Annotated in this window: 99 protein-coding genes and 2 tRNA genes (2 of these 101 cut by a window edge); 80 read left to right on the forward strand and 21 right to left on the reverse strand. The window is 40.5% G+C overall.

What is annotated here, in order from left to right; translation table 11 throughout:
• From RVY80_RS04085 to RVY80_RS04140, 12 genes are all read left to right on the forward strand, one after another.
• Positions 1 to 1,529, forward strand: the 3' portion of a protein-coding gene (locus RVY80_RS04085) for a DEAD/DEAH box helicase (RefSeq protein ID WP_317329747.1). It extends 1,300 nt beyond the left edge of the window; the window shows 1,529 of its 2,829 coding nt (coding positions 1,301-2,829); the start codon falls outside the window, past its left edge; it ends in the stop codon at positions 1,527 to 1,529.
• A 32-nt stretch (positions 1,530 to 1,561) separates the two neighbouring features.
• Positions 1,562 to 4,570 carry a DUF4268 domain-containing protein gene (locus RVY80_RS04090; protein ID WP_317329748.1) on the forward strand — a complete coding sequence of 1,003 codons (3,009 nt, stop codon included), beginning with the start codon at positions 1,562 to 1,564 and terminating at the stop codon, positions 4,568 to 4,570.
• A gap of 22 nt (positions 4,571 to 4,592) precedes the next feature.
• Complete coding sequence (locus tag RVY80_RS04095) at positions 4,593 to 5,429, forward strand: hypothetical protein (RefSeq protein ID WP_295191226.1); 837 nt, start codon at positions 4,593 to 4,595, stop codon at positions 5,427 to 5,429.
• 207 nt (positions 5,430 to 5,636) lie between these two features.
• Entirely contained in the window at positions 5,637 to 5,885 is a 249-nt protein-coding gene (locus RVY80_RS04100) for an N-6 DNA methylase (RefSeq protein ID WP_317329749.1), read from the forward strand.
• Positions 5,837 to 6,331, forward strand: a complete 495-nt coding sequence (locus tag RVY80_RS04105; RefSeq protein ID WP_317329750.1) for an N-6 DNA methylase — start codon at positions 5,837 to 5,839, stop codon at positions 6,329 to 6,331. Before RVY80_RS04100 ends, RVY80_RS04105 begins: the two co-directional genes overlap by 49 nt.
• Positions 6,316 to 7,074: a restriction endonuclease subunit S gene (locus RVY80_RS04110; protein ID WP_317329751.1), complete on the forward strand. Its 759-nt coding sequence runs from the start codon at positions 6,316 to 6,318 to the stop codon at positions 7,072 to 7,074. The genes RVY80_RS04105 and RVY80_RS04110 overlap by 16 nt, the downstream gene beginning before the upstream one ends.
• Before the next feature lie 14 nt (positions 7,075 to 7,088).
• Positions 7,089 to 7,739, forward strand: a complete 651-nt coding sequence (locus RVY80_RS04115) for a CPCC family cysteine-rich protein (RefSeq protein WP_295191238.1) — start codon at positions 7,089 to 7,091, stop codon at positions 7,737 to 7,739.
• A gap of 22 nt (positions 7,740 to 7,761) precedes the next feature.
• Positions 7,762 to 8,553, forward strand: a complete 792-nt coding sequence (locus RVY80_RS04120; RefSeq protein ID WP_295192425.1) for a CPCC family cysteine-rich protein — start codon at positions 7,762 to 7,764, stop codon at positions 8,551 to 8,553.
• Positions 8,543 to 8,932 carry a hypothetical protein gene (locus tag RVY80_RS04125; protein ID WP_317329752.1) on the forward strand — a complete coding sequence of 130 codons (390 nt, stop codon included), beginning with the start codon at positions 8,543 to 8,545 and terminating at the stop codon, positions 8,930 to 8,932. The genes RVY80_RS04120 and RVY80_RS04125 overlap by 11 nt, the downstream gene beginning before the upstream one ends.
• A gap of 397 nt (positions 8,933 to 9,329) precedes the next feature.
• The gene (locus RVY80_RS04130) at positions 9,330 to 9,764 is read left to right on the forward strand and encodes a Dps family protein (protein WP_295192429.1); all 435 of its coding nucleotides are present in this window, start codon (positions 9,330 to 9,332) and stop codon (positions 9,762 to 9,764) included.
• Between the two features lie 281 nt (positions 9,765 to 10,045).
• Positions 10,046 to 10,136 (forward strand) — tRNA-Ser (locus RVY80_RS04135).
• A gap of 158 nt (positions 10,137 to 10,294) precedes the next feature.
• The gene (locus RVY80_RS04140; RefSeq protein WP_317329753.1) at positions 10,295 to 10,567 is read left to right on the forward strand and encodes a Panacea domain-containing protein; all 273 of its coding nucleotides are present in this window, start codon (positions 10,295 to 10,297) and stop codon (positions 10,565 to 10,567) included.
• 344 nt (positions 10,568 to 10,911) lie between these two features.
• Here RVY80_RS04140 and RVY80_RS04145 read toward each other — a convergent pair whose 3' ends face one another.
• Positions 10,912 to 11,106, reverse strand: coding sequence for a hypothetical protein (locus RVY80_RS04145; RefSeq protein WP_317329754.1), 195 nt, complete (start codon positions 11,104 to 11,106; stop codon positions 10,912 to 10,914).
• Positions 11,107 to 11,471: 365 nt separating this feature from the next.
• On the opposite strand from RVY80_RS04145, the gene RVY80_RS04150 reads away from it, so the two are divergent.
• From RVY80_RS04150 to RVY80_RS04225, 16 genes are all read left to right on the forward strand, one after another.
• A complete protein-coding gene (locus RVY80_RS04150) occupies positions 11,472 to 12,221 on the forward strand; it encodes a hypothetical protein (RefSeq protein ID WP_317329755.1) in 750 nt (249 codons plus the stop codon).
• Between the two features lie 118 nt (positions 12,222 to 12,339).
• Positions 12,340 to 13,599, forward strand: coding sequence for an Nramp family divalent metal transporter (locus RVY80_RS04155; RefSeq protein WP_317329756.1), 1,260 nt, complete (start codon positions 12,340 to 12,342; stop codon positions 13,597 to 13,599).
• 112 nt (positions 13,600 to 13,711) lie between these two features.
• Positions 13,712 to 14,323 carry a hypothetical protein gene (locus RVY80_RS04160; RefSeq protein WP_295191662.1) on the forward strand — a complete coding sequence of 204 codons (612 nt, stop codon included), beginning with the start codon at positions 13,712 to 13,714 and terminating at the stop codon, positions 14,321 to 14,323.
• Positions 14,301 to 15,152 carry a YaaA family protein gene (locus RVY80_RS04165; protein ID WP_295191660.1) on the forward strand — a complete coding sequence of 284 codons (852 nt, stop codon included), beginning with the start codon at positions 14,301 to 14,303 and terminating at the stop codon, positions 15,150 to 15,152. The genes RVY80_RS04160 and RVY80_RS04165 overlap by 23 nt, the downstream gene beginning before the upstream one ends.
• A gap of 341 nt (positions 15,153 to 15,493) precedes the next feature.
• The gene (gene hydE / locus RVY80_RS04170) at positions 15,494 to 16,612 is read left to right on the forward strand and encodes a [FeFe] hydrogenase H-cluster radical SAM maturase HydE (RefSeq protein ID WP_310746317.1); all 1,119 of its coding nucleotides are present in this window, start codon (positions 15,494 to 15,496) and stop codon (positions 16,610 to 16,612) included.
• 70 nt (positions 16,613 to 16,682) lie between these two features.
• Positions 16,683 to 17,021, forward strand: coding sequence for a hypothetical protein (locus RVY80_RS04175; RefSeq protein WP_295192440.1), 339 nt, complete (start codon positions 16,683 to 16,685; stop codon positions 17,019 to 17,021).
• A gap of 510 nt (positions 17,022 to 17,531) precedes the next feature.
• The gene (locus RVY80_RS04180; protein ID WP_317329757.1) at positions 17,532 to 17,777 is read left to right on the forward strand and encodes a hypothetical protein; all 246 of its coding nucleotides are present in this window, start codon (positions 17,532 to 17,534) and stop codon (positions 17,775 to 17,777) included.
• A gap of 208 nt (positions 17,778 to 17,985) precedes the next feature.
• On the forward strand, positions 17,986 to 18,177 hold the full coding sequence (locus RVY80_RS04185; RefSeq protein WP_295189570.1) for an autotransporter outer membrane beta-barrel domain-containing protein: 192 nt from the start codon (positions 17,986 to 17,988) through the stop codon (positions 18,175 to 18,177).
• On the forward strand, positions 18,123 to 18,407 hold the full coding sequence (locus tag RVY80_RS04190; RefSeq protein WP_295189652.1) for an autotransporter outer membrane beta-barrel domain-containing protein: 285 nt from the start codon (positions 18,123 to 18,125) through the stop codon (positions 18,405 to 18,407). The genes RVY80_RS04185 and RVY80_RS04190 overlap by 55 nt, the downstream gene beginning before the upstream one ends.
• A 236-nt stretch (positions 18,408 to 18,643) precedes the next feature.
• Positions 18,644 to 20,512 (forward strand): alkaline phosphatase, encoded by a 1,869-nt coding sequence (locus RVY80_RS04195; RefSeq protein WP_317329758.1) that lies wholly within the window; start codon positions 18,644 to 18,646, stop codon positions 20,510 to 20,512.
• 448 nt (positions 20,513 to 20,960) lie between these two features.
• Entirely contained in the window at positions 20,961 to 21,404 is a 444-nt protein-coding gene (locus RVY80_RS04200; protein WP_295189576.1) for a hypothetical protein, read from the forward strand.
• Between the two features lie 12 nt (positions 21,405 to 21,416).
• On the forward strand, positions 21,417 to 22,100 hold the full coding sequence (locus RVY80_RS04205) for an ABC transporter ATP-binding protein (protein ID WP_317329759.1): 684 nt from the start codon (positions 21,417 to 21,419) through the stop codon (positions 22,098 to 22,100).
• Positions 22,097 to 23,512 carry an ABC transporter permease gene (locus tag RVY80_RS04210; RefSeq protein WP_317329760.1) on the forward strand — a complete coding sequence of 472 codons (1,416 nt, stop codon included), beginning with the start codon at positions 22,097 to 22,099 and terminating at the stop codon, positions 23,510 to 23,512. Before RVY80_RS04205 ends, RVY80_RS04210 begins: the two co-directional genes overlap by 4 nt.
• Positions 23,513 to 24,122: 610 nt before the next feature.
• Positions 24,123 to 26,198, forward strand: a complete 2,076-nt coding sequence (gene fusA / locus RVY80_RS04215; RefSeq protein WP_295192456.1) for an elongation factor G — start codon at positions 24,123 to 24,125, stop codon at positions 26,196 to 26,198.
• A 187-nt stretch (positions 26,199 to 26,385) separates the two neighbouring features.
• A complete protein-coding gene (locus RVY80_RS04220) occupies positions 26,386 to 26,862 on the forward strand; it encodes a YhcH/YjgK/YiaL family protein (RefSeq protein ID WP_295189589.1) in 477 nt (158 codons plus the stop codon).
• Entirely contained in the window at positions 26,855 to 27,757 is a 903-nt protein-coding gene (locus RVY80_RS04225; protein ID WP_295192459.1) for a DMT family transporter, read from the forward strand. The genes RVY80_RS04220 and RVY80_RS04225 overlap by 8 nt, the downstream gene beginning before the upstream one ends.
• Before the next feature lie 125 nt (positions 27,758 to 27,882).
• Here the strand turns inward: RVY80_RS04225 and RVY80_RS04230 are convergent, their stop codons facing one another.
• From RVY80_RS04230 to RVY80_RS04240, 3 genes are all read right to left on the reverse strand, one after another.
• Positions 27,883 to 28,152 (reverse strand): hypothetical protein, encoded by a 270-nt coding sequence (locus RVY80_RS04230; RefSeq protein ID WP_317329761.1) that lies wholly within the window; start codon positions 28,150 to 28,152, stop codon positions 27,883 to 27,885.
• A 41-nt stretch (positions 28,153 to 28,193) separates the two neighbouring features.
• The gene (locus RVY80_RS04235) at positions 28,194 to 28,418 is read right to left on the reverse strand and encodes a hypothetical protein (RefSeq protein WP_295192463.1); all 225 of its coding nucleotides are present in this window, start codon (positions 28,416 to 28,418) and stop codon (positions 28,194 to 28,196) included.
• Between the two features lie 273 nt (positions 28,419 to 28,691).
• On the reverse strand, positions 28,692 to 30,113 hold the full coding sequence (locus RVY80_RS04240; RefSeq protein WP_317329762.1) for an aldehyde dehydrogenase family protein: 1,422 nt from the start codon (positions 30,111 to 30,113) through the stop codon (positions 28,692 to 28,694).
• A gap of 715 nt (positions 30,114 to 30,828) precedes the next feature.
• Between RVY80_RS04240 and RVY80_RS04245 the strand changes: the two genes are divergently transcribed.
• The 8 genes from RVY80_RS04245 (at position 30,829) to ileS (ending at position 42,445) form a co-directional block, all read left to right on the forward strand.
• Positions 30,829 to 32,298: an anthranilate synthase component I family protein gene (locus tag RVY80_RS04245; RefSeq protein ID WP_295189603.1), complete on the forward strand. Its 1,470-nt coding sequence runs from the start codon at positions 30,829 to 30,831 to the stop codon at positions 32,296 to 32,298.
• On the forward strand, positions 32,299 to 32,865 hold the full coding sequence (locus tag RVY80_RS04250; protein ID WP_317329763.1) for an anthranilate synthase component II: 567 nt from the start codon (positions 32,299 to 32,301) through the stop codon (positions 32,863 to 32,865).
• A gap of 132 nt (positions 32,866 to 32,997) precedes the next feature.
• On the forward strand, positions 32,998 to 34,017 hold the full coding sequence (gene trpD / locus RVY80_RS04255; protein ID WP_317329764.1) for an anthranilate phosphoribosyltransferase: 1,020 nt from the start codon (positions 32,998 to 33,000) through the stop codon (positions 34,015 to 34,017).
• Positions 34,018 to 34,151: 134 nt separating this feature from the next.
• On the forward strand, positions 34,152 to 35,762 hold the full coding sequence (gene trpC / locus RVY80_RS04260; RefSeq protein ID WP_317329765.1) for an indole-3-glycerol phosphate synthase TrpC: 1,611 nt from the start codon (positions 34,152 to 34,154) through the stop codon (positions 35,760 to 35,762).
• The gene (gene trpB, locus RVY80_RS04265) at positions 35,759 to 36,958 is read left to right on the forward strand and encodes a tryptophan synthase subunit beta (RefSeq protein WP_295189614.1); all 1,200 of its coding nucleotides are present in this window, start codon (positions 35,759 to 35,761) and stop codon (positions 36,956 to 36,958) included. The genes trpC and trpB overlap by 4 nt, the downstream gene beginning before the upstream one ends.
• Positions 36,951 to 37,742, forward strand: coding sequence for a tryptophan synthase subunit alpha (gene trpA, locus RVY80_RS04270; protein ID WP_295189617.1), 792 nt, complete (start codon positions 36,951 to 36,953; stop codon positions 37,740 to 37,742). Before trpB ends, trpA begins: the two co-directional genes overlap by 8 nt.
• A gap of 179 nt (positions 37,743 to 37,921) precedes the next feature.
• On the forward strand, positions 37,922 to 38,944 hold the full coding sequence (locus RVY80_RS04275; protein WP_295192473.1) for a nicotinate-nucleotide--dimethylbenzimidazole phosphoribosyltransferase: 1,023 nt from the start codon (positions 37,922 to 37,924) through the stop codon (positions 38,942 to 38,944).
• Positions 38,945 to 39,610: 666 nt separating this feature from the next.
• Positions 39,611 to 42,445: an isoleucine--tRNA ligase gene (ileS, locus tag RVY80_RS04280; protein WP_295189622.1), complete on the forward strand. Its 2,835-nt coding sequence runs from the start codon at positions 39,611 to 39,613 to the stop codon at positions 42,443 to 42,445.
• Positions 42,446 to 42,876: 431 nt separating this feature from the next.
• Here the strand turns inward: ileS and RVY80_RS04285 are convergent, their stop codons facing one another.
• Positions 42,877 to 43,665: a basic amino acid ABC transporter substrate-binding protein gene (locus RVY80_RS04285; RefSeq protein WP_295189625.1), complete on the reverse strand. Its 789-nt coding sequence runs from the start codon at positions 43,663 to 43,665 to the stop codon at positions 42,877 to 42,879.
• Positions 43,666 to 43,930: 265 nt separating this feature from the next.
• Here RVY80_RS04285 and RVY80_RS04290 point away from each other — a divergent pair, with 265 nt between their 5' ends.
• The 4 genes from RVY80_RS04290 to guaA all read left to right on the forward strand — a co-directional run bounded on the left by RVY80_RS04290 (position 43,931) and on the right by guaA (position 47,995).
• The gene (locus RVY80_RS04290) at positions 43,931 to 45,124 is read left to right on the forward strand and encodes an amidohydrolase (RefSeq protein WP_317329766.1); all 1,194 of its coding nucleotides are present in this window, start codon (positions 43,931 to 43,933) and stop codon (positions 45,122 to 45,124) included.
• Between the two features lie 92 nt (positions 45,125 to 45,216).
• Complete coding sequence (locus RVY80_RS04295) at positions 45,217 to 46,074, forward strand: Cof-type HAD-IIB family hydrolase (RefSeq protein ID WP_317329767.1); 858 nt, start codon at positions 45,217 to 45,219, stop codon at positions 46,072 to 46,074.
• Between the two features lie 65 nt (positions 46,075 to 46,139).
• Positions 46,140 to 46,361: a DUF362 domain-containing protein gene (locus RVY80_RS04300; RefSeq protein ID WP_295189633.1), complete on the forward strand. Its 222-nt coding sequence runs from the start codon at positions 46,140 to 46,142 to the stop codon at positions 46,359 to 46,361.
• Between the two features lie 98 nt (positions 46,362 to 46,459).
• Positions 46,460 to 47,995 (forward strand): glutamine-hydrolyzing GMP synthase, encoded by a 1,536-nt coding sequence (gene guaA / locus RVY80_RS04305; RefSeq protein WP_295189636.1) that lies wholly within the window; start codon positions 46,460 to 46,462, stop codon positions 47,993 to 47,995.
• A gap of 194 nt (positions 47,996 to 48,189) precedes the next feature.
• Here guaA and RVY80_RS04310 read toward each other — a convergent pair whose 3' ends face one another.
• Entirely contained in the window at positions 48,190 to 48,525 is a 336-nt protein-coding gene (locus tag RVY80_RS04310; RefSeq protein WP_317329768.1) for a hypothetical protein, read from the reverse strand.
• Between the two features lie 34 nt (positions 48,526 to 48,559).
• Here RVY80_RS04310 and RVY80_RS04315 point away from each other — a divergent pair, with 34 nt between their 5' ends.
• The 6 genes from RVY80_RS04315 to RVY80_RS04340 all read left to right on the forward strand — a co-directional run bounded on the left by RVY80_RS04315 (position 48,560) and on the right by RVY80_RS04340 (position 58,260).
• Complete coding sequence (locus tag RVY80_RS04315) at positions 48,560 to 50,023, forward strand: relaxase/mobilization nuclease domain-containing protein (RefSeq protein ID WP_317329769.1); 1,464 nt, start codon at positions 48,560 to 48,562, stop codon at positions 50,021 to 50,023.
• A gap of 145 nt (positions 50,024 to 50,168) precedes the next feature.
• The gene (locus tag RVY80_RS04320) at positions 50,169 to 52,337 is read left to right on the forward strand and encodes a Dam family site-specific DNA-(adenine-N6)-methyltransferase (RefSeq protein ID WP_317329770.1); all 2,169 of its coding nucleotides are present in this window, start codon (positions 50,169 to 50,171) and stop codon (positions 52,335 to 52,337) included.
• Entirely contained in the window at positions 52,338 to 54,329 is a 1,992-nt protein-coding gene (locus RVY80_RS04325; RefSeq protein WP_317329771.1) for an AlwI family type II restriction endonuclease, read from the forward strand.
• A gap of 25 nt (positions 54,330 to 54,354) precedes the next feature.
• Positions 54,355 to 56,553, forward strand: coding sequence for an AAA family ATPase (locus tag RVY80_RS04330; protein ID WP_317329772.1), 2,199 nt, complete (start codon positions 54,355 to 54,357; stop codon positions 56,551 to 56,553).
• A gap of 548 nt (positions 56,554 to 57,101) precedes the next feature.
• Positions 57,102 to 57,449 carry a transposase gene (locus tag RVY80_RS04335; RefSeq protein WP_317329773.1) on the forward strand — a complete coding sequence of 116 codons (348 nt, stop codon included), beginning with the start codon at positions 57,102 to 57,104 and terminating at the stop codon, positions 57,447 to 57,449.
• Entirely contained in the window at positions 57,439 to 58,260 is an 822-nt protein-coding gene (locus RVY80_RS04340) for an IS3 family transposase (protein WP_317329774.1), read from the forward strand. The genes RVY80_RS04335 and RVY80_RS04340 overlap by 11 nt, the downstream gene beginning before the upstream one ends.
• Before the next feature lie 469 nt (positions 58,261 to 58,729).
• Here the strand turns inward: RVY80_RS04340 and RVY80_RS04345 are convergent, their stop codons facing one another.
• A complete protein-coding gene (locus RVY80_RS04345; protein WP_317329775.1) occupies positions 58,730 to 58,921 on the reverse strand; it encodes a hypothetical protein in 192 nt (63 codons plus the stop codon).
• A gap of 84 nt (positions 58,922 to 59,005) precedes the next feature.
• Here RVY80_RS04345 and RVY80_RS04350 point away from each other — a divergent pair, with 84 nt between their 5' ends.
• The 3 genes from RVY80_RS04350 to RVY80_RS04360 are packed head-to-tail and all read left to right on the forward strand — an operon-like array spanning position 59,006 to position 59,746.
• Complete coding sequence (locus RVY80_RS04350; protein ID WP_317329776.1) at positions 59,006 to 59,203, forward strand: hypothetical protein; 198 nt, start codon at positions 59,006 to 59,008, stop codon at positions 59,201 to 59,203.
• Positions 59,200 to 59,466: a hypothetical protein gene (locus RVY80_RS04355; protein ID WP_317329777.1), complete on the forward strand. Its 267-nt coding sequence runs from the start codon at positions 59,200 to 59,202 to the stop codon at positions 59,464 to 59,466. The genes RVY80_RS04350 and RVY80_RS04355 overlap by 4 nt, the downstream gene beginning before the upstream one ends.
• Complete coding sequence (locus RVY80_RS04360) at positions 59,459 to 59,746, forward strand: hypothetical protein (RefSeq protein ID WP_317329778.1); 288 nt, start codon at positions 59,459 to 59,461, stop codon at positions 59,744 to 59,746. Before RVY80_RS04355 ends, RVY80_RS04360 begins: the two co-directional genes overlap by 8 nt.
• Positions 59,747 to 60,823: 1,077 nt before the next feature.
• Here the strand turns inward: RVY80_RS04360 and RVY80_RS04365 are convergent.
• Entirely contained in the window at positions 60,824 to 62,116 is a 1,293-nt protein-coding gene (locus tag RVY80_RS04365) for a sensor histidine kinase (RefSeq protein WP_295188431.1), read from the reverse strand.
• A 43-nt stretch (positions 62,117 to 62,159) separates the two neighbouring features.
• A complete protein-coding gene (locus tag RVY80_RS04370; RefSeq protein ID WP_317329807.1) occupies positions 62,160 to 62,834 on the reverse strand; it encodes a response regulator transcription factor in 675 nt (224 codons plus the stop codon).
• Between the two features lie 900 nt (positions 62,835 to 63,734).
• On the opposite strand from RVY80_RS04370, the gene RVY80_RS04375 reads away from it, so the two are divergent.
• The 20 genes from RVY80_RS04375 (at position 63,735) to RVY80_RS04470 (ending at position 86,837) form a co-directional block, all read left to right on the forward strand.
• Entirely contained in the window at positions 63,735 to 65,453 is a 1,719-nt protein-coding gene (locus RVY80_RS04375) for an FAD-binding protein (RefSeq protein WP_317329779.1), read from the forward strand.
• Between the two features lies 1 nt (position 65,454).
• Positions 65,455 to 66,417, forward strand: coding sequence for a succinate dehydrogenase/fumarate reductase iron-sulfur subunit (locus tag RVY80_RS04380; RefSeq protein WP_295188426.1), 963 nt, complete (start codon positions 65,455 to 65,457; stop codon positions 66,415 to 66,417).
• Positions 66,417 to 67,292 (forward strand): CoB--CoM heterodisulfide reductase iron-sulfur subunit B family protein, encoded by an 876-nt coding sequence (locus RVY80_RS04385; RefSeq protein WP_295188423.1) that lies wholly within the window; start codon positions 66,417 to 66,419, stop codon positions 67,290 to 67,292. Before RVY80_RS04380 ends, RVY80_RS04385 begins: the two co-directional genes overlap by 1 nt.
• Positions 67,293 to 67,460: 168 nt before the next feature.
• On the forward strand, positions 67,461 to 67,676 hold the full coding sequence (locus tag RVY80_RS04390; protein WP_295193400.1) for a DUF1659 domain-containing protein: 216 nt from the start codon (positions 67,461 to 67,463) through the stop codon (positions 67,674 to 67,676).
• 144 nt (positions 67,677 to 67,820) lie between these two features.
• Positions 67,821 to 68,042, forward strand: coding sequence for a DUF2922 domain-containing protein (locus RVY80_RS04395; RefSeq protein ID WP_295193403.1), 222 nt, complete (start codon positions 67,821 to 67,823; stop codon positions 68,040 to 68,042).
• A 271-nt stretch (positions 68,043 to 68,313) separates the two neighbouring features.
• Complete coding sequence (locus tag RVY80_RS04400; protein ID WP_295193404.1) at positions 68,314 to 68,916, forward strand: DedA family protein; 603 nt, start codon at positions 68,314 to 68,316, stop codon at positions 68,914 to 68,916.
• 13 nt (positions 68,917 to 68,929) lie between these two features.
• Entirely contained in the window at positions 68,930 to 70,564 is a 1,635-nt protein-coding gene (locus RVY80_RS04405) for an ArnT family glycosyltransferase (RefSeq protein ID WP_295193406.1), read from the forward strand.
• Positions 70,565 to 70,591: 27 nt separating this feature from the next.
• Positions 70,592 to 71,434 (forward strand): uracil-DNA glycosylase, encoded by an 843-nt coding sequence (locus tag RVY80_RS04410; RefSeq protein WP_295188405.1) that lies wholly within the window; start codon positions 70,592 to 70,594, stop codon positions 71,432 to 71,434.
• Positions 71,435 to 71,863: 429 nt separating this feature from the next.
• On the forward strand, positions 71,864 to 74,017 hold the full coding sequence (locus RVY80_RS04415) for a ribonuclease J (RefSeq protein ID WP_317329780.1): 2,154 nt from the start codon (positions 71,864 to 71,866) through the stop codon (positions 74,015 to 74,017).
• A 160-nt stretch (positions 74,018 to 74,177) separates the two neighbouring features.
• Positions 74,178 to 75,143 (forward strand): YybS family protein, encoded by a 966-nt coding sequence (locus tag RVY80_RS04420; RefSeq protein ID WP_295188401.1) that lies wholly within the window; start codon positions 74,178 to 74,180, stop codon positions 75,141 to 75,143.
• A 23-nt stretch (positions 75,144 to 75,166) separates the two neighbouring features.
• Positions 75,167 to 77,182 carry a DHH family phosphoesterase gene (locus tag RVY80_RS04425; RefSeq protein WP_295188399.1) on the forward strand — a complete coding sequence of 672 codons (2,016 nt, stop codon included), beginning with the start codon at positions 75,167 to 75,169 and terminating at the stop codon, positions 77,180 to 77,182.
• A gap of 2 nt (positions 77,183 to 77,184) precedes the next feature.
• Entirely contained in the window at positions 77,185 to 77,631 is a 447-nt protein-coding gene (rplI, locus tag RVY80_RS04430) for a 50S ribosomal protein L9 (RefSeq protein ID WP_295188397.1), read from the forward strand.
• Positions 77,632 to 77,804: 173 nt separating this feature from the next.
• Positions 77,805 to 79,169, forward strand: coding sequence for a replicative DNA helicase (gene dnaB, locus RVY80_RS04435; protein ID WP_317329781.1), 1,365 nt, complete (start codon positions 77,805 to 77,807; stop codon positions 79,167 to 79,169).
• 254 nt (positions 79,170 to 79,423) lie between these two features.
• On the forward strand, positions 79,424 to 80,797 hold the full coding sequence (locus tag RVY80_RS04440) for a Y-family DNA polymerase (RefSeq protein WP_295188449.1): 1,374 nt from the start codon (positions 79,424 to 79,426) through the stop codon (positions 80,795 to 80,797).
• A gap of 174 nt (positions 80,798 to 80,971) precedes the next feature.
• On the forward strand, positions 80,972 to 81,310 hold the full coding sequence (locus RVY80_RS04445; protein WP_317329782.1) for a YolD-like family protein: 339 nt from the start codon (positions 80,972 to 80,974) through the stop codon (positions 81,308 to 81,310).
• 321 nt (positions 81,311 to 81,631) lie between these two features.
• Positions 81,632 to 83,827, forward strand: a complete 2,196-nt coding sequence (locus tag RVY80_RS04450; RefSeq protein ID WP_317329783.1) for a heavy metal translocating P-type ATPase — start codon at positions 81,632 to 81,634, stop codon at positions 83,825 to 83,827.
• Positions 83,828 to 84,035: 208 nt separating this feature from the next.
• The gene (locus RVY80_RS04455; RefSeq protein ID WP_317329784.1) at positions 84,036 to 84,566 is read left to right on the forward strand and encodes an adenine phosphoribosyltransferase; all 531 of its coding nucleotides are present in this window, start codon (positions 84,036 to 84,038) and stop codon (positions 84,564 to 84,566) included.
• Positions 84,567 to 84,835: 269 nt separating this feature from the next.
• A complete protein-coding gene (locus RVY80_RS04460) occupies positions 84,836 to 85,321 on the forward strand; it encodes a ferritin (RefSeq protein ID WP_295188388.1) in 486 nt (161 codons plus the stop codon).
• 326 nt (positions 85,322 to 85,647) lie between these two features.
• The gene (locus RVY80_RS04465) at positions 85,648 to 86,601 is read left to right on the forward strand and encodes a magnesium transporter CorA family protein (RefSeq protein ID WP_295188386.1); all 954 of its coding nucleotides are present in this window, start codon (positions 85,648 to 85,650) and stop codon (positions 86,599 to 86,601) included.
• A gap of 147 nt (positions 86,602 to 86,748) precedes the next feature.
• Positions 86,749 to 86,837 (forward strand) — tRNA-Ser (locus RVY80_RS04470).
• A gap of 397 nt (positions 86,838 to 87,234) precedes the next feature.
• Here RVY80_RS04470 and RVY80_RS04475 read toward each other — a convergent pair.
• Positions 87,235 to 87,723, reverse strand: coding sequence for a hypothetical protein (locus RVY80_RS04475; RefSeq protein WP_317329785.1), 489 nt, complete (start codon positions 87,721 to 87,723; stop codon positions 87,235 to 87,237).
• Between the two features lie 53 nt (positions 87,724 to 87,776).
• Positions 87,777 to 88,097: an Abi family protein gene (locus RVY80_RS04480; protein WP_295188382.1), complete on the reverse strand. Its 321-nt coding sequence runs from the start codon at positions 88,095 to 88,097 to the stop codon at positions 87,777 to 87,779.
• Positions 88,098 to 88,603: 506 nt separating this feature from the next.
• Here RVY80_RS04480 and RVY80_RS04485 point away from each other — a divergent pair.
• Positions 88,604 to 89,227, forward strand: coding sequence for a GDSL-type esterase/lipase family protein (locus RVY80_RS04485; RefSeq protein ID WP_295193414.1), 624 nt, complete (start codon positions 88,604 to 88,606; stop codon positions 89,225 to 89,227).
• 441 nt (positions 89,228 to 89,668) lie between these two features.
• Here RVY80_RS04485 and RVY80_RS04490 read toward each other — a convergent pair whose 3' ends face one another.
• On the reverse strand, positions 89,669 to 90,799 hold the full coding sequence (locus RVY80_RS04490; RefSeq protein ID WP_317329786.1) for a hypothetical protein: 1,131 nt from the start codon (positions 90,797 to 90,799) through the stop codon (positions 89,669 to 89,671).
• Positions 90,800 to 90,953: 154 nt separating this feature from the next.
• Here RVY80_RS04490 and RVY80_RS04495 point away from each other — a divergent pair, with 154 nt between their 5' ends.
• Positions 90,954 to 94,466: a PD-(D/E)XK nuclease family protein gene (locus RVY80_RS04495; RefSeq protein ID WP_317329787.1), complete on the forward strand. Its 3,513-nt coding sequence runs from the start codon at positions 90,954 to 90,956 to the stop codon at positions 94,464 to 94,466.
• On the forward strand, positions 94,450 to 98,280 hold the full coding sequence (addA, locus tag RVY80_RS04500; RefSeq protein WP_317329808.1) for a helicase-exonuclease AddAB subunit AddA: 3,831 nt from the start codon (positions 94,450 to 94,452) through the stop codon (positions 98,278 to 98,280). Before RVY80_RS04495 ends, addA begins: the two co-directional genes overlap by 17 nt.
• A gap of 154 nt (positions 98,281 to 98,434) precedes the next feature.
• Here addA and RVY80_RS04505 read toward each other — a convergent pair whose 3' ends face one another.
• From RVY80_RS04505 to RVY80_RS04515, 3 genes are all read right to left on the reverse strand, one after another.
• The gene (locus RVY80_RS04505; RefSeq protein ID WP_295188377.1) at positions 98,435 to 99,043 is read right to left on the reverse strand and encodes a superoxide dismutase; all 609 of its coding nucleotides are present in this window, start codon (positions 99,041 to 99,043) and stop codon (positions 98,435 to 98,437) included.
• Positions 99,044 to 99,254: 211 nt separating this feature from the next.
• Entirely contained in the window at positions 99,255 to 100,721 is a 1,467-nt protein-coding gene (gene thiD, locus RVY80_RS04510) for a bifunctional hydroxymethylpyrimidine kinase/phosphomethylpyrimidine kinase (protein ID WP_310746018.1), read from the reverse strand.
• A gap of 200 nt (positions 100,722 to 100,921) precedes the next feature.
• Positions 100,922 to 101,821, reverse strand: coding sequence for a diacylglycerol/lipid kinase family protein (locus RVY80_RS04515; RefSeq protein WP_295188374.1), 900 nt, complete (start codon positions 101,819 to 101,821; stop codon positions 100,922 to 100,924).
• 228 nt (positions 101,822 to 102,049) lie between these two features.
• Between RVY80_RS04515 and RVY80_RS04520 the strand changes: the two genes are divergently transcribed.
• Positions 102,050 to 102,757, forward strand: a complete 708-nt coding sequence (locus RVY80_RS04520; RefSeq protein ID WP_317329788.1) for a GntR family transcriptional regulator — start codon at positions 102,050 to 102,052, stop codon at positions 102,755 to 102,757.
• 427 nt (positions 102,758 to 103,184) lie between these two features.
• Here RVY80_RS04520 and RVY80_RS04525 read toward each other — a convergent pair whose 3' ends face one another.
• Entirely contained in the window at positions 103,185 to 103,541 is a 357-nt protein-coding gene (locus tag RVY80_RS04525; protein ID WP_295188371.1) for a helix-turn-helix domain-containing protein, read from the reverse strand.
• Between the two features lie 235 nt (positions 103,542 to 103,776).
• On the opposite strand from RVY80_RS04525, the gene crcB reads away from it, so the two are divergent.
• Together crcB and RVY80_RS04535 are read left to right on the forward strand one after the other, a co-directional pair.
• On the forward strand, positions 103,777 to 104,154 hold the full coding sequence (gene crcB / locus RVY80_RS04530) for a fluoride efflux transporter CrcB (protein ID WP_317329789.1): 378 nt from the start codon (positions 103,777 to 103,779) through the stop codon (positions 104,152 to 104,154).
• Between the two features lie 15 nt (positions 104,155 to 104,169).
• A complete protein-coding gene (locus tag RVY80_RS04535; protein ID WP_295188367.1) occupies positions 104,170 to 105,150 on the forward strand; it encodes a molybdopterin-binding protein in 981 nt (326 codons plus the stop codon).
• A 130-nt stretch (positions 105,151 to 105,280) separates the two neighbouring features.
• Here RVY80_RS04535 and RVY80_RS04540 read toward each other — a convergent pair whose 3' ends face one another.
• From RVY80_RS04540 to RVY80_RS04550, 3 genes are all read right to left on the reverse strand, one after another.
• The gene (locus RVY80_RS04540) at positions 105,281 to 105,511 is read right to left on the reverse strand and encodes a hypothetical protein (protein WP_295188365.1); all 231 of its coding nucleotides are present in this window, start codon (positions 105,509 to 105,511) and stop codon (positions 105,281 to 105,283) included.
• A 65-nt stretch (positions 105,512 to 105,576) separates the two neighbouring features.
• Entirely contained in the window at positions 105,577 to 106,362 is a 786-nt protein-coding gene (locus tag RVY80_RS04545; protein WP_317329790.1) for a metallophosphoesterase, read from the reverse strand.
• Positions 106,363 to 106,469: 107 nt separating this feature from the next.
• Positions 106,470 to 107,234, reverse strand: coding sequence for a DUF4931 domain-containing protein (locus RVY80_RS04550; protein WP_317329791.1), 765 nt, complete (start codon positions 107,232 to 107,234; stop codon positions 106,470 to 106,472).
• Between the two features lie 212 nt (positions 107,235 to 107,446).
• Here RVY80_RS04550 and RVY80_RS04555 point away from each other — a divergent pair, with 212 nt between their 5' ends.
• The 5 genes from RVY80_RS04555 (at position 107,447) to RVY80_RS04575 (ending at position 113,925) form a co-directional block, all read left to right on the forward strand.
• Positions 107,447 to 107,983, forward strand: coding sequence for an 8-oxo-dGTP diphosphatase (locus RVY80_RS04555; protein WP_317329792.1), 537 nt, complete (start codon positions 107,447 to 107,449; stop codon positions 107,981 to 107,983).
• The gene (gene mutY, locus RVY80_RS04560) at positions 107,983 to 109,086 is read left to right on the forward strand and encodes an A/G-specific adenine glycosylase (RefSeq protein ID WP_317329793.1); all 1,104 of its coding nucleotides are present in this window, start codon (positions 107,983 to 107,985) and stop codon (positions 109,084 to 109,086) included. The genes RVY80_RS04555 and mutY overlap by 1 nt, the downstream gene beginning before the upstream one ends.
• A gap of 10 nt (positions 109,087 to 109,096) precedes the next feature.
• Positions 109,097 to 110,305, forward strand: a complete 1,209-nt coding sequence (locus RVY80_RS04565) for a metallophosphoesterase (protein WP_317329794.1) — start codon at positions 109,097 to 109,099, stop codon at positions 110,303 to 110,305.
• Between the two features lie 479 nt (positions 110,306 to 110,784).
• A complete protein-coding gene (locus RVY80_RS04570) occupies positions 110,785 to 112,860 on the forward strand; it encodes an OPT family oligopeptide transporter (RefSeq protein ID WP_295188353.1) in 2,076 nt (691 codons plus the stop codon).
• A 12-nt stretch (positions 112,861 to 112,872) separates the two neighbouring features.
• Positions 112,873 to 113,925, forward strand: a complete 1,053-nt coding sequence (locus RVY80_RS04575; protein ID WP_317329795.1) for a polysaccharide deacetylase family protein — start codon at positions 112,873 to 112,875, stop codon at positions 113,923 to 113,925.
• 184 nt (positions 113,926 to 114,109) lie between these two features.
• Here RVY80_RS04575 and RVY80_RS04580 read toward each other — a convergent pair whose 3' ends face one another.
• Complete coding sequence (locus tag RVY80_RS04580; protein WP_295193891.1) at positions 114,110 to 115,324, reverse strand: S-layer homology domain-containing protein; 1,215 nt, start codon at positions 115,322 to 115,324, stop codon at positions 114,110 to 114,112.
• A 12-nt stretch (positions 115,325 to 115,336) separates the two neighbouring features.
• Positions 115,337 to 115,343: the 3' end of an S-layer homology domain-containing protein gene (locus RVY80_RS04585; RefSeq protein ID WP_317329796.1), read on the reverse strand. It continues 1,553 nt past the right edge of the window; the window shows 7 of its 1,560 coding nt (coding positions 1,554-1,560); its start codon lies beyond the right edge, outside the window; the stop codon is at positions 115,337 to 115,339.

Consider the following 115,343-nt stretch of genomic DNA (forward strand, 5'->3'; position numbering starts at 1 on the left):
TTACCATTATGTTTTGTACCAGTACGCTACTGGAAGGAGTTAATTTACCAGCAGATAATCTATTTATCACAGACACCAAGATTTTCCGTCGCCAGATGAGTCCTGTGGATTTCAGAAACTTAATCGGACGCGTTGGTCGTATCAGTTATAATTTGTATGGAAATGTGTATTTTGTTTCTGAAGAAAACTCTGTAACGCCTGAGACGTATGTTGAAATGCTGCAGACGCCGGTTCCAGAACAGGAGCTTTCGATTGTAACAAATCCTGACGTCCTGAAAAAGGTTGAAAAGAAGTATATTGTTGATATTCTGAAAAGTGGCAGTTCTGTTATACCGCAACGCACGAACGAGGATGGTAAGGAACTACAGTCAGAAGAATCCTATGTTATGATGCGTAAATTTGGACTGATTCTCCTGCGTGACATTATGGAAGATAGAGATAGTCTTGTTCGCAGGGAATTTTCGGATTTATTAACACCAGCTGAAGAAGATGGTATTAGAGAAAAATTCCAAGGGGTGCCAACACTACCGGATGATGACATTAATACTTCGGTTGACCAAACAAAAAAACTTATTATTGCCATCAAGGACGGCCTTAGCTATCCAGAGTGCCCGAATGGCAAATTTGCCTATCCCGATGTAATTGAATTTTTGAACAAGCTATCAAAAATTTTTGATTGGGAGATATATGAAAAATCGTTCCTGGGGAAGGAATCTCTTAGAAAATGGTATGCCGTCATTCTGTGCCAATGGATGGAAGGCACCGGACTCAGCTATATCATGAAAAAAGCAATAGAGTACAAGAGAGACCACCCAGACAATTTCCGTGTGTCTGCATACCAGCCACCAACAACATACAATGACCGTTCTAAAGAACATAGAAATGTTGTTTTTGCGGATACGCTTGAGGTAATTGAAAATGTTATTCTATTCAGTATATCGAATTACTTCTTGCGCTTTTCAAACGAATACAAAAAAATTCATCAGGTAGATGAATTTGAGAACAACTGGTATGAGTATGTTGAATTTGGCACGACCAATCCGCTTACTATACTATTGCAGAGAAATGGCTTCACACGTGAAGTGGCAACCTATATTCGAAATCATCAGGATGAATATGTAGTTCATGATGGAAGCACTGGCAAGCTCAAGCTAAGAGGTTCATTACTCCAGTGCGGAAACACAAGTGTGGAGTCCGAGGCCTTTGATATCAAGTATAATGTACCAGGTCTGTTTGTTGATGAAGAACAGGATGATGAGCAACTTTCGATGGTACGTACTATTCAATGCCCAAATTGTCTCATTGAATTTGAAGTGGATTTGGAAGAGTACATTTGGGATTCCAGCAGTTATGAAAAAGAGAATGGAATGGGGCCGGATGCTGTTCATAGCTTTGATACAGAGCATTCGTGCAGATGTCCTTATTGCAATAGCATCATTCGAGTATCTGGCTGGATTCGAGAATATCCGATAGGGGCCTACGATTCTGAAGATATCGATTTTCAGGTGATTGAAGACGACGAGGAATAAGGAAATAAGCATTGTGGAATGGAGGAAGCCAAATGAAAGGCTCAGAAGCTAAAATGACAGGGTTTATGGAAGGTGCGGACAAGCGCTTTGTAATCCCTGTGTATCAGAGAAAATATGACTGGAAATATGACAATTGCCGTCAGTTATATGAGGACTTGAAAAAGATTGTTCAAGATGGGAGAAGCAGTCACTTTTTTGGCAGCATTGTTTCTGCTGTTGTTCCCAACGGCAGTAAAATTGAGTACCACATTATTGATGGGCAGCAGCGCCTTACCACCATTAGCCTATTGCTTTTGGCGATTCGAAATCTTATCGCACAGGGCAAGGTGACGACAACGGATGACAAGCTGGATGAGCAGATAAGCCAGAGATTTCTTGTGTCACCGTGGGCCAGTGAAGACGACAGAATCAAGCTGCGTCCGGTAAAGAGTGATAGAGATGCACTTGCAAAGCTGTTCGGTGATGAGGAAGATTATGACGGCAGCTCGAACCTGACCATCAACTATCAGTTCTTTTATGAAATGGTAGAAAAAGAAGAAATCCCGGTGGCTGATTTGTATGCGGCCATTGGGAAACTTGAAATTATCAGTATTACCCTTGACCAGGGTGACAATGCACAGTTGATTTTTGAAAGTCTTAACTCCACTGGTTTGGCTCTAACCGAAGGTGATAAAATCAGAAACTATGTGCTGATGGGCCTCCCTGCGCAAAATCAAACAAAATACTATGATACCTATTGGGCGAAAATTGAAAAATGCACAGCCAATGACGTGAGTGGATTTGTTAGAGATTATCTCAGCATTAAGCAGCAAGTGACGCCTACTGTGAGCAATGTATACCAGTCGTTTAAGAGCTATTCCGAGACTGCAGCATTACCGGTGGATGTCTTGCTGACCGACCTTCTGCGATACGCCAGATTTTTTGAAAAACTTTTGACTTGTAAGAGTGGTTTGAATGAACAGAAACTGGACGATTGCCTTTATCGTTTGATGCGACTGGCGATTGTTGTTACAAGACCATTCCTTATGGAAGTGCTCCGTTTGCATCAAGATAGCAAAGTTACCACCGATGATGTTTTGAAGATATTCTTGATAACCGAGAATTACCTATTCAGGAGAAATATCTGCGAAGTACCTACGAATGCACTAAATAAGATATTCCTGAATTTGAACAAAGAAATTATTCGCTACGATAACACAGCGGACAATTATGTGGCCAAGTTTATTTATGCGTTACTGTCCAAGATGGAAAGCGGTCGCTTCCCGGATGATGATGAATTTGCGGCTGCACTTGCTGAAAAGCAGGTATATCAGATGCGTGGTAAATACAAGGCATACTTATTTGAGCAATTTGAAAACTATGGTACCATCGAGACCAAGGATGTATACACGCACTTGGATAATAATGTCTATACGATAGAACACATTATGCCGCAGCATCTTACTCCGGCATGGACTGAGTCCTTAGGTGCAGATGCGGCAGAAATACACGAAGCATGGCTTCACCGGCTGGCTAACCTGACATTGACTGGCTATAATCCAAATCTGAGCAATAACACCTTTACGGAAAAGCGTGATGCAAAAGACGGTGGTTACAAAGTCAGCGGTTTGAAGATGAATCAGAAGATTGCGACAAAATCGACATGGGGATTGCCAGAGCTTAAAGAGAGAAATGAGGAAATGGTTAAGCTGGCTATGGAGATTTGGGCATGTCCAGAAACCGCTTTTGTTCCTGCAGAGAAAGAATTTGATTCGTGTACGCTGGACGATGAAAACTATGACCTCACTGGGCGTGACATTGCCAGATACAGTTATTTGACAACAGAGCAGCCGGTTACCAGCTGGACTGACATGTTTGAACACGTTGTAAAATTCCTGCATCAAAAAGACAAGTCTGTCCTCACCAGCCTGGCCTTTAGCTCTAAGGATAATACCGAGCTTGCTGCCTATGTAAGCAACGATGAATCAGGCCTAAGAAGCGCTTTGAAAATAGATGGCAATGTGTATGTGGAAAAGAATACAAGCACCGCAATGAAGATTTCTATCCTTCGGAGAATTTTTGCACTGTACGAGGCAGACCCTATGGACTTGGTATTCTACCTGAAGGATTCCGAATCAAAGAAAACTTCCGATGCAAGCAGATATGAAATCAGAAGGCGCTATTGGGAATATGCGCTTCCAATAATTCAAGCACAGCATGTTCATCGAGGAACCTACAGTAATTGCACGCCAACAACATCCAATACCGAGTCGGGATTTTTTGGCATTAGCGGTTTTAATGTTAGTTGTATCGCAAATTACGACAATGCACGAATTGATTTCTATTTGGGCAGCAGCGATACAAAGAAGAATAAAGATGCGTTTGATTTACTCTATAGCCATAAGGATGACATTGAGGAAGAACTCGGCATTTCGCTTGAGTGGGACAGAGCCGATACCTATAAAGCATCTTGGATGTGCTATGCCCTGAATGGCGTAAGCATCACCAACGAGGCTGATTGGCCACGGATGGCAAAGTTCCATGCAGAATGGAGCGATAAGATTTGTGGAGCTATGTTGCCATACCTTCAAGATGGCAGCAGCATGCGCCTTCAGAATATTGCCGGAGCCTTTCGTGAATGGGCAATGACACGCTCTGACGTTGATTTGAATATGGCAAAATGCAATCGTACTTATACACGTTTCACTACACCGGGAATGACTGCAATTCTTCCAGATTTGCTGGATGCACCAAGTGGATGGAACACCGACAATCATTACTTTTATGAAATCATCAATCGTAATGGGAAAGAGGCTTATATCCAGTTTGCAATCAGCTCCAAGAATATTACGGATGAATTCAGAGCAATCTGCGACAAGATAAATGCAATCTACCCGGCAAAGATGGGCAAAGAAGAATGGCTGTGGAGAACACCATTTAGGACATCCAATATAAGCATACCGGAAGATTTATCCCAAGATACGATATTTACAAGTCTTGATTCATGTTTAGATGAGATACTCGCATTTGAAACAGACTTGGCAGAAAAAATGAAGGTCTGATTTGACGAATCGAGGTGAAAGAATGTTTATTGATACTCACTCAAAAGAAAGCATGGAAAAAACACTGTGTGATTTATTGAATGTTACAGAAGATGAACTATATGTAATCATATCTGAAATTGGCAGTAGAGCTGGTGATGATTATGATATATGGAAAAGTGGAATTCGAGACTTTATAAATCAACACAGACCCAGTAGCTTACCTGATGAGATTTTGTTGTTTCATTTGGCACGAAGGCTTCAGGGCACGGAAGATGATGTTATTGCTCGAAATCTCTTGGATTTGCTAACTACAGAAAACGCTTTCAGTAAAGTGCTAAAAGAGCATAAGGTTGAGTTTTATAAAGAGGACGGTCATATTGAGACTATCTACAACGGAAAAAATGTGGACTGGGAAAAGTGCTGGAATGGTAATTCGAGTTATATGAAGTCTCGCCTTGGATATTTTAAAGGAAGAGAAGATCATTGTTTTAATGGGTTTGCGTTTAAGGATTTATTATATAAGAATAGCTATGCGAGAAATCTTTCTGGTGTTCCGGAGTTTATAGGACAGTTGATTGAATGCCTTGGATGCAGAGAATTGGGGCACTTTTTCATGGAACACAGCGCATACTATTGCTATGAATATAAAATACCAATAGACAGAGTAATGTTTGATGACCATGATTCGTACTCAACTGGAATGAAGCAGAAATATCTGATTGAATGTGTCATTGAGCGCTTGCGTGATTACCGGTATAGCAATCCACGCTATATGTATGACCATGAAAATCCAGTTCTAAGGTTAGCAGATGATGACATACTCCCGGCTTCATATTTCGTGTCCAAAGAAATAATCACGGGAGATATGCTTAGGTGAACTAATAGCACCTTTTAATTTTGCTTCACTTTTTAATTTTACCTATTCTGACCGAGAGGAGACCCTGCAAAGATGGTATCAACAGCAAGAATGGCCCGTTCCAGAACACCAAATTTCAGGTGCGGAACAGGCCGAAAAAACTATCGAAATACTGGGAATGCCTTGTTTACAGGGCCTTTTTACTACATAAATTCTTGTATCAAAAACGTGGTCTTGATAGATCCGGCTTGTGGTACGGCGGGTTTCCTCGTGTCTGCCTCTGAATATGTGCGTTCCCATTATGAAAGCACCATGACCGATGCTCAATGGAATCATTTCAGCAGCACCATGTTCTCTGGTTTTGATACGGACCCAACAATGCTCCGTATCTCTGCGATGAATGTGCTTGTATCGTTCCAGACGGTGTATTGTTTGGTAGCCATAAAGCCTATAAAGCCGTCCGCAAAGAATTGGTAGAAAACCAACAATTGCGTGCTGTTATTTCCATGCCATCTGGCGTATTTAAACCATATGCAGGCGTGTCTACGGGTATCTTGATATTCACAAGAACCGATGCTGGCGGTACGGATAAGGTATGGTTCTATGACATGAAAGCTGATGGATTTAGCCTGGATGATAAACGTAATCCTATCGAAGCAAACGATATTCCAGATATTTTAGAACGCTTTGCTAATTTAGATGCGGAAGAAACTAGAGAACGAACAGAACAAAGCTTCCTAGTACCAAAAGAAGAAATCGTAGACAATGACTACGATTTGTTTTTGAATAAGTATAAGAAGATTGAATATGTGCCTGTAGAATATCCGCCGACTAGTGAGCTTTTGGCGGAGTTGAAAACAATAGAAGAAAAAATTTCTGTTGAACTACTTGAATTGGAGAAGTTGCTATGTGGAAAAAATTAGGAGAATTATTTGACTTACAGATGGGTAAAACTCCGTCTCGTGATAATTCCTTATATTGGCATGGCAATAATAAGTGGGTTAGTATAGCAGATTTATCCAAGAGCGGGAAATTTATATCTGAAACGAAGGAAACAATTTCAGATTTAGGAGTTACTGAATCAGGAATAAAAAAGGTTGATAAAGATACCGTTATTATGAGTTTTAAGTTGTCTGTCGGAAAGTCAGCAATTACAGCAGATGATATGTATACAAATGAAGCTATAATGGCTTTTAATGATAAAAACATTCTGCCTATTGATAAGGAATGGCTCTATTATTATCTTTCTAATTTTGATTGGTCTAAAACTGGAAATAAGGCAGTTAAAGGCATTACCTTAAATAAGGCGATACTGAAAGATATTTCGATTAATGTTCCAGATTTATCTGAGCAAAGAAAAATTGTAGCTAGACTGACGCGCTTAGATAGGCTTTATGATTACTTTTGTCAGCAGATAGTAAATTTGGATCAGTTAGTTAAATCTGAATTTATCAACGATGCAGCATTGAATAGTAATCAAATTGCCTTTGTAGATAAAATCGTAAACCATCTCGTTACGAATGGTACGATAGATGTGCAGGCATTACAATATCCACCATTTGATAAACCTGTTTCAATCGTTAGATTATTTAACCCTGACCAAATTAAACGCCTCGGCAGTGTTATGGCTACAATCTCCCATAATGCAGAACGACCAACGGCATAAGTTCCAAACGAGGTGTGGCATTATGCTACACCTCGTTTGCACCATATGAAGAATATTTTTCAGAGGCTAAAATGATAGCTGAATGGCTTGAAAATCAGGACGATGACGTAACAGTAGATGCTCTTGGTAATGCAATGTGGAAAGTTTGTTGTGAGATGTTTGGTCAAATCTTTCCTAAAAAAGACTTTTTGATTTCTGCCGGTAATCTTTTAGGGACAGATGATAGAGTTAGATGTCCTGTATGTAGAAAATATTATTTTGACAACACTGCTGATTTTGGAATTTGTCTAATATGTGGATGGGAAAATGATCTACTCCAATATGAAGACTACAGTTATGACGGTGGTGCTAATGAGTTAAATGTAAATGAATCAGTTTTAGAATATTTCTTAGGTAATCATGATAAAACTAAGCATTTATTAAGAACTCCATATTGGAAGTTTCAAATTAAGATTACTCGTAAAGACTATGTAAGAAAACTCGTAGATATCTATATTCGGTATTTCTTAGGAAAAACCGATATTAATCCAGACGATAAGAGTGTAGATGAGGCACTCATGGAGGACTATCTTTTTGAGTTTGAAAAATATACCTTTAAATATATTTATGATGGGATTTATAGTGAGTATGATATAGAGCAGGGTTACACTGACTATGAAAAATAACTAATGGATTTTAGGAGGTCCTATGAAAGCCATCTCGGTCCAAGAGATTAGACAAATTATAACTGAATTAGATCCGATGGGTTCCATAGGTTTCCCTAATTTTGCGCCATATAGTGAATACTTTGTTGAGGCGGATCAAGTTGCTGAGTGGCTTGTGCTAGAGGGCGGTGTTGTTACTGTCGATGCATTGGGTGATGCAATTTGGAAAATCTTCTGTGAAAGCTTCGGCCGCATTTTCCCTAAAGAGGAATTTGTTATATGTGCGGGTCAAATCCTCGGTGTGGACAATCGTGTAAAATGTCCTGTGTGCAAAAAACATTACTTTCAAAATTATGACGATTACCAAATATGTCCTATTTGTCATTGGGAAAATGATGGATTACAAAGTTCCTATTATAACTATAGTTTTGGTGCCAATGATTTGAGTGTGAATGAAGCAACTGTTCGGTATACGATACACTTAAATGTTGCGGTCAAACAACTCGAATTGGATTATTGGAATCAGTATAGCGCGGCTAGTGACGTAATATGGGCTGAGTTAGAGCAGTTCCCAGACCAGAGTGTGTCCGAGTGTGATTCGTACTATGATAAAATTGATGAGCTGCGTGGTACATATATTAAACATATATTGGCGTTGTATATCCGATACTTCGTTGATGAGGAGATGGAAACATCAGATGATCTGCTTGAACAGTATGCTTACAAGATTAAAAACTATACGATGAAAGCTCTATATGAAGGCGTTCCAGGGTATTATGATCGAACTCCTACATTATATGAAGATGATAGCGATGGTGACGACGATGACAAATGAAATTAAATCGGCTACAAGCGTAGTAACAACAAATGAAAGCACAACTGTTGACAATAAAAATTATGATGAACTTATCCGCGAGTTTCATCGTTTCTGGGATGTGTTCCCTGGTATTGCTCGTTTAATTACAAAAAATCATCGGATTTTGGCATCTAATTCCATCGCAGCAGAGAAGGGGTTCGTAGAAGGGGCGATTTGTGCGCAAGTGGGGACCGGCCCTAATGCCCATCGTAAGTGCAAGCTGAACAAAATGTTTGCTGACAAAGTAGGCTATACAGATCGTGTGCTAGGTGATCGTGTTCGCGGTTGGGTACCTGTAGAGGGCTATGATGATGTCTGTGTTCATTTTACGGTGATGATTCCTGAGTCCGAAGACTAGAGGTAAAACTGAAACAAATACTAATACTAATACTAATACTAATACTAATACTAATACATACTGTGTTGATCTAACTTTAAATAGATACAATTAATTGGTTAAAATGTATAATTGAGAATATACTGAGAGTATAAAAATATCTGATTTTGAAAGTAAAAATAGCTGTATATAGATAAAAAATAACGACTGAATGTAATGGTGAGTGGCCATTATATCCAGTCGTTTTCTGTATTTTAGGGACTTTCATAAAAATAAATCGAAAAATATCGAAATTAAATGTTGACAAGAAGAATGATTATTGATACAATATACACATAAACAATAACGATTACAAATTAGTAACCATTATTATAGAAATTATAGATTAGAAAAAGTTTTCAAAATGGAGGAAACAATCATGAAAAACATCGAATTAGTAAACAAATATTTAGCAAACCTTTCTGTATGGAACGTAAAATTACATAACTTGCATTTCAACGTGGTAGGTCCACAATTCAAATCCATTCACGAATATTTGGAATCCGTATATGACGAAGCATTTGAATATTACGATGCAGTAGCAGAAGCAGTTAAAATGCGCGGTCAATTCCCAGTCGTTAACGTATCCGAATACCTAAAAATCTCCAACATTGAAGAATTAGGTGCTGAAAGCATTCGCCAAGAAAAAGCAGTAGAAATCTTGTTGAGCGACATTAAATTGATGCGCGACATCGCTGTAGAACTTCGTGCAGGCGCTGATGAAGAAGGCGACTTTGGTTTCGTAAGCTTGTTAGAAGATCAAATCGCTTACTACGTAAAACAAATTTGGTTCATCGAATCCATGTTGGCGTAATTGCTGTTATCGGTGGCGATACACCGTTGATCGAATACAATAGATGGCTGCATGTGTAGCTAAGAATTCGTGTTATAGTAGCACACAAACACCCCTGGTGAGTCCGAAATGCTTGCCAGGGTTTGTTTTTACCCTAATATAGCAGATTAATGAATTGTGTATCTGAACTCGATATGAGGTGGGGGTGGAATTTAGTTTTACAAGTTGCGGATTGTAAAATCCCTGTATGAAAGTGATTGACATACTTCGATTTAATATGATATATTATTTCAGTAAGGCGCGGAGGATTACTCAAGAGGCTGAAGAGGACGGTTTGCTAAATCGTTAGGGCGGGTTACCGTCGCTAGGGTTCGAATCCCTAATCCTCCGCCATACAATTTCATAGAAAATAGGAACTCCTGTATGGGAGTTATTTTTTTTGCCTATTTTGAGATTTTAGTGCGTAATATTTATGACAAAAAGTATATTTACTTTTGGTGGGAATTTGGTTATTATGAATTAAATACTAGATGTGTGAAAGGAGTGATATTGTGGAAAATATTCTTAATATAGCTAAATATATTTTAGATGAATATAAAAAAATATCGGGAACTCCAATTGATGAGATGAAATTACATAAGCTTTTATATTTCACTCAGAGGGAAAGTTTGGCTATCACGGGCGAAGCTATGTTTGTAGAAACTTTTGAGGGCTGGAAATTTGGTCCTGTTAGCAGGCTTGTAAGAGATCATTTTGATGGCGATGATATATCCGTATCTGATATGTATTACGATGAGTTTGAGGATGCAGAGGAGCTGGTATGATAGGAATGTTTTGTGTGGCAACGTTTCCTTATTATGATACTAGTACTGGACGAAATAAATTTAAAAAGAGACCGATGATTATTTTAGGACAAGCAGATAGTTTTGATTATGTAACCTACAAAAGATAGAGGATTTTCAAAAGAAAATTATTGATCATGGATTAGAGTAATATAATAAATAGCATAAAGGGCAGCGATAAAATGATATATCTTCATTCCGTCGCTGCCCTTTTGGGTGACTAAATCACAAGGTCACAAATGTATGGCGGGTAAACCGCTAAGTATATAGTTTAATATCTAGAGACATGGCTTTATTTAGTTGCAATACATACGTTTCAATTTATATTAGTAAGAGGAGAAGTAGTCCGCAGAGTACTTCTCCTCCACAACGTCGTGCAGGAGGGCGGTGGCTTTTTCCTCTGGGCTCGTGAGCAAGGATGCCACAAATTTAGGGTGCTCGATATACTGGGCACCACCTTTATCGAGCTGATTGGCATGAGCTTTCGTAGCGATTTGCAGGGCTAAATTGACGATATCCATAATACCTCCATTTAACTTAGAAATTACTATGTATGATTTTATTGTAATTTTGGGATTTATAATAATCAAATATATTTTTTTGATAATGGTGAAAGTCCAATAATTAACTTGTTTAGCGGAGCGGTTTCAGCATCATAAATTTATAGAATGAGATAGCTATATTGGTTTACGAAAAATATCGATATTTGTAGTATAATAGGGGTAGCATAGTATACGGCAATGTATCATCTTGTGTTCGTAGAGCCTGTAACATCCTGTGCTCATACAGTATGTAACATCTTGTGCTGGTACAGCATGCATCATCTTGTGTTCATACATAAATGATAGTATTGTAATATATATGTAATCATTAGGAGGATTGAAATATGATCTTAAAAAAATGGATGCCTCAAACAATAAAACGAGCTTTCACCATTATGGGTATTTGTTTAGTGGCTGGTGTGACAACAGGTCAAGCCGCACATAATCCAAATGAAGTGATTTCACCTGATCACGAGACCTACAAAGCGTTAGCGTTATTGGTAAAACATGGTGCGATTACGGATACGAAAGGTATCGAATTAGGGGACAAATCCTATACTGTTCGTCAGATGACACCGCTCATTAATGATGTGGTACAACGTCGTGAACAGATGAACGATAATGATAGACAATCAGCATTGAAAATGTACCGCGATTATATGGATGAAATCCGCGATTACAATGTCATGTTAGATAAACAAGAAAAAGCAGAAAAATTAGCAAAGATTCGAGCAGAGCAAGATGCGAAAAATGCCAAGAAGGGTAATGCTGCTAGCAAAACTTTGAAAGTAGCAGATCCAACGGCGGTGCCATTGATTCAGGGCCAAGGTATGGCGAATGCTCCGCAATCTAACACTAATTCTGCGAATGTAGATGAAGACACAGAGGAACAAGGTATTGATTTCTCTGATTTAGAGCAACCTAAGGAAAAGGCGTTAACGGATGAGCAAATCAAAAAGAAAATGGACAAGTTCGCCGTTGATGATTCTCGCGTGAAAGTGAGTGGCGATGTCCGCATTCGTTACTCTGGCCAAGAGGGCAAATCCAGTAAGGCTGATGCTCGGGCGCGCACAGAGGTAGCCATCAAGTTATAGGCTGTATTCTTGAATACGTGGTGCCATTACAATAGCGCATAAGCGGATTATTGGATCGGCAGTCCCAAAAACTTGAATTTCTTAGGTACTTCTCTTACATAAAAAGGGGGCCCCGGGAGTGGTTGATTTTATAAAAAAGCAGTTGCTAACCGTCCATCAAAACGGTAAGCAACATGTTAGTGAAGTTTTTAAATTCATAGGTCCTGGCATTATAGTTACGGTGGGCTTTATTGATCCAGGTAACTGGGCGGCTAATTTGGCGGCTGGTGCCAGTTATGGCTATGAATTATTATGGGTTGTCACATTGTCGACGATTATGTTGATTTTGTTACAACACAATGTGGCCCATTTGGGCATTGTTCGCGGGCAATGTTTGTCGGAATGTGCGTACGAGTTTTTGCCTCGATGGCTGTCTCGTTTCGTATTGAGTACGGCAGGGATTGCGGCGGCCGCAACGGCGTTGGCTGAATTTATTGGCGCCGCCATTGCGTTAAAAATGTTATTTGGCATACCTCTCGTGATAGGCAGTATTTTGACCGCCGTCATTTGCTCGGTGATGCTCATTACGAATTCCTATCAGAAATTGGAACGCATCATTGCTGGCTTTGTATCGCTCATTGCATTGGCCTATGTTATCGAAGTGAACATGGTTAATGTGGATTGGGCGGCTGCAGGTATTGGTTGGGTGAATCCATCGATACCAAACGAGTCTATGCTCGTTATCTTGAGCATTCTTGGCGCCGTTATTATGCCGCACAATTTGTTCTTGCACTCTGAAATCATTCAGAGCCGCCAGTTCAATACACAAGATCCAGAAATTATGCAACGCCAATTGCGTTATGAGTTTTTGGATACGTTGCTATCCATGGGGATTGGCTGGATGATCAACTCCGCCATGATTATCCTCGCAGCCGCTGTATTTTATGCACATGGCGTAGGTGTTACGGAACTTGAACAGGCTGAGGAACTGTTGAAACCGCTCATCGGTCCTGCAGCAGGCACGATCTTTGCGTTGGCATTGCTCTTTGCAGGCTTTGCATCATCTGCTACGGCGGGAATGGCTGGGGCTAGTATTTTTGCCGGCATGTGGGGCGAGTCCTACGACATGAAGGACTTTCACAGTCGCTTGGGATTGTTTTTGACCTACGTACCAGCGTTGGGATTGATTCTGTTCGTTACGGACTCATTCCAAGCGCTCTTAGTGTCGCAAATGTTCTTGAGCCTACAATTGCCAATTACCATATTCTTGCAATTATTCATGACTAGCAGCCGTCGCGTTATGGGGCAGTACACGAACCGGACGTTCACAAATATCATTTTGTGGGGCATCGGCATCGTCGTAACGGGCATGAATATTTATTTGTTAATGGCTAGTTAATTTTGGAACTTTCACCAGGAATCAGTTATGAATCCTTGTTATGGTGAAAGCCCCTATTTCTGTGTTACAATAATTATATTGTAATCGTACGTGCAAATTATAGGAGGTCTTCATGGCTGACGTGAAAGAAAACCAAGATTTTGATACAACTGTAAAATCTGATTTTGAAGAGGTAGTGCAAGATATCGGCGAGGAATTAGTGGCTCGTTTGACAATGGATCCTGATGAAACAATCATTGACATGTTCCAAACTGGTTCTTTGGACCCATGGCAATTGTTTGTATTCTACGGCGCTCTTGAAAAAGCATTATTGCAATATCGCACGGATAAACGCAAAAAAACTGTTATCGTTCATGTGCAACCTGAGGAACTTGTGGGCATTGGCCGCACTGTGACCCCATTGAGCACATTGCTTGAGCACATTTTAATGGCTCGCGTTGAGGATATGGGCGAAGGTCGTTTGGACATCGGCGAAATGACGTACTCTGGTGAAAGCATCGACTACGCTGGCGTTACTTTGAAAGGTCGCCATGTCGTATTAATCTGCGACGTAGTGGACATTGAGTCTGAATATTTACGTGAATGCATCAATTTATGTAAGGACATGAAAGCATCTCATGTTGTGGCAGTTCCATTGATGCTTTGGAATCCTGATTTGATCGACAACTTGGATGAAGAAGAAATTGCAAAGGCCTTAAAAAATGAAAATCGTCCTCTCTCCTAGTAAAACTAAAACCCTTTCTGGCACTGCCAGCAAAGGGTTTTTTCAACAAAAAATATCCGATGCCCTCGTGGCACATATGGCAGCATTACCCATCCCTGTGTTGATGAAAGCATTGAAACTAGATGAAACAAAGGCGCAGACGTTACATGAATTTTATGTGGCGTATCCAACAGTAGAGCAAGGTTGTGCCGTCGAGAGTTATGACGGCATCGCCTTTAAATATCTCAATTGGTCGATGTTATCTGATGAGGCCAAACAATTTGGCAATGACCATTTAGCGATTATGTCAGGCCTTTATGGTGTCGTAGAACCGACGAGTCCTATGACGAATTACCGATTAGATGTGGCAGACAAAATATTTAAAGATATACCACTGGATTCGGATATGGTACAGGCCTTAGAGGCGTTTTCGGATGCATCAGCAGTTAATGCAAGTGAAGCAACGTCTAATACTAGTGCAACAAAAACAAAATCTACAACAGGTAAAATTAAATCCACCTCAGCTCTATACGAATTATGGCAAACCTCTATGGATAACTATTTCAACGGAGAGGACTGGATTTTAAATTTAGCTTCCAAGGAATATGCTAAAATGATTTCTCATCCTATTATGGTGACCGTAGAATTCTGGGAAAATAAATCGGGTACATGGAAACAATTGAGCACCTCCTCTAAAATCATGCGAGGGACGATGGCGCGTTATTGTTTAGAACATCAAGTACAAACGGTGGAGGCATTGCCGGATCAATTAGGAGATTTCCACAGGGTCACAGAGGTTGTGGGGATTACAGTTCCAATGGAATCGATGACCATCCGTTATGAATTGTAATAATAGTATATAGTGCTATCGTTTTCCGCCACCAAGTATGATACGAATACAGTGGGGAATTACTAATATGCCACGGTTGGCGGAAATCGTACGTGTATATGCTAAATTCGCAAGGGGATCAGAACTAATAGATAGAGAAAAATCGTTGTATACTCGCTCAAAATGCGGTATGCTAAAGTTATAGGGGTATGTTTTTAGTAGGAATTTAAAAACTTAGTTTTTCCACATTTACAATAGTAAACTCGACAGAGTTTGATTGGTGATGGGCGAGAACTGAGGAGCTACTGATTTCGTACTTTCACAAATTAACAAAGTATAGGTATACATAGATAGGACATACAATGACAGTACAAGAAATTTTGAAAAAGGATTTGGTCGGCAATGACTGGCTCACAGAGGATGAACTCAGGTTCCTCATGTCTGTGACGGATCAGGCCGAGCTAGATTTGATTTACAAAAAGGCCTACGAGGTAAAGGCGAAATATGTGCAGCCTATTGCCTATTATCGTGGTCTCATAGAGTTTTCTAATCGTTGCATCAAGAACTGCAATTATTGTGGTATTCGTCGAGAGAATGACAAGACAGAACGTTTTGACATGGCCCGCGAAGATATCATTAAAATGGCGCAATGGGCGTACGATCATGAGTACGGTTCCATTACATTGCAGTCTGGCGAACGCTGCGATGATGCGTTTGTAGACTATGTGGTGGATTTGATTCGTGATATCAAGGCCATTGGCGATGGTTCCTTGGGGATTACTATGTGCGTAGGCGAGCAATCTGAAGATGCGTACCGCCGCATGGTTGAGGCCGGTGCTAGCCGTTATTTGCTTCGCATTGAAACGACAAATCCAGAGCTATACCAAAAAATTCATCCTAATGATGCATTGCATTCCTTTGAAACGCGCGTCAATTGCTTGAAAACATTACGCAAAGTAGGTTTCCAAGTCGGCACTGGTGTTATGATTGGTTTGCCTGGTCAAACGGAAGAAGATTTGGTGAACGATATTTTATTCTATCGTGACATGGATATCGACATGATTGGCATGGGGCCATATGTGGTACATCATGATACGCCATTAGGCCAAGAGGCGTTAGCCATGGGCCTTGATGACGAAGCAGGCAAATTACGCCGTATTCAATTAGGTCTTAAAATGATTGCCCTTACTCGTTTGTTCCTCAAGGACGTTAACGTAGCGGCTACGACGGCGTTACAAGCATTAGATAAATTAGGCCGTGAAAAAGGTCTGGCTGCAGGTGCTAATATCTTGATGCCTATCATTACGATTCCTGAGCATCGCGCTAAATACTTGCTGTATGATAACAAACCTTGCGTGGATGATAATGCCGATAAATGTAAGGATTGCCTCACACGCCGCGTCATGTCCATCGGTGACACCGTGGGCTGGAAACAAAATGGCGACTCGAAACATTATGGAAAACGGACGGGACTATTCTAGTTGCTGTAAATTTTCATGGATTTTACTACGGTTTTATGACATGGAATCGTTGTTTTAATAGGATGAGATTATGGATATCATACATGGTGTTGTCGTACCAATTATATATATTGTCATATGTATCGGGTGTCTTTGGTATTTCATGAAACCTCGGTTAACGATTTCTAGTGAAAGCATGCCAAACCTGAGTCAACGTTTGATTCGCGATGCGGTGATTGGCATCGTAGTACCTATGATCTTTGCCATCTATCTCATGTTTGTATCCGCCGATGTGTGGATAGATCAGTATGGACTCTCGGTATATGAAACCTTAGCCATTATTTTGGTGCCCTTCTTCCTCGTGGGGTGGCGGGCTAAATCCATTTTGATGGGATATATGATGGAACTGACGAAATATCAGAAACAATAAGTTGTGCAAAGCGTATGTAAAACATACAATACGTAGCGCAAAATGAATGTGAAAATATAATACATAGCGAGTTAGAAAGACTGTTGTTAACTCGTATACATAAAATATCTGTTGGAATTACAATACATTCTGGCAGATATTTTTTTGTATGTGCATTTGGGGTAGATGTATTTTGTTGGTAGTTTTGGGCACAGCAGTTCTTTTGGTATAACAAGGTATTCATTTGGGGATAGAAATCCATAGTTGCAAAAAACGAAAGAATGAAAATAAAACAGGAATGAAAATAAAACAGAATAATTAAATAATTAATATAAATATTATAATGTGAAAAATGGCATATCTACTGAATTAAATATGACTAGTAGAGACAATTGACATATACAATAGAGCATTAGAAATAATAGAGATAATAGAGATAGTACGGCTATAGGAATAATAAAGATAGTAATGCTATAGCAATAATAAAGATATAAGTATATGGTGATGTGTTTGATTTTGGGGAAGGTACAGATGAAACGGACATTAATGATAAAAGCCCTTGTGCTGAGTGCCTTGGGAACCATGCCGCTACAAGTGTTAGCGGCGGAGCATACGATTATAACTGGTACAGAGTTTGATACTGTACTAGCGGCAACAACGCATACGGCGAGTTTGACATCAACTGGTATTACAGCTGTGGAAGGAAATATTATTAGCAACAATACAGTGACTGCTAATGGTACGCTCCATGGCGGTGGCATGGTGGGGGTCTCGTAGGGGGCTATGCTAGCTCAGTGAGCAATACGGTGGCAGATGCATGGGTACGTATTGGCTCCATGACAAATAATATTTTTGCTAATAATACGTTCACAGGTACTACCGTATACGGTGGAATTGGTGAAATACACCACTGATTCTGATGCGGTCACAACGATGAGTTCCCAATTGGGTGAGCTCACCGTGAACGGCAATTGGAATGGGAATAATGGGACCGTACTATGATCAAGCCAAGGATGAAAGCGGTTATTACTTGGACGCGTGGATTACTGGCAATAATTTCAAATCATCCGTATCTGGTCAAGATATAGCAGAGACGAATTACAACCTATCCGGTGTAGTCGTATCTGTGGAGTTAGGGCTAGATACACCACTGCGTATTCGTCCACCCGCCCTGTAAATCAACCATATGCCGAGCTGAATTGGTATTATAACTTCAACGATTATGAAATGTCCTTCGATGGTGAAAGCCTCGCCATTGACGGCGCAAAAAATATCTTTGAGTTGAAGGTGGGCTATGAAAAACAAGTTGGCAATAGCGTACAACTTTGGGGCAATGTCTTTGGCGGTTGGGGCTCAAATGGATATAAATCCTATGGCTTCACGGCAGGGGCAAAGTATAGCTTCTAATTACATAGAACGATAAAAACAGTCATGCTAGAAATAGTGTGGCTGTTTTTGGCTGTGTATATTAGGAAAACTTTCACAAGCATAAGTGTTTTCTGAGTTTGTAGCCCTTTACAATTCCATGACAATTAATTACCTACTATTTACAGTGAATTGGCGCGTATTTTGCTATACTCCAAGTATAGAGAAACGTATACACGTATAGAGATTCGTATACATATTATTGTAGGAGGTTATGTATGTCTCAGAAGTCAACTTGGAAAAAATCCATGATGTTAGCCTTGGTAGGCGCTAGTTTATTCGGCGTGGCAACAGTATCTACAGTAGATGCTGCTACTGTTAGCAGTAACCCTGCTATCGATACTAAATCAGAATTCCACAATGGTGGTTCCGCATTGGGTGCTCACGCAGAGGACGTTAAAAAAATTACAGTGCTACCAATCGATCGCGCTAAATTCTGGAAAGGCCAAAATTTTGACTTTGAAGTAGAAGTAAAAGGTAATGTAAATGATGTTGCCGTTACTATTGATGGCGTTGATGCTCAAAAATACTTCAATAAAGAAGCTACATTAACACAACACACTGGTTATGCATCTTATCGCATCGACCAAGTTAACTTTGACACTGTAGGCGCTAAAAAAATCGTAGTGAACGCTAATGGTGCAGATGGTGCGAGCCGTCGTTCCGTAAACTACAATGTAGTAGAGGAAAAAGCTCAAAAAACAGCTAAGAACGTTATCTTGTTCGTAGGCGATGGCATGAGCATGCAAGCGAAAGAAGTCGCTCGTATCCTTTCCAAAGGCATTACAGAAGGTAAATATAACGATTTACTTTCCATGGAACAAATGCCAAACATGGCATTGATTACAACATCTGGTTATGATTCCATCGTAACAGACTCTGCAAACAGTGCTTCTGCTTACAACACAGGCCATAAGGCCGTTGTTAATGCAATGGGTTCTTATGCGAACAGCACAAAAGATGCTTTCGATGATCCTAAAGTAGAAACCTTTGCTGAAATCGTGAGCCGTACAAAAGGCATGTCCTACGGTATGGTTTCCACTGCAGCGGTTACAGATGCTACACCAGCAGCGTTGACAGCACATACTCGCCGTCGTGGTGAACAAGCGGCTATCGCTTATGATGCATTCCATCGTGACAACCCACCAGCAGTTGTGTTGGGCGGTGGTTTACAATTCTTCTTACCATTAGATGCAGCAGGTTCTAAACGTAAAGACAGTGTTAACCTTGTAAAAGAATACCAAGATGCAGGTTACCAATTCGCTACAACTGCAACTGAGCTTAATGCATTGAGCACAGATAAACCAATGCTTGGCTTGTTCACAATGAACCATATGAACGTATATATGGATCGCGCATTCTTACCTAAGAATCCAAAAGTCTTGAAAAACTTCCAAGATCAACCAGGTCTTGTAGAAATGACTAAAAAAGCTATCGACGTATTGGATAATAATCCTAACGGCTTCTTCTTGATGAGTGAAGGCGGTTCCGTAGATAAACAATTACATACTATGGACTGGCAACGTGCAGCCTATGATGCTATCGAGTTAGACCAAGCAGTTGACTATGCTCGTAAATACTCCAAAGCTCATGGCGACAACACATTAATCATCGTAGTAGCTGACCATGCACATGGTATTAGTATCACTGGTACTTACTCTGAAAACGAAGGCAAAGTAGGTCGTGAAGCAGTTCGTGTATATGGTGATGCAGGCTGGCCTACATTCGTGGATGCGAACAAAGATGGCTTCCCAGATAATCCAGATGCAGATGTAACATTGGCTGTTCAATATGCAAATGCTCCAGATCACTATGAAAACTATCGTTTCCAACAAACACCAACAGATCCTGCTCTAGTAGAAGGCAACGGTAAAGTTATTGCGAACCCTAAACGTGCCCCTCAAGGCGCTCGCCTAGTAGAAGGTAACTTGCCAACGATGACTGGCGAAACTAGTGAAGTTCACTCTGCTGACGATGTAGTGTTAATGGCAGAAGGCCCTGGTTCTGAATACTTCCGCGGTGTAATGGATAACACTGAAGTGTTCTATGGCATGATGCGTGCCCTTGGCGTAAAAATTAAAAAATAATCTTTAGAACAAATAAGTACAGTGAATGCGATTTGCCAAGGTGCTAGGCAATCCCTCACGGATAGGTAAGCCTCGCTTTGGTAAACGCTGAACTGGTACTTTCACAATCTAAAAACTAGGTATAACACGTACATCTGACGCGATTAGGCCACAGGATTTAGATTGATATACAAAAATTCAATATGTGATAGCATTGTTGCTGGCTGTAGTAACTGAGAATGGGTCGAATATGATACGGATTAGGGTGTTGGCTAACGGTAATCATTAGAACTCAATATGGTACTAACAGGCCCAGCAATATTGTTATTTTTAGGACTAGACTCGGTGATAGCAGTGTGAGGCTGTTAGCCGTTAAATTTTACAAGTGGATGCTCAGAATCACTCGGTGATCGATGGGCGATGGAATACGTATTGTTTTAATGCGCAGGACATTACAACAGGAAGGCAGATGACAATTATGTTAAAGTGGGTTCGAATTATTATGTGTGCATTGGTATTGCAAATTGCGGCAGTGTCCTTGGCACAAGCAACTTGGTTATCCTATGATGAAATGTATAGTGGGGCAGGGGCCAATGGATTAGTAATGTCTAGTACTGTTACCAATCTAAATGGTTCTGAAGTTACTATGTCTGGATATATGGCGCCACCATTGAAGCCAAGCATTAATTTCTTTGTTCTCACTGAATACCCAATGGCAGTATGTCCATTCTGCAGTACAGATGCGGATTGGCCAGAAAATATTGTCGTTGTATACCTTGATGAACCTGTAACAGCATTGCCATATGATGCACCAATTACTGTAACCGGCACATTGAGTGTAGGTAGTTCTATTGATGCGGAAACTGGTTTTGTGAGCCTTGTTCGCATTAACGCTTATGATATTAGCCAATAATAGGGTGATATTATGATTACGATTCAAGGACTTGAAAAACGATACAAGGATGGGGACCAAGAAATTGTGGCCCTTCATTTGCCATACGCCGAATTTGACCGTGGCACCCAATGGGCTGTGGTTGGCCCTAGTGGGTCTGGTAAATCTACATTGTTGCATTGTTTAGCCGGGATTATCCGTGCTGACGGGGGACAAATTAAAACAGGTGAGGGCATCCTCACCGATTTTGACGAGGACGCATTACAATCTTGGCGTAGTATCGAAATTGGCTATATTTTCCAGGATTTTAATCTCATTGATGCGCTGACGGTGAAAGAAAATATTGAGCTTGGTGCTTATTTATCCTTAGGGCATTATGTATCTGGCTATAATAAAACAGAACAATTCCAAGAACGTTTACAACATCTCTTGGAAACCATGGATATTGTGAATTTGCTCAACAAGAGACCATCTGCCTTGAGCCGTGGTGAACAACAACGTGTGGCGGTGGCTCGCGCCTTAATCAAGGAACCATCCTTGGTGCTAGCTGACGAACCAACGGCCAGTCTTGATGAGGAAAATAGCCGTCGTGTAATGGATTTACTGACGTCCTATTGCAAACAATCGAATGCAACCTTATTAGTGGCGACGCACGATCCATTAACGAAATCCTATTGCTCTAACGTAATTACACTGACAAAAGGAGGCCACGCATGATTTTAAAACTCGGATGGCGACTCATTTGTCATAAACCATTACAATCTATATTCCTTGTGGTCCTCATGGCCCTCTCTGTGGCACTGTCTGTGCTCGTATTCTCTCTCGGTCAAGGCATCCATCAAGGTCTCGTGCGTGCTACTGAACCATTCAGTCTCCTTGTAGGGGCCAAGGGCAGTAGTAATCAGCTCGTATTAAATAGTGTATTCCTTCAAGACCAACCAATCGGCAATATTCCTTACACAGAGGTGGACAAACTACGCGCCAATACAAAAATGGTGAAAGCTGCGGTACCTCTCGCGTTCGGTGATAATTATGCGGGCTACCGCATCGTCGGTACTGAATCTGCTATCTTTGATGTGAAAGCTAGCCAAACTATGCCAGAATGGCTTCGCGTTGTAGAAGGTCGCAAATTTGAAAAACCTTTTGAAGTTGTTATTGGTCGCGATGTAGCCAAACAAGCTAATTTACAAATTGGTTCCAAATTCCACTCCATTCACGGCGTGAGCGCTAAAGGCAAAGCCCATGACCATCAAGATTACACAGTAGTTGGTATTCTTGATGATGTAGGCGGTCCTTATAATCAGGCTATTCTAACAGATATTGAAAGTATCTGGCTTGCCCATGAAACAGCGCATACAAAATCTACTAAAGAAACAGTACCAGGGGTTGATAAACCTGTAGAAAACGTGGCCAGTAAGACTGAACCAGCTCGCTTAGAGGTGGCAGAGGACGATGATGATCATGATCACGACGGACATGACCACGATGCAACAAATGCAGGTACTGGTAATACGAATGTAGCTGAATCTACAGTACAACAAGCAACAGCAGTTCAAGGTAATGCACAAGTCGTTCCAAGTAATCCTAAAACTGTTGGTCGTGCAGTAACAGCTGTCATGGTTGAACCGGTAGGCTATGCACAAGCCATGCAATTAATGATGCAATTCCAACGCTCTAAAGAGGCACAACTCGTATTCCCAGCCCAAGTTATCGTGCAATTATTTGCCATGATGGGGCAGGGCGAAAAAATGTGGCTTCCTGTGGGCGGGTTGCTAATCTTGATTTCCCTGCTAGTTATGATGACTAGTTCCTATCTATCCAGCCTTGGTCGCTTGCGTGAACAAGCTATTATGGTAGCGATGGGCGCTTCTAAATCCTTCTTGATGAAAGTATCCATCTGTAGCCAAGCGTATTTGGTAGTAGGCGGTGCGTTTATTGGTTGGGCCATCGGTGCTGCTTGTTATGCTGGCATCGCTAGCATGTTACAACATTCCATGGCTATCTCCATGGGTAGTGTATGGCAATGGCAACCAGCAGTGATTGCGGCAGTGGCTGCAGTCATTGGTCTGTTGGCATCTATTGTGCCAGCAGTGTTATTGCAACGCAAATCATTGGCACAGTATTTCTAAGAAAATTTTCTACACTTCACTAAAAAAGTGCGGTAGCGTTATGAATAAAACTATTTATAACGCTACCGCACTTGATTTTATTACACTAGATTTTTTCTGAAAACTAAAGTGTCTCGGATAGTATTATTGTACATATCATTTTTTACTACTGTGCACTTCTTTTACAAGCCTTTTTAGTAATACCTTTAACCCATTTTAACCAAGGCAATAGTTCAGAAATAAGATTGCTCTATGGCACTGAAAAAATTATCTATATACTTTACACTAGCTTTTATAAGTATAATTCGATCACAAACTATTTCCGATGGTAATACATTCATAACAACTAGTTCCTTCCTTGTAAGATGAAAGTCTCATTAAAGTCACTGCATATTTTTTTATTATGACACTCAGACACTCAAAATCCTCTATGTCTAATTTAATGATAGATATAATGTAGTGTTGTATTTTTTTAGCGATATATTAGCGGATTATATTACTTTTTGTAAATTTTCGGTATTTTCATAAAAACGATATGCGAAAAAAGCATAATTATCATGCAGGAGTTACAAGGTCGAATGTAGAAATACTATATCAAGAAGCCAAAATTACAAACAAGGAGGCGATTCCGATGAAAGAGTATAGTAGTGATGTAATAAGGAACGTGGCAGTCGTATCCCATGATGGGGCGGGCAAGACAGCTCTTGTGGAATCTTTGCTATTGACCTCTGGTGAGGTTGATTCTGTAGGTCGTGGTCAAGATAATAAACATATTATGGACTTCGAGCCAGAGGAAATTAAACGCAACGTAACTATCCAATTGGGTATGGCACCATGTGAATGGAAAGATCATAAGGTTAATTTTGTTGATACTCCTGGTTATTCAGAATTTCATGGCGAAGTTCGTGCAGCACTCCGAGCATGCGATGGGATGTTAATGGTATTATCCGCTACATCTGGTGTAGAGTCTGACACAGTTCGTGCATGGGATTACGCAGAAGAATTACAAATGCCAAAAATGGCATTTATCAATAAAATGGATGTGGATGGAGCCGATTTCTTCGGTTCACTTGAAAGAATGCGTGAGTTATTTGGTAAATCTATTATGCCTCTCCAAATTCCAATTGGTGAAGGTGCATCCTTTGAAGGCGTTGTAGATGTAGCTAAAATGACTGCGTATACTTACAAAGACGGCCAACCAACAGAAGTGGCTGTACCAGCTCAACTTATCGAAAAGGCCCAAGAAATCCGTGAAATGACGGTAGAGGCTGCGGCTGAAGGTAGCGACGAACTGTTGGAAAAATATTTAAATGGTGAAGAATTAACATTGGAAGAAATTCGACAAGGCTTGCGCGAAGGGATGCTCACTGGCCGTATTTGCCCAATCATGTGTGGTAGTGCCACATCTCAAATTGGGCTCGATCAGGTATTGGATCGAATGATTCGCTATATGCCAGATGCGACGAAAAAGGTCATGACTGCTACTGATGCAGATTCTGGCGAACAACGGGCGGTACATGTAGATAAACCGCTTACAGCCTTCGTATTCAAGACGCTGTTAGATCCATTTGCAGGTAAACAGAGCTTTGTTCGTATTTTCTCTGGGGAATTGAAGGAGGGTGATAAACTCTTCAATGTGAACCAAGGTGTAGAGGAAAAATGGAGCAAGATGGTTACCCTTATAGGGAAACAACAAAAACCAATCACTGTTGCAAAAGCTGGTGATATCGTTGTAATTCCTAAATTGGCTAACGCAAAAACTGGTGACACCTTTGCAACCTCTGAGTTCAAGGTGAAATTTGATCCAATTCGTTTCCCTCAACCTTTGTATACAGTAGCGATGGAACCTACTAAAAAAGGTGAAGAGGAAAAATTGGCTGCAGCGGTACTCAAAGTAGCTGAAGAAGACCCAACTTGTGTAGTAGTGAAGGATTCCGAAGGCCGTCAATTACAGGTTAACTGTATGGGCGAAGTTCATTTGGAACACATACTCAATAAAATGGAACGTAAATATGGCGTCCAAGCTAAACTAGTGAAACCGTATATCCCATACCGTGAAACTATCCGTGGATCTGCAGAGACAGAATCTAAATACAAAAAACAAAGTGGTGGTCACGGACAATATGGACATGTAAAAATTCAAGTGGATCCTTTATATGATGGAGAGGATTTCCAATTTGTAGACAAAATTTTTGGCGGTGCTGTACCTCGCCAATACATTCCAGCCGTGGAAAAAGGTGCCAAAGAAACCTTAGATAAAGGCTTGATTGCAGGTTACCCTATGATTGGAGTTCAAGTAACTCTACTTGATGGTTCTTACCATTCTGTAGATTCCTCTGAACTTGCTTTCAAAGTGGCAACGGCACAGGCTATGAAAGATGTGATTCCAAAGGCGAAACCAGTACTATTAGAACCGATTTACGACGTTAACGTATATGCACCTGACGCATTTATGGGCGAAGTAATGGGTGATCTCAATAGTAGACGAGGTCGTGTACTTGGAATGGAACAAAGTGAACGTGCTGGTATTTCCGTGGTAAAAGCACAAGTGCCATTAGTAGAAATTGCTGATTATGTGACTGCATTACGTTCAATTACGCAAGGTCAAGGCGTATTTAATCGTGAATTCTCCGGATACGAAGAAGTGCCACATAAAGAAGCCGAAGAAATTATGGCAGCTTTCAAAAAAGCACAATCGGAGGCCTAATGGAAACCAGAGCTGTACTGTCGTGCAGGCTGAGGGGATATTAGGGAATCCAATGTAATGGAGATTACAATTTAATATGATACATAACAAATGCCCCCTTATTTAGTCGAGCGGCGACTGAATAAGGGGGCTTGTTGTGATATAATACAGATAGATTATTTCGTAGTTTACATAGGAGAATGAATATATGTTTTTCTCATCCATCGAAGCAGATTATACAAAAATGGGATATCCAAAAGCCATTGTAAGAGCCTTGGATTTCTTAAAAAATACAGATGTAAAATCCCTACCAGTGGGCAGTAAAAATCCACTAGAAGGCGATAAAATGTACTACAATGTGGACGAAGTGATGACAAAGGATTTCTCCGAAACAAAACCAGAATCCCACAAGGATTATATTGACATTCAGTTTATGGTGGATGGCGAAGAAAATATGGGATTCTTTGTGAATCATGGTCAAGCAACGCCGCTTGAGTCCTATCCAGAGCGTGATTGCTATTTCTATGCGAATGAATCCATTGATGAAGGTCAAATCTATTGTCCAGAAGGATTTTATGCTGTATTTTTCCCAACGGATGTGCATCGCCCATTATTGGCTGTGAAAGGAAAACAAAAAATCCGTAAGATTATTGTGAAAGTACATGTGGGTTTATTGAATGAATAAAAATCAAATTATCGGCATGGCCTTGACCATTATGGGCGGAACTTTATGGGGCCTATCTGGTACAGCGGTACAGTTTCTGGAAACTGAGAGACATATAAATGTTGAATGGCTTATTTCCATTCGACTCATTGCAGCCGGCCTATTTACAGTGATATACGCATTTATGAAAGCTCGCGGTGAGATATTTCGGGTGTTCACAAATACACAGGATACGGTGAAACTCTTTATTTTTGGCGTGTTTGGTATGGCTATGTGTCAATATAGTTATTTCCGTTCCATCATTGAAGGTGGTGTAGGGGTAGCGACTGTATTGCAGTATATTGCACCAACCATGATTATTGTATATACGTTTTTGAGATATCGAAAATCGCCAACTAAGGGCGAAGTTGTTTCCGTTATATTAGCTTTAGTGGGAACGATGTGCATCGTTTTCCATGAAGGTGTCCATTTAGAGGGCATTAATAGTGGTGTTATCTCTTGGGGGCTATTATCTGCCGTTGGGGTTGCCATTTACAGTGTGCAACCCGTCCAGATTTTACGAAAATATGGGACTGGACCTATTGTTGGGTTAGCCATGTTAATCAGTGGGATCCTTGCTAAATTATATTGGTTTGATCAAGAGTCTAATTTGGTTTGGGATGCCTGGACGTGGGCAGGCTTATTTGCGGTTATTATTTTGGGGACCGTTGTCTCCTTTAATGCGTATCTCGAAGGCATTCGTAGGATTGGATCTGTGCAGGGTTCTATTTTATCATCTATTGAACCTATCTCGGCTGCTCTATTAGGGTGGTGGTTATTAGGAAATACATTTACGGCTTTTGATGCAGTGGGCTTTATAATGATCCTGTCCACAGTTTTTATATTAGGTTATGAGAAAAGTACAATTAAATCATAATAAGAAGAAGTCTCTCTGCTGAATTTATGTAGCAGAGAGACTTCTTCTTATTATATAGGGGCGTATATTTTAAAATTTGCTGAGTATGATATTAGTAGAGTTATTACCCTTTTAATGCTTTTAATTCAGATAAAATAGATGGTAGAACCAAATCCTTGCATACGAGCAGAAGAGAAAAAGCCTAGAGGTATTGTTACATTAGAATCAGTTACAATATTGGAACCATAGCCATTAATAGAACTCATGTGGCCAGTAGACCAAGAGTTTGTACCTACACTGGTCACACCACGTTGGTTAGCACAGTCTATATTTGTACTGCCTGTTTGTACTTGTTGGCCAATAGAAATGCTACCGTCTTTTGCAGCTGCATTAAGGCCGATAGCAATACCTCCCACTGTGTTACCACCTTCACTTGGCAAATTACTATATTTTGCATCTAACCTATTTGTGATTTGGCATTGCCCCCGATAGCGATACCACCATAGTTACTCTTAGCGAAAGTACCACCTAATCCCCAAGCGCCTGCCCCTATGCCAGCCACAACTTGTTTTTGATTTGTTTCAGTTGTTACCGTTATAGTGTCAGCATGTGTAACGAAAGTTGTTGTAGTTAATGCTGCTATAGCCATAGCAGCAGATAATTGTTTTGTTGTTCTTTTCATTTTGACTCTCCTAATAGTGTCGCGCAATATGATATAAATAAAAAAATATTGCGAGCATGTAAATTATTATAAATTAAATAATTAATAAAATCAAATAAATAAAACTAAATTTAAACAATAAAACAATTACTGGTTTGAATAAAATAATACAGATATACCTATATTGATTAATGGATATATCTGTATTATTGAGGTAGATGTGGTTGTTAAATTATAAAATATCTATAGTAATAGAATTAATATCTAAGTAATCAGAGTGTAGAGCGTAGTTTGTTATTCACACGTATCAAACAAGGCTCTTTGTTGGGTAAATTCAAGCATACCATACACGCCACCTTCGCGACCGATGCCACTTTCTTTCCAACCGCCAAATGGGGCAGCAGTATCGCGAGGGCTATCGTTGATGTAAATATTACCGCTTTCAATTTGAAGGGCCACTTCAATGGCTTGTTCCTTTGGTCCCCATACAGCAGCATTCAAACCAAAGGGTGTGTCATTGGCGATTTGAAGGGCTTCCTCTAGGGATTCATAGGTAATAACCGTGAGGACAGGTCCAAAAATCTCTTCTCTGGCTATGGTCATATCGTTTGTCACATTTGTAAAAATGGTTGGTTGAATGGCATACCCATTGTCACCAGGTTCGGCCACTGGATATTCGCCGACCAACATGTGTGCCCCGCTGTCGACACCGAGTTTAATATAATCGCGCACTGTATCGAATTGTGCCTTGGACACCATAGGCCCAACGTTGATGGATGGATCCATTGGATTGCCTACTTTGTATTCTGAAACGAGGCGTTTCATGATGATTTCAAATTCAGCATTGTCCTCAGCAGGGATGAGCAATCTTGAAAGGGCCGTACAGGTTTGCCCAGAGTTGAGAAATATCGTGTTGAAACAACCGCGAACGGCCTTTTCGTAATCGGCACCTTTCAGTACAACGCAAGGGGATTTGCCACCTAGTTCAAGACTAATGTGTTTTACTGTGTTCAAACCACTTTGGGCCACTTGAATGCCCGCACTAGTGGAGCCGGTGAAGGAAATCATATTCACCAATGGATGTTCTGTGAGGGCATTGCCTACTTGGCCACCACGGCCGGTAATCATGTTGAAAGTACCAGCTGGGAATCCTGCGTCATGGAATGCCTGTGCCATGAGATATACGGTAAGAGGTGTTTGTTGGGATGGTTTTAATACTACGGTGTTGCCCATTAATAAGGCAGGGATGACCTTTTGGACCACTTGTCCTATTGGGTAGTTCCATGGCGTAATGCAGGCGATGACACCCACTGGGGCACGGTAGGTTGTGGACAATGGCATTGTTTCAACCATTGGCACTTGCGGCGCTAAATCGATGTAGGAACGAATGCGTGTGAATTGGTAATCACAGTGAGCAGTGCGCCCGAAGGAAATCGGTGCGCCTAATTCTTGGGTCTCCAGGTTTACGATATCAACAGCCATAGATTTGAAAATGGAGAGGAAGGTTTCCATTAACTCTATGCGATAGTCTAATGTTGTTTTTGACCATGCTGGAAAGGCAGCGTGAGCAGCGGCTACGGCATCATTCACGTCCTCTGCATTGCCACTAGGTACACGAGCGAAGTTTTTCATTGTATAGGGATTTTCTACATCAATCCAGTGATCGGAATGACTTGGTACCCATTGACCATTAATGTATAGTTGTTCGTAGTTCATGAGATAGTTCCTTTCCCATCCCGGAGGGGGGATGCTAATGATGTTTAACATTGATGTATTTTTAATATGGAAGTACATATCTATTTACAGTTTATTTTACCCTTACAAAGAAGGTCTGTATAGATAGTATCTGCGAGATGTAACTAAGGGCGGGTATCCTAAATGGTTATATGTAAAATATTGGTAAAATAAAATACAAATGTCTATTCGATATGGAAAAATCCTTGACATAGGTTCTATAGAACTTTATAATTGAATACATAACTTAATACTCGCCTTAAGAAACCGATGAGGTGGAGATAAAAATAGGAAATGCACTCACAGAGAGCGGGATTAGCTGAGAACCCGTAGTACGCAGCTTATTAAATGGACCACCGAGGGGATGGGGAACAGCTCAAGATTTCAATGAAATCGTAGCACGGCTAACACGCGACATGATATGTTGCTAGTGTAGTCGAGAATATATATACATTCATAGCTACTGAGCCTAGTATAGCATCACGTCACACGAGCGTTAATTGTGAGGGATATGTTAGTATCCTGCAAAGGGGAATGCCTAGTGCATTCAAACAAGGTGGTACCGCGATTTATAGAGCGTAGCTTTCACAGGGCTATCACAATTAGTGATAACGTTGGGGAGGTTCATATACAAGAACTATAGACTCGTCCTTGACTCATATTTGTCATGGGCGAGTTTTTTTATTTGGAGGTTATTATGATTAAACCGAGCGTACAAGAATTACAGGCCCTAGGCCAAGGCTATACTATCGTTCCTGTATATAAAGAAATTTTATCGGACGTGCGTACACCAATTAGCGTGTTGAAAGCATTAAAAAAGGTTTCCTCTCATACATATTTGCTGGAGAGTGCCGACAACAGTCATCACTGGGGCCGTTACTCCTTCCTTGGGTACGATTCTAAATTAGAGGTGTTCTGTAAAAATCATCAAATGACGATTAAGGGCGCTACGACACAGACGTTCCCTTGCGATAACCCAGCTGCTGAAATTCGCAAGATTTTGGCCCAATACAAGAGCCCTAAGGTGGCGGAATTGCCAACGTTCACAGGCGGATTTGTAGGATATTTCGCCTACGAATACATTCGTTACATCGAACCCGTTCTCGATTTTCCTGTGTCTGACGATGATGAAAGCACCGTCAATGACGTAGACTTAATGTTGTTCGACAAGGTGATCGCTTTCGATCATTTCAAAAATACAATCTACCTCATCGCCAATATCGGCACAGATGATTTGGAACGCAATTACAACAAGGCACAAATTGAACTGGATGCATTGGCAGAGCTCGTGGTGAAAGGCGAAGAAGCAGATATTCCTCCATGCAAATTGACATCCGAGTTCACCTCTGAATTTACTATGGAGGAATACGAAGATGTTGTGCGGACGACGCAACATTACATCAAGGAAGGAGATATCTTCCAAGCCGTTGTGTCCAACCGTCGGGAAGCGAAAATGGAGGGCAGTCTTCTCAACGCGTATCGCGTGTTGCGCACCATGAATCCATCCCCGTACATGTTCTACTTGAGTGGGCATGATGTGGAGCTCACCGGTGCATCCCCTGAAACACTGGTGAAATTAACAGATAACACCTTATATACATTCCCAATCGCCGGCACTATGCCTCGTGGTAAAAACGAAGCAGAAGATCGTGCGATGGAGGAAAAACTGATTAATGATGAAAAAGAACTAGCAGAGCATAATATGCTCGTCGACCTTGGCCGGAATGATCTTGGCAAGATTAGCGAGTTTGGTTCTGTAAATGTGGATGCATTGCATATGCTCCAACGATTCTCCCACGTCATCCACATTACTAGCACCGTGAGTGGTACTATCCGCCCAGAATACGATGCTCTCGATGCTATTGGTGCTACACTGCCAGCCGGTACCTTGTCCGGTGCCCCTAAAATTCGGGCTATTCAAATCTTACATGACCTCGAAAAGAGCCCTCGTGGCGTTTATGGCGGTGCTGTAGGATATATCGATTTCTCCGGTAACATGGACGTATGTATCGGTATCCGCATGGCTATGGCCAAGGCCGGTCGCGTATTTGTTCGTTCTGGCGGTGGTATTGTGCGCGATAGCGTTCCACAAAATGAATACAAAGAAACAATTTACAAGGCTCAATCCATGGTAACAGCCATTACCGCAGCACAGGAGGTGGAATAAATGGTATTGTTAATCGATAATTACGACAGCTTTTCCTTCAACTTGTATCAACTAGTTGGTTCCATCGATTCTGATATTAAGGTCATTCGTAGCGATGAGCTGACCGTTCAAGAAATTCGCGATTTGAAACCGAACTATGTGATTCTATCCCCTGGACCTGGTCGACCTGCTGATGCTGGCGTTTATGAAAGCCTCCTAGACGAGTGCAAAGACGAATTCCCAATCCTCGGCGTATGCCTCGGTCACCAAGCCATCGGCGAAGTCTTTGGCGGTACCGTATCCTATGCCAAAGAGGTGATGCATGGTAAACAAAGTATGGCCACAGTGGTGAAAGAATCCAAACTATTCCAAGGCTTGCCAAAGGAATTCCCAGTAGCCCGTTACCATTCCTTATCCGTCCTAGATACATCCATTCCTAGTGATCTCATCGTCACAGCCCAAACAGCGGATGGAGAGGTGATGGCCTTGGAACATAAGGACTATCCAATCTACGGATTACAATTCCATCCGGAGTCCATTTTGACACCTGATGGAGAACGAATCGTACGTAATTTCTTAGGGAAATAATATAGTTGCGTAACGCCCGATGTGTCGATGTACGTTGCGCCAATAGTGCAGAATTGCTAATTGCAGCGGGCGTTTCTAACAGCAGACGTCGGGGTAACGTTTACAAAAACGAGAATATTAGAGAGGCTCACAATGATTAAAGAAGCATTACAACAAGTGATGGCGGGTCAGGATTTATCCTTTGATGTAGCCAAAGACACGATGAATAAAATTATGAACGGCGAAGTGGCGCCTATCCAAATGGGCGGTTTCCTTACAGCATTGGCATTGAAAGGCGAAACGGTTGAGGAAATCACAGCCTTCGCTGAGGTTATGCGTGAAAAAGCAGGGGCCGTTCTACATAAAAAGGACGTGCTTGAAATCGTAGGTACTGGTGGTGATGGTGCCAATACATTCAATATTTCCACAACGGCGGGTTTTGTTATCTCCGCAGCGGGCATTCCTGTAGCGAAACATGGTAACCGTAGAGTATCCAGTAAATGTGGCGCAGCTGATGTTATCGAGGAATTAGGCGGAGCTTTTGAATTGAACGGATCACAAAACGAAGAAGTGTTGAACGAAATCGATATGTGCTTTATGTTCGCTCCTGTGTACCATAACTCTATGAAACATGCAGCCCCTGTTCGCCGTGAACTCGGTGTTCGTACGGTATTCAATATCTTGGGACCTTTGGCGAATCCAGCTGGTGCCACTATCGAATTGATGGGCGTGTACAAAAAAGAGCTAGTAGAACCATTGGCTCGCGTGCTTACCAACCTTGGCGTAAAACGTGGCGCTGTGGTATGGGGCTATGATGGCCTTGATGAAATCACAGCGACAGGCAAAACCTACATCTGTGAAATCGACAACGGGAATTTCAAATCTTACGACTTCGATCCAAAGGATTATGGTTTTGATTATGTGAAAGCTGAAGAGCTCGTTGGTGGAGATAAAACTGTGAACGCTGTTATCACCAAAGACGTGCTCTCTGGTAAAGTCGATGGCAAACGTACAGCTGTTGTATTGAACGCGGGTATGGCCATCCATTTAGCAAAACCAGAATTAACATTAGCTCAAGGCTTTGACATGGCGAAGGACATCATCGATTCCGGAAAAGCCATGGATAAATTAAACGAATTTATTACCGTATCCCAACGCGTTGCAAAAGGATAGGTCTAATATATACATAGTTATCGCCAATGAACGGATTGTTTTTCGCTAGTACGATGCATGGTGCTAATCAGTTCGCGTTGGCGAAACTGATTAGCCATAGGACTGTCGTTGGCGATAACGTGTAAGGAGTAAACATGATTTTAGATAAAATTGTAGCGGCCACAGAGATTCGCATTGCGAAAGAAAAGCAAGAGCAATCCTTTGAGGCTGTGAAGGCCGAAGCGCTAGCGTTGCCGGCCGTGCAGGACTTTCCCTTTGAAAAGGCCCTACGTGAACAAGACTTCAACTTTATATGCGAGGTAAAAAAGGCATCTCCATCGAAAGGGATTATTGCAGAGCATTTTCCATATTTGGACATAGCTAAAGAATACGAGCGCTCTGGGGCGGTAGCCATTTCTGTATTGACGGAACCGGACTTCTTTAAGGGGTCTCCTCAATATTTGCAGGAAATTGCAGCGGCAGTGAATATTCCCGTACTTCGTAAGGATTTCATCATCGATGAATACCAAATTTACCAAGCAAAAATCTGGGGTGCCAAAGCCATCTTATTGATCTGTGCTATCCTTGATGTGCCAACATTGACAAAATATCGTGAACTGGCAGATTCCCTTGGCCTATCCTGTCTCGTTGAGGCTCATGATAAAGAGGAAGTACAAAAGGCCATCCAATGTGGCGCTCGTATCATCGGTGTAAATAACCGTAACCTGAAAGACTTCACCGTAGATGTACAAAACAGCGTCCGCCTTCGTCAGCTCGTAGAAGGGGATGTAATCTTCGTATCCGAAAGTGGTTTAGAAACACCAGAGGATATTCAAGTATTAAGAGATAATAATATTGGAGTAGCCCTCATGGGTGAAACCTTTATGCGCTCCGAAGATAAAGTAGCGATGCTGAAATACCTATATGGCCCGATGACAGTGGCGATACAAGCTGATGCCAATCACGCAGTACATGGTGGGGCAACGAAAGCGGCTCATAGTGAGGCACCATCAGTAAATGGCAACACGCCATCCGTTGCGTCACTAGTGAAACAGCCATATGTGCCTCAAATCAAAATCTGTGGCAACTCCGACATCAGTACGGTAGCCACTCTTGCAGAAGAGCAACCAGACTACATTGGCCTCATCTTTGCACCAAGCAAACGTCAGGTTACGGTGGAGGAGGCAAAGGAATTTGTTGAGGCTTTCAAAATAGCTCAACAAGACTATTTAGCACATGGCAGCAAACGTTTAGCCGATACAGGGGATATTGATTTCGACATTATTGAACCGAAATTCGTCGGTGTATTTGTCAACGAATCCCTTGAGAATATCGTGCATGCCGTATCGGCTGTAGGTCTTGATGCGGTACAATTGCATGGCGATGAAACAGAGGAGTTCATCCTTATGTTAAAGGCGTTGCTAGTGGAAACTAAATTGACCGCTCAGGTTTGGAAGGCTGTAGCTATTCAAAGTCGATTAGATGCAAATAAATGGCTACACAGTAGTGCAGATAATCTCGTATTTGATGCGTACAGTAAAGATGCTCGTGGCGGAACGGGCGAGACCTTTGATTGGCAAGCCCTAAAAGGCTATCCTCGATCTTTCACCCTCGCCGGTGGATTGTCTGAGAAAAATGTGGCTCGTGCTATTCGTACAGTACGCCCAGCGATGATAGATTTAAATAGCGGCGTCGAAACGGACGGCCGAAAAGATATTACGAAAATCGAGACTGTCATGAGCCTCGTGAGAAAGGTAACACAATGAGTAACGAACAAAGCAGACATGGCTATTTTGGCGATTTCGGTGGCCAATTTATGCCAGAAACCTTGATGAATGCAGTCATCGAGTTAGAAGAGGCGTACAATACATATAAGGATGATCCTGATTTCATTCGTGAATTAGAGGATTATCATAAAAATTATACAGGCCGTCCATCCTTGTTATACTATGCAGAAAAAATGACGAAGGACCTTGGGGGCGCGAAAATTTATTTGAAACGTGAGGACTTGAATCATACAGGTTCCCACAAATTGAATAATGTAATCGGTCAAATGTTGTTGGCAAAACGCATGGGCAAGACTCGTGTTATCGCTGAAACTGGGGCCGGTCAGCATGGCGTGGCTACAGCAACAGTAGCGGCGTTGATGGGCATGGAATGTGAAGTGTTCATGGGCCAAGAGGACTGCGAACGTCAAGCGCTCAACGTGTATCGTATGGAACTACTCGGCGCGAAAGTGCATCCTGTGACAACAGGCACTAGCACATTGAAAGATGCCGTTAGCGAAGCCATGCGCGAATGGACAAACCGTATGGCGGACACTCACTATGTGTTGGGTTCCGTTATGGGCGCCCATCCATTCCCATTGATCGTCCGTGATTTCCAATCCATTATTAGCCGTGAGGCGCGTGAACAAATTTTGGCGGCTGAAGGTAAATTGCCTAGCGTTGTCATGGCTTGCGTTGGCGGTGGCAGTAATGCGGCGGGCATGTTCCATCACTTCGTGCCTGACGAAGGTGTTAAACTCATCGGTTGCGAGGCTGCTGGACGTGGGGTTGATACTGAGGAACACGCCGCAACAATGGCGAAAGGTAGCGTGGGTATTTTCCATGGCATGAAATCCTATTTCTGCCAGGACAGCGATGGCCAAATCGCGCCAGTATATTCCATTTCGGCAGGCCTTGACTATCCTGGTATCGGACCTGAACATGCGTTCCTTCGCGATAGTGGTCGTGCGGAATACGTGCCAGTAACTGATGACGAGGCAGTGGATGCGTTCGAGTATCTATCTCGAATGGAAGGTATCATTCCAGCTATTGAAAGTGCCCATGCAGTGGCGCACGCTCAAAAAATCGCTCCTACTATGAGCAAGGACGATATCATTATTATTTGTTTGTCCGGCCGTGGCGACAAGGACGTAGCAGCTATGGCGAAATATAGAGGGGTGACTATCCATGAGTAGAATTTCCGAGGCTTTCAAAAATAAGGCATTTATCCCATTTATCACGGCTGGCGATCACGGTATCGAGACCACCGAACGTTACATTCGCGCTATGGTGAAAGCTGGCGCCGACCTTCTCGAAATCGGCATTCCTTTCTCTGACCCAACAGCGGAAGGTCCTGTTATTCAAGCGGCAAGCACTCGTGCATTGTCCACAGGTGTTAAAATTGACGATATTTTCGCCATGGTGGAACGCTTGCGTAAGGGAGACGACCAACACGAAGCCATTACGATTCCATTGTTGTTCATGACCTATATCAATCCAATTTTCGTATACGGCAAGGAAAAATTCCTTACCAACTGCGAAAAGGTGGGTATCGACGGTCTCATCATTCCAGACACACCATTTGAGGAAAAAGGCGAACTCGCTGACGTAGCAAAGGCCCATGGTGTAGCTATCATTTCCTTGATTGCTCCAACCTCTGAAAATCGTATCGAAATGATTGCAAAAGAGGCGGAAGGCTTCATTTATTGCGTATCCTCCCTCGGCGTAACAGGCGTACGTAGTGAAATCAAAACGGATATCAAATCCATCGTGGACACCATCCGTAAATACACAGACGTGCCAGTAGCCGTTGGTTTCGGTATTTCCACACCTGAACAAGCAGGTAAAATGGCGTCTATCAGCGACGGCGCCATCGTAGGCTCTGCTATCGTGAAAATCGTGGCAGAACATGGCACTGAGGCAGAACAAGCCTTGGTGGACTATGTGACATCTATGAAAGCGGCAGTAGCACAAGCATAAAAATAGCTGTACAAAGTACATGATTAATTATCTTGATGATGATAATTAGTTAAAAATACTTTGTACAGCTTTTTGTTTGGGTATATAATTTAAGTATATTTCTATGGCATAAATATACTTAATTTTGCTAGTGTGATACTCATACTAGTTTGAGTAATTATAGATGAGGTTAGTAACGTATGACTCGAATGACAACGAAACAAGCGCAAGAACAAATTGCATCGCGCTGCATTATTCCCGGCAGCCTAGGCGTGTGGGAACGTTATTTTATACAACTCGTCAGTGCCTGGGGCCAAATGCCTGAGGCCATCAGAGCATTGCATTTGATATTCGGCGCTGATAATGGTATCGTCAAGGCCGGTCACATTGGTTACAGCGCGGATATCACAAAATTGATGGCTCGTGTCATGATGAAAGGCGGTACTGCTGCTACTCGTTACGCTATATTCAATCAAATTCCTTATGAGGTCATCGACGTAGGTATCAATAGTGAAAGCCCCGTAGGCCGTGATGCTAAATTTCAAAAGGGTTCCGATAACTTTCTCGAAGGCCCAGCTATGAGCCAAGAGGCCTTTGATTATGTATGGCAACAAGCTCGTGATGTTATCGATGATGCCATCACAGGCGGTGCCAATTTGATTTCTTTCGGTGAAATGGGTATCGGTAATACCACAACATCTGCAGCGGTATTAACCGTATTGACTGGTGAATCTATGGAAAGTACTGTAGGACCAGGATCTGGTGCTGATGCAGAGACCTTGGCTAAGAAAAAGAAAATCATCTCCGATGGTATTTTGCTTCATATGGATACGATGTTTCAAAATGCTTGTAGCAAACCATTAGAAGTATTGCGTTGTGTAGGGGGATTTGACTTAGTAGCCCTTACATCCGCTATGATTGCCTGCGCTGAAAGGGAAATTCCATTCATCATAGATGGCTTTATCACGGCCGTGGCCCTCGTTGCTGCCAGTCGTGTCACACGGGATGTATTGGCATTTGGTATTCCATCACATATCTCTCGTGAACCGGGCATGATTGTAGCCCTTAATGACTGCGGTTTTGAACCAGAGGACGTAACCATTCACGGTCAAATGGCCCTTGGTGAAGGTACCGGTGCCGTGCTCATGGTGCAATTGTTGAAAACGACGTATGATGCGTTTGTGACTATGACGAGCTTTGAGGATATGATGAGGGCGGAGTAGAGTATTAATTGAAGCAGATAAAGATGTAGATGCTAATAAAATATCTAGAATTATAGTCAGCAATGATGATTAATGAGAAGATGAAAGCCCACTAGCTGCAGCTAGGGGGCTTTTGCATTATTAACGTATATTGACTATTGAATTTTGATATCGGTAGTTATTGGCACGTACACCAAATCCCGTTGACATCCGCCCCTAATTTGCTATAATTAATTGATACGAATATAGTATTGCGATGACAAAGACGGCAAGTTCTAACAAGCCTACAGAGAGTCACCCCTAGTGCTGCGAGGGTGATAGGTGGAGAATGAGCGGATCACTTTTGAGCAAGCAGGCAACTGCCGGTGAACACCGTTATATGTGTAAGCGGCTTTCACGGGGAGGCATCCCTACATAGAATTGCTGAGATGGTGAGCGGTAGCGCACGGCGCAAATCCGAGCATGATACATGAATTTTCAGCAAAACATCTATGGAGAGTCAGTAGGGTGGTACCACGGATATAACGTCCGTCCCTTCGGGGACGGGCGTATTTTTTATACCTAAATGACGCCAATAGTTTTTGTCATAGCGGAAAAATACCACGGCATCCCATATTCGTAACTTTCACCAAACATAATCAATTTTTTCGACATATATTAGTGAGAACATGTAAAAGGAGCAACATCATGGATTACGGTAAAACATTACATTTGCCAGAAACTGAATTCCCAATGCGTGGCAATTTGCCAAAACGGGAACCAGAAATTTTGAAATTTTGGGAAGATAATGACATCTACAACAAACGTTTGGAATTGCGCAAGGATAGCAAGCCATTCATTTTGCATGATGGCCCTCCCTATGCAAACGGTAAATTGCATATTGGTCATGCGCTCAACAAAACATTAAAAGATATTATCATGAAATATAAAACCATGACTGGCCATTACACTCGTTACATTCCTGGCTGGGATACACATGGTTTGCCAATCGAACATGCGGTTATTAAAAACACTGGTTTGAACCGTCATGAAATGGCGCCTCTTGATTTGCGCAATAAATGTAAAGAATACGCGTTGAATTGTGTAGAGGAACAAAAACAAGATTTCATTCGTTTTGGTGTATTGGGCGAATGGGATCGTCCATATTTGACATTGCGTCCTGAGTTCGAAGTGAAACAAATCGGTATCTTCGGCGAAATGGCGAAACGCGGTCATATCTATAAAGGTTTGAAAACTGTATATTGGTGTACTCACTGCGAAACTGCATTGGCAGAGGCAGAAATCGAATACGCTGAGAAAAAATCCTTCTCCATTTACGTAAAATTCCCTTACGTATCCGAAAAAACTGTGACATTGCCAGCTGGCGTGGATGCTTCCAAGGCGTTCGCTGTTATTTGGACAACTACTCCTTGGACAATGCCTGCCAACGTGGCGATTTCCGTGAACCCTGAATTATCCTATTCTTGGGTACAAGTGGGCGACGAATACTATTTGATGGCTACAGAACTTGTTGAAAGCGCCCTAAAGGACGCTGGTATCACTGAATACAATGTATTGAACACATTCAGCGGTGCTGATCTAGAATTGGCTACATTCAAACATCCATTCGTAGAACGTACATCCACAGTATTATTGGGCGACCATGTTACATTAGAAGCCGGTACTGGTTGCGTACATACAGCACCTGCCCATGGTGAAGATGACTTTAACGTTGTGGCTCGTTACCGCAAAGAGGGCATCATCGATTTGCCAATCGTATCCCTTGTGGATCCTGTAGGTAAATACATTTCCGCAGTCGACGAAGGTCGTTATGGCGATACTGAATTCCCATTGGCTGGCGTTGAAATTCATGATGCGGAAGTGCCTGTCATCAAAATCTTGGCACACAACAATGCATTGTTGCACAAATCCAGCTTGCGTCACCAATACGCTCACTGCTGGCGTTGTAAAAATCCAGTTATCTACCGCGCTACTGAACAATGGTTCAGCTCTGTAGATGGATACCGTCAAGAAGCGTTGAATGCGATCGACAATCAAGTACAATGGATTCCTAAATGGGGTCATGATCGTATTTATAACATGGTTCGTGACCGTGGTGACTGGTGTATTTCTCGTCAACGTACATGGGGCGTGCCAATTCCAGTATTCTACTGTAACGAATGTGGCGAATACGTAATCAACGACGACACCATTAAATCCGTTCAATCCTGGGTGGCCAAAGAAGGTTCCGATGCATGGTGGGCTCACGATGCGAAAGAATTATTGCCAGAAGGCTTCACATGCCCTCATTGTGGTCATGATGAATTCCGCAAAGAACCTGACATCATGGACGTTTGGTTCGATTCCGGTTCCTCTTGGTCCGGCGTGTTAGAAGTTAATGGCCTTGATGTGCCAACAGCTATGTACCTAGAAGGTTCTGACCAACATCGTGGTTGGTTCAACTCCTCCTTGTTAACAGGCGTAGCAACCACTGGTCATGCACCTTATAACTCCGTATTGACTCACGGCTTCGTTGTGGACGGCGAAGGTCGCAAAATGTCTAAATCCGTAGGCAATACTGTGGCTCCTTCCGACATCATCGACGTATATGGCGCTGACGTAATGCGTTTGTGGGTATCCTCTGCGGATTACCAAGGCGACGTGCGTTTGTCTAAGGACATCGTAAAACAATTGTCCGAAGTATATCGTAAAATCCGTAATACATTCCGCTTCTTGCTTGGCAACTTGGATGACTTTAATCCAAACACTGATAAGGTGGCTTATGCGGATATGTCCGAATTCGATCAATGGGCGTTACTTCGTCTTGAGGAAGTGCGCAACAAGGTTACTGAGGCGTACGAAAACTACGAATTCCATATCTTGTACCATACAATCCATAATTTCTGCACAGTAGACTTGAGTTCTATCTACCTAGATATTATGAAAGATATTATGTATGCTGAAAGTGCCAACAACCAAGCACGCCGCAGTGCGCAAACAGCGATGTATGAAATCGTGAAAACATTGGTGGCTATGGTGACTCCAGTACTTTCCTTTACAGCAGAGGAAGTTTGGAAATACATGCCTAAAGAAGATGGCATGAGCGAAAGCGTAATGCTTCAAGATTGGCCAGCAAGTCATCCAGAACATTACAATGCGGAACTCGCTGCGAAATGGGCTAAATTGCTTGCATTGCGTGGGGACATGACAAAAGCATTGGAAGAAGCTCGTCAAAACAAAACAATCGGTCATCCATTGGATGCATCCGTAACTGTATACGCTGAGGGCGATGCATTTGCTACATTGAATGCTCTTGGTGAAAGCAAACTCGCGGCGTTCTTGATCGTCTCTGAAGCACACCTTGTGGAAGGTAAAGCTCCAGAAGGTTCCGTTGTGAGCGCTGAATCTGGTATCGGTGTTGTGGTAACAGCATCTGAACTTGAAAAATGCGAACGCTGCTGGATCCACCGCGATTCCGTTGGTCACGATGCAGAACATCCTACATTGTGCGAACGTTGCGCGAGCGTGATTAAGGAAGCGTAAAAAAAGAAACATTATCTGAATGCTAGGGTCGAAGGTGTATCCTGGCTACAGATATAAAAAAGGAAGATTCTACTAGTGTTAATACTAATAGAATCTCCCTTTTTAGGTTCGGTTTCAGACAAGTAAATGTTCCGGTCAGGAACATGAGAAAATCATAGTGAAAGATATGAAAATCCCCGACTAACAGTAGTTAATCGGGGGTGTTTTGATGTAAGATTTTACATGCTTTTGTCCCTTTAGTATATCACATCATATTAAAAATACAATAGTAAAAATTATTTCTTACAAGTGTATTCTTGAGGAACAAAAAAAGATAGCCATGCGTCTTTCGACTACATGGCTATTGTCTCGGGTAGAGTTAATACTCATCCAAAATTCCTCTTGAAATATAGTATACAGAGGATTTACTGGATTAGCAATTAACGATTCGTTTATTTTGCTTGTTGGTAGTTACCGAACCATTTTTCATAGATTTTTTGGTATGTACCGTCTTCTTTTAATTCTTTCAATGCTTTGTTAACTGCATCGCGTAGAGCCGCATTGTCTTTTTTGAAGCCCAATACTGTGCCTGGGGATTCAGAAGGTTGACCGGCAAGACGAAGGTCTTTGTCAGCACCTTGTTTCAAGTAGTACATAGCTACAGCGTTATCGATGATAGCACCATCAATTGTACCAGCATTTAATTCCATGAAAATAGTAGCATTAGAATCAATTTCTTTTACAGTTGTATTAGGAATCGCTTTTGCCATATCTACAGGAATGGTACCGATTTGTGCGCCTACAGTTTTGCCTGCTAAATCTTGCATAGAATTAATGGATGTGTTGTCTTTACGTACAACAGTTACATAACCAGCATCTTTGAAGTATACATCACTGAATGTTAATACTTTTTCACGTTCTGGAGTCGCGTTGATACCAGCAGCGATCATGTCGATGTCGCCAGATTGTGCAGCAGGGATTAATGCATCAAAACCCATGCTTACAAATTGCATTTTCAAACCGAGTTTTTTAGCAATTGCTTCGGACAAATCAACGTCGAAACCAACGTATTTATCGCCTTCAGTGAATTCATATGGAGGGAATGTAGTTTCAGAACCTACACGCAATACGCCCTCTTGAGTGGTCATTTTTTTAGCAGTATCGCCACCACAACCAGCGATTAACCCAATTGCTAATGCAGCTGTTGCTACAATAGCTGCCAGTTTTTTGAATTTAAACATAAGTGCCTCCTTACACATACCACATTGGCGTCGTTTCGGTGAAAGCTAACGCTATTGTGACTTTCACCATATGGAATCCCAAAAATACAACAAACGCCTATCTATGAATATTGTACGGTTTTTTATGCATTAGTGCAAGATTTAAAGTATAAATATAACTAATGTATTCATAATGCATGGTTGACTCTATAACGAAATCGATAAAATTTGTTATACTAATAAAGTAGCTTGGTGTAATAGGATAATCAAGCTTGAGGAGGATACTATGATTCAAGGAAAACAATCATTCCTAGCAGCTTGTGATAATCATAAGTCTGCTGCATTTACAATAAATATGACATTGGCTCAGAATCCTGAAATTTCTAGCCAAGAATTTGAATCTGTGAAAACTATTGGTCGTGTGCTTGAGCAAGCGGGGATTCCCGTGGAATATGAATTTTGTAATTTGCCTACTGCCTTTATCGCTCATGCGGTACAGGTGGATAACCCCACAGCTTGTTTGGCCATACTCTGTGAATACGATGCCTTACCTGGCGTGGGTCATGCATGCGGTCATAGTGCTAGTGGATCCATGAGCACATTGGCAGCATTGGCACTTCATCAAATGCAAACAGAAGGTTATGAATTTCATGGCGATATCGATATTATTGGTACCCCTGATGAAGAGGCTACGGGATGTAAGGTGGACATGGTGAATGCGGGCGTGTTCAAAGACTATGATTTTGCTATTATGGTTCATCTTGATGGGGAGGAAACGCGTCCAAACTCCAATTTTCTAGCGTTAGATAATTTCCGCGCTCGATTTTATGGTAAACCAGCTCATGCAGCAGGGGAGCCTTGGAATGGTGTGAATGCGGCGAATGGTATGCAATTGGCCATCCATGCCCTAGACATGCTTCGCCAACAAGTGCGACCTGAAACGCGCATCGGTAACTGGATTATTAAGGCAGGTACCGCATCCAATATTATTCCTGACTTTGCCGAATTTGAAAGCTGCGTTCGTCATACAGAGCGTACGTATTTAAATACTATTTCAGAACAAGTAAAACGCATCTTTGAAGGTGCGGCTATGGCCACTGGTACGAGAGTGGAATATGGATTCCACGGTAATTGCTACGATAGTATGAATGTCCTTGAATCGGGCAATCATCTCATCGAGGATGTGATGACAAATTTAGATATACCGTTCATACCAGGTGCAGCACCAGTGTCGGGGAGTTCGGATATTGGTAATGTGAGCTTTCAATGTCCCGCATTCCATCCTAAATTGCGATTAGCTGGTGAAGATAAGGTGTGCCACTCTGTTGAATTCGCCGCAGCCATGCAGGATCCGACTATTGAACAAACTATTTTAGATGGTGCCCACATTATAGGGTTGTCGTTGCTTTCATTAATGGAAAAACCTGAGACATTAGCCACAATCAAGGCCGAGTTCGACGCATCCAACATTAAGAATTAAAATTAAGAACCCAAATGAGGCATCAAAATCAAGCCTTAAATTTAATCATCAAATTTAAGCATTAAATTCAAAATTAAAGAATAAGGAATTACATGAATTTACAAAATGAAAAACCAGTGCGTCTCATCGTTAGTGATGTGGATGGTACCTTGGTAAATACCAAAAAATCGATTACTGACGAAAATGTAGCGGCCATTAAATTAGCCATGGACCAAGGTGTACGCGTGGCTATTGCCTCTGGCCGTGCATGGAACGAGATGAATGAAATCTTTGACAAGATTCCTGATTTGCGCTATTTCATCTGCTCAAATGGGGCGCTTGTGATGGATAAACAGGATAATCGTCAGGTTTATCGCGAGGGATTTCCGAAACAGCAGGCCTTACATTTGCTAGATCGATTGCTGGAATATGGTATTTACACAGAGGCCTACATGGGTGCTGCGATTTATGGTACTCGTGAAAGTTTGCCGCGCGTGGATTATTATATTCGTGAAAATATTCGTCTCTTTGTTCTCGAAACGCGTACCTTTGTAGCCGATTTGCGTACCTATATGGACCAATTCGACATGGGGCCTGAAAAATTGCAAGTATTTTATGGTGATGAAAGTATGAAACAGCGCATTGTGCAGGATCTATCTAATGATATTAGCTATGATTTGTTGTTATCTAGTGAAGGTAATTTGGAATTCGTATTGCCACACACAACAAAGGGCAATGCGGTAAAAGAGCTAGGTGCTAATTGGGGAATCGGGGCGGATCAAATCATGACCATCGGCGATTCTCATAATGATGTGTCCATGCTACAATTTGCGGATATCTCTATTGCCATGGGGAATTCTGATGATTTTGTGAAAGATTCAGCCCAGTACATTACTAAGGATAACGATTCCAATGGTGTGGCTTATGCGATTCACCAAGTATTGGAGAGAAACAAGCAATTGATGTCTTAAATGATGTCTAATTGATACTTTAATTGTAGTACTATGTAGCATTCATTTTTTATGGGAGGTGGCATATGGCGAAAATAATATTTTCTATACGAGATACTTGTGTGAAATGTGGTGCCTGTGCCGTTGACTGTCCCGTGCAATGCATTTCACCAGGAGAATTTCAATTTTATATTGGCCACGGCTGTATTCGCTGCGGTGATTGCTACTCCATCTGCCCTGTAGGGGCGGTGCATATGGAGGCTATCGAGGATACAGCGGGAGAGGGACCATTGAAAGAGGAAGATTAACATATTGCTGATGGAGATATAGCTTTCACATATGATATAATAAGAGGTAAACAAAAAGAGTAATAGCTTTCACAAGCACATGCTAATGGAGGATGTAAATGGAAAACAAGGAATTTGTTATTGTTGTCGATTTCGGTGGTCAATATAACCAGTTGATCGCTCGTCGCGTTCGTGAAAACCACGTATACTGCGAAGTATATCCATATAATAAAGCCGTAGAGAAAATCAAAGAATTGAAACCACAAGGCGTTATTTTCACTGGTGGCCCTAATAGCGTATACGAGGATAATGCGCCTCAAATCGAAGCTGAGGTGTTCGAGCTAGGGATTCCTGTGCTTGGTCTATGCTATGGTATGCAATTCATGGCGCATACCTTGGGTGGTGAGGTTACATCTGCTGAAAGTCGCGAATTTGGCAAAACACCTATGAAATGTGATTTGTCCTCTTTGTTATTCAAAGGTTTGAGCGAAGAAGAAATCGTTTGGATGAGTCATGTGGACTATGTAGCATCCATTCCTGAAGGCTTTAAAGTCGTTGCCACTACTGACAACTGTCCTGTGGCGGCTATGGAAAATGCAGATAAAAAATTATATGCTATGCAATGCCATCCAGAAGTATTGCACTCTGAACACGGCAAAGAAATGCTCCATAATTTCTTGTATGAAGTATGTGGGCTAACAGGCACTTGGACAATGGCTAACTATGCAAAAACAGCTATTGAAGACATCCGCAACACAGTAGGCGACGGCAAAGTATTGTTGGCGTTATCCGGCGGTGTAGATAGCTCTGTAGCAGCAGCATTGATCTCCAAAGCGGTGGGTAGCCAATTGACTTGTATCTTCGTTGACCATGGCTTGATGCGTAAAAACGAAGGCGACGAAGTAGAAGCAGCGTTCAAAGATTCCGGTATGCATTTTATCCGCGTGGATGCAGAAGAACGTTTCTTGAGCAAACTGGCTGGTCTTGAAGAACCAGAAGCGAAGCGTAAAACTATTGGTGAAGAATTCATTCGCGTATTTGAAGACGAAGGCCGTAAAATCGGTTCCGTTGATTTCTTAGCGCAAGGTACTATCTACCCTGACGTTATCGAATCTGGTGCTGGCGATGCCGCAGTTATCAAATCTCACCACAACGTAGGCGGCTTGCCTGCAGTAGTAGATTTCAAAGGTTTAATCGAACCACTTCGTAATTTGTTCAAAGACGAAGTGCGTGAACTCGGTTCTGAATTGGGCCTTGCTGACTACCTAGTATGGCGTCAACCATTCCCAGGTCCTGGTCTTGCTATCCGCGTAATGGGCGACATCACAAAAGATAAATTAGATATCCTTCGTGATGCAGACTGGATCTTCCGCGAAGAAATCGCGAATGCTGGTCTTGATCGCAGCATCAACCAATACTTTGCAGTATTGACTAACACTCGTACTGTAGGCGTAATGGGCGACTTTCGTACATATGATTACACATTGGCGTTGCGCGGTGTAACAACAACTGACTTTATGACAGCTGACTGGGCCCGCATCCCTTACGAAGTACTAGATAAAATCTCTAGTCGCATCGTAAACGAAGTACAACATATTAACCGTATCGTGTATGATATCACATCTAAACCACCTGCTACCATTGAGTGGGAGTGATTAAAAACAGTCTCTAAAGCCTTATAAATAGCCGTTTTACAACTAATATGCTTGCAAAATGCTTGCAGATTTTAGAAATACATCACCTGAAGAATAATTCTTTGGGTGATTTTTTTGTATTTGAAAATGCTACAGGAAGTTTCCCGTAGCATTATTTATTACAGTAAATTATTCTCTTTTAAGTATTCAATTCTCTATTTTAGAATTTCATCTCTTGAAAGGTCTTCAAATTCTTTCTGTGTTAGTGGTAGAGAGTAATACTCTACAGATTTGTTTTTAATAGAATCAAACTGTTCCTTTGTAATAGAGTAAGACTCCAAGTCAAACAGATTATCCGATAGTTCCTTTAAGATGTTACAAACATCAGAATTGAACGGATGCTCTTTGTCATTACCATAGAAAACAAGTTTGGCGTTCCAATTATTTTCATCTGTTTCAATATCGTTAGGGAATTTATCTTCCACAATTATCTTGAAACCTATTTCTTTTTTCATTGCAAGTTCATACATAAATAAAACAAAATCTCTCATTTTCGGATTATATCCTCAATGAGGTGATCAGCTGATGGCGGTTACGAAGATACATCCGATCAAGAGCACGCTGAAAAAAGCGATAGACTATATCTGCAATGGCGATAAAACCGATGATGAAATCTATGTTACTACCCACCTTTGCAGCAGAGAAAATGCCCACAAGGAATTTGAACTCACCAAAAAACAGTTTAACTCAAGAACCAAGACTTTAGCTCATCATCTGATCCAATCCTTCGTGCCGGAAGAAGTGAGTTTTGAAGAAGCTCATCGGGTAGGAATCGAACTTTGCGAAAATATTTTAGAGGGGAAATATGAATATGTCCTAGCAACACATATCGACAAAGACCATATTCACAATCACATCATTTTTAATTCCATTGATGTAGAAGAAGGTAAGGTTTATCACTCCTATTACGGTTCCTATATGAACATCCGAAATCAAAGCGATAGGCTTTGCAAGGAACATAATTTGTCTGTGATTGACCTGGAAACACAGAGGGAAATCAACGAAATTAAGCGAAGAAAATTTGTAAGTTGGCATGATTGGAATGAGAGTAAAAAAGGCAGTAGCTATAAGTCAAGGCTTCAGTTTGATATTGATAGGAGTATTCAGAAGTCCGTTGATTGGCAGGACTTTCTATCTAAGATGGAAAGCTATGGATACGAGATAAAATTCGGTAAGCATATTGCTTTTAGAAGTAATAATCAGCAGAGATTTACCCGAGCAAAGACGATTGGAGAGAACTATACCGAAGAACGGATTAAAGTTAGGATTCTGAATAAAGAAAAAGAACTTGGCAATATCATTGATATTAAGAATAACGAAAAAGTGAGGTCAAGCAAAGGATATGAGCATTGGGCTACGAAACATAACCTTAAAACGGCAGCTTCTACACTTATTGAAATTAGAGACAGGGGATTTAATTCGATGGAGGAATTGGAGCGTGGTATCAGCCGAATCTCAATCGAAAAAAATGAATTGAAGCGAGAGTTTGATAAGCTGTCATGGGAGCAAAAAAGGATAAAGGAAGTAGTAAAGCATATTCAAATCTGTATCAGCAAAAGAGAGCATTATGAAGGATATCGTAAAAATCCAAATGATAAAATTTATATGATGATGAACCGAAAAGATGTGGAAGCTTATCAGAAATCTTATGAGGAAATAGATGTTTTTTTGAAACAGTTCCCGCATTTGAAAAATACTGTATTGGAAGGATTGAAGAGCAAATCCGGTAAAAATCTTTTCAGGAAATTGAATGAGCATTCGAAGGATTTGAGATTAAAACAAGAAAGGATAGCGAAACAGCATGATTCTTTAATGGAGGAGTTTACCGAGCTTAGACACCTTAAGAATAATATGGATGATTATCTTGGAAAAAATGTAGTTGAAAAGGAAAAAGATTCGATTATTGAAAGGATTTCAAAACGCAAAAAGATAGAAGCGAATAGAGAATCGAAACGTGATAATAATATAAAGACTCATAGTGAAAGATGAATTTTAAGAGAGGAATAGCTATAAAGTGAATGCTGATTTTAGATGCGATTAGCATCTATTTTTTAGTAAATTTTGGTGGGAAAATCGATTAAAATATGGTATAATGTCTACTAATAATATAGAAATGTGGCAAGGAGGGATAAGGATGACAAGCATAAAAGTTGCTGATGTGATAAGAGAATTAGAGATCTCTAAGTCATATTTATATAAATTAATAGAAAAAGAGAATATCGATATTCCCAAAAGTGAAACAGGAAGGTATTTTTGGGATCAAAATACAATTACAATTCTAAAAAGTTGTCTAAATACAGAAGATTCAAATGATGTGAATGACATCGAGTTTCTTATATCCAAATTAGGGTTAAAACAATCTTTTATAAATAACAGAAGATATTTAGGAAACAAATATTCTCTTTCTGATTTTATAAGAAAAACAGTGGATGAAAATTGTAAAGGTGTTAATATTGTAATCGACATATTTAGTGGAACCGGTGCAGTTGCGAATACTTTTAAGGATAAGATGTTAATTACAAATGATTTGCTATATAGCAATTATCTTTCTAATTATGCTTGGTTTGGGAGTGAATCATATTCAAAAGAAAAGATAATTGAAATAATCTACGAGTATAACCGGTTGAAAACAAGTGATAATAACTATATGAGAGAAAAGTTTGCGGATACTTTTTTTTCAGCTGATGATTGTAGCAAGATAGGATATATAAGGGAAGATATAGAAGAAAAGTACAAAAATAAAGAAATAAATTTTAAGGAATACGCTATATTGATTACATCGCTTTTATATGCGATGGACAAAATTGCAAACACAGTTGGACATTATGATGCATATAGGAAAAATGTGGATTTTGAAAAGACTTTGGTATTGAATGTCTTGTTACCGGAAGAAACGATGAATTCTAATAATGCTTGTTATAACCTTGATGCAAATGAGTTGATAAAAACCATAAAAGGAGATTTGTTGTACCTGGATCCCCCATATAATTCAAGGCAGTATTGTGATGCGTATCATTTGCTTGAAAATGTAGCAAGGTGGGAGAAGCCTGAAGTGTATGGGGTTGCAAGAAAAATGGACAGAACGGCATTAAAAAGTGATTATTGCATGATTACGGCCACAAAAGCATTTCAAGATTTAATTGAAAAAGCGGATGCAAAGTATATCTTGCTCTCGTATAACAATATGTCCAATAAAGGAAATGATAGGTCGAATGCTAAAATATCGGATGAAGATATCTTGAGAATTCTTAGTAAAAAAGGGAAAGTTACTATATTTGAATCGGACTATAAGAGTTTTTCAACTGGAAAATCAGATATACAAGATAATAAAGAAAGACTGTTTTTATGCGAAGTATTTAGAGAAGAAAAGAAGAAAATGAATATCTCTTGTCCGTTTAATTATACAGGTGGAAAATTTAAGTTGTTGGAACAGTTACAACCTTTATTTGATGAAAGGGAAGTGTTTTTAGATTTATTTTCCGGAGGAGGGAATGTTGGAATAAATTCATCTTCTTCAAAGGTTATTTTTAATGATTCTAATGATAGTTTGGTTGATTTGATGAAATATATCAGAGATACCGGAACTGATAAATTGTTAAAAGAGTTAGATGGAATTATTGAAAAGTATGGTTTATCAAATTCGTCTTTATATGGATACGCCTATTATAATTGTGACAGTGGAAAGGGATTGGCAGAGTATAATAAAGATAAATTTTTAAAACTGAGAGAAGATTTTAATGCAGGGATTCATTCAGGAGAAATTGATTATGCATTGTTGTATATATTAATTGTGTATTCCTTTAATAATCAAATACGCTTTAATCGTAAGGGTGAATTTAATCTTCCGGTTGGAAAGAGAGATTTTAATTCGAAAATGAGAAGTAAGTTGATTTTGTTTTCCGACGAGTTGAAAAAGAAGGATGTACAATTTATGAAAAAGGACTTTAGGGATATTTCATTAGACGATTTTTCTCAGGAGATTTTTATATATTGTGATCCGCCCTATTTACTCACGAATGCAACATATAATGAAAATGGGATGTGGACAGAATCTGATGAGAAAGATTTACTTCATTTTTTGGATTCTGCAAATAGTAAAGGATTTAAATTTGCATTATCCAATGTTTTGGAGAGCAAAAATAAAAAGCACACTATTTTGAATGAATGGATCAAAGAAAGAGGCTATCACTGCCATTATTTATATAAAAGCTATTCCAATAGTAATTATCATAGAAAAAATAAAGATAGTATATCTGAAGAAGTTCTAATCACTAATTATCCTGTGGATGGGAGGTATGAGTAAATGGCGACTAAAAGCATTCCCTATCAAAGTTTTTGTTGGGTTATTGGAACAACGAGTTTCAGAACTGCAAAACTAAATTTAAAGATTGAAGAGCAATTATTGTTATTGGAAGAATTTTATAAAACTGTATCAAACAAATCGGCCTGGAATTGGAACAATACTCTGCAAGAAGAGTATTATGATTTTATGAAAGAAAGAGGTTTTCTATATGGAGATGCTGGTAGAAAAGATAAAGATGCCAGAGAAAAAACATCAGGATTGGTTGACATAGGCTTGATTACTCCAGATAGATTGATTACAGATGCAGGTAAAGAACTTCTAAATATTGCAAGAGAAGGTACTTTTGATACCAATAATTTCTTTAATTTGGACAGCGATAGCTTTGTGTATTTGAAGCAATTATTAAAGACCACGATAAATGTGAACAACAATATTGTAAGACCTTTTTTGGTTACCTTAAAGTCTTTATTGGAACTTGATTTTTTGACTTATGATGAGTTTACTTATTTTATTCCTCTGATTAATGATAGAGAGAGTGCTGAAGAAATTATCGAAAGCATCCGGCTATATAGGCAAGAAAAAATCACATTAGAAGATGTGATATACGAAAGATTGATTGTTATGGAGAATTACCAAGAGGCACTTTCAGAATTCATTGATCATCCGGTTGATGAAGAGTTGATTTGCCTCATTGGCATGAATCGTAAAAGCAGAAATTATGATAAGCCTTATTATAGATTGTATGAGAATATTAAGAAAATCTTTCTTGATAGTGGAGATGATTATGAAGCACTACTGAATTCTGCAAAGAGCATCAATCAAAAGCCTGGAACATTATGGAGGAGTTTATTATTTAGGACAACGAATATTAGTGTAATAAGAAAAAATGGAAAATCCTCTATTTCGCCTGAGTGCCCATTTTTAAATTGTTCAAGCGAAAAAGAATTAAAGGAGATTTTCTTTAAGTATCTTCATGTATTTAAAGCGATGGCAACCTTATCGGATTATTTTGATTTGAATCGAAGATATTTTAATATTACAGATACTCTAATCTTTGAAGATCAACTAATCAAATTAGATATGCTCCCTAAATATTTTTTCAAAGAGATAATGGATGATTTGTATGTAGAAGCTTTTACGAGATGTGATACGCTAACACAGAGCATTCCACTGACTGAAATTTCAAGTGCGTTTGATGTTGATATCAATAAGATTTATCAGGTGTTAAGTGCAGACTTAGGTATCGCAATCAAGTCATCAGAGCAGGCAGCAACTTATGTAAATGATGAGCGATACAGAAGATTCAGTGCTTTAATAGATAAGAAATTTAACGATTCTGTGCTCATAGAGTTGCTAAATTGTTTTGAGAAACGTGATGATAAGAGAATAGAAGAACTTGTAACAGACGAGGCGGCTATTCCAACGATTTTTGAATATGTATTAGGAATTATCTGGTACAAAGTCAGCGAAAGAAAAGGAAATATTTTGGATTTTATGAAATTGTCATTAGAAGCCAATCTGTTACCTAAGACACACGCAGCCGGAGGTTATGCAGACATTATATATGAATATGAAGCATGCACTTCTTATCCTAAACATTCGCTATTACTCGAAGCAACGCTTGCAGATGGAACAAACCAAAGAAGAATGGAAATGGAGCCTGTTTCAAGACATTTAGGAGATTATAGAATCAGATTTAATAATCCATTTGATTACAGTTTATTTGTAAGTACTTATCTGGATAAGAATGTCGTTTCTGATTTCAGATATAGAAAAATAATTCCCTATACAAGAGATGAAGAGGCCATTACAGGAATGAAGATTATTTCAATGGATACAGATTCACTCAAAAAGATTATAGAGAATAAAATCAATTACAGTTATTTATATGAAGTGTTTGACAAGTATCATGAAATGGATTTAGATCCTCTGCAAACTTTGAATTGGCATGAGGATTTGTTAAGAGAGGCGACTGGGGAGTATAAAGCATAGTGGATATAATGGGGAAGGAGATATTATGATTACAAAGATTGAAAAAATAGAAAATCTAGGGATATATAAAAATTTTACTTCTTGCAAAATTAATGAATTTAAACAATATAATTTAATATATGGATGGAATGGTTCAGGGAAAAGTACATTATCAAGATTATTTAGTTCGCTAAATGGAAAGAATATCGCTGAAGTATATAATGGTTTTAAAACTTCGATTTGTATAGATGGTACAGTATACGCTGAAAATCAGTTTCCTATATCGACTGAATCTATAAAGGTATTTAATGAAGATTTTATAAAAGATAATATAGATTGGAATGGAATTTTAAAAAGTATATTGTTGTTAGACGAAAAAAATATTGAGGAAATGAAGTCATATAATTTATTAAAAAATGAATTATATGGAGATGGAAGTGCTGTAGGGATACTAAAGGAAATTGAAAATAAAGAAAAAGATTTACAAGATGAAGAAAAGGAATTACAGAAAATATTGACTAATATTGGGAAAAATGTAAAAAATAATTTTCAATTATTGGATACGGCTGATAATTATTATATGAATTATAATAAAACAAAAGTTTTATCACTGATTGAAGATCAAAATAATCCTATATCTAAAAGTGATTTAATTAGAAATGACGAGTTGGATAGTGTAATCAAAAAAGCAAGACCAATAAAAAAAGAGGCTATTACAAAAAAGATAGACATTTTAAGTATAGATAATATTCGAAAGGAAATTCAAAAAACTAGTGAATTAATTGATAGAACTGTAACTTCAAGAGTAATAGAGGAATTAAAAAATAATTCTCAATTATCGGCTTGGGTTGAAAATGGTTTAAATTTACATAAAATCGAACATAGAAAAACATGTGCGTTTTGTGGTTCTAGTATTAGTGATGAAAGATTAGAAATGCTAGATGCTCATTTTAGCAATGCATTAAGCGAGCTAAATTCAGGGATTGTCTTATCTATAAATAGTTGGGAGTCCTTAAAAATTAATGCGGATATAATTTTAATAGATGAAAGTGATTTTTATGATGAACTATTGGAGCAAGTGAAAGAGCAAAATTTTGAGTTTAGGAAAATTTCACAATTAGTCAACAGAGAGATAGAAGTTTATGTTGAAGTCTTAAAAGAAAAACAGAAAAAACCATTTGAAAAACTTGAGAATACATTTGATGCAGATAAATTAATAAACTCTTTTAATGAATTGAATTCGTTAATAAATAAAATAAAGGCATATATTGACCTGCATAATGAGAAAGTAGCTAATTTTGATGCTGTTATAAGTGAAGCTAAAAAGTGTATGGAACGGCATTATATTCAAGAACAAATTGAACAGTTGCAGTATAATGACAAAGAAGTGACACTGCAACAATCTGAGGATAATTTGAAAAAAATAAAAGAAGAATGTGATAAAAAGAAAATAGAATATACAGCACTAGAAAATAAGCTATCTAATGAAACTTTAGGAGCCGAGGAATTTAATAAAAAACTTGAAAACTTTTTGGGCTATGGAGAGATAACTATAGAATTTGATAAAAATGAAAAAGGATATAAGATTTATAGAAATGGTAGAGAAGAAGCAAAGAACTTAAGTGAAGGAGAAAAAACGGCGATAGCATTTATTTATTTTATAACAAAAATTAAGGAAAATGGGCAAAAAATAGAAGATACTATTCTTGTAATTGATGATCCAATCTCTAGTTTTGATTCAAATAAACTTTTTTCCGCATATGCATATATGAAGTCTGAATGTGATAAAGCAAAACAATTATTTTTATTGACACATAATTATAATTTCTTTTCGCTAGTATTTGGATGGTTTAATAAAAAACATATTAAAGTTGATAATAAAAAATATCCTAATTACAGCATATATAGAATCGAAAATAAATTTGATAATGGAGTAAGATTTGCTTTTTTGAATGATGGGGGAGAAGGTCTAAAACAAGCCACTGAATATGACTATATTTTTAACATGGTGTATTCTTTGAAAGATAAAACTTTATCGAAACAAGAAATGATTTTTTGTGGGAATGTTGCAAGAAAACTTGTTGAATCATTTTTGAGCTTTAAATTTCCAAAGCAACGGGCGGATTTAATGGCACTACTGAATGCTGCTTTGCCAGGAGATGACAATGATATAGTTAGAGAAAGAATATATAAATTTATAAACATATATTCTCATGAAAAAAAATTAATGTTCTTGAAGAATTAGATACTGAAGTTTTAGATGCTAGTAGCCAAACAGTAATAAATGATATTTTAAAAATGGTGCAAGAGCTAGACGAAAGACATTATAATGCAATGGTTGAAAAAGTGGAAAAAGAATTGGCAGATTAATTTATTTGGTTTAATGTTTCATGCTTGCAATATGCTTGCAAAAAATCAGATAAACAGAAATAAAATAGATAATAGGACTAAAATCGACAATAAAAACCTTGATTTTATGCTATTTATATAAAACAATATCAATGGACATATCGAGTGGGAATAGATTTTCTTAAAATTAGCCTAGCTGAAAGCTGGGCTAATTTTTTTAGAAAATCATTGGCAAGGGGTATGAGCGTTGTTCAAGCTTGCGAAACAACAACAAAATGGTAATTAATCGCTTGTTTACTGGATTTATAGCTATTTTTAGCTTTTGGGGATTATTTTGTAGAAAATTCGCCACTCTATAATGGTATCATAAATTCAGACATTTTCTGAGCACGTTTTTAATGAACCTGCTATACTGTATTTATCATACGAAAGAAGGTTCAAATCATGTCCAGAAAACGCAGGAATTTTACCGCTAAATTTAAATCTGACCTTGTGCTTGAATTACTGAAGGGGGAAATCGATCTCAATACGATTGCCACCCAAAATAGCATTCAGCCTAACTTGCTGCGCAATTGGAAGAAGGAATTTCTTGAAAAGGCTTCCATCGTATTTGACGATTCTCGGGAAGAAAACATTAAAGAAAAATTAGAAGCGGAACGCAAAGAAAAAGCCGCCTATGCCAAGAAGGTTGGCCAGCTCACCATGCAGGTGGACTGGCTGAAAAAAAAATCTACAGAAATACTTGGACCTGACTACGAAAGTAAATTTAGTCCGAAACCTTTTGACGACTAAGGAACTTCCTGCCCGTACAGGTGCCTATTTACTGCATATAAACCGCACCAGCATCTATTATACGGGCACCCCTGTATCTCAGGAAGAACTGGAATGTAAAGCCATTATAGACCGTCTGCATACGGATAACCCCGCCTGGGGGGCCCGACAAATGGCGACGCAATTGAAACGCCGCGGATATGCTGTAGGCCGCCGCAAAGCCCGTCATTACATGACAGAAATGGGAATTGATCCAATCTATCCCAAAATGAATCTTTCTAAACGGATGCAGCAAGCCAAAGTTTGTCCCTATTTGTTACGACATGCTGTCATTACCCGGCCGAACCAAGCGTGGTCTATCGATATTACCTATATTCCCATCAAGCACGGATTTCTCTATCTTACAGCTGTGATTGACTGGTACAGTCGCTGTATTGTTGGCTGGGAAGTCGATGACACTTTGGATACGCGAATGGTGATTGCTGCGTTGCGTAAGGCATTCAAAGTAGCCAAACCACTCATCCTGAATTCTGACCAGGGATGCCAATTTACTAGTGTAGAATATATGGAATATTTACGTGTCAACGGAGTGCGTCAAAGTATGGATGGAAAGAGCCGTTGGGCCGATAATATAATGATAGAACGTTGGTTCCGCAGTTTCAAGTATGAAGAAGCGTATCTGACCCAATATGCTAATATCAAAGAGGCACGTCAGGCTATTAAGCACTATATCCACACTTACAATTTTGAACGAACCCATTCTTCCATCCACCATCATACGCCGGCTGAGATGTATTATCCAGCCTTGTTAATTGATTATGTAGCAGCATAAAGTTCATTAAAAAATAGCGGATTTTTTGTCTTGACAAGTGAACCACTTTACTCGGCGTACTGTATATTTTGTAATTTGTTGGTATTATAGTGAGCCACTATATTTGCAAATGGTTGGATAGATAGCCGAGGGTAAACAGCCTACGCTCCAAGGGGCGCGTTATATCATAAATTGGGGTGCCAATACACCAAAATATATAGTAGAGGCTACAACTATTCACTCAATAAAAATTTTTCAGCCCCCATTCCCACCGTCATTTTTTGTCACTCTCCCTTGTTATACTGTGCTTGTAAGGGAATAGATATATATCTATCACTCATCAGGTGCCGGGTAGTAATACTCGGCATCTGATACAACTCTAGTAGTGTGATAAGGAGAGATGATATTATGAAAACTAATAATAACAGAGACCTAGTCACTGATACGGCGGGCACCACTGGAATTGATTTAATTCGTGGCATAGTTCTTGTCATTTTGCCGAAACCGGACAAGGTCCGTGAGCTGTTAGACCTATCGGGTAACGGGCCATCTCAAAATCATCGACAGTTATGATAACCTTATCAGCACGAAGCGAATTCCTGTGAAAGGAATTCGCTACCACATCAGCCTCGTACAAGTGATCGAGTTGTTGACGGAATCGATAGGTACCTAATGATTTCATGAAATAATAGGAATCCAATGATCTCACGAAATCAATAGGGAACTAATAATTCCAATTTCGTTTAGAAAGGAACAGTGTATAGATATGGAACGTATTGAAACGATTGTGGCCCAGTGCCTCTTAAATCCACGCATGCAGATTACCTATGATGAAAGCAATCACAACGTAGATTTCTGCATCCCCGGACTGCATGATGCGTCAGAAAAGGAAGACATTAATGAGAAAAAATGTATCCGTTTGGAACGAAAAAAGACCGGCATATACGAAGTTTTCGTGATGTGAGTGGTGAATATGAATTTAAACTGCGTAAGGCTGCGGCATCATTGGTGCGAGAGGGCGACAATTGTGAGGCCGTTATTCAAATTGCCAATGTACTAGTCCATAATGATGCATTTTATTTTATCACACCAGGGCCGATTCGGAAGAAATTAGTAGACCTTCGTGCCATGCTCTATGAAAATACAATCGCCGTGGTGGGGAAAATTTATAAGATTAGTTTGATGCAGTTAGTGGAGATGTTGAAGGAAAAACAACAAGATGATTAATTTAGGAACATTAAATGACATAACAGTTAGTAACGATGATTTTTTACCAATTTCCATCATTAAGCAAGTAAAAAAACTCCACCGTTATCAATATGTTCTCGGTGGAGTTATGCCTATCGTTACGTTCGTAGCAACGTTGGCTGCCATGGTGCGAGGCATCGATATATTATATGGCATGATGGACATTAATGTATTGATGGTGCTTACGGGCTGCTTTTACTTGGCGGATATGGTGTATGAATTGGTGAAACCTAATCGAATCGTGATGTGTGAAAATTGAGTGAACGAACCACTATTTTTTTAGTTTTTTTATGCTATACTCGAAGCATAAAGTGAGTGAAATCTTTCACTGAAGCCCCCCCTAGTAGATGGACGCTACTAGGGGGTTCTAACATTATAAGGCTTATAGGATAAAACGTGTTTCATTACTAGTGTCATATGTTCCTGTAAAGAACTTTTAGAAAAATATTTCAAATATAAGGAGAGCCCAACTAATCTTGGTTAGTTGGGCTCTCCTTATATTTGAAGTTAGTTGCTTTCTGATCGGTTGTCTTTAAAGTTGTCATAACAATAGAATGTATAAATGCCTTGAAGTTGTGAACTCAGGTTAGTGATGTAAATCAACATTTAATTTAGTAATGAATGCTCCTTATTAGGAATTTAGGTGACCATTGACGAACAACGTGAATCAGAAAAAAGCTATATAATTAAAGTGCCCCACCGCCTTGACCATTTTGGGAAAGGGGGTGAAAATTTGTTAGACTTAATCATCTCTTTCTTGCTGTCTATAGTGGCAAGTATAGTTGCCGACTATATTTGCAAATGGTTGCGTAGATAGCCGCGGGCAAGCAGCCGGCGCTCCAGCATTAGCGTTATAATGTTAGAAGGCCCTAGTAGCGGTAACTACTAGGGCCTTTGCCTTGATAGACTTAAAAATCTCTTTGCCTAAAATTATTATAGCATAGGCACAGTGAATTTCAAGAGGGTACATTATCAATATTATGTGATGAGTGAAGAGTGATCCGGTATCTATTATTAATTCCACAAAGGAAAAAGCGCTCCAAAGGAGCGCTTTTTCCATGTAAGGGGAGTGTTAGTATTAACATCAAATGAGTAGTATTTAAACAAGTATGTGTGTTTGGGGTTTGTATACTTGTCGGGAGATAAATACGATCATGCAATGTGATTAGGGATTGTCATCATTGCCTCATTTGATACTATAAGTATAACTTTGAAATATGAAAATAAAATGAAAAAATAATGTATTTTTTCACAATCCTATTCGAAATACTAGTGATTTAAAAAGTATAGATAAATACTGGAATCTAAGGGGATTAACAGGAGATATTCTTTTTCTCTATTTCATGGCAGGCAATTCAATTATGAAGGATGTGGCCACATTAGGTTCACTTTCGGCTTTCACTTGACCGTGATGGAGTCCCACGACCTTGCTAACGAAATAGAGTCCCAAGCCAATGCCTTTATTGCTATTACGGTTACGAGATTTATCTGTTTGATACAAACGATCCCAAATGCGGGATAGGTTTTCTTGTTCAATACCTTCACCATTGTCTGTGACTTTCACAAAGATGGATGGCCCCTCACGATAGGCACTAAGGTGAATGGTGGAGTTGGTGAATTTAATGGCGTTATCGATAATGTTGCCAATGGCGCGGCGCAATGATACGGCGTGCCCGTGAACCATCAGGTTTGGTGCGATATCAGCGGTAAACGTCACATTAGTTTCCGTACAGAGTCGTGTATAGTCCTGTGCCACACCTTGGAGCATATCTGTTGCGTCTAGCGTATCCATTACCACATTATGAGCTTGATCAAGGCGGGTAATGTCTAATAATTGAGATACGAGGGCTGTCATGAATTTTGCCTGCGTTAGGATGTGTGTCAATTCCTCCTTAGCCGTGTCTAGGTCCTTTGCATGTTTAAGGGCAAATTCACTAGATGCTTGAATGACGGCTATAGGTGTACGCAATTCATGAGACACGTCTGAGTTAAATCGTTTTTCGCGGTTGGATGAATTTTCTAAGCTATCCAGCATACCATTGAAGGTTGTGGTCAATTCATAAAGCTCGTCACGACCGCCATCGGGAATATTTAGCCGTTGGCTGAGGTCATTGTTTTTACCGATGAGGCGGGCAGCGTTCGTAATATTCCGCAGAGGCTTGAGCCCTCGTTTGATAAGAATATAGGCGCCGATAGAGGCAATCATGAGGAATGCTACGGTACCCAGCAATAGACCATACATCATACTGAGTGTACGGGTATCGGTATTACGAATTGGCGCAATGGCCCGGAACCAACCGCTAAATTCAGGGGAGTGGATAGGCGTATCATAATAGTAATACGTGGAGTTCTCCGTTAAAATTTCACTCACTTGGTTCGGTGACATCGGCGTTTGTGTTGGGAATCCATCAGGTAGAGCACCGCGCGTAATCAAGCCCTCTTGCGTGTAGGTAATAAAGAATACCCCTTCTCGATATGGTTTGAAACTGCGTAAGTCGGAAGCTGCGGTTATGGTAATGCGTTGGAGACGATCGCGAACCTCGGAGGTCTCCCAACGATGACTGAACTGGAACACGAAGGTGGCCAACATCAAGAGCATTAAGGTGAGGAAAATACTGTACCATGCCATGATGCGGAATGTAATGGGCCAGCGGTTGAATAGCTGTTCTATATTAATTTTCAGTTTTGAGAACATAGCCGACCCCACGTACAGTTTGAATGAGTTTTACTTTATCATCTGTATCAATTTTCTTGCGGAGATCTTTGATATATACGTCGATGAGGTTTGAGTAGCTTTCATAATCATATTCCCATACATGATCGAGAATTTGTTGACGAGACAGCACAATATTTTCGTTGCTGGCTAAATAGTAGAGCAAATCGAATTCCTTCGCTGTCAGGTTCACGGCCACACCATCGCGTTTTACGGAACGTTGAGGCACATTAATTACCAATGGCCCCACGATGAGGTCATTTTGAGCATGGTTGGCACCACGACGCGCGAGGGCGTAAATGCGCGCAATGAGTTCCTCAAATTCAAATGGTTTTACCAGATAATCATCAGCACCAGTGTTGAGGCCACTCACCTTATCTTGTAGGGAGTCCTTTGCTGTTAATAACAATACTGGCGTTGTATTGCCATCGGCACGCAATTGTTTCAATGTTTGGATACCGTCCAGTACAGGCATCATAATATCCATAACGATTACGTCATAGCTAGAGGTACTGATATAATCGAGGGCTTGCTGACCATCAAAGCAGCTGTCTACAGTCATTCTTTCGGCATGTAAATATTTGGCTGTTATATTATTTAACATTTCTTCGTCTTCGACGAGGAGAATTTTCATAGGATCCTTCCATTCTGCCGGTGGCGGCGAAATACAATTCATCGTAGATCTAGGGGGCCTACTTTATCTTATATATATTATACCTTATTTAATTCTCATGAGTAGAACATGAATTTAACCAGTCTGGGTTTTTCCTATTATGCTTATTTATTAATTTCGATGATATCGGTAATGGTAAAAGTACGGTCTTTTTTAGAGTTGTAGTTTTATTCAATGGATGAAAGCCAAAAAAACTATATCGATAATTGCCGTATCTGCATAATACAAGGGGGATTTGCTAATTTTGGAAATATACATAAAATTCTTATGATAATGATTTTCAAGTAATGATATCCTAGTAAATATACAGTGGATTTAGTTGGTGAATCGTCATTGCTGTTGATAGTAATAGTTGTAAATTCTTTACTGATTTAGTGGGAATTAGATCATATCATTTTAGCCTAAGGGGGATAAAATCAGTAACTATAGGATTAGATGGAGGTTATTTTAAAGTGGAAATTTTAAATTTGAGGGAACTGAATTATTCTATATGGCTATGAAATATGTCACAAGTTATGAAACACTAGGAGTAAATCTTTGTCCCTTACCAATGAATAAATATAAGTAATGATATGGATTTTCATTTATAGAGCTAGAAATTAATTATGCTAAATAAGGTTTAGACATACAAGAAAATGACAACTATAATTATATGTAAAGCTATAGGAGAAAGCCTTGCAAGTGCTAGGTTTTCGTTAAGAAAATTTAATCAGGTTATCAAAAGTATTTATATACGATGTCGAATAAATGAATGGTAGTCCAAATTTATTCGTTAATCTATAAAGTGATGGTAGAGTCGGGTACAAATATTTTATGCCAATTCAGTTTTCTTAAGTAATAGGTAGTTATGAGGAGGTAATTATGGAACAGTTTGATGTTCTAGTAGTAGGTAGCGGCGGCGCAGGTATGCGTGCGGCTTTAGAAGTAGGTCGTCGTAAAGGCTTGAATGTTGCGCTTATTACAAAAATTTTCCCAACACGTTCTGCAACAGCAATGGCACAAGGTGGCGTTAATGCTTGCTTGAACAATGTGGCACCAGAAGACACTATCGAAACACATACTTTCGATACAGTAAAAGGGTCTGACTATCTTGGTGACCAAGATGCGATCGAATTCTTCTGCTCTAAATGTCCAGAAGGCGTTCTTGAAATGGACCATATGGGTGCTCCATTCTCTCGTACAGCAGAAAACAAAATTGCACAACGTAATTTCGGTGGTCAATCTTACCCACGTACTAGCTACAGTGCGGATAAAACTGGTCACGTTATTCTTCACACAACTTATGAACAATGCCTAAAAGAAGGCGTACACTTCTTACAAGAATGGTACTTATTGGATTTAATCCAAGTTGATGGTGTTCTTGGTGGCGCAGTTATCTGGAACATGAAAGAAGGCAAAGTAGAAACTATCAAAGCAAAAGCTATTGTAATGTCTACTGGCGGTGCTGGTCGTATATTCTGGACTCGTACAACTAACCCATTCCTTTCCACAGGCGATGGTATGGCAGCAGCATTCCGTGCAGGTTGTGGTTTGAAAGATATGGAAATGATTCAATTCCATCCAACTGGCCTTGGTAAAACTGGTATCTTGATGTCCGAAGCCGTTCGTGGTGAAGGTGGGTACCTTCTTAATTCCGAAGGCGAACGTTTCATGAAAAAATATGCGCCAAACAAAATGGAATTAGCATCTCGTGACGTTGTTGCGAAAGCTATCGAAGTAGAAATCGCTGAAGGCCGTGGCTTTGGTGGTACAGGTCTTGATGCGTATGTAGTGGCTGACCTTCGTCACTTGGGACCAGAAGTTATCATCGAAAAACTTCATGGTATCCGCGACCTTGCTATGTGTTTCGAACATTGTGATCCATTGGTACAACCAGTACCTATTCGTCCTACAAATCACTACATCATGGGTGGTATCGACGTTGTGGACTACAAAACTTGTGCTACTGAAATCAATGGTTTGTTCGCATCTGGCGAATGTTCCAATATCTCCATCCACGGTGCCAACCGTTTAGGTGGTAACTCCCTAGCTGACGGCGTTGTATTCGGTAAAGTATCTGGTGCTGGTGCAGCAGACTATGCTGAAAAACATGACCAAATCAACTGTGATGCTGAATTACAAGCATGTGCAGAGGCTTGGGAAGGTAAATTCAAAGAAGTAACTGGCCGTACAGCTGGTCGTCCAGTAGTAGAAATTCGTGATGCTTTGGCTAATGCAATGTGGAATAAATGTGGTATCTTCCGTGATGAAGCACGTATGACAGAAGCATTGAACGAAGTTAACGCATTAATCGAAGACTACAAAACTTGCTATGTAGGTGATACTGATCGCAATTACAACATGGCATTCGTAAACTACTGTGAAATCGGTTCCATGTTAACAGTAGCGAAAGCTATCGTTTCTGGTGCGCTTTGGCGTAAAGAATCCCGCGGTGCTCATACTCGTGATGATTATACTAAACGTGATGACGAAAATTATCTCGTTCATTCCATCCAAAAATTACGCGAAGATGGCGAATATGAAATGTCTACACGTCCTGTAGTGTTCACTAAATACCAACCAGAAGAAAGGAAGTACTAAGATGAGACAAATCACCTATCATATCCACCGTTACCAACAAGGCCGCGCATATGTACAGTCCTTCTCTTTTGATTATGAACCAGACCGTACTCTTTTATGGGGCTTACAAAAAATTAAAGATGAACAAGATCCTACATTGACTTTCTTGGCAGCTTGTCGTTCCGCAGTTTGCGGCGCTTGCTCCATCCGTGTAAACGGCGAAGCAATGCTTGGCTGTGAATCTAAAATCGACGAAATCACAGAACGTTTTGGCTCTGATGAAATCGAAATTGCTCCTATTGGCAACTTTAAGGTTCTTCGTGACTTAGTTGTTGACTGGGAATCCAAAGTTGATCGTCTCCGTACGGTTGCTCCTTGGATCTTCTTGAAAGCTGAGTTTAACGAAGGCGACAAAATCGTTCGTCAAACTCCAAAAGACTTCAAAAAATTCGTGGCTGGTACAGAATGTATCCTTTGCGGTTGCTGTGTTTCCGAATGTAATAAATTGACTGCACGTCAAGATGACTTCTTAGAACCATATGTATTCACAAAAGCTAACCGTTTCGTATTGGATAGCCGCGATGATGCTCCTATGGCTCACATCAAACCTGCATTCGATAATGGCGTATGGAATTGCGTTCATTGCATGAACTGTATCTCCCGTTGCCCTAAACATTTAAAACCTGCTCAAGATATTTCTAACTTGCGTAAAGAAGCTACAAAAGCTGGCTTGACAGACAGCAAAGGTGTACGCCATGCAGTAGCTTTCAAAGACGACTTGATGAAAACTGGTCGTTTGAAAGAAGTTTCTATGAGCTTGAAATCTGATGGTGTTGTAGATTCCGCTAAACAAGCAGTGTATGCATTGCGTTTGTGGAAACACAGCAAAATCAATCCATTCGAACTTATCGTTCCACAAAAACCAGTTAATGGTATCGATGGCGTTCGTACACTTGTGAAAGCAGCAGAGGAGGCAAGTAAATAATGAAATACGCATTTTTCCCAGGTTGCGTACTTGAAAGCGCAGCGAAAGAAGATTACTTAGCAACCGTTGCAGTCGCTCGTAAATTAGGTATCGAAATAGAAGAACTTGATGGTTGGACTTGCTGTGGCGCATCTCATGTACAAGACATCGCTCCAGAAGTTACACTTGCTACTAATGCTCGTAATATTGCATTGGCAGAAGAAAAAGGTTTGAACCTTTTAACTGTATGTAATACTTGTACTTTGATGCTTCGCGAAGCTAAAAACGAATTAGACAAAGACGCAGCTAAAAAAGAAGAAGTTAACAAACAATTAGCACAAATCGGTAAACAATACCGCGGTACTATTGATGTAACTCATTTCTTGTGGGTGTTGATCCGCGATTACGGTTTGGACAAATTGAAAGCTAAAATCGTAAAACCTTTAACTGGTTTGCGTGTAGCTGAATACTATGGTTGCCACATTCTTCGTCCACAAGAAGAATTAGGCTTTGAAGATTATCAAGTGCCTACATCCTTAGCAGATTTAATTACTGCTATCGGTGCAACCCCAATCGATTTCTCCCGTAAATTAGATTGCTGCGGTTTCCATGCTGTATACCCTGCACATGATTCCGTAATGCAAATGACTGGCTCCATCAATAACGATGCAGCTAAAGAAGGCGCTGATTGCGTGGTAACTCCATGCCCATTGTGCCAAATGCAATTGGATATGTTCCAAAAAGAAGCTAAAGCAGTTGTGGGTGGCGACAAAGATATGCCTATCTTACACATGTCCCAATTAATTGGCTTGGCTCTTGGCATCACTCCTGAAGAAATGGGTATGCCTGCACGTCATTTGACTAGCACTGCACCAGTACAAAAATTTGTTGGCTAATGGTAGCTGAATTAGACATTAGGCCTGAGTAGGTCGTACTAGGTTCTAATATCACACCATACCATAATTACCTGAAAGCCCCCGGCTCTGCCGGGGGCTTTTCCTATACATAACTTTTTTTACATTAATCATCTCCTGGAATATATGAGTATGAAAGGAGGTGATACGATGGATCGAGTAGTAAAAGAATCCAAATTGGTGTTGCGTTTCGCTAATGGTTTCAATGAACAGAATGAACCGCTCTATAAAGATGTGACGTATTCTCGTGTTATTGAAAGTGCCACTGATGAAGCCATCAAGGCGGTTGGTATGGCTCTTGCACCATTGTTCAGCATGGAATTGGCTGATGTGGTTCGCGTGAATGAAGTGTCCTTAGGTAAATAGGGATATTTCGTAATCCTAGTTGGTTGTCGCTGAATATATCGGCTATAGGCGAAGTGTCGAATTAGTTGCAGTAAGCCGAACACAGCCGATACGGCGATGACTAGTATCAAATTTGTGTGTGTAATTGTGGAAAGGAGGATTTTCATGGCTGATAAAGTAGTGGTATATCTTAAATTTGCTACAGCAGGTGGTAAAACATCTTCTGTTACCATCAATAACCCGCGTGAAAATGTGACGCTAGCAGATGCGAAAGCAGCAGCTGATGTACTGGTGGCACAACAAGTCATCGAAGGTAGTGACAGTACAGCATTGACTGGATTTAAAGACGCTACCAAAGTGACTACAAGTACTGTAGAACTTGCATAATCTTTTAATTTAATAGATAGTCCTAAACCCTCTAACAGGCCCTGAATCGCGATGTCGATGCAGGGCTTTGTTTTTATTTTTGTCCTATCAGTTGAATGTATGATAGAATATATATTATATAGATAAATTTAAATGGGCGAGGCTGCACTATTGGGTGGCTTTCACCATGATATCTAATAGAAGGTGTTGCAATAGGCAACATGGCAACATTTAGTGTTATATGATTTGACAGAATTACCTCGCAAGAGGTTTTATTTATGAGGTGCAATACATGGATTATATTATTACGTTTATGGAGCAGTATGGATATTGGGCATTGTTTATTACGATGACCCTAGAAAATGCGAATGTTCCGATTCCTAGTGAAATCGTGCTAGGTTTTGCAGGGTATTTAATTGCTCGTGGTGTATTTGATACTACTACAACTATTATTGTAGGCATATTAGCAGGCATAGTAGGTTCCGTTTTGTCCTATTGGATGGGCGAGTATGGTGGGCGTCCTTTACTGCTCAAATATGGTAAATATATTTTCTTTAATGAGCATAAATTTGAACTGGCAGAAAAATTATTTAATAAATATGGTGGTGCTGCTGTATTTATCGGTCGTTTGCTACCTGGTGTACGTACATTTATTTCTTTCCCTGCAGGGATGGCAAGATATTCGATGACACCGTTCTTTATCTGGACCGTACTAGGAACAATTCCTTGGACGATTTTACTCGTTTGGTTAGGTAAAAAGCTCGGTGAAAACTGGAAAGATCTCATTGAATATAATCATGAGTTTTTGATTATTATGATTGCTATATTTGTAATCATTGGCGTTGTATTTGGTGTGAAATATTATCGTAGCAAGTCATCAAATCGTAATCAATAATAGGAGAGATGAGATGAAATTACAACGATTAACACCGATTCTGTTTTTTGTGAGTATGCTATTCTTCGTGGGTGGCAATACATTTCTCCCATTAACAGATCCAGTGGAATCTAATTACGCCTTGACGGCGAAGGAAATGGTAGAATCCGGTAACTGGTTATCACCTCAGATTTATGGTCAATTTTGGTATGATAAACCAATTATGATTTATTGGCTCATCGCTTTGTGCTATAAAATATTTGGTATAGTGGATTGGGCAGCACGCCTTCCGAGTGCCTTTTTTGGAGCTTTGTCAGTGGCTACATTGTACCAAGTGATTGCATCTAGCTCTGGTCGTTGGTTGATAGGTTTAATTTCAGCGACTATCATGGGTACATCCTTGATGTTTTGGGCGGTGGCGCACGGTATTATTACCGACATGGTACTCTTGTACATGACCTTGGGGACTATGGTATATGCCTACAAGGGCATGGTAATGGGCACAAAATATGGCATGACCATTGCCTATGTGTTTGCTGCATTGGGGGTGCTTACAAAGGGGCCCGTGGCTATCGTATTGCCAGGATTGATTTTACTCATTTATGCAGGGCTCATCATGCGTTCTTGGACGATGGTGAAACGCATCTTTGATTGGAAAGGTATTGTGCTGTTTTTTGCGGTGGCAGCGCCTTGGTACATCTATATGTACAGTACTCATGGGCAAGCTTTCATCGATGGATTTTTAGGCCTACATAATGTGACGCGAGCTACACAATCTGAACACCCAGAGGATAATCATTGGTGGTACTACATAGCTATATTCTTGGGTGCTCAATTACCTTGGACTGGGGTCATTATTTATGGCATGGTGAAAGGTTGGAAACGCCAGCATCCAGGATATTTATATAACATGGTTTGGGGCATCGGTACCGTTGTATTTTATACATTAATGGCTACGAAATACCCATTATATACATTTATTAGTTTAATCCCTTTCAGTATTCTTGGCGCCATCGGTGTTATGAAGTGTATTCGACCAGGTTTGCCTCGTCGATATGGCTGGATTATAGCGGGACCAACAATTTTGTTGTGGATTGCCTATTGCGTGGGTAGTTTCTTTGTACCATGGGGATTCTGGTTGCTGTTATATGTACTAGTAGTTATGCTGATTATCGGCCTGGTATATGCATTGTATAACAATAACCGATATATGATGCCCGCGTTGGCCGCAGTAGGTACATTGCTCGTGTCTGCCCTTGTTATTAATGAAGGAATTGGGCCATTAGTGGTACAGCGTAGTGCAGTGATGATTACACCTATTGTGGATCAATTCAATGGTAAGGTGTATTACTATGATGGCTATAGTACGAGCCTTGTATTCTACACAGGCAAAGATGTTGTGAAGATTAATGCAGAATCACATATCCCGGATAAGAAAATAAAACGTAGCGCCGAATGGGATAAGAAATATCTTATGGAACAAGTGGATGAGCAAGAGTTCATGAAAGCCATGGAACGGGGTGAGCAAATGATGCTCATCGTAGGCAAGCGAAACGTACCGAACTTTGAGGCTTCACCAATTTTTGGAAAGGTAACATTGTTCTCTGTAGAAGGGGCCAATCACGTATATATCATCAATGGTAAGACATCCATTAGTGGTACAAATTAAAGTGATGGTTCTGTCAGTGAGGTGGATATGTCTGGTTTGTTTTCTGCAGAGGTTCTCTTAGAGGCTCAGCAAGTAACGTATGAAAAATACATAGCTCAATTTGAGGCTCATAAGGTTCAACTTATTACTGAGTTTGTAGATGAACTAGGCCTTTATGAAGGTGTTAATGTGTATAATCCCTGGTCTGACGTGGATTTGAATTACGATAATTCCCTTGAGGCCTCCCGGTGGCGCCGGCAAAATTTTATTGCGTATGCGTTACCTCGATTGGGGCGTGCTAATACATTTGTAGTCGCTGAGGCTGTGGGCTATCAAGGTGGTCGATATTCCGGCATTGCCATCACTTGTGAAAGAATGCTCTTAGGCCTTCATAGTACGGTTGATGCTAATCAATTGGCTGAAATTCCCCTGTGGCGTACTAGCTCACAAATGAGTGAGCACATCAAATCCATTCAACGGGAAAAAGGATTTAATGAACCGACAGATACGGTAGTATGGAATGCTATTATTGAAAATGGTATTAATCCGTATGATATATTTCTGTGGAATATTTTTCCATTTCATCCTTATAAGTCTGGTGAGCCTATGACAAATCGGACACCGACGGATGAGGAACAACAATTAGGTTGGGAGTATACCAAAAAATTGTTGGACCTTAATGCTATACTTGGTGGTGGTGATAGGCCACTTATATTGGCGGTAGGTCAAAAATCCGCGGATACTATGGGAAAATTTGGTATTATCCCCCTTGCGTTACGACATCCTGCTAATGGGGGGGCCAATAAGTATCGTGAGGGATTTAAAGAAGCTATGAACATCCGTCAAAATCTCCTGTTAGAACAGCATGGACTAGGAGAAATTATTAATTAGTATATATCGTTACAAGGCCCTTGACCTCGTCAAGGGCCTTTTGCTTTCATAAATCGAAGTTATATGATATACTAGACGTAGCGTATGAAAGTAATTAGCTTTCATCAAAAACGATCGGATTATATTGCTATGGTAAATGAATAGTGTATCAGAACGGATACACGCGGCTGAACATTTACGGAAACGGCATTATACTCATTTGTCCCAAGGCAAATGGAATGATACTAAGAGCGGCAAACAACTCTATAGCTATGCACAAACATGTACAGGGTGTTCCACCTTATAGATAGTATAGGGATACTAGGTATATAGCATATTGATGTTATGACGCTGTTAAACGATTGAGGGTATAGTTGCGCCCTTTTTGTTTGTTGTGATATTCCTAGGACAAGATCAATACAAGTGATATTAGAAAGATGAAGAACTATTATGATTACAAAAATTATCGACAAAATTCTAGGAGGAACAGTGGAATCTACTGAAACTAAGGCTCCTGCACAAGTTACTGCAGCGCCTACAACTCAACATATTGCGGCTGTAACAGAACGTGTAGCCGGTGAAAAAACAGCGACTGGTGAAGCAAAACCAGCGCAACGACGTACACGGAGTAATACAAAACGCACAGAAGGTGAACAAGGCGAATGCAGAACACGCCAAAATAATGGTGAAAACCGTCGCTCTCGTGCACAACGTTCTGAAAATGGCGAACAAGGTGAACGTAAAACACGCCAAAATAATGGTGAAAATCGTCGCCCTCGTAATACACGCTCTGAAAACGGTGAACAAGGTGACCGTCCGCAACGTCCTCGCCAACAGCGTAATGGCGAAGGTTCACAACGCAATAATGACCGTCCACAACGTAATACACGTCCTAATAATCGCAACGAAGAACAAGTGGAATTAATCGGCAAGGTAAAACGCGGTAGCAATAAAGGTAAATTGCAAATTATCCCATTAGGTGGTTTAGGGGAAATCGGTAAAAATATGACCGTATTTCAATACGAAGATGATATTGTTGTATTGGATGCTGGTTTAGCATTCCCTAGCGAAGATATGCTCGGCGTAGATCTCGTAATCCCTGATATTAGCTATTTGGTAGAAAATCGCGATAAAGTGCGCGCTGTTTGTATCACTCATGGTCATGAGGATCACATCGGTTCCTTGGCGTATTTATTGAAAGAAATCAATGTACCTGTATATGCGACAAATCTTGTTTGTGGCTTGATTGAAGGGAAATTGAAAGAGCATCGCGTGAGCAACAAGGGGCTTCGCGTTGTACAGGCTGGCGATGAAATTGAAATCGGTAAATTTAAAATTGGTTTCATTCAAACAAATCACTCTATTCCTGATGCGTGTGGTATGTACTTTGAAACACCAATTGGGACTATTGTTCACACCGGTGACTTTAAAATTGATCAAACACCAGTAGATGGAAAATTGATTGACATTCATAAATTTGCAGAGCTTGGTAATAAAGGCGTATTGGCATTGATGTCTGACTCCACTAACGTTGAAAAACCTGGCTTTACTGGTTCTGAAAGCTCTGTTGGACCAGCTATTAAACAAGCCGTTAGCGAAGCACAAGGTCGCGTCATTTTAGCTACATTTGCGTCCAATGTATCCCGTATTCAACAGGCCATTGATGCGGCTGTTGAGAACAAACGTAAGGTAGTTGTCATGGGCCGTAGTATGGTTAACGTTTCTGAAATTGCTGAAGCTCGTGGCTATTTGAATGTACCTAAAGGGACTTTCATCGACGTAGATGAAATGAAAAACTATACAGATAATCAAATTATGGTGTTAACAACTGGTAGCCAAGGGGAACCTATGGCGGGCCTATCTCGTATGGCGACGAATAATCACCGTACTGTAGAAATCGCACCGAATGATACTGTTATTATCTCTGCTACACCAATTCCAGGTAATGAAGGCGCCGTAGGTCGTACCATCGATAATTTGCTTCGTCTTGGTTGTAATGTAGTATATGGCAAAGATCGTGGTATCCACGTATCTGGTCATGCGAGCCAAGAAGAGTTGAAAACTATGTTGAACTTGATTCGCCCAGAATATTTCATCCCTGTCCATGGAGAATACCGCATGCTTCGCAAACACGGCGAAGTGGGCGTATCCATGGGTGTGGATCCTAAAAAGGTTCTTGTAGGCGACAATGGTCAAATTTTTGAATTCACAAAAGATGGCGGTCGCAAAGGCGGTCGCGTTCAATCTGGTGCCGTATTCGTAGATGGTCTTGGCGTTGGTGACGTTGGTAACATCGTTATCCGCGATCGTCAACAATTGGCCCAAGAAGGTATGGTTATCGTTGTTATGGCTATGGATCGTGCCTCTGGTACTATCGTAGGTGGCCCTGATATCGTATCTCGCGGTTTCGTATACGTTCGTGATGCAGAAGAATTAATGGATGAAGCGCAAAATCGCGTGGACGCTGTTATTGAAAAATGCGAGTTAGAACGTATTAAAGATTGGACAACCATCAAAACAAACGTTCGCGATGCATTAGGAAAATATTTCTATGAAAAAACACGTCGCCGTCCAATGATTTTACCAATCATTCAGGATGTATAATTGGAATTTCTTGAATCTATACTGTATAATAAGCGTATGAGCAATCATACGCTTATTTCTTTTATGACTGTTTTGTCGTACCTTACTAATACAGTAGACTAAGGTATGGAATGAGTACATTTTAACGAATCGTTGAATATGCTCAATATTATGGAGATTTATGAGACAATCAAATACACGAGCCATGGTGGAAACCGGCTTTTTAACAGCAATCATTGTGGTGCTCACTATCATTGGCAGTAATGTTCCAATGTTAGGTTTTTTAGCCACAATTGTAGGTCCAGCAACACTGGCGGTAGTTGGTGTTCGTTGGGGGAGCAAGTACAGTTGTTCCGCCGCAGTTGGCACATTTTTCTTACTGTCCTTTATCTATGGCCCTTTGATGGCTTTGCTAGAGACAGTAACTTTTTCTCTTATGGGGATTTGCATTGGTGAAGGTTATCGAGCACAGTGGAATGGGGTTAAGAAAATCCTGATTCCTGCCTCAGCCTTTGTAGTGGCCGCCATATTGGTGTTCTTCATCTCTTATGTGGTGATGAATGTTGATTATATGAGCTTATATACGCAGTTTGAAACAGAATTTAACACATCCTTGCGTGAGACGTATAGTCAGCAGGATATGGATGCTGCACAACAACTAGCGATACAACAGCAAGTAGAGTCTAGCTTGACGTTTATGAAATATGCCTTTGCTACTATGGTTTTCTTCTCCGCATCGGTTATTACATTTATGACCTCTAAATTGGCGGCGATTATTTTGCGCCGTGTAGGGATGCCAGTAGAGGAGTTACCTCCTTGTGGAAAATGGCAGATGCCAAAATGGGCACCTTTTCTACTAGCTATTGGAATTATTCTGAATTACTGGGCCAATGTAAAAGGTATTGAAATTGCTATGTGGATAGGGCCAAATTTAGTTCTTGCTGGTGCAGTATTATGTGCCATTCAAGGTGTGGCCTGTGTATGGTCTATTTTTGAAAGCTATCGAGTTGGCAAGAGCTGGCGCACCATTGTGCTAGCAGTGCTACTATTAATGTTCCCACAGACGATTGTTGTTCTGGGTATTATTGATAGTATTTTTGATTTACGAAGACATTTTAGCGAACGTTCTAATCAAACCAAATACTAGCTGTGGCTAGATTGGAGGAGAGTATGAAATCCTTTAAACGCAGATGGCAGACCATTGAGATTACCATCGTTGGCGTGATAGCAGCGTTACTTTTAATTATTGCATGGCTTAACTGGCCTGTTGCGATATTAGCGCTCATCATTGTGCTGGCAGGGTATTTTATCAATTACAATGTCATCCATAATCGGCGTCGCCTCGCGATTGAGCAATTCGATGCGATGAGCAAGGGCGTCACTCAGGCATCAAATTATGCATTGCAAAATTTGCCGATAGCCATCACTATTGTTAATAAGGATGGCACATTGGTGTGGAATAACAGTGTATTTCGCGATTGGATGCCGGTAGATTGGAATAAAACACAGAAATTATCAGCTATGATTCCTGGGTTCCGGATTGATAAAATCTGGGGTAAATCTGGTTTTATGAAAGCTGCTATTGGTGAAAAGACATTCCAAATTATATACAAATTTATAGATACTCAAGATTCTCATGGCGATATGGATGATGAATTTGCTGAACATGCGTGCATGGCTCTCTATTTTGAGGATGTAACCAAGGCTGAGGTTGCACGTGAAAAGGCAGAATTAGCGCAACCAATTTGGGGTATGATTCAAATCGACAATATAGAAGATTTGACGAAAGGTCTTAGTGATCGCGAATATACTACTTTGTGGGCTGAAATTAACAATATTGTAGTAGATGAAATCGATAACCGCGATGGATTTATTCGCAATTTCCAAGATGATATGTATACATTTGCCATTTCTAGAGGCGCGCTTGCTGATATGGAGGCAGAAGGATTTAAGATTTTAGAGAAAATCCGTAAAATCCCAACTCCACGCCAATTGCCGGCTACGATTAGTATGGGGATTGCCCAAGATATGTCGTCTGTAAAATCTGCAACGGCTAAATCGAGAGCAGCCCTTGAGGTCGCTCTTGCTCGTGGCGGTGACCAAGTTTGTATCATGGATGGCGATGACACTCGGTTCTTTGGCGGTAAGGTGCAAGGCTCTGAAAAGAATACACGTGTACGTGCCCGTGTAGTATCTCAAGCGATTCGTGAGTTGATGAATGATTCTGACAAAATTCTTGTGATGGGACACCAACGTGAGGATTATGATGCGCTTGGTGGTGCTATTGGGGTGGTAACTATTGCTCGTGCCCTTGGTAAAGAGGTCCGTTTAGTTGTCAGCAATGAGCCAATGGCTATCCAAAAAGTATTGAATGTATTGAATGAAGATGAATTTTGGCAATCTATTATCATCACTCCCGCAGTAGCTAAGCAGTGGGTAGATGCCAATACATTAGTATTTGTTTGTGATGTTCATCGTCCAGATTTAGTGGCGGCTCCAGAAGCACTGGGAATTACGAAACGACGGGTTGTTATTGATCATCATCGTCGTGGCACTGATTTTGTGGAAGGGCCGTTGTTAACGTATTTAGAACCGGCTGCTTCTTCTACGAGTGAACTTGTTGCTGAACTGGTTCAGTACGCAGGAGCTACGGTTCCTGTAAAATTAACAAAAGCAGAAGCTACAGGTATCTATGCTGGTATCGTTCTTGATACGAAGAACTTTAATATTCAAACGGGGGCTCGAACCTTTGAGGCCGCAGCTTTCTTGCGACGTAGTGGTGCAGATATTGAACGAGCACGTCAACTATTTATTGATAGTTTTGATGATATTCAATTGCGTGCTAAAATGCTGTTTAGTGCAGAGCGTACAGAGAGTATTGCTATTACAGAGGCCCCAGCAGGGTTGACTGATATGATGGTTGTCAGTGCACAAACTGCAGATATGCTTATTACTATTGAGGATATCGAGGCAGCCTTTGTATTGTATCAATTGAATGATGGTGGCATCGGTGTCAGCGCTCGTTCTAAAGGCCAATTAAATGTACAAGTGGTTATGGAATCTCTCGGCGGTGGTGGGCACAGAACCGTAGCCGGTGCCCAATTACATGATATGACGGTAGAAGATGCGAAAAAAGCTATTTTAACAATAGCGTTGCAGCAACTTCATGACCTACAGGAGGTATAAGGATGAAAGTAGTATTGTTAGAAGACGTAAAAAAAGTTGGTAAAAAAGGTGAAATCGTAGAACTTAGCGAAGCCTATGCTCGTAATGTTATTATTAAAAAAGGTTTAGGCCTTGAAGGTACTGCTACCAATATCAACAATGCAAAACAAAAACAAGCATCTACAGAACATAAAAAAGCGGTAGCTAATGATGAAGCAAAAATTTTGGCTAGCCAATTAACAAAAGTAGAAGCTACTGTAAAAGTAAAAATGGGCGATGGTGGCCGTGTGTTCGGTTCCGTTACTGCTAAAGATATTTCTGAAGCCGTATTGGCTCAATATAAAGTAGAGCTTGATAAAAAGAAAATTGAAATTAAAGAACCATTGAAAACATTGGGCGTTCATGACGTATTAGTACGCGTACATCCTGAAATCACAACTACAATTAAGGTAAATGTAGTTGCTGAATAATCGGTACTCATTTAGTATATGGTAATTATTGAGGCATCAAAACTTGCACCATTTATAAATTTTATGAGATAGTTTTGGTATATTTAGGTTGCTATAATACATACATAGGTAGTTACTTTCACCATACTGAGTCTACGGACCTAGTATGGTGAATTATTATAAGGAGAAGGATTATGAGTACTGATGTTCGCATTCCACCACACCTCATCGAGGCGGAGCAGGCCGTTCTCGGTGCATTGTTGACGCAAGGTCCTAGCACGGAGGGGCTCGCTGATTTGGTGTCTAGTCTGGTGAAAGTTGAGGATTTCTATCGTGATGCGCATCGCGTGATTTATGATGCTATCTTGGTTATTCATCGTGGTCACAAACCTATCGATTTTATTACGGTAAGCGAAGAATTGACGCGTCGTAAAAAATTAGAACAAGTGGGTGGCATTTCCTATATTACCTCTCTCGCAAACGAGTCTACAGGGGCCTATAATGTGGAGGAACATGCACGCATTATTGCTGAAAAGGCACAATTGCGTCGCCTCATTGATGCGGGGAACAAAATTGTGGGTATGAGCTATGCCAACGAAGATGAACCGCTTGAAATCATGAATAAGGCAGAGCAACTCGTACTCGATGTGAGTGGTCAAACGAATTCCGAGTCTAGTTTTTCGCCTATTGGTGAAGTGGTTATCGCCAATATGGAAAAAATTAACGAATTACAGCAACATGATGGAACGCTCACTGGTGTGCCAACAGGATTCCGCGATTTAGACGAAGTAACGAATGGTTTACAACGTTCTGATTTGATTCTCGTAGCGGCTCGTCCAGCTATGGGTAAAACGGCATTTACGTTGAATATTGCGCAAAATGTAGCCATTAAAAATAAACAGACCGTAGCCTTTTTCTCCTTGGAAATGTCTAAGGAACAATTGGTAGGACGTATTTTGTCCTCCGTGTCTGGTGTTAGTTCTGAAAATTTGCGTAAAGCAAACCTAGATCAGGAACAATGGGCCGCGGTGATTCAAGCAGCGGATGCCATGAGTCAGGCTCCACTTTATATCGATGATACACCAGGTCTTACCGTGCAGGATATGCGATCTAAATTGCGTCGCCTTAAGGTGGAACATGGCCTTGACCTCATCATTGTCGATTATATTCAGTTGATGCAAGGTCGTGTAGGCAATCGTGGTAGCGAAAATCGTCAACAAGAAGTGTCTGAAATCTCTCGTAATCTAAAACTCATTGCCCGTGAAATGAATGTGCCTCTCATCGCTTTATCTCAGTTGAGCCGTAGCGTTGAGTCTCGTCCTGATAAGCGACCTGTATTGAGCGATTTACGTGAATCCGGGTCTCTAGAGCAAGATGCGGATATTGTAGCTTTCTTGTACCGCGACAAATATTATGATGAAAACTCTGAAAAAGGCGATATTACGGAGGTCCTTATTCGTAAACATCGTAATGGTGCCGTTAAAACCGTGGAACTCGTATTCCGTGGCGAATTGACACGTTTTATGGATGTGGAATATCGCTCTATGCCAGAACAATAATTGCTCTATAATATAGTGGTCCTATCCTGGGTTTTGAATACATGGATTCTATCATACATGTTGAGGTAATATAGGTTCTATAATTAATGTTGGGGTGACACAGAATACTGTGTTACCTCAGCATTATTTTTTTTATATAATTAAATAGAACGTATGTTTGAAAAATATACTGACTTTTGTTATACTGAAAGCATAAAAGTGGACTTGAAATTTTCTGAGGAGGTGAGGCTGTGAATACTAAACAATCTGTCTATATGTGTATCGATTTAAAGAGTTTTTATGCGTCTGTGGAATGCGCAGATTTAGGTTTGGATCCATTTACCACACCTCTTGTCGTGGCTGATGCTTCTCGTGGCAAAGGGGCTATTACGCTCGCCATATCGCCAGCGTTGAAAAACATGGGTGTGAAAAATCGTAGCCGACTCTTTCAAATCCCACCGCATATAGAGTATCTCACCGTGAAACCTCATATGAAGCGATATATGGACGTATCTGCTTCTATTTATGGGGTTATTTTACACTTTGTTTCCCCTGAGGATGTGCATGTATACTCCATTGATGAGTATTTTATTGATATTACATCATACCTTAATTTATATAATACGAGGGCTATACCATTAGCGGAAACAATATTAGCTGCTATTTTAGATAAAACCGGTATTTATGCAACGGCTGGAATCGGAACGAATCTATTTTTGGCCAAAATAGCGCTAGATATATTGGCGAAACATGCACCTAATTTTATTGGATGGCTCGATGAACCTCGTTTTAAACAAACAATTTGGCATCATCAACCGATAACAGATATTTGGCAAATTGGGAAGGGCATCGCGGCTCGACTTAGAAAATATGGTGCCTTTGATCTCTATGGTGTAACACAGATTCCTGAGCAAAAACTATATAAGGAATTCGGTGTCAATGCAGAACTCATTATCGATCATTCCTGGGGGCGAGAAACTTGTACCATTGCAGATATTCATGCCTATCGTCCTAGCAAACATTCTATCTCAAATGGTCAGATTTTATTACGCGATTATGAAAGTGAAGAAGCTCGATTACCATTGCGTGAAATGGTAGAAAATTTAACTCTTGAATTATTACAAATTAAGGCCGTTACTAAACGCATTAGCTTGCATATCGGTTATGCTGATGAATCAGTTCGCTCTAGTGGGGGGATGAAGTCTCTAGCTGAATATACGGATTCCTATCAGGCACTGGTATCAGCTATGTTGACCTATTACGACAAGGTAATTAAACCCGATGAACCCATACGACGGCTGACTATTGGATTTGAGGAATTGGGGATGAAAAATGCTGTTCCTAGAGAGGGAAATCTTTTTGATTTTTTAGAAAATTCTTCTGGTAATAGTATTCACGCTAATAATAATATTTACGCTAGTAATAGTAATAGTATTGACATTAGTGGGACCAATGGCATTGGTAGGGGAGAAGGTACGGCAAATGGTGTATTTCCCTATGGACTTTCAAAAGAGGAACATATGCAACAAGCCATGCTCAGTATTAAGGAACGGTTTGGTAAGAATGCTATTTTGAGGGCTGCTAGTTTACAAGAGGAAGGAACGGCACGACTTAGAAATTCTTTGGTAGGCGGTCATAATGGGGAATGATATCTAAAGCATAATAGGCAATAATATCCAAAGCATAATAGGAAATGATATCCAAAGCATAATAGGAAATGATATCCAAAGACAGTATTGGATATTTGCAGGCTCCTGAAGCCTATATATGGTGTATTGATTGAGGTTGATTAGCGGCTTTCATAAAAAGAGTAGGTGATATATATGGGGCAAAAGTTGAGTAAAATGACGAATCTGCAACGGGCCAAGCAATTTATGCCCTTTGCAGCGCTGAAAGGATTTGAAGAGCGCCTAGCAGCGGTGGCAAAATATCGGGAACGGAGAAAGGTGTTGTCTGATGATCAGCTACAAGAACTGGATCAACAATGGTTGAAGTTGGAAGAGGGCAATTTGGTTAGGATTGTGTATTATTATCAAGATACACATCAGTCCGCAGAAGGCATTGTTCAAAAAATTGATGAACCGCGACATGTAATACTAGTACAAAATCGGGAGATTCGATTATCAAATATTATGTCCTTAGAGATTCTGGAGAATTTATAATTCTCCTGCGATGGGGATTATCTAGAGAATAGTGAATAGAATTTCTATGATAGAAAGGGTGGAATAATAGAGTTTGAGCGTGAGTATATCTTAGTCAGAGTCTAATATGCATAAATTTCGTACATGAATAACTGCTCATATATTGACAGCCGAATAGTGGTAGGGTACACTTAATATGTGAACAATCACTCATATATTAAGTGATTAATGGGATGTAAGTTAAAGTAGCTTATTGAAAATGATTTATATATAATTATGGATAAAGGTTGTTTCTCTGCAGTGAGTGGATGAAGCAAAGCAGTAGAGCTTGACGAGGGATATATGGAACAGACATATGTATTAAAGAATCTTTGCTGTGCGAATTGCGCGGCTAAAATTTCAGATCGTGTCAGCAAATTAGAGGGTATCGAGACGGCTGATTTCACCTTGGCGACGCAACAATTCAAGGTTACTGGCGTGATTAATGATGTATCTATGCTAGGTCAACAAATTCAAGACATCTGTGATGTTGTGGAAGAAGGCGTCGTGGTAGAGGTGTATAAACGGACCCCGAAAAAACGCTTGGCAGCAGTAACCGAATGTGGATGCTGTGGCGGCCATGATCATGCACATGGCGATGACCACGGTCACGATCACGGCCTTGAACATGCAGGTGGTGATAAATCAGGTTTAGTGATTGTGGCGGGCCTTGCCTTTATGGCCTTTGAATTATTGACCACCTTTGTGCCTTCCTTGTCGTTACCGGAACCAGTAGAATTGGCCTTGTTCGGAATCGCTTATATTTTCTTGGCATTCCCAGTGCTTCGTACAGCCGGCAAAAATATTTTAAAAGGTGAAATCTTCGACGAAAACTTTTTGATGTCCATAGCTACATTGGGCGCCATTGCTATTGGATCTATTACCGAGGCCGTAGGCGTTATGTTATTCTATCGTATCGGTGTTTATTTCGAAGAACGCGCTACGGAACGCAGCCGTACAGAAATTTTAAACGCTATCGATATGCGTCCCCAAGAGGTACGTGTCGTAGGGACGGATGGTGCCGTAACGATTGCCAATCCTGAGGACGTAGCGGTTGGTCAAATCATTGAGGTTCGCGCGGGCGATTCCATTCCTTTGGATGGTACAGTCGTTGAAGGTACAACACGAATCAATACAGCACCTGTGACAGGTGAGCCCGTGCCTGTGAAAGCAGAACCTGGCACGGAATTATTATCTGGCTGTATCAATGAAAATAGCCGCATTACTATGCGCGTAGATAAACCACTGGATGAATCCATGGTTACAAAAATTCTTGATGCTGTAGAAAATGCAGCATCCTCTAAACCTAAAATTGACCGATTCATTACACGTTTTGCCAAGGTGTACACACCAATCGTGGTATTCTTGGCCTTGGCTGTAGCCATTATTCCATCCCTCATCACAGGGGAATGGGAAAAATGGATTTACACAGCCCTCACTTTCCTTGTAATTTCCTGTCCATGTGCGTTAGTGCTTAGTGTACCATTGGCCTTCTTCTCTGGAATTGGTAATGCCTCTAAACAAGGCATCTTGTTGAAAGGTGGCCGCGTTATCGAGGCGTTGGCTAATATTACAGCGGTAGCCATGGATAAAACAGGCACTATTACAACTGGTGAGTTCAAGGTTGTGGATGTGGCTACTAGCAGTACCGCTGTTACTACTGTAGACGTATTGCGCCTTGCTGGTGCTGTAGAAATTTCTTCTAGCCATCCAATCGCTAATAGCATTATGGCCGAGACAGATGCACAATACATTCCTGTTACACGAGCTGAATCCATTCAAGAATTCGCTGGTGAAGGTCTCGTGGGTACCCTTGTTGGTGAAAGCCTCGGCAACCAGGTGCTCGTAGGTAATCGTCGCTTGATGGATCGCTACGAAGTGCGAAATTATCCTAATGATGTTAACGAATATGGTACAGAGGTTCTTGTTGCAGTAGACGGCTATTATGTTGGTCGTATTGTGATTGCCGATACACCTCGTCATGATTCAGCGAAGGCTATTCATCGCCTCAATGATATGGGGATTCAAACCGTTATGCTCACTGGCGATGGTGAGGCAAGTGCTCAATTTATCGCTAAATCTACTGGTGTTAGTGCTGTGAAAGCTCAATTATTGCCACAAGATAAATTATCTGCCGTTACAGATATCCGCAAGGAGTATGGTCCAACCATGTTCGTTGGTGATGGTATCAACGATGCTCCAGTACTTGCTGGCGCTGATGTAGGTAGTGCTATGGGTAGTGGCGCTGATGCGGCTATCGAAGCGGCCGATGTTGTGTTCATGAGACCATCCTTGGAATCCGTTGCTAAGGTGTTGAACCTTTCAAAAGCGACTGTGTCGATTGCATGGCAAAATGTAATCTTTGCCATCGCTGTAAAAATCCTAATCATGGGACTGGGCCTTGCAGGCTATGCCTCTATGTGGTGGGCTGTATTTGGAGATACAGGTGTTTCCATCCTTTGTATTTTGAATTCTGTGAGAATTTTTTATAAGAAGTAAATTGGAAAAACAAACTGAACAATCAAATAGTAAAATTAACTAGTCAAATAGCTAGTAAAATAATTAGTGAAAATAAATAGTTAATTTGGATAGTCTTTTATAGGTACCTTTCTTGCTAACACTGTAGTAAGAAAGGTACTTTTATTATTGAGAGAAGGTACAACAGCTCGTATAATAGAGATAGAATATATTACATAAGGAGTTTCCCATGAATCAAGTAGAACAAGATCAAATAAAATCATTAATCAGAAGTATCCCTGATTTTCCAGAGGCAGGTGTTGTATTCCGAGATATTACGACAGCCTTGAAAGATGCTGAGGGATTACGTATTATTATGGATGATTTTGTAGAGCGTTATAAAGATAAGCATATTGATTACGTACTGGGTGCAGATGCGCGGGGCTTTATCTTTGGGGCCGCACTAGCATATGCTATTGGTGCAGGATTTGTGCCTGCACGTAAACCAGGTAAATTACCGGCAGAGACCGTTAGCGTGTCCTATGATCTCGAATATGGCAGTAATAGCATAGAGGTCCATAAGGATGCTTTCACCAAAGGGGATAATGTACTAGTGATTGATGATTTGTTAGCCACTGGTGGCACGGCCAAGGCCATGACAGAATTGGTAGAGGCCTTGGGGGCTCATGTTTATGAACTGGCATTTATGATTGAGTTAGCCGATTTAGGTGGACGAGATATTTTGAAAGAATATGATGTCTATTCTCAATTAAAATATTGAGATGTGGTGTATGAAAAGGTAATAAAGGTTTTGATGTGTATTCTCAATTTTGTGAGTTATTATTTTGGAAATGCACATATGAGAAAGAATTTCACATAGACCTTGTTTTCAATTTGTTCTATAAAATCTCGGTAAAGTTTTGAAATATCATATTGATATTTTTAAATATAGTGTTATAATGAGAATAGATAAAGTTTTATATATTCTTTTAAGAGCAAGTATTCTTAATATTTCTAAAAATTGATTTTTAGAGAAACGAGGTAATTATAATGAACAGTAAAATTGCAGCAGCTTTAAATGAACAAGTTATTTTTGAATTTAATGCATCCTATCTATATTTGGCAATGTCCATCGCTATGGCAGATGCTAAGATGAATGGTTATGCAGCTTGGTTGCAAGCACAGTACCAAGAAGAATTAGATCATGCTCATAAATTTATTACATACTTACAAGATTGTGATCAAACAATCACTCTTGGGGATATTAAAGGTGAAGCTTGCCAATTGGACAACCCACTTGAAGTAGCGAAAGCTGTATTGGCTCATGAACAAATGATTACATCTAAAATTCATGCACTATATGGTTTGGCACAAGAAGAAAAAGATTATGCAACAGTTGAATTCTTGAGCTGGTTCGTGAAAGAACAAGTGGAAGAAGAAGCGAGTGCTCGTGGTATTATCGATCAATTCACATTCGCTGGCGACAGCAAATCTTCTCAATTGTTTGTTGATGCAAAATTGGGTCAAAGACAATAAAATCTTGACGGCCTATGGGGTTACTTGATTAATACAATATATAAACGCTCTCATGATACCTTTAGGGTAGAGTGAGAGCGTTTTTAGTTGGTTGATTATTGTGTTTTAGTGATGGGGGTATGGGGTTATTTTGTGTCAAGAGTTTTGGGTAATATGATTGGAGGCATTGTAAAATGTCTACAGTGAATGTAAATTTTAATGAAAATAGTTTTTCTTTCACCCTTTGAGGGGTAGTAAATAGCTCCTAAATAGTATATAATTTTAGAGATGAAATACGTAAAATAACGCATAATAACAGATAATGAGTCACAGAGAGGAGGGATAGCATGCTGACGGTATATAAACACATTGATGAAGAATTAGTTGCCGATGCTACCGTATCAGATGCCACAAAAGGATCATGGGTAAATTTGGTGAACCCAGACCCCGATGAGCTATCCCTTATTAATATTTTGACAGAAATCCCTACAGACGTGCTCAAGACTGCTCTCGATATGGAAGAACGTTCTCACGTGGAGTTAGAGGATAATTATATATTTGTTGTTATTAATATTCCGGCCATTCGCGGTACGGATATGTATGATACAGTACCGCTTGGTATATTCTTAACGCCAGATTTCTTTATTACTATATGTTTAGAGGAATCAGAGGTTCTATATCCATTTATTAATAATCAAGTTTCTACGTTCTATACGTTCAAGAAAACTAGATTTTTATTCCAAATTTTGTATAGAACAGCTATTTTGTTCTTGCGCTATTTGCAACAAATCAATCGTCGTACTGATGATATCGAAGTGCAATTGCGCCATACAACAAAGAATAAGGACTTCTTCCAATTGTTAGAATTGCAGAAATCCATGACATACTTTAGCTCCGCATTGCGTACAAATGGTACCGTAATGGAACGGTTACTTCGCATGCGCGGCCATAGTACTTATACACGTCTATTAAAGATGTATGAAGAGGACGAGGACTTGCTTGAGGACGTAATCATCGAAAACAAACAGGCCATCGAGATGGTTGAGATGTACTCCAATATCTTGATGAATATGATGAACGCCTTTACGTCCATTATTTCCAATAACCTTAATATGGTGATGAAAATGTTGGCAGCCTTAACAATTACCTTGGCTGTACCGACTATCATCTTTAGCTTGTGGGGGACAAATGTGGCCTTGCCATTCCAGGATAATCCGCATGGATTCTGGATCATTGTTCTTATTTCCATCGTAGCGTCTATCATTGCTATTATCGGCATGTGGAAAAAGGATTTGTTCTAAATTAGATGGGCCTTCATTGGCTAATTTAGTCGTATTTTACAGTGAACTAATTTGGTGACTATCGATTGGGTGAAAGTTAGTTATCAACATTTCGAAATTCTACACCTTGCGTATATACGGGATTTTTTGATATAATTAATCCGCTATGGAGAGGTGTCCGAGTGGTTTAAGGAGCTGGTCTTGAAAACCAGTGACTCCGCAAGGGGCCGTGGGTTCGAATCCCACCCTCTCCGCCACTAACTCTTAACTAAATAAAATAGCTGCGTAATGCTCTGAGTTCAGTTAAAATCTGACTTCGGGGCATTCCTTAATATTCGCATTACAACGCATTAGTGAGAAAATTTGCCCTATTTTTGCCTATTGGAATTTTAGGGTAGCTATTCGTGACGTTTGTTTAATTTAACAATAACATCTTGCTTTGCTGTTAGACGTGAAGACAAAGCAGGTCGTGCAAATAGTGATAGATTTATACGTTTAAATATATGTAAATTTAAAATACCCCGTCTCCAGACAATGTGTTGAAGGTGGGGTATTTGTGTTATAGTTTTTGTATCATGGCTGCAGTATGAATTTGAGCGTTATAGGTTAATCTTGTGCGTTAATAAGTATACTACTAGACCATTGTCATTTGAGTTAATAATGTCTTAAATTTGGATAGTAAGTTCCTGTCATGGTATGCCATCCAATTGAGAAACCGCCAATAGCGCTTTGCATATATCCGTAAGGGCTACTCAAATCGACAGCTTTATAATTGCTTTTGCTGTAATCATATAAGTATGCTATATTCCAGGGGTCATCATAAACACGTATGAATACTTGTATAAATTCTTTAGTATCTTTAGCTGGAACAACCCAGTCATTATTTCTATCAAGTACCAATCCAGAAACAGTTCTAACTGCAAAAACCACTCCTTTATTAGGTTGATCTAGTACTTTTACGGCTTTAGTATCAACATACGTCCCTACTCCCATATGTCCGTATGCGAGAGTATAATTCGGGTCTCCGTTTAAGTGTGGCGGGTAGGTGTAGGTATATCCGCTAGCTGCTTGTACGGAAAACCCTACAAATGAGAAAATCCATAGTGCCAAAAAAGTTGTTAAGGATAAGAAAAACCGTTTCATTTTAACATCCCCCTTGTATTAAAATTACTGCTATTATTAAACGGTATAATTATTTATTCGTTACTAACGTCATAAACTCCTTTACGAGATATTTGATTGATTAAATTTTGAGTTTTACGATTATTTTTCTGGTCCATTTTGAAATTATTATTACTAATATATTTTTTATGGTCGAGGCCGTACTTTTCTGAAAAGTGGTGGGCGATGGATGCTTTTAGTTTTTGCTCGAAATCAGTTAAATAGGGAAATAATAAATTTCTAAGCGTATTATCCGCTTTATCGATACAGGCTAATTCGTACATTGTGTCCAAACCTTGCCCGGTGAGCAGCAGAATTTGCTCATCGATGGATTGAAACGGTTTATCGTACAGCATAGCAACACCTACATGAGGCTATTTGACGTGCTTAGACTTCAGAAAATTGATGGAAGATGTAGTTGAGGGGCTTTGCTTATTTGCGGTGTCTGTCGTATTTGTGGTTGCCGTCGTTGAAGATTCCGTCAAATTTTAACTACAAAAAAGCCCATGCGCGAGCATGGGCTTTCATCGTACTATATGTTTTCTCTGATTTTTGGATCCTTTTTCATGTTAGCAATAGCTGTGGCTGTTTCCATAACGCAAGCACCGGTGGTAGAGCGAATATATTCTACCGCATCTGAGTGCTGAAAACTGCTTTTGTTTAGCAAATTGAAACGTCTGGCGATTTCGAGGGCATTATAATGTGAAATGGTCTGAATGCAGTAGTGATCTGTCTTTTCTATTTGGAGGTGCTGTTGTACAATGGTGCTATAGACGTGCTATTGTACAATGGAGGTATCGATCAGCCGATTGGCTGGAGTGGTTTCTCAACTTGTATGTGTATAGGATAAATAGTTAGCATTATGGTGAAAGTCGGTGATGGCATGCAATTACTTTGTTTTGGAGATAGTTTAACGAATGGCTATGATGTCCCTCGTGGCCTTGGTTGGGTTGAATTAGTGCAGAAGGAATTTCCAGATGTAGAAATTCAAAATCATGGCATCGATGGAGATACATTACAAGGGATCTTGTATCGATTGGAACGAGTGAGTAGTTGTACAGGTAGTGCCAATAGTAAGGTGCCTTGCAGTGATGGTGTCGCGGTTAGGAGAGCTGAAAATAAACGTTATATTTTCCTTATGGGCGGGTCCAATGATATTCTTATGGGGAGAGATGAAACGTATTGTTTTAAGAAAATGATAGAGCTCATCGCCTGTGCTCGTTCTAAAGGAGCTACACTGATAGTGGGACTGCCACCGCAAATCGATTTTGATATGGCTGGTCTCGATTTGATCATGGTGCGATATATTGAATTACTTAAACAGTATTGTGCTGAACAACATATTGATACTATCGATTTTTACCGTGTAATCCATGATGCGGATATGCAAGGTAAACTCGTATTTGCCGGAGACGTGCACCCTAATGAGCCAGGTTACGCATTGATGGCTGAGAAAGCAAAAAAGGTACTCGCGCGATTGTTGTAGTCGCGTGAGTACCTTTTTAAATGCCTTAATGCTTTACTATTATTTTAATCGCTTATAGTCCGATATAAGTGAATAAATATCTTCCTTGGCAATTGATGTGCCCCATAATAGATAAGGGATTCCATAAAAGATTGTAATTAGGCTTAAATAATAAGGGCTAGATTCTTGAATACCCCAATAGGATAGAAGCGGAAATACAATACAGAAGGAATAAAGCATAAGTATTACAAGGAAGCCCATGATTATAAAAATAGGTAGAATGATACCACCTAATATTATACCTATAATAATGGAAGCTAGAGGTGCTATCAATATCAAAAGCAAAGTGCTTAGTGCACGAAAACATAATGATATCCAACTGACACCATACGGTTTAGTTTTGCTAGGCGTAGTCGTAGTCATAGTTTCCACCTACCTTACTCGTAGCACTAATTTACTTTGCTAGTTTTTAGCTGTCGCAGATGCTAATACTGCGTAAGCCGTGCCTTTCACCAAGTCATAATCAGATTCATTGTTGCTTGCCACAGTGACTGTTACCACAGTGTTATCGCTCAATGCTCCAATTGTTATAGCATATGGTCGTTGGTCTCCGTTAGGGGCAGATACAAAGCCACTTTTGAGTCCGATGAATATATTTTTACTATCAATATATTCATAGTTAGCATCAGTTTTCACACCATCGTACATTTCGTTGTAGGCGAATAATGTTTGCAATTCATTATCCGAGGCAAAGTGTTTTTGTTGTAAAGTTTTCAAGACGATAGCAGCATCAGCTGGTTGTTTCAATTGAATAGTCGTGCGCAATGCTTGGCCATTGACGATGGATTCGTTTACAACATTAGTGGTGAATGTGCTAGCAGTAGCGCCGTTCCCTGTGCTATAGGAATTCGATGTGCTCACATTATAACCAGTTGTTTTTGCTGGCAATTTAAATGTATATGTGGAGTTGTTGAGTGTCACATCAAAGGCGTTTTGTGAATTTTCATCATACCGAGATTGCCATTTTGCTACTTCGCTACCCCGTATGGCTGTTGCGTCAGGAACGCGCATGATGGTAGACTGGCTCAATGAGGTGATAGCAGGCTTGTTTGCACTAGTTGTAGTTGCGGCTACTTTATTAGATGCTTCCTTGGTGACAGGCATGCTTTCAGAGAAACCGATGGAATCGTCCGCAATTGTTTCTGCATCCTCATCTACTACGATGGAGCTAAGGTTTACATTACCCACATCGGTGTTATCTAATACAGATGTGTAATTATTGGCGGTATTGCGAGTGGTAGTTGTGGTGTTTTTACCATTATTTAAAATAATGCTGGATGTGGTGTAGGAACTAGAATCCATAGTGGTCATACGATTTGGATTACCAGTACCATTTTTGATATAACTAGGAGCTTCGACGGATGCTGCTTGGTCGAGTGCATTAGCGGAGGCCTCCATTTGTTGCTGAGATTGTTTTAATAGTGTTTGTAAATCCTTGAAGGATGCGCTAGTTGTATTGTCTGCGGCGAACGCAGCGAATGGTACTGTTGTCATAGCGATAACAGCGAGCGTTGTTAATACGTTTTTTTTCATTATGTTCATCTCCCAAAATTGTAATGTTATACGTCTATTATAGCACACGATGACTATGAAATTATTATGAAATATCCCGCTCGATGGGCATAAAATTCCTCATCAGGTGGTGTATAATAAATGTATATATATTTGTGAAAGCTAGGAGGCAACGATGAACCTCACTATGTATATCGGACGGGCTGGCACGGGTAAAAGCTTCGCCTGTTATGAGCGTATCCGAGAAATAATTGAACAAAACCCAGGGGAACCAATCATTTTACTCGTTCCAGAACCTGCTACATACAAGGTAGAGCGGGAGCTTGCTGAATTTATGCCAAATGGCGGTTTTACAACGGTTCGTGTCGTTGGTTTTGGGCGCTTGGCGTATCAAGTATACCAATCCATTGGTACCGTTAAGGAACAATCGCGCAGTATTTCTGCAGTAGGCCGTAATCTATTATTGCGCCTCATTATGAAGCGTTATAATGCAGAACTCGGTGTTCTGTCTCAAGCGGCGAAACGACCTGAGTTCTCTGACGTATTACAAGGGTTATTTTCTGAATTCAAATCCTTCCGCGTTGAAGCTAGTGATTTAGCAAAGGGTGCCGAGCAGGTACATTCCGAGTCGTTGGCGAGAAAACTTGCTGAGCTAGCGAAACTCATGGAGGCTTACGAAACCGAATTAGCCAAACATGGTGAAAGCGATTTAGATCCACTTATCGAGCTTGTACAAGCCCTGCCAGAATCACCATTAATGACAAATGCCCATGTATTCGTAGATGGTTTCCATTGGTTTACACCGGTTCACTATGAACTATTGTATACTTTGTTTGATTTGGCAAAGGAATCTGTCATAACAGTTAATCTTCCGGTAGACCCAAAGGAACGAATGAAACATCGAAATCGAGGGGCACTATTCAGCCGTCCTCGTGAAATTTATGATACCCTTCATGAGCGCTATGGAAATCAGATTAATGAACGCACCTTCGATAGTGCAAAACGTTTTGAGGCGCCTGTTTTGACAGCCTTGGAACAGGAATTCTTTGCCAGTCCTGTGCGGTCCTCAAACAATACCGTTGGGCTCACACAAATTCCCCTTATAAAAGGCTATAACCGTGACTGTGAAGCCGATGAGGTGTGCCGACATATCCTCCACTACATGGAACAACCCCGTGCACGGTGGCGTGATGTAGGCATTATGCTGCGCGAATCCGAAACCTATGGGGATACCTTAGAAAAAGCGCTCACACGCTATGAAATTCCCCATTTCATCGACCGTCAACGACCTATGAAAACACATCCATTGTCTGAGTTTTTAGCAGATATATTCGAAATTGTTCGCTCTAATTATGGACATGATGTATTATTCCGTTGGTTAAAAACAGATTTATTGCCTGTTACTCGTGAAGAGGTAGATGAATTAGAAAATTATTGCTTGGAATTCGGTATACGTCATTACCAATGGGAAAAGGAGTGGACCTATACACGAGGAGTCAATAGTGCCTTTCTGAAGGGGCCTCAATTGGATGAGGACGGAAATCCTATCAAATTTGCTGAGGAAATTCGGTTAGAACGGGTCAATACGACACATAAAAAAATTATGGACGCCTTGGAGCCTTGGTTTGAATTTGCCCTTGAACCACATACAGGCCGCGAGTGGTGCTCTAAACTCTATGAAGTGTTAGAGAATTTTGAGGTGCCCACACAATTGTATCAATGGGCGCAAGAGGCAGAGCAGGCTAATGATTTAGAGGCGAAGGCTAGTCACGAGCAAATGTATAGTGCCGTGATGAGCTTCTTTGATGAAGTGATGGCTATTGCTGATGAGGACGAATTGACTCTAGATGAAATGGCCCTTCTCATGGAAGAAGGTCTAGAGGACGTAAATTACTCTATGATTCCACCGACCCTTGATCACGTGGTGGTAACGACGGTGGAACGTGGATATAGTCAGTCCTGGAAACAAGTGTTTGTCATGGGGCTCAATCAAGGTATATTCCCACAGAGTATGGGAGACGAAGGACTTATTAAGGACCGCGAGCGGGAAGAATTAGCTAGTGTTGGTATTACCCTCGCTGAAGGGGCATTGCCGAAGGCCTTCAACGAGAATTTCTTGTTTTATTTGGCTTGTACGCGGGCGAAACAGCAATTAACATTATCCTTTGCTGGTGCCGGTACAGAGGGTGATGCCATGGAGAGTGCCCTCGCGGTGAAACGCTTGCAAAACATGGCGTACTGCTCCAAGGAAACCTTTGTGCCCCTCAGCATTCAAGAGGATACTGAGTCCGATTATTTATGGCGCCCTAATCAGAGCTTAGCGTTGTTATCCTCTCGTTGGGCGGAACTCCTAGGAGGAGAATCCGTATCTCCTGTATGGTGGGGGCTCTATAACTGGGCCTGTGAAAGCACCGTCTATCGTCCACGCCTCGCAGAGGTGACTCGTGGTATTCGAGATAATAATGCGGTACCGCTCATAGATCAAGACGTTATTAATGGATTATTCCTCAAGGATAATTACATGAGTGGCTCTGTGACGCGGTTGGAACGATTCCAACAATGTCCGTTTAGTTTCTATGCTCAATATGGACTCAAACTGGAGGAACGACCTATTCGGACCTTTGGGGCACCTGAAATTGGGACATTCTTGCATGAAAATTTGCGCCGTTTAGGGGAGCATCTATTAGAGCAAAATAGACAATGGCGTGACTTAGATGACGAGGAACGCAATACCCTATGTGAACAAGTGGCAACGGATCTTATCAACGAAGATGTATACATGAAGGAAGAAAGTGATGCGTACCAAAAACAAGTACAACAACGCTTGATTCAAACGTTAAAACGTACGGTGTACCGTCTTACAGACTGGTCGAAGAAAAGTGACTTTAATACGGTGTACCTGGAACAATCATTTGGTGGTTATGACGGTTGGCCGTCCATTGATGTAGCCTTGGGTAATAATCGGTTCTTGAAATTGCGTGGTCAAATCGACCGTGTTGATGAATATATGTATGATGGGCAAACTTATGGGGCTGTTATCGATTATAAATCAGGCGGTACAAGGGTATCGGGACAAGAGGTGTACTATGGTCTCAAGCTACAGCTCATGACGTACTTGCTAGCCTTAGAATCATCGGGTAAAACGAAGGAAACTAATTACTCTATCCTTCCCGCTGGTGCTATTTATACGTATGTGAAAAGTCCACAAATCAAGGCGGATGGACCGGTAACAAAGGCTGAAGCCGCTGAACTATCCATGGTACAAGATGATATTAAAAATAGTGGTTATTTTGCTGATGATCCGGAAATTTTGATGCACATGGATGACATCCAACCTGGTGCGAAATCTTCACCATATGTGCCTGTTCGTATTACTGCAAAAGGGGCCATTCATGGCAGCGATAAATATAAGGTTAAGAGTACTGATGAATTTAATCTCATGACTGAATATGCATCTCACGTTATGGCTGAGGCAGGCCAAAAAATCGGTCATGGTGAATTCCCTATCAAACCTTACAATATAGATAAACGAATTCCTTGTACATATTGTGATTACCGCACCGTATGTCGTTTCGATAGTACCCAAAATAGCTATAATTATTTACAAAAATTAGATGAAAGTACGGCATTGGATAAAATGCGTGAGGCCTTGGGAAAAGGAGGTGACAATGATGAAATGGACAGCTGATCAACAGGCAGCCATTGAGGCACCAAAGGATAGTGTCTTAGATGCACAGACCTTGCTCGTTGCAGCAGCGGCAGGTTCCGGTAAAACAGCGGTATTGGTTGAACGTATTATTTCTCGCTTGAAAGATACAACGAATCCTCTATCCATTCAAGAGTTATTGGTGGTGACTTTCACCAAGGCGGCGGCCGCAGAAATGAGTGCTCGTATTGGTGTAGCCCTAGCAAAAGAACTAGAGGCTACGGGCGATGAAGAATTAGAAAAACAACTGAATCTATTGCCATCAGCCCATATTTCAACATTGCACTCCTTCTGCCAGTGGGTCATCAAAAGTTACTTTTACCATCTCGATATGAATCCATTGTTCCGCATTGGGAATGAAGGGGAAATGCAGCTCATGAAGCAAGAGGTGCTCAGTGAAATTGTGACGAAGGCCTATGAGGAGGATACGTATCATATATTTGAATTGGCGGATATGTTTAGTAATGACAAGTCTGACGAACAGTTGTATGAACGTATTTTGCGGCTCTATCATTATGCGATGGCCCAAAGCAATCCGAATTTGTGGCTCCAGCAAATCGTAGAGCGCTATCGTGAGATCCAAACATTGCCTCTTGTGGAAACGATGTGGGGCAAACATTTTTGGGCTGAGCAAGCAGAAACAATTGAAAATTTAGTGGCCAATTGTAATACTATGCAAGAATTGCTGGAAATACCAGGCGCTCCTGAGCCATGGGAAAAATTATTGGATGCCATATTGCCGAGCGTAAAATCCTTGGTGGAGGCTACAGATTGGCAATCCATGCATGAGGCGGTACAGCAGGTGCAAACCATTAAGTACGGTACTGCATCCAAAACAAAGGCATTTAAGGATGGCACTATCGATGAGGCACTAGCGGCCAGGTTCCAAGCCTTGCGCAATCAGGCAAAGGATACGCTGACGGCTATGTCATCAGGTGTATTTACTCTCACGGAAGACGATTGGAAATCCCAAATTGAATCTCAAATTCCTATCATTGAAGGCTTGGTAAATATTACTATACATTTTCGCAAGGCTTTTGAAGCGGCGAAACAAGCAGAGGGGTTACTAGATTTTTCTGACCTGGAACATTTATGTTTAAAACTCTTGATTGAGCCTGGTACAGAGGGCAATCCACAACCGTCCTCAGTGGCCCTTGAATTGCAACAGGCTTTCAAAGAGGTCATGGTCGATGAATACCAGGATACGAATGGCGTTCAAGAGGCTATCGTTAACCTCGTGTCTCATAAGGATAATCGGTTCTATGTGGGTGATGTGAAACAATCCATCTATGGTTTCCGTATGGCGGACTCTACGTTGTTCATGAATAAATATAAAACCTATGGCGGTGTGGACGACGTAGAACGGCGTATCGACTTGGCGCAGAACTTTCGTTCTGATGAAAATGTACTGCGCGTGACGAACTTTATTTTCTATCAAATCATGACCGAGTCGGCTGCTGAACTCACCTATGGTGAAAGAGAGTCCCTCGTACCAGGTCGTATTGTTGATGATGCTCCGGCTGAATGGATAGGCGGCGATGTGGAATTACATCTCATTGATGTATCAAAAGAGGCCATGGAAAGTAGTAGTAATGCAATAGGCGCCAGTGATGATGAAGGCGATGAGCCTGAAAATGAGGAGCGCGAGCTAGGTTTTATTATTGAAAAAATACTGGAGCTAAAACATAATGGGTCCCTAGTACAGGAAAAGGACGGCTCCTTCCGACCTCTTGAGTGGCGAGATATTGTTATATTGCGACGTTCTCTAGCAGGTAAGGGTAATCGCATGGTTGAAGCTATGCGTAATGCAGGAATCCCAGCCTATGTCAATGAGGCATCTGGTTATTTTGAGGCCTTAGAGATTCAAATGATGTTGTCTTTGCTATCCATCATCGATAATCCAGAACAGGATTTACCAATGGCGGCTATTTTGCATTCTGGACTGGTAGGTCTTGATGCCAATGAATTAGGTCATATTCGGTTGCTTGGCAAACAATTGCCTCCTAATTCGGCACCTAATCGAACTTCGTTGTGGTCGTTGTTACCAATCTATGCTGAACAAACTGGTGATACTCGTATCACGCAATTTGTGGCGGATATCGAACGGTGGCGCACATTGTCTCGTCGCCAAGGTGTGGCTGAATTGCTGTGGGATATTTATGAATCTAAGGATTATGTAAACTATGTAGGGGCCATGCCGAATGGTTTGGTGCGCCGTGCTAATGTAATGGCTCTCTATGAAAGAGCCAAAGATTACGAAAATGGAGGTTTCCGAGGATTATTTAGATTCCTTCGCTTTATTGAAAGTCTTCGTGATGCGGGACAAGATTTGAGCGTTGCTAATGTGGTGAGTGAGGCGGATAATGTAGTTCGTATTATGACCATTCATAAATCCAAAGGTCTTGAATTCCCTGTAGTATTCCTATCGGGGATACAAAAACAGTTTAATATGCTCGATTTGCGTAGCAATATGCTGCTCCACAAAACAGCAGGTATGGGTTTACAAGGGTACTATCCAGAGTATCGTGTGGTCTATCCATCTATGCCTTGGCTCTATAGTAAACGTGTCTTAGAACTGGCTTTGAAAGCAGAGGAACAGCGTATTCTCTATGTAGCACTCACACGGGCACGGGATAAATTATTCCTTACAGGCTTTGTGAAAGGATTAGACGGTCGTGCAGAATCCCTAGGGGCACCGGCTATCGCTTGTGAAGAACAATCACTACCGAAGGATTTAATTACCAAGGCAAACTCCTATCTAGATTGGATTATTATGGCCTTTGCTCGTCATCTCGATGGGGGTAATTTAATTCGCTCTATCGTGGAAGCTGAAACAGTGGGAAATCTAGATTTGCTAGATAAGCGATGCAAAATCAAGGTAGAACTCCATAATGGTGCTGACTATGGTCAATTAGATCGTAAGGTAGATGTAGATGACGATGTGGTGACACGCGTGGGTGCATTAGAACCAGTAAATGCGGTCACATTGGATGAGACAATAGCCAAACGATTTGACTTCCACTATGAATACCAAGAGGCTACGCAACGGGTTGCTAAAATCTCTGTAAGTGAATTAAAACGAAGATTTGCAGAACGCGATTTGGAAGCGGTAGAGGCTACGGAGGTAGTGAGTACAGAAGTAGCAGTTAATAAAACTATTCCAACAAATATTGAAGCTAATCAAACTATTTCCTCAAATGCTGAAAAGACTGATTTACCGAACTTTCACCAAGCTGTTCAAGATTCCATATTTGGCCGTAAGCCAGTGATCTTGGAACATGATGCGGAGCAGGTGACTGGAGCGCAATGGGGTACGTTGATGCATGAGGCGATGCAGTGGTTGCCAGTGCAAACGTATACAGTAGATTCTATGACAACGATGCTCGATAAATTGACTCGGAATGGTCGTTTTACGAAGGAGGAACGAGCCTTGCTCAATGACAAGGCCTTGTATGAATTTTTTCATTCTGATCTCGGACAGCGCTTGGTTTCATCAAATCGTGTGGAACGAGAATTACCATTCAGTATGCTCTTTGATGGACAACGGGTGTACAAAACATTGGAGTTCGGCGAGCAGCTGTTCCTGCAAGGGATTGTGGATACGGTGTTCCAAGAGGGCGATGCTTGGGTTCTGGTGGATTATAAAACGGACCGCGTCAAGAGCCCTGATGAACTCGTGAGTCGTTATAAAATACAAATGGAACTCTATAAAGAGGCCCTAGAACGATTAACGGGGATGAAAGTAAAAGAAAGCTATATTTATAGTTTCCGTTTGCGAGAGTCTGTTAAGATATAGAGTACTCAATCTGACTGGACATTAAATTAGCATTGCGTTGAATGCGGATTGCATATAAATAGCAGATAGCTTGAATTTTCACAATTACATACAAAAACAAGGACGGCGTTGAGGAGAATGCAGTCCTTGTTTTATATTGAGGTTTTGTGAAGTTTTATTTTGCTGCTTCGTAGTGTTTGTTTACAACGTCCCAGTTAACAACGTTCCAGAACGCGGAGATGTAGTCTGGACGAACGTTTCTGTATTTCAAGTAGTAGGCATGTTCCCATACGTCTAATGCTAATACAGGTGTTTTTCCTTCGCTAGCAGGTGTATCTTGGTTAGCAGTGGATACGACTTCTAATTTGCCGTTGTTTACAACGAGCCAAGCCCAGCCGGAGCCGAAACGAGTAGCCGCAGCTTTGTTGAATTCAGCTTGGAATGCCTCAAAGCTACCGAAAGCTTCGTCAATAGCAGCAGCGATAGGACCAGTTGGTGCACCACCAGCATTAGGGCCCATTACTTCCCAGAAGAAAGTGTGGTTAGCATGACCGCCACCATTGTTGCGAACAGCTGTACGAATTGCTTCTGGAACTGCGTCGAGGTCTGCAACTAATTCATCAACAGATTTAGTTACTAATTCAGGGTAATTCTCAACTGCAGCATTTAAATTTGTTACATATGCATTATGGTGTTTATCATGATGGATACGCATTGTTTCTTCATCAATATGCGGTTCTAGGGCATTATAATCATAAGGTAGTTCAGGTAATGTGTAAGCCATGATAGCCTCCTTGTTAACTTTTAAAATGATAATTAATATCTTTAATAAAAGTATAGCAAAGATAGATCTAATTGTCTAGAAGTGAATTTGTAAATTTCGATATAGAGTTTTGCAAGAGGTTATTATAGATTGTAACTATTGATTATATAGGTAATATAAAAATCGGATCATTGCTGTGTTATGGCAATGATCCGATTTTTTATGTTATCTTCTATAATTCATTTTTAATCTTTACCCCATGTTCCAACGGGCCACTGCCTTGGCCCAAATCAAGCATAGCACTCAATGTAAGGGAGATATAGCGTTTAGCACGTTCAATGGATTCGAGGAGGGGATATCCTTTGGCCAAGTTAGAGGCGATTGCACTAGATAATGTGCAGCCTGTGCCATGGGTGTTAGGATTCTGAATACGTTGGCCTGTAATCCAGTGAATACCATTGGCATCATAGACTAAATCGTTAGCGTCATTGATTGTATGACCACCTTTTAGTAAGATGGTACAACCATATGTATCGAAAATAGTTTTTGCTGCGTGTTCCATATCAGCGGCTGTTTTTATACTTTCACGAGAAAGAATTTCTGCCTCTGGAATGTTCGGAGTGATTACTGTGGCCAGTGGTAATAGATCATTTACCAACGCATCTAGGGCGTTTTCATCGATGAGGCGGGCCCCACTGGTGGCTACCATAACTGGATCTAGAACCACAGGTTTTGCATCGTATTGGCGTAATTTTTCAGCAACCACTTGGATGAGTTCTTTGGTGGATAGCATACCTATTTTTACTGCATCAGGGCGAATATCCGTGAATACTGCATCTAATTGTTCCCCTAGGAATTGAGGGGTTGTATTGAAAATAGATGTAACACCTGTAGTATTTTGGGCGGTTAATGCTGTAATAGCACTCATGCCGTACACATGGTGGGCCATCATCGTTTTTAAATCTGCTTGAATGCCGGCACCACCGCTAGAATCACTGCCCGCAATGGTAAGGGCTGTGTGAGGGAGGACCATACGATTTGCTTTTTGGGCGATGCGAGATGTTTTTGTTTCGATATCCGCATCGTTGAAAATATCGCTGATAATGGCAAATCCTGCAAGACCAGTTGTATCGAGTTGGTCCATATTGGACTCAGTGATACCGCCGATGGCTACGACAGGAATGGGGATACTGCGACAAATCGTTTCGAATGCTTTGTGACTGAGTGGTGTGGCATCGTTTTTTGTACCTGTTGCGAATACGGCACCAGAACCTACATAATCGGCGCCTTCCTCGTAGGCACGAATAGCGTCGTCTAATTTATTAGCAGTGAGACCGATGATAACATCGTCGCCTAGAATTTTGCGGGCCTCCGCAATCGGCATATCGTCTTGGCCGATGTGAACGCCATCAGCCTTGATGTCTGCGGCGAGCTGTACATTATCGTCAATCAAAAAAGGCACATTGTATTGTTTACAAAGTGCCTGAATTAATAGGGCCTCTTCACGCATCAATTCAGGTGTTATGGTTATCGTTTTTGTTGAATCTTTCGGGTCAATGATGGATCCTTTGCGGCGCAATTGAATGATGGTAGCGCCACCCTTTAGTGATTGTTCTACTTGGTCGGCTAATTCTTGACCAGTTGGGTACGTTGGTGGTGTGATAACATAAACTGCTAATTGTGAACGTGTGAGTTTCATAGTGGCCTCCGTTGGCATTATCCAAATCAGGTTGCGGGTAAAAGCTTTGCTTACTCTCAGCTCGTTAGAGCTCCCCTCTATTGAATATGTAGTTTTAATAAATACGTATTTACAGTTTGCAATTAAACTTGCTATATATCCCTTTTTGGTAGACAAAAAAAGTATGTAATTCATTATACCTTTAGTATATGCTTATATAACTATTTTTTTGTTGGTGCATACACACGCAATACGCCAGGTAATACCTTCATATCTAGGGGCATACAAGGACCTTTGTCACCATCGATATTGGTTGGGAAATTTTCTACATCGGATAGTAATTCAATACGCGCTTGCTGGACTTTCAAAATCGTAGCATATCTAGAGTTATAAATGGAACCGCTCATGATGAGTGGTAAAACGCTTAAAATATCCATGATGAAATATTCTTTAAATATGATGATACGCATGTAACCGTCATCGACGCTAGCACTAGGCATAAAGCGTTCAAAGCTGGATACTACATTGGTCAGTAATGCTAAGACGAGGGGAGATTTACAGACGAAATCATGATCCTCTGTAACAATATGATACGTATAGTCTTTGGTGGTAAACAGTGCTTGACCAGCTCGCAAGAAATAGGCGAGCGGCCCTAGAATTTGTTTTTCCTTTGGCGATACTTCTTCTACCACCTTAGGTATTACACCAGCAGCGACGTTATTACAGAAATAGCGATCGTTGCAATGGCCGATATCGATAGAGCGAATATTGTCATGTGAAAGTGCACGAATTGCCTCAAGAGGTCGTCTTGGGATATTTAGGGCCCGCGCCATATCATTTACAGTACCTACGGGAATGAAACCAAAGTTTGTATTGAACCCACCTTGGGCGATACCGTTGACAGTTTCGCTAACAGTACCATCACCACCCATACAGAATACAGCGTTAAAACCAGCTTCCGTGGCCTCACGAGCGAATCGAGTGGCATCACCATCACCGGCGGTAAATTTTACTTCAATTGTGTCGAATAGAGTGCTTAACTTCCACTCTAATTCCATAACGTATCGACGCGCAGCACCGCCACCAGATACGGGATTTATGATGACCAAACAACGACTCATGGTGCAAACCTCTTCTAGATTGATGAGTAACTATCAAATAAAACTGTCTGTTAAATTGACAGTCAAACGTACAGTTCGTATAATGAGATTGATGTGCACATATAGATGTTTTAGATATCCTCTAGCACATACTTACCCCTTATATTATACCTGTATTCCACATTTAGTGAAAGCGGAAAAGTATAGTAAATTTCATTTGTCTAGATTAGATAGAAGTGAGCGATTATTGTGGCTAAAAAAGAAGCGTATAAATTACAAGCAGTAGATTCTATTGAACGTTTACCATTAAGTGAGCAAGTATATATCACCTTAAAGCAAGCTATTTTACGAGGTGATCTTCAACCAACAGAAAAGTTGAACGAAGTAAAAATCGCAGAACAATTAAAAGTGAGTGCTACGCCAGTACGTGAAGCATTCCGTAAGTTGGCAAAGGATAACCTCGTTGTTATCGTGCCTTGGAAAGGTGTAACTGTAAAAGGTGATACCCCAGAAGAAATCGTTGCCTTGTACCAATGCCGCGAAGTAATGGAAGGCTTAGGTGCGCGCCTTTGTGCTGAACGTGCTACAGAGGAACAAATTGAAGAGTTAAAAACATTAGCAATTGAGATGCATAGTATCGAAGATGCAAGAGAACGTGTAGAAGTGAATAGTCGTTTCCACTCTATGATTTCTACAATCTCTGGAAATGATAGTGTAGTAGATTATCTAGCTGATTTCCGCGAACGTGTAAACCGTGATATGTACATCAGCTCTTTTAATTCTGGCCGTACGCGCGAATGTGATGATGAGCATGATCACATTATCCAAGCTATTGAAAATCATGATGGTGAAGCTGCAGAAGCAGCTATGCGTTTACATATTCGGAATGCCTTTGTGTTTAAGAAGGCGACTGCTGAAATTGCGGAAAGGGCTAAAGAAGCTAAAACCGAATTATAATTTTATGGGCCCCGCATTATATCCTCATTTATGGAGTCTAGATCTATTCTATAATTTGTAGTAGTTTTACAAAGATATTTTATGTTTAGTAAGATTTCTATAGAAAATCATTTTTATGTTTTTTAACAGTGGACAAATGTAGATTTATGCAAAAATGTAATTAAATATAATTAAAAAGAATGATGTAGATTATATATAGTTTTATAAGTATAAAATTAGTTGTAAAAAACATGTATTAATTAGTTACATAAATATGTTTATTTGTAAAACTCATTAATAAGTACTCTTTACAAGGACATTTTATTTGTGCTATACTCTCTTTGGATATACTTCCTAGTATATCTGGGGCAATCCCCTAAAGCCCCATGACATTTGATTTGCATTCAAATGTTCTCTCTCTTTTTTCTCAAACATAAAAGCCCCGACTTTAGTCGGGGCTTTTATGTTGTCTAGAATGTTTTGTATACTGAGCAATCATATAGGTTTCACAGACTTTATAGTCACGGCTCTTAATCTGTAATAATTGACCGGTGTCTACATCGAGAGCATCAGCTAATTTAAATAATACTTCAATAGAAATTCCAGGTATACCAACACCTGACTCTAACTTGCTAAGATAGCTCCGGCTGATGCCTACTTGCTTAGCAAGTTCTTTTTGTGTAAGCGCTGCAGCCATGCGGAGTGCAGAAATTTTACGAGCCAAGCAAAGGTATTTTAATTTCATTTCCGGTGTTTGATAGGTGGTTGTTTTTAAATATGGGCAAGATAAACTTGGTTTTGTCATACTGAACCTCCTTGAATCTAATAATGATTACCATGGTGCGTTACAATTGTTTTGAATCATGCGTTGTTTTTTCTTTGTCATCTATATGCTTCTGTGTAAATATAGTATACTGAGATAGTGCGTTAGGGTCTAATCAGTAGTTTGTCTAAAATGAGCATATTTTATGCAAAAATACCCCTAAAAATGCAAAAATTTGATTTATTTGCAATACTTTTTGTGGAAAGTGTACAATTTTATGGAAAAATTTTTAGCCATTGCTCTCGGTGGTGCATTAGGTGCTATACTTCGGGTCTATGTTAGCGAAGGTGTGATGCACAAAATAGGCCTAGCATTTCCGTATGGAACGATGGCCGTTAATCTAATAGGATGTTTGCTCATTGGATTATGTTTAGGTGCTTATATATTGCGACCGGACTGGCCAGAATGGATTCGATTCTTGCTAGTAGCAGGTGGTCTAGGGGCGTTTACGACGTTCTCTACATTTGCCTTTGAATTATTGGATTTATTATTAGGTGGTCAATATGGACAGGCACTGATGTATGGTGGCATACAACTAATAGGTGGATTACTGCTCTGTTGGGTGGGGATTTTAATCACCCGAGCAGTGTTATAGAATAGCGAGGTTATTATGAAACAAATTGCAGTGCAAGACGCAGTGGGGCAAACACTGTGCCATGATATTGTGCGTATTGTGATTGGCGAGGTGAAGGACACGCCGTTCCGTCGTGGTCATGTCATTACAGAACAAGATATTCCAGCCTTGCTTGATTTGGGTAAGGAGCATATTTATATTATGGAACCAGAGGACGAGGGCTATCTCCATGAGGAGGACGTGGCTCGTGCTCTATTCGATATCGCTGCAGGATCTAATATGCATGCTAGCGATATGGCACAAGGTAAACTCGAGGCCATTGCTGATGTGGACGGCTTGCTCAAGGTTGATGTGGACCGTTTGCATGCCATCAATAGCATCGGCGAATTGACGATAGTTACAAAATTAAATAATTCTCCTGTGAAAGCCGGCGAAAAATTAGCTGGTATGCGTTGTATTCCTTTATTATTAGAGGAAGAACAAGTAGTAGATGCTCGTAAGATTTGGAATCAAGAACCGATTTTAAATGTAAAATCTTTTGTTCGTAAAACAATGGGTATCGTCACCACCGGTTCTGAAGTATTTGAAGGACGTATTAAAGATGCTTTCACGGCCATTATTGAAGAGCGTTGCGCCCCATACGGTGTGACAAAAATCGCCCACGAAATCGTAATGGATAATACGGATAATATCGTAGCGGCCATTGAAAAGGTGAAAGCCGCTGGAGCTGATATTATTTTTTGTACTGGAGGGATGAGTGTAGATCCTGATGATTTAACACCTGGCGCCATCTCCCGATACGCTGAACGCGTTGTAACCTATGGATTGCCAGTATTGCCTGGTTCCATGGTGTGCATCGCTTACGCTGCAGATGGTACACCAATTCTAGGCGTACCTGGTGGCGTTCTGTTCAGCAAACCAAGTGCCTTTGATGCATTGGTGCCACGACTTATTGCTGATGATGAAATTACAAAAGAGGATTGCATTGCCATGGGACATGGCGGGTTCCTAGGATAATAGTTTCCGTTTAGGTGAGTATCCGCTCATTGGGGTCATCATTAAATGAGCGTAATAAATGCTTTGCATAACTTAAATATAATACATAAAGCCACTGACCGGATAAAACCGAATCAGTGGCTTTGTTGTATTAAAAGGATTTTTTCCCTAATGTAGGGTGTTCACAACGTTTCAGTGTGAGTTTATCAATCATGTGAATGGCCTCAGGTAGTGTTAAGTCTACACGACCTTTTGGGGATTCCATAACGGCGAGAGGATTCTCCGCACTGACTTCGCCGGCAGGGAGGTAAATATATTCTTGGTTCGCTGGATCGCCAAAGATATAGCCAGCTTGTAGATGTTCTTGGTGAATGCGACTCATGGGGTCTCCTAGAATGTGTTTAAATAGTAGTTTGCACTATGAATTTTAATCTAATAGCACAAGTGTTATAAAATCTGTTTCAATGTGAAATTCATATAATCGGCGGATACGAGATGTAACTGGGTGTCGCCCCAATTAGATACGATACGTTTAAAAGATATTTGGTCATGTAAATGGCCGAATATACAGTGCTTTACATTATATTTTTCAATTAATTCCGTAAAGCCAGAGGCTTCGTTACAATCATTGAATGGGGGATAGTGTAGTAAGAGAATCTTCATATCTGTATCGCCCATTTCTTGAAGAGCAGCCTCGGTACGCATGAGTTCTCGTTCGTAAATGGAACGGTCCTCCTCCTCCTTGAAGGCAGAATCGTTAGGACAGAGATAACCACGAGAACCGCCAAAGGCAATAGTTCCTCCGCTTGAGATAGGTATGGAGCGCGTCTCTAAATTGTCAGGTACGCTAGCATCACTTGCGGAATTAGTGAATACACTAGCATTACTTGTAAATGGTACAATTACGCTATGGCCTTGTAAAAATGCAATGCCCTTATTCGTAGCTGTGTCCATTTTTTTGACGCTAGACCACCAATAATCGTGATTACCACGAATCATATATTTTTGACCGGGAAGGGCCATTATCTCTTGTAAATCAAAGAGGGCTTGTTCTAGGCGAAGGGCCCAAGAAATATCGCCTACAATAAAGACGATATCTTCATCTGTCACTCGGCTACGCCAATCTTTCTGAATATTTTCCCAGTGATTGCTCCAATGGGGGCCGAACACATCCATCGGTTTTGCCGGCGGATTGCCAGATAAATGAAGATCGCCGATGGCAAAAACTTTCATAAAAACCTCGTAGGTAAATGCCATGATCTAGGTTGAATTCAGATTAACACCAACCAGATTTAGCACAAAATAATATATTTATAATTTTGGAGCAAAAAGATATTCTGCTATTTTAAATAAGTATTGAGCTCTTGTTTGATGAGTTCCGCGCGCGCATCGTCGCAAGTTTGGACGATTTTGTAACCTACGTAGAGTGGTGTCGTTACATAGCGCGGCACAACCTTAATGTAATAATATCCATCTTCGATGTTGTAAAAGAAATAATTGTATGATTGGGAACGCTTTGCCATGGTATTGAGCAAATATTGCAAGGTTTGCTGTAGGCGCAATGTAACTTGGCTACGAGAGGCAAGTGGTTTGAAGCGGATATTATACTCAAAAAATCCAATTAATGGTTTTTGAGATAGTGTTATTGTTACATCCTGATCCTCGTACATAAGCCAGCCTTCAAAATGTTGGCTCATTACATCTTCACGATAATCATAATCGCGCAATCCTATAATTTGACTATGCGGATGGCGAATAGATCCACCGGACATAGGGCCGTGATTTTTGAAGTGTAAAACCGATTTAAACTCCTTAGAACTCATGGTTTCTTGCCATTTTTTTATGCAATAGCTTAAAATTTTTGTCGCTTCTTGATGAGAATATAGGGAGAATTCACCTTGATCATCATCGGTTTCAATGATTAGCGTGGGCCAAGTATTTTTTAGAACTGGGTATTTATTCATAAGCCAAATCATATGGCCTTTTTTATCCAATATATTTGTTAAATTTTCTACATCGCAAAAGGGACAGCGAATGGCAGAATTTGTCATATTAAAAGGTTTTGTACGTCCAAGAGCGATATCAAATATCAATGGTTCGTTCATAGTACCTCACAAATTTGTATCATAAAAACTTAATGTCTATCTTTAATAATACCATAAATAACTGGTTTCGCGGTGATGAAAGGCGAAATTTAGTATGAAATAAATTGAATAGTATTAGCTGAAATTGGAATACTAAATACTTTCTATTATGGATAGCGTATAGAAATAAATAGATATATAATGAATAGTAAGCATAATTTTTAGGAGGCACTATGAGACCTACAACCTTGGTTTTTCCGATAGATGAACATAATCGAATATTGTTAGGCTGTAAAAAACGTGGATTTGGACAAGGGAAATATAATGGTTTTGGTGGTAAAATCGAGCCTGGAGAAACGTTCCGACAATGTGCAGTGCGCGAATTATATGAGGAATCTGGTCTCGTGGCGAACCCACAGGATTTAGAATGTGTAGCTCTTTTTGACTTCCAATTCCCTTTTGATGAGACGTTGACACATATTAGTTACACTTATGTTGTGCGGACTTTCACAGGAGATGTGAAAGAAACAGATGAAATGGAATCACGATGGATTCCAATAGATGAAATTCCCTACGAGCATATGTGGTCCGGGGATCGCGAATGGATTCCGCAGCTACTCAAGGGTGATAAATTAGTGGGAATTATTGCGTTTGATCGCGATAATTCTGGCGTGGATTTGATGAAATTAAATATCGTCGATGAGGTCATGGAGAGCGAACTCGTGGCCCGCATCGATGCGTATATAGAAGAAAATACAGAGGATTTATAGTGAGCAAAACTAACACTGCAGCGCAGGAGCCCAAGTGGGTTCAGCGGTTGCTTGATTGGTATGATGTGAATAAACGCGATTTGCCTTGGCGTGGCGTGGGGGACCCTTATAAAATTTGGGTGTCCGAGGTTATGTCCCAGCAAACTCGCATTGAGGCGATGAAGCCCTATTATGACAACTGGATGCAACTGTTTCCTACCGTTGAGGCGCTGGCTGAGGCCAGTGAGGACGAGGTAGTTCATGCATGGCAAGGTCTAGGCTATTATAGCCGGGCTCGCAATTTGCGCCTTGGCGTGCAAGAGGTGGTGTCAAATTATGGTGGCGTGGTGCCCATGGACCGCAAGTCTATGGAATCCCTCAAGGGCGTCGGTGCCTATACGGCGGGCGCGGTATTGTCTATGGCCTATAATTTGCCAGAGGTGGCCGTAGATGGCAATGTGCTTCGCATCTACGCGCGATTATACAATATTAATGATGATATCCTTGGTGCGGTGGGCAAGAAAAAAATAACCGCTCTCGTGGAGGAAACATTACCGCATGATCGACCAGGCGATTTTAATCAATCCTTGATGGACTTTGGTTCATCCCTGTGCATTCCGAAATCTCCACGTTGCAGTGATTGTCCTATCAACTCCAGCTGTGAGGCCTATGCCAATGGCACTACTGCTGATTTACCGGTGCGTATCAAGAAAACAAAATCCATTACCATTCCTCTCGTGGTGGGCTTGGTGCAGCTAGGTGATTACTATTTGCTGCATAAACGGCCCAACACGGGTTTGCTCCGCTCCATGTGGGAATTCCCTTCTGCGGAGGCCTCTGATTTTTCTGCCGGTGAAAGTCAGTTAAAGGATTTATTAGGTGCGTTAGGTTTTGAACTAAAACTAGATTCAACGATGGTTCGTGAATTAACCCATGTGTTCTCTCATCGGAAATGGGAGATGAAGACTTATCAAGGGACTCTTATCTGGCGTGGTTCTGATGCGGAACAGATTGCTGCTATTCAAACAAAGCTACCTGCTGATTACATGCTTTTACCACGATTAGAGTTTGCTACATATACTTGGGCGGGTCCGCACGGGAAGTTAACTGAATTATGTAAATAAAGGAAATAAAATGACATTAGACGCAATGACGATCCGCATGATTTTTAATGTGGTCATCGTTTTGATAGTGGTAGGAGGATTGACAGGGTTTTGGTACTTGGTGTTAAAACTCCTGCAGCCTGAAAAGAAAATATGGTGGTGGCTTGGCTATATTGTAGTGGTGATTGGACTCGGTGTATCCATGCGACATTTTATTATCAATCAAGTGGAACTGTTTGGTACGAGCAGTTACTTACCATTACAATTACTCCGTACGGAGACGTATGGTTTTATGATGGGTATATTGCTTGCTATACCTGTATTACTTGTAATGCTGGGTATACAATGGCTAGTTAATCGAAATAGTAAATCTGTCGAACCTGAGATGGGTTCTAGCCGTCGTAAATTCTTCCAAACCGCAGCAGTGGCTATTCCTGCAGCTACCATCGGGGGTGCCTCTTATGCCGCTTTCAGAGGGCAAAGTGAAATTAAGGTCACTCATGAAACGTTCAGGTACAAAAATTTGCCGAATGCGTTGCGACATTATAAAATCGCGCAAATTAGCGATGTTCATTTAGGTCCATGTATCGATTTGGACGATTTTGACATCATTGTGAATCTCGTTTTGAAAGAAAAGCCGGACCGGGTTGTCATCACAGGTGATTTGATTGATAAAATTGACTGGCTCCCAGAATTGTCTGAAAAGATAAAAGATTTTGCTAAACAAGTCCCTGATGGTATCGATTATATTATCGGTAATCATGAATATTTCCGCGATGCACCGCTCATTTTGGAAACATTCCGTACAAAAACGCCAATGCGTGTGCTCGTGAATCAGCATGTTAAAATTTTTGATGGTCCGCGCCCAGTTTATATTGCTGGCGTTGATTATGATTTGAAACGTAAAAAATCCAATCGTGAATTGATTCTCGATGAAACCTTGAATGGCATTCCAAAGGATGCTTTTGTCATTCTCTTGGCGCATCATCCTGAATTCTTTGAAGAAGCCTTTGCTCGTAAAATTCCATTGACCCTATCCGGTCATACTCATGGTGGTCAGATTGTTATCGGTGGTCAAAGCTTAGTTCCCGTTGGTACGCCGTACTGGAAAGGGCGATACTCTGATGGCGAGTCTCAAGGTTATGTTAATAATGGCACCGGCCATTGGTACCCTGTTCGAGTAGACTGTCCTCGGGAAATTACCATTGTGCAGTTTAAAGAGGCGGATCGGAAGTATTAAGGCTGAATTAGAAACTCCTATCTCTGTTCCTGAAGCTGTAGAGGTAGTTGCAATGTGGTTTGCCATACGAGGCTTACTAAAAATCATTAAAAAGATGTATGGCGAATAAGAAATAATTGCATAATGAACAGAAAGCATCCTCGTACAAGGCCTGTACGAGGATGCTTTCTGTTTGTTCATCTGAGGTTTTAATAGGTATGTCTATCCTACTATATATGATATATAGCGTGATAAGTCCTGTGAGTTGCACTATATGTATCAATGTAACGCTGCATCCTGTTTTCATATAATGCTTGTTTCATATGCAGATAGGTTATTAAAAAAGTAAATATATAAAATGTACACTACTAATGGATGTATGTGTATACAATACAAATAAATAATTGTGTATACACAGAAAAGACAAAAATGTATTGTCAATTAACATGCAGTGATATAAAATTATAGTGTCCATATATTTATACGAGGAGGTAAGTTCTATGAAACATGACTTTACGAGCCATGATCTTCATTTGCCGGAGCTTACGATGCGTGGCATGCTATTAGGTGTATTGATTACAGTCATCTTTACAGCATCCAACGTATACTTAGGTTTGAAGGTAGGGTTGACGTTCTCGTCCTCTATTCCGGCAGCCATTATTTCAATGGCAATCCTTCGACTCTTCAAGGATTCTAACGTGTTAGAAAACAACATGGTGCAAACACAAGCATCAGCAGCGGGTACACTGTCTGCGGTAATCTTTGTGTTACCAGGTCTATTAATGCTTGGTTACTGGCAAGGATTCCCATTCTGGCAAACCTTTATGCTTTGCGCGTGTGGTGGTTGTTTAGGGGTATTATTCACTATCCCATTGCGTCGTGCGATGGTAGTTAATAGTGATTTACCATATCCTGAAGGTCGTGCAGCAGCAGAAATTTTGAAAGTAGGTAGCCACAGCGACGAAGTAGACGGTAAATCTTCTTCTGGTATGCGTGATATCGTTAACGGTGGTTTAATTGCAGGTTTTATTAGTTTATGCGCGAACGGTTTCCGTGTATTAGCTGCTGAAACAAGTTTCTGGTTTGCAGTAGGTAAAGGTACAACTCAATTCCCTATGGGCTTTTCTATGGCGTTATTGGGTGCTGGTTATTTGATCGGTATTGCCAGTGGTATCGCAATCTTGATTGGTATGATTATCGCATGGGGCGGTTTTGTACCATATTTAACAAATATCCTTCCTATGGATGGTGATAGCGCAACAAAATTCGCTATGTCCGTATGGAAATCTAAAGTACGCTTTATTGGTGCTGGTACAATTGGTATTGCAGCGATTTGGACTTTGTTAACATTAACTAAACCAATCGTAGAAGGCATGAGAATTTCTGTGAAAAACATGAATATGAGTGCTGAAGATCGCGATACACATCGTATGGATACAGACATGACACCAAAAACAGTTCTTGGTGTATTCATCGCAATTATTTTAGGATTAGTTGTATGTTTCTATTCCTTTGTTAGCGCAGTTCCAATTAGCGCAGGTTTAATGTGGACATTAGTAGTTGTTGGGATTATTATTGCTTTATTAATCGGTTTCTTCGTAGCTGCAGCTTGTGGTTACATGGCTGGCTTGATTGGTACAAGTGCGAGCCCAATTTCTGGTATCGGTATTCTTGGTATCATTATTTCTTCTTTGGTTGTATATGGTATTGCTACAGCAAATGATTTATTTGCTACACAAGCAGGTGTACAATTTGCAACAGCTATGGCTTTGTTCATGACTAGCGTAGTTGTATGTATTGCGGCAATCTCTAACGACAACCTACAAGATTTGAAAACTGGTCAATTAGTTGGCGCTACTCCTTGGAGACAACAGGTAGCATTATTAATTGGTAGCGTTGTGGGCGCCGTTGCCATTGCTCCAGTTCTTAATTTGTTGTATCAAGCGTATGGCTTTACAGGTGCTATGCCTCGTGCAGAAATGGATGCTGCTCAAGCATTATCTGCGCCTCAAGCTACATTGATGACAACAATCGCACAAGGTATCTTCAGCTCTAGTCTTGACTGGACATATATCTTGATTGGCGTTGGCGTTGGTATCGTTGCAATTATTGTAAACTTAATTCTAAAAAGCACTACAGCTACACTTTCCTTGCCACCATTAGCTATTGGCATGGGCATTTACTTGCCACCAACATTGGAAATGCCTCTAGTTATGGGTTCTGTAATCAGCTACTTCGTAGGTCGTTACCTTGTACAACAAGCTCGTCAACGCAGTGGTGAATTAGCAGATCTTGATGTGGAACAATCTAACCGTCGTGGTGTATTGTTTGCGTCTGGCCTAATCGTTGGTGAAAGCTTGATTGGTGTTATTATTGCTGTTATTATTGTATTATCAGTTACTTCCGGCGGTAGCGAAGCACCTCTATCCTTAGTAGGTCCTGAATTTGAAAGCACTGCTGAATGGCTTGGCCTTGCAGCATTTGTTGCAGTGGCTATTTATATGATTCGCCTTGTAGTAACTCATAAATTCGATAAAGCAGAAGCTCTTGCTATGAAAGAAGAACAAGAGAAATAATGAGGTAAAATCATGAGATTAAAACAGACTGTTACATTATGCGTTCTAGCAGCGTTATCCGCTAGTGTGTTCGTTGCTAGTGCAGACACTGTGCCTGTTGCGAAAGATGGGTACATTATTCCAATTATTGACGGAAGTACCATTAATACAGAAGCATCTGGAAGTACTATTAATACTGATGCCTCTGTATCTAAAGGTACAGATACAGTAAAAAGTGTAAAAAAAAGTACTGCTAATTCTAAAGAACTAACCCCTGAGGAACAAGCAGAACAAGATGCACAAGAGGCAGCGTTAAAAGCTTTAGCGCCAGCTGATGAAGGTACGTTCCAATATGCAGATCATAATTCTTTAGCATATCGGGTATCTAGTACAGCTAGCCCTGAACAAAATCGTATGATGCGTGATGTGGCTGGTCGTGCGGTGCGTGATGTTAAATCAGTAGTGGCACCCGATGCAAATGCTTACTTTGAGCGTAAACAAGTTGGTATATCCTCTACTGAGGCCGTGACGGACCATTTGGATATCGTATTTCCTACAGTAACCTCTGTAAGTGGTATTGTGGAGAAAAACATTAATGATACTATAAAAAAATATGTATCTAAAGTCCAAAATAATGTAGAAAAATTGAATAGTACTGAAGAAAATAAAACTAATGTTATCATGTACTATGATGTAAAACGTGATAGCGAGGGTATTTTGAGTCTATTGATTCACTCTTATATGATTCAAGATCAAGCGGCTAACGGTGTAAATTACGTGAAAGGTTTTACATTCAATACTACAACTGGGCGTCAATTATCTCTCTATGATATGGGTGGTATTAACGCTACAGAGTTGAATCAAGCAATTGACAATAATGCTGATGTAAAAACACAATTAGGCAGTGCTTTCACCGGCGTGGAAAAAGTGCCTAGTGAATTCTATGTGGTAGAAGGTAATCAAACTGTGATGATTCTGCAACAAGAAGATGTCACACCGCACAGCGCAGGTACAGTATATGTGCCAGTGGGAGATTTGCGTAATAAGGATGCTATTAGTGGTGTCACTGGGAAAACAGTGAAATAATTAACGTTGTTTATAACGGGTAATGGTATCGTTGTAGTGAATAATTGAATACTATCTTATTGATTGTGGGGAAACAGTCAGTGTAGATGTCTATCTGCAAGTGTTGTAACAGAACTGTTGTATGATTGTATGAAAAAGGGCGACCTCAGAGAATGTCTCTGGGGTCGCCCTTTATTACGTTATATTATTTTAGTAAATCTACACCACGGTTTAATGGAAAATGGATTGGTTGGCTCCATTTAGATTGATCCATAGGTGGTAATTGAATTAATACTTGCTTGTTAAATTGTTTTGTTACGACACTTTCAGTATTGGAAGATAATTCGTCAACTGTAATAGTGAGGGTAGATGCCGTTAAATCAGGCACAACAGATAAAACCTTACCATTTGGTTCAAGGGATGAGTACAAATCAGTTGCTTGGTTTTGTAATTCATCAAAATAAGCTTGTGTATGCTTGCCTTGGCTGACCACTGCTGTTTTTGAAAGCACGGAATCACCTGATAGTGCATCAGTCAATTTTTTTACGTCCTTCGTATTAGTAGCGGTGATATAGAGTTTTTCATTATTCCAGAACATAGCGCCATTATTACGGAATTTTGTAAAGTCCCCATCATAACCGAGAGCCTTATTAATCATTGTAACAGCATTATTTTCAGTTTTTTGTTTATATAGTGTGTTTTGGAAGGCTAATGCCTGCTCTGTATGAGTCATACGGAATGTGATTTCTGTAGCTTCCGCACGAGTGATGTATTTTTCAGGATTGAATAAAGAGTGTTTATCATACATAAGGAATCCAAAACTAGCTAATTCACGCACCGCATCTTGTGCCCAAGGGGCAACGAATTTTTGGTCACCGTATGCATAGTCATCAAGAATAGTAGGGTCATCCGTAGTGTAGCCTAAATAGTGTAAATAATTGTCAGCGACTACAGCAAATTCTTGGCGGGACATATATTTTTCAGGATGGTAGGTATTATCACCATAACCGCTGATAATATTTTTCTGGGCTACTGATTCGATAGCTAGAGCAGACCAACGGTCAGATGTGATGTCGTTAAAGGAACTAGATAACATTACTGTTGGTGTATCCCCTATGATATTGGCGAATAAGGCTGCCGCTTCTTCACGTGTTAACGGTTGATCTGGTTTGAATGTGCCATCGGAATAACCATTGATAGCATGTTCCTTTGTCATAACCGCAATAGAGGTAGCTGCCCAAAAATCAGCAGGAACATCAGAAAAAATATAGGGACGTACATCCTGGATAGAGTGATTTGGTGTGAGTGTAGTTTTTATATCACCGTAGGAGCCTACTTGAGCCCCTATGGCAATAGACGTAGAACCGAGCAATCCTAATGTGCATAGGATTGCTGCTGTCTTATAGGAATATAACTTCATAGTTGAGCTCCATTAATGT

It is taken from the genome of Veillonella absiana, assembly GCF_032970865.1.
Lineage (GTDB): Bacteria > Bacillota > Negativicutes > Veillonellales > Veillonellaceae > Veillonella > Veillonella absiana.

Excerpts from the sequence above, each read along its gene's own strand:
- RVY80_RS04490 (WP_317329786.1), bottom strand. The coding sequence starts at position 90,799 with ATGAAAAAAAACGTATTAACAACGCTCGCTGTTATCGCTATGACAACA.
- trpA (WP_295189617.1), top strand. The coding sequence starts at position 36,951 with ATGAGTAGAATTTCCGAGGCTTTCAAAAATAAGGCATTTATCCCATTT.
- RVY80_RS04175 (WP_295192440.1), top strand. The coding sequence starts at position 16,683 with ATGGATATCATACATGGTGTTGTCGTACCAATTATATATATTGTCATA.
- RVY80_RS04235 (WP_295192463.1), bottom strand. The coding sequence starts at position 28,418 with ATGAAAAGAACAACAAAACAATTATCTGCTGCTATGGCTATAGCAGCA.
- RVY80_RS04200 (WP_295189576.1), top strand. The coding sequence starts at position 20,961 with ATGACAATTATGTTAAAGTGGGTTCGAATTATTATGTGTGCATTGGTA.
- RVY80_RS04380 (WP_295188426.1), top strand. The coding sequence starts at position 65,455 with ATGAGACAAATCACCTATCATATCCACCGTTACCAACAAGGCCGCGCA.
- RVY80_RS04160 (WP_295191662.1), top strand. The coding sequence starts at position 13,712 with ATGGCTGACGTGAAAGAAAACCAAGATTTTGATACAACTGTAAAATCT.
- RVY80_RS04150 (WP_317329755.1), top strand. The coding sequence starts at position 11,472 with ATGATCTTAAAAAAATGGATGCCTCAAACAATAAAACGAGCTTTCACC.
- RVY80_RS04330 (WP_317329772.1), top strand. The coding sequence starts at position 54,355 with ATGATTACAAAGATTGAAAAAATAGAAAATCTAGGGATATATAAAAAT.
- RVY80_RS04225 (WP_295192459.1), top strand. The coding sequence starts at position 26,855 with ATGAATAAAAATCAAATTATCGGCATGGCCTTGACCATTATGGGCGGA.
- RVY80_RS04285 (WP_295189625.1), bottom strand. The coding sequence starts at position 43,665 with ATGTTTAAATTCAAAAAACTGGCAGCTATTGTAGCAACAGCTGCATTA.
- RVY80_RS04395 (WP_295193403.1), top strand. The coding sequence starts at position 67,821 with ATGGCTGATAAAGTAGTGGTATATCTTAAATTTGCTACAGCAGGTGGT.
- crcB (WP_317329789.1), top strand. The coding sequence starts at position 103,777 with ATGGAAAAATTTTTAGCCATTGCTCTCGGTGGTGCATTAGGTGCTATA.
- RVY80_RS04555 (WP_317329792.1), top strand. The coding sequence starts at position 107,447 with ATGAGACCTACAACCTTGGTTTTTCCGATAGATGAACATAATCGAATA.
- thiD (WP_310746018.1), bottom strand. The coding sequence starts at position 100,721 with ATGAAACTCACACGTTCACAATTAGCAGTTTATGTTATCACACCACCA.
- RVY80_RS04370 (WP_317329807.1), bottom strand. The coding sequence starts at position 62,834 with ATGAAAATTCTCCTCGTCGAAGACGAAGAAATGTTAAATAATATAACA.
- RVY80_RS04445 (WP_317329782.1), top strand. The coding sequence starts at position 80,972 with ATGGGGCAAAAGTTGAGTAAAATGACGAATCTGCAACGGGCCAAGCAA.
- RVY80_RS04495 (WP_317329787.1), top strand. The coding sequence starts at position 90,954 with ATGAACCTCACTATGTATATCGGACGGGCTGGCACGGGTAAAAGCTTC.
- RVY80_RS04385 (WP_295188423.1), top strand. The coding sequence starts at position 66,417 with ATGAAATACGCATTTTTCCCAGGTTGCGTACTTGAAAGCGCAGCGAAA.
- RVY80_RS04375 (WP_317329779.1), top strand. The coding sequence starts at position 63,735 with ATGGAACAGTTTGATGTTCTAGTAGTAGGTAGCGGCGGCGCAGGTATG.
- RVY80_RS04290 (WP_317329766.1), top strand. The coding sequence starts at position 43,931 with ATGATTCAAGGAAAACAATCATTCCTAGCAGCTTGTGATAATCATAAG.
- RVY80_RS04195 (WP_317329758.1), top strand. The coding sequence starts at position 18,644 with ATGTCTCAGAAGTCAACTTGGAAAAAATCCATGATGTTAGCCTTGGTA.
- RVY80_RS04390 (WP_295193400.1), top strand. The coding sequence starts at position 67,461 with ATGGATCGAGTAGTAAAAGAATCCAAATTGGTGTTGCGTTTCGCTAAT.
- guaA (WP_295189636.1), top strand. The coding sequence starts at position 46,460 with ATGGAAAACAAGGAATTTGTTATTGTTGTCGATTTCGGTGGTCAATAT.
- RVY80_RS04325 (WP_317329771.1), top strand. The coding sequence starts at position 52,338 with ATGGCGACTAAAAGCATTCCCTATCAAAGTTTTTGTTGGGTTATTGGA.
- RVY80_RS04130 (WP_295192429.1), top strand. The coding sequence starts at position 9,330 with ATGAAAAACATCGAATTAGTAAACAAATATTTAGCAAACCTTTCTGTA.
- RVY80_RS04455 (WP_317329784.1), top strand. The coding sequence starts at position 84,036 with ATGAATCAAGTAGAACAAGATCAAATAAAATCATTAATCAGAAGTATC.
- RVY80_RS04575 (WP_317329795.1), top strand. The coding sequence starts at position 112,873 with ATGAGATTAAAACAGACTGTTACATTATGCGTTCTAGCAGCGTTATCC.
- RVY80_RS04315 (WP_317329769.1), top strand. The coding sequence starts at position 48,560 with ATGGCGGTTACGAAGATACATCCGATCAAGAGCACGCTGAAAAAAGCG.
- RVY80_RS04425 (WP_295188399.1), top strand. The coding sequence starts at position 75,167 with ATGAAATCCTTTAAACGCAGATGGCAGACCATTGAGATTACCATCGTT.
- fusA (WP_295192456.1), top strand. The coding sequence starts at position 24,123 with ATGAAAGAGTATAGTAGTGATGTAATAAGGAACGTGGCAGTCGTATCC.
- RVY80_RS04220 (WP_295189589.1), top strand. The coding sequence starts at position 26,386 with ATGTTTTTCTCATCCATCGAAGCAGATTATACAAAAATGGGATATCCA.
- RVY80_RS04245 (WP_295189603.1), top strand. The coding sequence starts at position 30,829 with ATGATTAAACCGAGCGTACAAGAATTACAGGCCCTAGGCCAAGGCTAT.
- RVY80_RS04405 (WP_295193406.1), top strand. The coding sequence starts at position 68,930 with ATGAAATTACAACGATTAACACCGATTCTGTTTTTTGTGAGTATGCTA.
- RVY80_RS04295 (WP_317329767.1), top strand. The coding sequence starts at position 45,217 with ATGAATTTACAAAATGAAAAACCAGTGCGTCTCATCGTTAGTGATGTG.
- RVY80_RS04145 (WP_317329754.1), bottom strand. The coding sequence starts at position 11,106 with ATGGATATCGTCAATTTAGCCCTGCAAATCGCTACGAAAGCTCATGCC.
- RVY80_RS04320 (WP_317329770.1), top strand. The coding sequence starts at position 50,169 with ATGACAAGCATAAAAGTTGCTGATGTGATAAGAGAATTAGAGATCTCT.
- RVY80_RS04410 (WP_295188405.1), top strand. The coding sequence starts at position 70,592 with ATGTCTGGTTTGTTTTCTGCAGAGGTTCTCTTAGAGGCTCAGCAAGTA.
- RVY80_RS04480 (WP_295188382.1), bottom strand. The coding sequence starts at position 88,097 with ATGCTGTACGATAAACCGTTTCAATCCATCGATGAGCAAATTCTGCTG.
- RVY80_RS04420 (WP_295188401.1), top strand. The coding sequence starts at position 74,178 with ATGAGACAATCAAATACACGAGCCATGGTGGAAACCGGCTTTTTAACA.
- RVY80_RS04565 (WP_317329794.1), top strand. The coding sequence starts at position 109,097 with ATGACATTAGACGCAATGACGATCCGCATGATTTTTAATGTGGTCATC.
- dnaB (WP_317329781.1), top strand. The coding sequence starts at position 77,805 with ATGAGTACTGATGTTCGCATTCCACCACACCTCATCGAGGCGGAGCAG.
- RVY80_RS04250 (WP_317329763.1), top strand. The coding sequence starts at position 32,299 with ATGGTATTGTTAATCGATAATTACGACAGCTTTTCCTTCAACTTGTAT.
- RVY80_RS04475 (WP_317329785.1), bottom strand. The coding sequence starts at position 87,723 with ATGAAACGGTTTTTCTTATCCTTAACAACTTTTTTGGCACTATGGATT.
- RVY80_RS04550 (WP_317329791.1), bottom strand. The coding sequence starts at position 107,234 with ATGAACGAACCATTGATATTTGATATCGCTCTTGGACGTACAAAACCT.
- trpB (WP_295189614.1), top strand. The coding sequence starts at position 35,759 with ATGAGTAACGAACAAAGCAGACATGGCTATTTTGGCGATTTCGGTGGC.
- rplI (WP_295188397.1), top strand. The coding sequence starts at position 77,185 with ATGAAAGTAGTATTGTTAGAAGACGTAAAAAAAGTTGGTAAAAAAGGT.
- trpD (WP_317329764.1), top strand. The coding sequence starts at position 32,998 with ATGATTAAAGAAGCATTACAACAAGTGATGGCGGGTCAGGATTTATCC.
- RVY80_RS04335 (WP_317329773.1), top strand. The coding sequence starts at position 57,102 with ATGTCCAGAAAACGCAGGAATTTTACCGCTAAATTTAAATCTGACCTT.
- RVY80_RS04415 (WP_317329780.1), top strand. The coding sequence starts at position 71,864 with ATGATTACAAAAATTATCGACAAAATTCTAGGAGGAACAGTGGAATCT.
- RVY80_RS04090 (WP_317329748.1), top strand. The coding sequence starts at position 1,562 with ATGAAAGGCTCAGAAGCTAAAATGACAGGGTTTATGGAAGGTGCGGAC.
- RVY80_RS04365 (WP_295188431.1), bottom strand. The coding sequence starts at position 62,116 with ATGGCATGGTACAGTATTTTCCTCACCTTAATGCTCTTGATGTTGGCC.
- trpC (WP_317329765.1), top strand. The coding sequence starts at position 34,152 with ATGATTTTAGATAAAATTGTAGCGGCCACAGAGATTCGCATTGCGAAA.
- RVY80_RS04535 (WP_295188367.1), top strand. The coding sequence starts at position 104,170 with ATGAAACAAATTGCAGTGCAAGACGCAGTGGGGCAAACACTGTGCCAT.
- RVY80_RS04240 (WP_317329762.1), bottom strand. The coding sequence starts at position 30,113 with ATGAACTACGAACAACTATACATTAATGGTCAATGGGTACCAAGTCAT.
- RVY80_RS04310 (WP_317329768.1), bottom strand. The coding sequence starts at position 48,525 with ATGAGAGATTTTGTTTTATTTATGTATGAACTTGCAATGAAAAAAGAA.
- RVY80_RS04540 (WP_295188365.1), bottom strand. The coding sequence starts at position 105,511 with ATGAGTCGCATTCACCAAGAACATCTACAAGCTGGCTATATCTTTGGC.
- RVY80_RS04165 (WP_295191660.1), top strand. The coding sequence starts at position 14,301 with ATGAAAATCGTCCTCTCTCCTAGTAAAACTAAAACCCTTTCTGGCACT.
- RVY80_RS04120 (WP_295192425.1), top strand. The coding sequence starts at position 7,762 with ATGAAAGCCATCTCGGTCCAAGAGATTAGACAAATTATAACTGAATTA.
- RVY80_RS04525 (WP_295188371.1), bottom strand. The coding sequence starts at position 103,541 with ATGACAAAACCAAGTTTATCTTGCCCATATTTAAAAACAACCACCTAT.
- RVY80_RS04450 (WP_317329783.1), top strand. The coding sequence starts at position 81,632 with ATGGAACAGACATATGTATTAAAGAATCTTTGCTGTGCGAATTGCGCG.
- RVY80_RS04300 (WP_295189633.1), top strand. The coding sequence starts at position 46,140 with ATGGCGAAAATAATATTTTCTATACGAGATACTTGTGTGAAATGTGGT.
- RVY80_RS04180 (WP_317329757.1), top strand. The coding sequence starts at position 17,532 with ATGAAACGGACATTAATGATAAAAGCCCTTGTGCTGAGTGCCTTGGGA.
- RVY80_RS04345 (WP_317329775.1), bottom strand. The coding sequence starts at position 58,921 with ATGAAATCATTAGGTACCTATCGATTCCGTCAACAACTCGATCACTTG.
- ileS (WP_295189622.1), top strand. The coding sequence starts at position 39,611 with ATGGATTACGGTAAAACATTACATTTGCCAGAAACTGAATTCCCAATG.
- RVY80_RS04185 (WP_295189570.1), top strand. The coding sequence starts at position 17,986 with ATGGGACCGTACTATGATCAAGCCAAGGATGAAAGCGGTTATTACTTG.
- RVY80_RS04400 (WP_295193404.1), top strand. The coding sequence starts at position 68,314 with ATGGATTATATTATTACGTTTATGGAGCAGTATGGATATTGGGCATTG.
- RVY80_RS04205 (WP_317329759.1), top strand. The coding sequence starts at position 21,417 with ATGATTACGATTCAAGGACTTGAAAAACGATACAAGGATGGGGACCAA.
- RVY80_RS04110 (WP_317329751.1), top strand. The coding sequence starts at position 6,316 with ATGTGGAAAAAATTAGGAGAATTATTTGACTTACAGATGGGTAAAACT.
- RVY80_RS04210 (WP_317329760.1), top strand. The coding sequence starts at position 22,097 with ATGATTTTAAAACTCGGATGGCGACTCATTTGTCATAAACCATTACAA.
- RVY80_RS04465 (WP_295188386.1), top strand. The coding sequence starts at position 85,648 with ATGCTGACGGTATATAAACACATTGATGAAGAATTAGTTGCCGATGCT.
- hydE (WP_310746317.1), top strand. The coding sequence starts at position 15,494 with ATGACAGTACAAGAAATTTTGAAAAAGGATTTGGTCGGCAATGACTGG.
- RVY80_RS04460 (WP_295188388.1), top strand. The coding sequence starts at position 84,836 with ATGAACAGTAAAATTGCAGCAGCTTTAAATGAACAAGTTATTTTTGAA.
- addA (WP_317329808.1), top strand. The coding sequence starts at position 94,450 with ATGAAATGGACAGCTGATCAACAGGCAGCCATTGAGGCACCAAAGGAT.
- RVY80_RS04360 (WP_317329778.1), top strand. The coding sequence starts at position 59,459 with ATGATTAATTTAGGAACATTAAATGACATAACAGTTAGTAACGATGAT.
- RVY80_RS04275 (WP_295192473.1), top strand. The coding sequence starts at position 37,922 with ATGACTCGAATGACAACGAAACAAGCGCAAGAACAAATTGCATCGCGC.
- RVY80_RS04515 (WP_295188374.1), bottom strand. The coding sequence starts at position 101,821 with ATGAGTCGTTGTTTGGTCATCATAAATCCCGTATCTGGTGGCGGTGCT.
- RVY80_RS04095 (WP_295191226.1), top strand. The coding sequence starts at position 4,593 with ATGTTTATTGATACTCACTCAAAAGAAAGCATGGAAAAAACACTGTGT.
- RVY80_RS04570 (WP_295188353.1), top strand. The coding sequence starts at position 110,785 with ATGAAACATGACTTTACGAGCCATGATCTTCATTTGCCGGAGCTTACG.
- RVY80_RS04350 (WP_317329776.1), top strand. The coding sequence starts at position 59,006 with ATGGAACGTATTGAAACGATTGTGGCCCAGTGCCTCTTAAATCCACGC.
- RVY80_RS04580 (WP_295193891.1), bottom strand. The coding sequence starts at position 115,324 with ATGAAGTTATATTCCTATAAGACAGCAGCAATCCTATGCACATTAGGA.
- RVY80_RS04485 (WP_295193414.1), top strand. The coding sequence starts at position 88,604 with ATGGTGAAAGTCGGTGATGGCATGCAATTACTTTGTTTTGGAGATAGT.
- RVY80_RS04125 (WP_317329752.1), top strand. The coding sequence starts at position 8,543 with ATGACAAATGAAATTAAATCGGCTACAAGCGTAGTAACAACAAATGAA.
- RVY80_RS04505 (WP_295188377.1), bottom strand. The coding sequence starts at position 99,043 with ATGGCTTACACATTACCTGAACTACCTTATGATTATAATGCCCTAGAA.
- RVY80_RS04545 (WP_317329790.1), bottom strand. The coding sequence starts at position 106,362 with ATGAAAGTTTTTGCCATCGGCGATCTTCATTTATCTGGCAATCCGCCG.
- RVY80_RS04440 (WP_295188449.1), top strand. The coding sequence starts at position 79,424 with ATGTGTATCGATTTAAAGAGTTTTTATGCGTCTGTGGAATGCGCAGAT.